The organism is Peptacetobacter sp. AB845 (assembly GCF_047528295.1).
Classification (GTDB): domain Bacteria; phylum Bacillota; class Clostridia; order Peptostreptococcales; family Peptostreptococcaceae; genus Peptacetobacter.
Genome location: NZ_CP180001.1, coordinates 57,672 through 173,014, shown reverse-complemented (window position 1 = coordinate 173,014; position 115,343 = coordinate 57,672). Strand labels below are relative to the sequence as shown.

103 protein-coding genes and 1 pseudogene (2 of these 104 cut by a window edge) are annotated in these 115,343 nt (G+C 30.4%); 80 read left to right on the top strand and 24 right to left on the bottom strand.

Going from position 1 to position 115,343, the window contains the following annotated elements; genetic code table 11:
* The 6 genes from ACK2WO_RS00765 to hprK form a co-directional block, all read left to right on the top strand.
* A protein-coding gene (locus tag ACK2WO_RS00765) for a sensor histidine kinase (RefSeq protein WP_414698108.1) crosses the window boundary here: on the top strand, window positions 1–220 show its end. It extends 680 nt beyond the left edge of the window; 220 of the gene's 900 nt are visible here — the last part of the coding sequence; its start codon lies beyond the left edge, outside the window; the stop codon is at window positions 218–220.
* Between the two features lie 195 nt (window positions 221–415).
* Window positions 416–1,084, top strand: a complete 669-nt coding sequence (locus ACK2WO_RS00760) for an ABC transporter ATP-binding protein (protein ID WP_414698107.1) — start codon at window positions 416–418, stop codon at window positions 1,082–1,084.
* A gap of 13 nt (window positions 1,085–1,097) precedes the next feature.
* Window positions 1,098–3,755, top strand: a complete 2,658-nt coding sequence (locus ACK2WO_RS00755) for an ABC transporter permease (protein WP_414698106.1) — start codon at window positions 1,098–1,100, stop codon at window positions 3,753–3,755.
* 98 nt (window positions 3,756–3,853) lie between these two features.
* Window positions 3,854–4,948 carry a DUF4145 domain-containing protein gene (locus ACK2WO_RS00750; protein WP_414698105.1) on the top strand — a complete coding sequence of 365 codons (1,095 nt, stop codon included), beginning with the start codon at window positions 3,854–3,856 and terminating at the stop codon, window positions 4,946–4,948.
* Window positions 4,949–5,034: 86 nt separating this feature from the next.
* A complete protein-coding gene (gene uvrC / locus ACK2WO_RS00745; RefSeq protein ID WP_414698104.1) occupies window positions 5,035–6,861 on the top strand; it encodes an excinuclease ABC subunit UvrC in 1,827 nt (608 codons plus the stop codon).
* 34 nt (window positions 6,862–6,895) lie between these two features.
* Entirely contained in the window at window positions 6,896–7,825 is a 930-nt protein-coding gene (hprK, locus tag ACK2WO_RS00740) for an HPr(Ser) kinase/phosphatase (protein WP_178412662.1), read from the top strand.
* Window positions 7,826–8,193: 368 nt separating this feature from the next.
* Here hprK and cls read toward each other — a convergent pair whose 3' ends face one another.
* Window positions 8,194–9,651, bottom strand: a complete 1,458-nt coding sequence (cls, locus tag ACK2WO_RS00735) for a cardiolipin synthase (RefSeq protein WP_414698103.1) — start codon at window positions 9,649–9,651, stop codon at window positions 8,194–8,196.
* Between the two features lie 454 nt (window positions 9,652–10,105).
* Here cls and murB point away from each other — a divergent pair, with 454 nt between their 5' ends.
* From murB to ACK2WO_RS00700, 7 genes are all read left to right on the top strand, one after another.
* Complete coding sequence (murB, locus tag ACK2WO_RS00730; RefSeq protein ID WP_414698102.1) at window positions 10,106–11,038, top strand: UDP-N-acetylmuramate dehydrogenase; 933 nt, start codon at window positions 10,106–10,108, stop codon at window positions 11,036–11,038.
* 55 nt (window positions 11,039–11,093) lie between these two features.
* Window positions 11,094–11,831 (top strand): PHP domain-containing protein, encoded by a 738-nt coding sequence (locus ACK2WO_RS00725; protein WP_414698101.1) that lies wholly within the window; start codon window positions 11,094–11,096, stop codon window positions 11,829–11,831.
* A 13-nt stretch (window positions 11,832–11,844) separates the two neighbouring features.
* Entirely contained in the window at window positions 11,845–12,708 is an 864-nt protein-coding gene (gene rapZ / locus ACK2WO_RS00720; RefSeq protein WP_178412254.1) for an RNase adapter RapZ, read from the top strand.
* 15 nt (window positions 12,709–12,723) lie between these two features.
* Window positions 12,724–13,827 carry a gluconeogenesis factor YvcK family protein gene (locus tag ACK2WO_RS00715; RefSeq protein ID WP_414698100.1) on the top strand — a complete coding sequence of 368 codons (1,104 nt, stop codon included), beginning with the start codon at window positions 12,724–12,726 and terminating at the stop codon, window positions 13,825–13,827.
* A 72-nt stretch (window positions 13,828–13,899) separates the two neighbouring features.
* Window positions 13,900–14,322, top strand: a complete 423-nt coding sequence (locus tag ACK2WO_RS00710; protein ID WP_006439587.1) for an NUDIX hydrolase — start codon at window positions 13,900–13,902, stop codon at window positions 14,320–14,322.
* Window positions 14,323–14,346: 24 nt separating this feature from the next.
* The gene (gene whiA, locus ACK2WO_RS00705) at window positions 14,347–15,303 is read left to right on the top strand and encodes a DNA-binding protein WhiA (RefSeq protein ID WP_414698099.1); all 957 of its coding nucleotides are present in this window, start codon (window positions 14,347–14,349) and stop codon (window positions 15,301–15,303) included.
* Between the two features lie 113 nt (window positions 15,304–15,416).
* Window positions 15,417–18,989 carry a DNA polymerase III subunit alpha gene (locus ACK2WO_RS00700; protein ID WP_414698098.1) on the top strand — a complete coding sequence of 1,191 codons (3,573 nt, stop codon included), beginning with the start codon at window positions 15,417–15,419 and terminating at the stop codon, window positions 18,987–18,989.
* A 680-nt stretch (window positions 18,990–19,669) separates the two neighbouring features.
* Here the strand turns inward: ACK2WO_RS00700 and ACK2WO_RS00695 are convergent.
* The gene (locus ACK2WO_RS00695; protein ID WP_414698097.1) at window positions 19,670–20,572 is read right to left on the bottom strand and encodes an SMR family transporter; all 903 of its coding nucleotides are present in this window, start codon (window positions 20,570–20,572) and stop codon (window positions 19,670–19,672) included.
* Window positions 20,573–20,909: 337 nt separating this feature from the next.
* Between ACK2WO_RS00695 and ACK2WO_RS00690 the strand changes: the two genes are divergently transcribed.
* The 8 genes from ACK2WO_RS00690 to pyk all read left to right on the top strand — a co-directional run bounded on the left by ACK2WO_RS00690 (window position 20,910) and on the right by pyk (window position 31,093).
* Window positions 20,910–21,899: an HIT family protein gene (locus ACK2WO_RS00690; RefSeq protein ID WP_414698096.1), complete on the top strand. Its 990-nt coding sequence runs from the start codon at window positions 20,910–20,912 to the stop codon at window positions 21,897–21,899.
* 383 nt (window positions 21,900–22,282) lie between these two features.
* Window positions 22,283–23,947: an ABC transporter substrate-binding protein gene (locus ACK2WO_RS00685; protein ID WP_178411994.1), complete on the top strand. Its 1,665-nt coding sequence runs from the start codon at window positions 22,283–22,285 to the stop codon at window positions 23,945–23,947.
* An 84-nt stretch (window positions 23,948–24,031) separates the two neighbouring features.
* Window positions 24,032–24,997 carry an ABC transporter permease subunit gene (locus tag ACK2WO_RS00680; protein WP_178411993.1) on the top strand — a complete coding sequence of 322 codons (966 nt, stop codon included), beginning with the start codon at window positions 24,032–24,034 and terminating at the stop codon, window positions 24,995–24,997.
* A gap of 12 nt (window positions 24,998–25,009) precedes the next feature.
* Window positions 25,010–25,903 carry an oligopeptide ABC transporter permease gene (gene opp4C, locus ACK2WO_RS00675; RefSeq protein ID WP_414698095.1) on the top strand — a complete coding sequence of 298 codons (894 nt, stop codon included), beginning with the start codon at window positions 25,010–25,012 and terminating at the stop codon, window positions 25,901–25,903.
* Between the two features lie 11 nt (window positions 25,904–25,914).
* Window positions 25,915–26,901 carry an oligopeptide/dipeptide ABC transporter ATP-binding protein gene (locus ACK2WO_RS00670; protein ID WP_178411991.1) on the top strand — a complete coding sequence of 329 codons (987 nt, stop codon included), beginning with the start codon at window positions 25,915–25,917 and terminating at the stop codon, window positions 26,899–26,901.
* The gene (locus ACK2WO_RS00665; protein WP_178411990.1) at window positions 26,894–27,889 is read left to right on the top strand and encodes an oligopeptide/dipeptide ABC transporter ATP-binding protein; all 996 of its coding nucleotides are present in this window, start codon (window positions 26,894–26,896) and stop codon (window positions 27,887–27,889) included. The genes ACK2WO_RS00670 and ACK2WO_RS00665 overlap by 8 nt, the downstream gene beginning before the upstream one ends.
* Window positions 27,890–28,314: 425 nt before the next feature.
* On the top strand, window positions 28,315–29,283 hold the full coding sequence (pfkA, locus tag ACK2WO_RS00660; protein ID WP_178411989.1) for a 6-phosphofructokinase: 969 nt from the start codon (window positions 28,315–28,317) through the stop codon (window positions 29,281–29,283).
* A gap of 49 nt (window positions 29,284–29,332) precedes the next feature.
* Window positions 29,333–31,093: a pyruvate kinase gene (gene pyk / locus ACK2WO_RS00655; protein WP_414698094.1), complete on the top strand. Its 1,761-nt coding sequence runs from the start codon at window positions 29,333–29,335 to the stop codon at window positions 31,091–31,093.
* A 69-nt stretch (window positions 31,094–31,162) separates the two neighbouring features.
* Here the strand turns inward: pyk and ACK2WO_RS00650 are convergent, their stop codons facing one another.
* Both ACK2WO_RS00650 and ACK2WO_RS00645 read right to left on the bottom strand, forming a co-directional pair.
* A complete protein-coding gene (locus ACK2WO_RS00650) occupies window positions 31,163–31,507 on the bottom strand; it encodes a hypothetical protein (RefSeq protein ID WP_414698093.1) in 345 nt (114 codons plus the stop codon).
* Between the two features lie 8 nt (window positions 31,508–31,515).
* On the bottom strand, window positions 31,516–31,764 hold the full coding sequence (locus ACK2WO_RS00645; protein WP_040410605.1) for a hypothetical protein: 249 nt from the start codon (window positions 31,762–31,764) through the stop codon (window positions 31,516–31,518).
* 180 nt (window positions 31,765–31,944) lie between these two features.
* On the opposite strand from ACK2WO_RS00645, the gene ACK2WO_RS00640 reads away from it, so the two are divergent.
* The 12 genes from ACK2WO_RS00640 to purB all read left to right on the top strand — a co-directional run bounded on the left by ACK2WO_RS00640 (window position 31,945) and on the right by purB (window position 46,292).
* Window positions 31,945–32,688, top strand: a complete 744-nt coding sequence (locus tag ACK2WO_RS00640) for a YkgJ family cysteine cluster protein (protein WP_414698092.1) — start codon at window positions 31,945–31,947, stop codon at window positions 32,686–32,688.
* A gap of 69 nt (window positions 32,689–32,757) precedes the next feature.
* Complete coding sequence (locus ACK2WO_RS00635; protein ID WP_414698091.1) at window positions 32,758–33,702, top strand: MBL fold metallo-hydrolase; 945 nt, start codon at window positions 32,758–32,760, stop codon at window positions 33,700–33,702.
* Window positions 33,703–33,800: 98 nt separating this feature from the next.
* Window positions 33,801–34,604: a GTP pyrophosphokinase family protein gene (locus tag ACK2WO_RS00630; protein ID WP_178412861.1), complete on the top strand. Its 804-nt coding sequence runs from the start codon at window positions 33,801–33,803 to the stop codon at window positions 34,602–34,604.
* A gap of 5 nt (window positions 34,605–34,609) precedes the next feature.
* The gene (locus ACK2WO_RS00625; RefSeq protein ID WP_178412860.1) at window positions 34,610–35,302 is read left to right on the top strand and encodes a metallophosphoesterase; all 693 of its coding nucleotides are present in this window, start codon (window positions 34,610–34,612) and stop codon (window positions 35,300–35,302) included.
* A 57-nt stretch (window positions 35,303–35,359) separates the two neighbouring features.
* Window positions 35,360–35,926 (top strand): 5' nucleotidase, NT5C type, encoded by a 567-nt coding sequence (locus ACK2WO_RS00620; RefSeq protein WP_414698090.1) that lies wholly within the window; start codon window positions 35,360–35,362, stop codon window positions 35,924–35,926.
* A gap of 12 nt (window positions 35,927–35,938) precedes the next feature.
* The gene (locus ACK2WO_RS00615) at window positions 35,939–36,427 is read left to right on the top strand and encodes a hypothetical protein (RefSeq protein ID WP_178412858.1); all 489 of its coding nucleotides are present in this window, start codon (window positions 35,939–35,941) and stop codon (window positions 36,425–36,427) included.
* Window positions 36,428–36,867: 440 nt separating this feature from the next.
* Window positions 36,868–38,148: an adenylosuccinate synthase gene (locus ACK2WO_RS00610; protein ID WP_178412857.1), complete on the top strand. Its 1,281-nt coding sequence runs from the start codon at window positions 36,868–36,870 to the stop codon at window positions 38,146–38,148.
* Between the two features lie 130 nt (window positions 38,149–38,278).
* A complete protein-coding gene (purF, locus tag ACK2WO_RS00605) occupies window positions 38,279–39,682 on the top strand; it encodes an amidophosphoribosyltransferase (protein WP_414698089.1) in 1,404 nt (467 codons plus the stop codon).
* A 19-nt stretch (window positions 39,683–39,701) separates the two neighbouring features.
* Complete coding sequence (locus ACK2WO_RS00600; RefSeq protein ID WP_414698088.1) at window positions 39,702–40,772, top strand: carbamoyl phosphate synthase small subunit; 1,071 nt, start codon at window positions 39,702–39,704, stop codon at window positions 40,770–40,772.
* Complete coding sequence (gene carB / locus ACK2WO_RS00595; RefSeq protein ID WP_414698087.1) at window positions 40,772–43,978, top strand: carbamoyl-phosphate synthase large subunit; 3,207 nt, start codon at window positions 40,772–40,774, stop codon at window positions 43,976–43,978. The genes ACK2WO_RS00600 and carB overlap by 1 nt, the downstream gene beginning before the upstream one ends.
* Before the next feature lie 117 nt (window positions 43,979–44,095).
* On the top strand, window positions 44,096–44,806 hold the full coding sequence (gene purC / locus ACK2WO_RS00590; RefSeq protein ID WP_178412853.1) for a phosphoribosylaminoimidazolesuccinocarboxamide synthase: 711 nt from the start codon (window positions 44,096–44,098) through the stop codon (window positions 44,804–44,806).
* A gap of 55 nt (window positions 44,807–44,861) precedes the next feature.
* Complete coding sequence (gene purB, locus ACK2WO_RS00585) at window positions 44,862–46,292, top strand: adenylosuccinate lyase (protein ID WP_178412852.1); 1,431 nt, start codon at window positions 44,862–44,864, stop codon at window positions 46,290–46,292.
* A 279-nt stretch (window positions 46,293–46,571) separates the two neighbouring features.
* Here purB and ACK2WO_RS00580 read toward each other — a convergent pair whose 3' ends face one another.
* The 4 genes from ACK2WO_RS00580 to fba all read right to left on the bottom strand — a co-directional run bounded on the left by ACK2WO_RS00580 (window position 46,572) and on the right by fba (window position 50,978).
* Window positions 46,572–47,462, bottom strand: coding sequence for a LysR family transcriptional regulator (locus ACK2WO_RS00580; RefSeq protein WP_414698086.1), 891 nt, complete (start codon window positions 47,460–47,462; stop codon window positions 46,572–46,574).
* A 368-nt stretch (window positions 47,463–47,830) separates the two neighbouring features.
* Window positions 47,831–48,367, bottom strand: a complete 537-nt coding sequence (epsC, locus tag ACK2WO_RS00575; protein ID WP_414698085.1) for a serine O-acetyltransferase EpsC — start codon at window positions 48,365–48,367, stop codon at window positions 47,831–47,833.
* Window positions 48,368–48,479: 112 nt separating this feature from the next.
* On the bottom strand, window positions 48,480–49,388 hold the full coding sequence (gene cysK / locus ACK2WO_RS00570; RefSeq protein WP_414698084.1) for a cysteine synthase A: 909 nt from the start codon (window positions 49,386–49,388) through the stop codon (window positions 48,480–48,482).
* Between the two features lie 663 nt (window positions 49,389–50,051).
* Entirely contained in the window at window positions 50,052–50,978 is a 927-nt protein-coding gene (gene fba / locus ACK2WO_RS00565) for a class II fructose-1,6-bisphosphate aldolase (protein ID WP_178411384.1), read from the bottom strand.
* Between the two features lie 313 nt (window positions 50,979–51,291).
* Between fba and ACK2WO_RS00560 the strand changes: the two genes are divergently transcribed.
* Window positions 51,292–52,017, top strand: coding sequence for a pseudouridine synthase (locus tag ACK2WO_RS00560; protein ID WP_006440585.1), 726 nt, complete (start codon window positions 51,292–51,294; stop codon window positions 52,015–52,017).
* A 102-nt stretch (window positions 52,018–52,119) separates the two neighbouring features.
* On the top strand, window positions 52,120–53,496 hold the full coding sequence (rlmD, locus tag ACK2WO_RS00555) for a 23S rRNA (uracil(1939)-C(5))-methyltransferase RlmD (protein ID WP_414698083.1): 1,377 nt from the start codon (window positions 52,120–52,122) through the stop codon (window positions 53,494–53,496).
* Window positions 53,497–53,739: 243 nt separating this feature from the next.
* On the opposite strand, the gene ACK2WO_RS00550 is transcribed toward rlmD, so the two are convergent.
* The 7 genes from ACK2WO_RS00550 to ACK2WO_RS00520 form a co-directional block, all read right to left on the bottom strand.
* The gene (locus tag ACK2WO_RS00550) at window positions 53,740–54,873 is read right to left on the bottom strand and encodes a tyrosine-type recombinase/integrase (RefSeq protein WP_414698082.1); all 1,134 of its coding nucleotides are present in this window, start codon (window positions 54,871–54,873) and stop codon (window positions 53,740–53,742) included.
* A 157-nt stretch (window positions 54,874–55,030) separates the two neighbouring features.
* Window positions 55,031–55,348, bottom strand: coding sequence for a hypothetical protein (locus ACK2WO_RS00545; protein WP_414698081.1), 318 nt, complete (start codon window positions 55,346–55,348; stop codon window positions 55,031–55,033).
* Between the two features lie 23 nt (window positions 55,349–55,371).
* The gene (locus ACK2WO_RS00540; RefSeq protein ID WP_414698080.1) at window positions 55,372–55,557 is read right to left on the bottom strand and encodes a hypothetical protein; all 186 of its coding nucleotides are present in this window, start codon (window positions 55,555–55,557) and stop codon (window positions 55,372–55,374) included.
* A 3-nt stretch (window positions 55,558–55,560) separates the two neighbouring features.
* Window positions 55,561–56,256 (bottom strand): hypothetical protein, encoded by a 696-nt coding sequence (locus tag ACK2WO_RS00535; RefSeq protein ID WP_414698079.1) that lies wholly within the window; start codon window positions 56,254–56,256, stop codon window positions 55,561–55,563.
* A gap of 407 nt (window positions 56,257–56,663) precedes the next feature.
* Window positions 56,664–57,041 (bottom strand): hypothetical protein, encoded by a 378-nt coding sequence (locus ACK2WO_RS00530; protein ID WP_414698078.1) that lies wholly within the window; start codon window positions 57,039–57,041, stop codon window positions 56,664–56,666.
* Between the two features lie 1,042 nt (window positions 57,042–58,083).
* Window positions 58,084–58,767: a recombinase family protein gene (locus ACK2WO_RS00525; RefSeq protein ID WP_414698077.1), complete on the bottom strand. Its 684-nt coding sequence runs from the start codon at window positions 58,765–58,767 to the stop codon at window positions 58,084–58,086.
* Between the two features lie 658 nt (window positions 58,768–59,425).
* Window positions 59,426–60,076 carry a hypothetical protein gene (locus ACK2WO_RS00520; RefSeq protein ID WP_414698076.1) on the bottom strand — a complete coding sequence of 217 codons (651 nt, stop codon included), beginning with the start codon at window positions 60,074–60,076 and terminating at the stop codon, window positions 59,426–59,428.
* Between the two features lie 475 nt (window positions 60,077–60,551).
* On the opposite strand from ACK2WO_RS00520, the gene ACK2WO_RS00515 reads away from it, so the two are divergent.
* The 7 genes from ACK2WO_RS00515 to ACK2WO_RS00485 all read left to right on the top strand — a co-directional run bounded on the left by ACK2WO_RS00515 (window position 60,552) and on the right by ACK2WO_RS00485 (window position 66,300).
* Window positions 60,552–60,986: a GyrI-like domain-containing protein gene (locus ACK2WO_RS00515; protein ID WP_414698075.1), complete on the top strand. Its 435-nt coding sequence runs from the start codon at window positions 60,552–60,554 to the stop codon at window positions 60,984–60,986.
* Between the two features lie 139 nt (window positions 60,987–61,125).
* Window positions 61,126–61,308 (top strand): hypothetical protein, encoded by a 183-nt coding sequence (locus tag ACK2WO_RS00510; protein WP_118549246.1) that lies wholly within the window; start codon window positions 61,126–61,128, stop codon window positions 61,306–61,308.
* 149 nt (window positions 61,309–61,457) lie between these two features.
* Window positions 61,458–61,922, top strand: a complete 465-nt coding sequence (locus tag ACK2WO_RS00505; protein WP_414698074.1) for a hypothetical protein — start codon at window positions 61,458–61,460, stop codon at window positions 61,920–61,922.
* Between the two features lie 79 nt (window positions 61,923–62,001).
* On the top strand, window positions 62,002–62,322 hold the full coding sequence (locus tag ACK2WO_RS00500) for a TfoX/Sxy family protein (protein WP_178412248.1): 321 nt from the start codon (window positions 62,002–62,004) through the stop codon (window positions 62,320–62,322).
* A gap of 53 nt (window positions 62,323–62,375) precedes the next feature.
* On the top strand, window positions 62,376–62,753 hold the full coding sequence (locus tag ACK2WO_RS00495) for a hypothetical protein (RefSeq protein ID WP_414698073.1): 378 nt from the start codon (window positions 62,376–62,378) through the stop codon (window positions 62,751–62,753).
* Between the two features lie 100 nt (window positions 62,754–62,853).
* Complete coding sequence (locus tag ACK2WO_RS00490) at window positions 62,854–63,627, top strand: SDR family oxidoreductase (protein WP_414698072.1); 774 nt, start codon at window positions 62,854–62,856, stop codon at window positions 63,625–63,627.
* A gap of 273 nt (window positions 63,628–63,900) precedes the next feature.
* The gene (locus ACK2WO_RS00485; RefSeq protein ID WP_414698071.1) at window positions 63,901–66,300 is read left to right on the top strand and encodes a BspA family leucine-rich repeat surface protein; all 2,400 of its coding nucleotides are present in this window, start codon (window positions 63,901–63,903) and stop codon (window positions 66,298–66,300) included.
* A 123-nt stretch (window positions 66,301–66,423) separates the two neighbouring features.
* Here ACK2WO_RS00485 and ACK2WO_RS00480 read toward each other — a convergent pair whose 3' ends face one another.
* The 3 genes from ACK2WO_RS00480 to ACK2WO_RS00470 all read right to left on the bottom strand — a co-directional run bounded on the left by ACK2WO_RS00480 (window position 66,424) and on the right by ACK2WO_RS00470 (window position 69,022).
* Window positions 66,424–66,612, bottom strand: coding sequence for a FeoB-associated Cys-rich membrane protein (locus ACK2WO_RS00480; protein WP_178411774.1), 189 nt, complete (start codon window positions 66,610–66,612; stop codon window positions 66,424–66,426).
* Window positions 66,613–66,678: 66 nt separating this feature from the next.
* Window positions 66,679–68,685, bottom strand: coding sequence for a ferrous iron transporter B (feoB, locus tag ACK2WO_RS00475; RefSeq protein WP_414698070.1), 2,007 nt, complete (start codon window positions 68,683–68,685; stop codon window positions 66,679–66,681).
* Window positions 68,686–68,809: 124 nt separating this feature from the next.
* A complete protein-coding gene (locus ACK2WO_RS00470; protein WP_006440614.1) occupies window positions 68,810–69,022 on the bottom strand; it encodes a FeoA family protein in 213 nt (70 codons plus the stop codon).
* 262 nt (window positions 69,023–69,284) lie between these two features.
* On the opposite strand from ACK2WO_RS00470, the gene ACK2WO_RS00465 reads away from it, so the two are divergent.
* Window positions 69,285–70,319: a TIGR00341 family protein gene (locus tag ACK2WO_RS00465; protein WP_178411778.1), complete on the top strand. Its 1,035-nt coding sequence runs from the start codon at window positions 69,285–69,287 to the stop codon at window positions 70,317–70,319.
* A 65-nt stretch (window positions 70,320–70,384) separates the two neighbouring features.
* Here ACK2WO_RS00465 and zupT read toward each other — a convergent pair whose 3' ends face one another.
* A complete protein-coding gene (zupT, locus tag ACK2WO_RS00460) occupies window positions 70,385–71,185 on the bottom strand; it encodes a zinc transporter ZupT (protein ID WP_414698069.1) in 801 nt (266 codons plus the stop codon).
* A gap of 272 nt (window positions 71,186–71,457) precedes the next feature.
* Here zupT and ACK2WO_RS00455 point away from each other — a divergent pair, with 272 nt between their 5' ends.
* From ACK2WO_RS00455 to ACK2WO_RS00355, 21 genes and pseudogenes are all read left to right on the top strand, one after another.
* Complete coding sequence (locus ACK2WO_RS00455; RefSeq protein ID WP_414698068.1) at window positions 71,458–72,027, top strand: HMA2 domain-containing protein; 570 nt, start codon at window positions 71,458–71,460, stop codon at window positions 72,025–72,027.
* A gap of 16 nt (window positions 72,028–72,043) precedes the next feature.
* Entirely contained in the window at window positions 72,044–72,421 is a 378-nt protein-coding gene (locus ACK2WO_RS00450; RefSeq protein ID WP_178411781.1) for a cation transporter, read from the top strand.
* Between the two features lie 23 nt (window positions 72,422–72,444).
* Window positions 72,445–74,655 carry a heavy metal translocating P-type ATPase gene (locus ACK2WO_RS00445; protein ID WP_414698067.1) on the top strand — a complete coding sequence of 737 codons (2,211 nt, stop codon included), beginning with the start codon at window positions 72,445–72,447 and terminating at the stop codon, window positions 74,653–74,655.
* A gap of 3 nt (window positions 74,656–74,658) precedes the next feature.
* Window positions 74,659–75,516 (top strand): hypothetical protein, encoded by an 858-nt coding sequence (locus tag ACK2WO_RS00440; RefSeq protein ID WP_178411783.1) that lies wholly within the window; start codon window positions 74,659–74,661, stop codon window positions 75,514–75,516.
* Between the two features lie 69 nt (window positions 75,517–75,585).
* Entirely contained in the window at window positions 75,586–75,855 is a 270-nt protein-coding gene (locus tag ACK2WO_RS00435; protein WP_414698066.1) for a hypothetical protein, read from the top strand.
* A gap of 700 nt (window positions 75,856–76,555) precedes the next feature.
* A complete protein-coding gene (locus ACK2WO_RS00430) occupies window positions 76,556–77,962 on the top strand; it encodes a peptide MFS transporter (RefSeq protein WP_414698065.1) in 1,407 nt (468 codons plus the stop codon).
* Between the two features lie 163 nt (window positions 77,963–78,125).
* Entirely contained in the window at window positions 78,126–79,517 is a 1,392-nt protein-coding gene (locus ACK2WO_RS00425) for an aminopeptidase (RefSeq protein WP_414698064.1), read from the top strand.
* Window positions 79,518–79,820: 303 nt separating this feature from the next.
* Window positions 79,821–81,212: an aminopeptidase gene (locus ACK2WO_RS00420; protein WP_414698727.1), complete on the top strand. Its 1,392-nt coding sequence runs from the start codon at window positions 79,821–79,823 to the stop codon at window positions 81,210–81,212.
* A gap of 706 nt (window positions 81,213–81,918) precedes the next feature.
* Window positions 81,919–83,325 carry a peptide MFS transporter gene (locus ACK2WO_RS00415; protein WP_414698063.1) on the top strand — a complete coding sequence of 469 codons (1,407 nt, stop codon included), beginning with the start codon at window positions 81,919–81,921 and terminating at the stop codon, window positions 83,323–83,325.
* Window positions 83,326–83,460: 135 nt separating this feature from the next.
* A complete protein-coding gene (locus ACK2WO_RS00410) occupies window positions 83,461–84,852 on the top strand; it encodes an aminopeptidase (protein ID WP_414698062.1) in 1,392 nt (463 codons plus the stop codon).
* Between the two features lie 533 nt (window positions 84,853–85,385).
* Complete coding sequence (locus ACK2WO_RS00405; RefSeq protein ID WP_414698061.1) at window positions 85,386–86,363, top strand: hypothetical protein; 978 nt, start codon at window positions 85,386–85,388, stop codon at window positions 86,361–86,363.
* A gap of 946 nt (window positions 86,364–87,309) precedes the next feature.
* Window positions 87,310–88,554 carry an RNA-guided endonuclease InsQ/TnpB family protein gene (locus tag ACK2WO_RS00400; protein ID WP_414698060.1) on the top strand — a complete coding sequence of 415 codons (1,245 nt, stop codon included), beginning with the start codon at window positions 87,310–87,312 and terminating at the stop codon, window positions 88,552–88,554.
* Window positions 88,555–88,727: 173 nt separating this feature from the next.
* Complete coding sequence (locus ACK2WO_RS00395) at window positions 88,728–90,110, top strand: MATE family efflux transporter (protein WP_414698059.1); 1,383 nt, start codon at window positions 88,728–88,730, stop codon at window positions 90,108–90,110.
* 243 nt (window positions 90,111–90,353) lie between these two features.
* Entirely contained in the window at window positions 90,354–91,571 is a 1,218-nt protein-coding gene (locus ACK2WO_RS00390) for an amidohydrolase family protein (RefSeq protein ID WP_414698058.1), read from the top strand.
* Between the two features lie 201 nt (window positions 91,572–91,772).
* Entirely contained in the window at window positions 91,773–92,090 is a 318-nt protein-coding gene (locus ACK2WO_RS00385) for an ArsR/SmtB family transcription factor (protein ID WP_006440629.1), read from the top strand.
* A gap of 177 nt (window positions 92,091–92,267) precedes the next feature.
* Window positions 92,268–93,257, top strand: a complete 990-nt coding sequence (locus ACK2WO_RS00380; RefSeq protein WP_414698057.1) for a permease — start codon at window positions 92,268–92,270, stop codon at window positions 93,255–93,257.
* A 115-nt stretch (window positions 93,258–93,372) separates the two neighbouring features.
* Window positions 93,373–93,738, top strand: a complete 366-nt coding sequence (locus ACK2WO_RS00375; protein ID WP_414698056.1) for a thioredoxin family protein — start codon at window positions 93,373–93,375, stop codon at window positions 93,736–93,738.
* A gap of 59 nt (window positions 93,739–93,797) precedes the next feature.
* Window positions 93,798–94,175 (top strand): annotated as a pseudogene (locus ACK2WO_RS00370) (arsenate reductase ArsC); the annotation flags it as partial.
* The gene (locus tag ACK2WO_RS00365) at window positions 94,155–94,661 is read left to right on the top strand and encodes a DNA-deoxyinosine glycosylase (RefSeq protein WP_414698726.1); all 507 of its coding nucleotides are present in this window, start codon (window positions 94,155–94,157) and stop codon (window positions 94,659–94,661) included. The pseudogene ACK2WO_RS00370 and the gene ACK2WO_RS00365, both read left to right, overlap by 21 nt.
* A 24-nt stretch (window positions 94,662–94,685) precedes the next feature.
* On the top strand, window positions 94,686–95,342 hold the full coding sequence (locus tag ACK2WO_RS00360; protein ID WP_414698055.1) for a B3/4 domain-containing protein: 657 nt from the start codon (window positions 94,686–94,688) through the stop codon (window positions 95,340–95,342).
* 89 nt (window positions 95,343–95,431) lie between these two features.
* Window positions 95,432–95,893: a methylated-DNA--[protein]-cysteine S-methyltransferase gene (locus tag ACK2WO_RS00355; RefSeq protein WP_414698054.1), complete on the top strand. Its 462-nt coding sequence runs from the start codon at window positions 95,432–95,434 to the stop codon at window positions 95,891–95,893.
* Window positions 95,894–95,952: 59 nt separating this feature from the next.
* Here the strand turns inward: ACK2WO_RS00355 and ACK2WO_RS00350 are convergent, their stop codons facing one another.
* Together ACK2WO_RS00350 and ACK2WO_RS00345 are read right to left on the bottom strand one after the other, a co-directional pair.
* A complete protein-coding gene (locus tag ACK2WO_RS00350) occupies window positions 95,953–96,630 on the bottom strand; it encodes a phosphoribosylaminoimidazolesuccinocarboxamide synthase (RefSeq protein ID WP_178412706.1) in 678 nt (225 codons plus the stop codon).
* A 147-nt stretch (window positions 96,631–96,777) separates the two neighbouring features.
* Window positions 96,778–97,593, bottom strand: coding sequence for a carbon-nitrogen hydrolase family protein (locus ACK2WO_RS00345; protein WP_414698053.1), 816 nt, complete (start codon window positions 97,591–97,593; stop codon window positions 96,778–96,780).
* Between the two features lie 306 nt (window positions 97,594–97,899).
* Here ACK2WO_RS00345 and ACK2WO_RS00340 point away from each other — a divergent pair, with 306 nt between their 5' ends.
* From ACK2WO_RS00340 to ACK2WO_RS00325, 4 genes are all read left to right on the top strand, one after another.
* Window positions 97,900–98,676 carry a threonine/serine exporter family protein gene (locus tag ACK2WO_RS00340; RefSeq protein WP_178412704.1) on the top strand — a complete coding sequence of 259 codons (777 nt, stop codon included), beginning with the start codon at window positions 97,900–97,902 and terminating at the stop codon, window positions 98,674–98,676.
* Window positions 98,677–99,153, top strand: a complete 477-nt coding sequence (locus tag ACK2WO_RS00335) for a threonine/serine exporter family protein (protein ID WP_414698052.1) — start codon at window positions 98,677–98,679, stop codon at window positions 99,151–99,153.
* A gap of 120 nt (window positions 99,154–99,273) precedes the next feature.
* Window positions 99,274–100,314, top strand: coding sequence for a DUF4118 domain-containing protein (locus ACK2WO_RS00330; protein ID WP_414698051.1), 1,041 nt, complete (start codon window positions 99,274–99,276; stop codon window positions 100,312–100,314).
* A gap of 150 nt (window positions 100,315–100,464) precedes the next feature.
* Entirely contained in the window at window positions 100,465–101,454 is a 990-nt protein-coding gene (locus tag ACK2WO_RS00325; RefSeq protein WP_414698050.1) for an ornithine cyclodeaminase family protein, read from the top strand.
* Window positions 101,455–101,496: 42 nt separating this feature from the next.
* Here ACK2WO_RS00325 and ACK2WO_RS00320 read toward each other — a convergent pair whose 3' ends face one another.
* A complete protein-coding gene (locus tag ACK2WO_RS00320) occupies window positions 101,497–102,144 on the bottom strand; it encodes a LysR family transcriptional regulator (protein ID WP_414698725.1) in 648 nt (215 codons plus the stop codon).
* A gap of 237 nt (window positions 102,145–102,381) precedes the next feature.
* Window positions 102,382–103,026, bottom strand: coding sequence for a GNAT family N-acetyltransferase (locus ACK2WO_RS00315; protein ID WP_414698049.1), 645 nt, complete (start codon window positions 103,024–103,026; stop codon window positions 102,382–102,384).
* 108 nt (window positions 103,027–103,134) lie between these two features.
* Between ACK2WO_RS00315 and ACK2WO_RS00310 the strand changes: the two genes are divergently transcribed.
* From ACK2WO_RS00310 to ACK2WO_RS00280, 7 genes are all read left to right on the top strand, one after another.
* Window positions 103,135–103,986, top strand: coding sequence for a MerR family transcriptional regulator (locus ACK2WO_RS00310; protein WP_414698048.1), 852 nt, complete (start codon window positions 103,135–103,137; stop codon window positions 103,984–103,986).
* A gap of 152 nt (window positions 103,987–104,138) precedes the next feature.
* Window positions 104,139–105,440 carry an RsmF rRNA methyltransferase first C-terminal domain-containing protein gene (locus ACK2WO_RS00305; protein WP_414698047.1) on the top strand — a complete coding sequence of 434 codons (1,302 nt, stop codon included), beginning with the start codon at window positions 104,139–104,141 and terminating at the stop codon, window positions 105,438–105,440.
* Window positions 105,441–105,539: 99 nt separating this feature from the next.
* The gene (gene lepB / locus ACK2WO_RS00300; protein ID WP_414698046.1) at window positions 105,540–106,196 is read left to right on the top strand and encodes a signal peptidase I; all 657 of its coding nucleotides are present in this window, start codon (window positions 105,540–105,542) and stop codon (window positions 106,194–106,196) included.
* Between the two features lie 48 nt (window positions 106,197–106,244).
* A complete protein-coding gene (locus ACK2WO_RS00295; RefSeq protein WP_414698045.1) occupies window positions 106,245–107,057 on the top strand; it encodes an endonuclease in 813 nt (270 codons plus the stop codon).
* Window positions 107,058–107,080: 23 nt separating this feature from the next.
* Window positions 107,081–108,742 carry a nucleoside kinase gene (locus ACK2WO_RS00290; RefSeq protein WP_414698044.1) on the top strand — a complete coding sequence of 554 codons (1,662 nt, stop codon included), beginning with the start codon at window positions 107,081–107,083 and terminating at the stop codon, window positions 108,740–108,742.
* Window positions 108,743–108,972: 230 nt separating this feature from the next.
* Window positions 108,973–109,524 carry an ArsR/SmtB family transcription factor gene (locus ACK2WO_RS00285; RefSeq protein ID WP_414698043.1) on the top strand — a complete coding sequence of 184 codons (552 nt, stop codon included), beginning with the start codon at window positions 108,973–108,975 and terminating at the stop codon, window positions 109,522–109,524.
* Window positions 109,525–109,673: 149 nt separating this feature from the next.
* Window positions 109,674–110,501 (top strand): deoxyribonuclease IV, encoded by an 828-nt coding sequence (locus ACK2WO_RS00280; protein WP_414698042.1) that lies wholly within the window; start codon window positions 109,674–109,676, stop codon window positions 110,499–110,501.
* Window positions 110,502–110,784: 283 nt separating this feature from the next.
* On the opposite strand, the gene ACK2WO_RS00275 is transcribed toward ACK2WO_RS00280, so the two are convergent.
* A complete protein-coding gene (locus ACK2WO_RS00275) occupies window positions 110,785–111,201 on the bottom strand; it encodes a RusA family crossover junction endodeoxyribonuclease (RefSeq protein ID WP_414698041.1) in 417 nt (138 codons plus the stop codon).
* A 110-nt stretch (window positions 111,202–111,311) separates the two neighbouring features.
* On the opposite strand from ACK2WO_RS00275, the gene queG reads away from it, so the two are divergent.
* The 5 genes from queG to ACK2WO_RS00250 form a co-directional block, all read left to right on the top strand.
* The gene (gene queG, locus ACK2WO_RS00270) at window positions 111,312–112,322 is read left to right on the top strand and encodes a tRNA epoxyqueuosine(34) reductase QueG (protein ID WP_414698040.1); all 1,011 of its coding nucleotides are present in this window, start codon (window positions 111,312–111,314) and stop codon (window positions 112,320–112,322) included.
* Window positions 112,322–112,963 carry an endonuclease III gene (nth, locus tag ACK2WO_RS00265; RefSeq protein WP_178412564.1) on the top strand — a complete coding sequence of 214 codons (642 nt, stop codon included), beginning with the start codon at window positions 112,322–112,324 and terminating at the stop codon, window positions 112,961–112,963. Before queG ends, nth begins: the two co-directional genes overlap by 1 nt.
* Window positions 112,964–113,046: 83 nt before the next feature.
* Window positions 113,047–113,517: a tRNA (cytidine(34)-2'-O)-methyltransferase gene (locus tag ACK2WO_RS00260; protein WP_118548589.1), complete on the top strand. Its 471-nt coding sequence runs from the start codon at window positions 113,047–113,049 to the stop codon at window positions 113,515–113,517.
* A gap of 17 nt (window positions 113,518–113,534) precedes the next feature.
* A complete protein-coding gene (locus ACK2WO_RS00255; protein ID WP_414698039.1) occupies window positions 113,535–114,380 on the top strand; it encodes a DegV family protein in 846 nt (281 codons plus the stop codon).
* A 24-nt stretch (window positions 114,381–114,404) separates the two neighbouring features.
* A protein-coding gene (locus tag ACK2WO_RS00250; protein WP_414698038.1) for a BMP family ABC transporter substrate-binding protein crosses the window boundary here: on the top strand, window positions 114,405–115,343 show its 5' portion. It continues 72 nt past the right edge of the window; 939 of the gene's 1,011 nt are visible here — the first part of the coding sequence; its start codon is at window positions 114,405–114,407; its stop codon lies beyond the right edge, outside the window.

Genomic DNA, 115,343 nt, shown 5'->3' with positions numbered 1-115,343 from the left:
TACAAGAATTGACATATCAGATACAGGAATTGGGATAGCTGAGTCCGAGCAAGCAGAAGTATTTTCACGTTTTTATCGTTCTCAATCAGTACACAACGATGAAGGTGTGGGAATAGGACTTTACCTAACAAGAGAAATTATTTCCAGTGAGGGTGGATATATAAAACTAACATCAGAACTTGGAGTAGGGTCTACATTTTCTGTATATATTCTGAGATAGATGAAATCTAACAAAACTGTTAGATTTGATATATTTCCAGAAAGAATGTGGAAAGATTTGTATGAGATAATCTGTATATAGAGATGAAGGAACATCTTTTATATACAGATTTTTTTAGAAACATAAATTTTAGAATGAGAATAATAAATTTCTACATATAAATCTAAGGAAATTTATGTTGTGGAGGTGTGAGATATGAAAATTTTACAAGCAGATAATTTAATAAAGATTTACGGCTCTGGTGAAAATGAAGTCCATGCGCTAGATGGAGTTAATTTTTCAGTAGAAAAAGGAGAATTTGTTGCTATTGTTGGAACATCAGGATCTGGAAAATCAACATTATTACATATACTAGGTGGGCTAGATAGGCCGACATCAGGAAATGTAGCAGTAGACAATAGAAATATTTTCTCTTTAAAAGATGAGGAGCTAACTATTTTCAGACGTAGAAAAATTGGATTTGTATTCCAAAATTATAACCTAGTTCCTGTTTTAAACGTATATGAAAATATTGTACTTCCAATCCAACTTGATGGGAAAGAGCCAGATGCAGATTATATCAAAAGTATAATTGAAACACTGGGAATAGAAAGTAAATTGGATAACCTTCCAAATAACTTATCAGGTGGTCAGCAACAACGTGTAGCAATTGCAAGGGCACTAGCTTCAAAACCAGCTATAATACTTGCCGATGAACCAACAGGAAACCTTGATTCAAAAACAAGCCAAGATGTACTTGGATTATTAAAAGTAACTAGCCAAAAATATACACAAACAATAGTAATGATTACCCACAATGAAGAAATTGCTCAGTTAGCAGACCGTATAATTCGTATTGAAGACGGTAAAATTGTAGAGCATTAGGGGGGTGGCAGTTATGAAAGTTAAAAATAAAAAATGTATTCGTAATTTGAGTATCAAGCAATTTAAAGCTGGAAAAACTAGAAATTTAATTGCTGTTTTTGCGATTGCATTGACTACATTACTGTTCACATCAATATTTACAATTGCATTTTCTATAAATGAAGGAATACAGGAATCAAATTTCCGCCAATGTGGTGGTTGGAGTCATGCTACTTTTAAGTATATGACAGAAGAACAATTTGAAAATATAAAAGATGATCCATTAATACAACAATATGGAAAAAGACGCTTTGTAGGAATGCCCTCAAAAGTGCCTTTTAATAAAAGTCATGTAGAAATTGGATACTCTGATAAAAATCAAGCTCACTTTATGTATTGTGACCCTGTAGAAGGAAGATTACCTAAAGAGGGAACAAACGAAGCAGCAACAGATACAAAAGTACTTAAACTATTAGGAGTAAAGCCTAAAATAGGTGAAAAATTCACAATAACATTTGATGTAGATGGAAAAGAAACAACACAAACTTTTACACTTAGTGGATATTGGGAATATGATGAAGCAATTGTAGCAAATCATGTATTAATTCCAGAAAGTAGAGCAGAGTCTATATTCAAAGAATTAAATGTCATCCCAGGAAAAACTGGTGATACTATGACCGGAAGTTGGAATATGGATGTAATGTTTAAAAATTCTAGAAATATATCTAAAAACGTGGAAACAGTACTTGAAAATCATGGATACCAAGAAAAAAATAATTCAAATGATGGAACATATATTTCAACTGGCATTAACTGGGGATATAGTGGAGCACAGATGTCAGAAAGTATGGATTACTCACTAGTAATTGCAATTGTACTTGTATTACTGCTTATTATTTTTACAGGATATTTAATAATATACAATGTATTCCAAATTTCAGTTGCAAATGATATTAGATTTTATGGATTATTAAAAACAATAGGTACAACTCCTCGCCAGCTTAAAAAGATTATTCGTCAACAGGCTATGCTTCTTAGTCTAATAGGAATCCCATTTGGATTACTTTTTGGTTGGATAGTAGGGAAAGTTTTAACAGCAGCTGTAATGAAGCAGTTTGATGGACTTGTGAGTGTAGTTTCTATTAGCCCAGGTATATTTATTTTCGCTGTTATCTTTACTTTATTTACAGTGTGGATTTCTTGCATAAGACCTGGAAGAATAGCATCGAAAGTTTCTCCAATAGAAGCAGTTAGATACACAGAAGGAAGTAATATCAAAAAGAAATCTAAAAAAACATCAAAGAAAGTATCGCTTTGCTTAATGGCAAAAGAAAACTTAGGTAGAAGTCGTGGAAAAACTATAGTAACTATAATTTCTTTATCATTAGCAGTTGTTTTATTAAACTTTACAGTTTTATTTACAAAAGGTTTTGATATGGATAAATATGTATCTAATTTTGTATCTACAGATTTTGTCTTAGCAAATGCTTCATATTTTAGTGGAGATAATTCATTTAGTGATGAAGAGGAAGTATCGACATCTGTTATAGACGAGGTATCTAAGCAAAATGGAATAACGGATAGCTGTAAAGTATACGGAAAGACTTCACATATACAAGAATTAATAACAGAAAAAGCATATAGGAATAACTACAATCAGTATATGTCAAAAGAAGAGATAGATAATAATATAAAATTAGAAGAAAAAACAAAAGATGGACGTATTTCAGATGATGTACAAATTTATGGAATGGAAAAATTTGCACTAGATAACTTAAAAGTTTGGGAAGGAGATCTTTCAAAAGTATATGAACCAGGAAGTAGAAATATTGCAGCTGTATATGTTGAAGACGATTACGGTAAACTAAGAAAAGACTCTCGGTGGGCAAAGATAGGAGATAAAGTTACAGTTAGATATGTAGATGAATTTGAATACTACAATCCAGAAACAGGTGAAGTATATCCAAAGGGAACTAATCTTGAACAAGTTTCTTTATGGAGTGCTAGAGCTAAGAAATATAAAGATGTTGAATATACAGTATCAGCAATAGTAACTGTACCAACTGCACTATCTTATCGTTACTATGGACATGATGAGTTTATATTAAATGATAAGACTTTCATACAAGACTCTGGAACAGACTCTACAATGCTATATGCATTCAACACTACAAAGAAATCAAATTCAAACATGGAAACTTTCCTTAAAGATTACACAACAAAACAAAATCAAGAATACGACTATGAAAGCAAGGAAAAATATGTATCAGAATTTGAAAGTATGCGCTCTATGTTCTTATTAATGGGTGGAGCACTAAGCTTTATTGTAGGATTAATAGGAGTACTTAACTTCTTCAACGCAATTCTTACAAGTATAATTACTAGAAAAAGAGAATTTGCAATGCTACAATCTGTTGGTATGACAGGAAAACAACTAAAAACTATGCTAGTATATGAAGGTTTATACTACGCTTTAGGAGTTGGAGTTCTTTCTCTAGGTCTATCAATAGTATTAAATCCATTTATTGGAAAAACTATAGAAAATATGTTTTGGTTCTTTACTTACAAATTTACAATAACATCAATTTTAATAGTTATGCCTATGTTTATCCTATTAGGTATAGTATTACCGTTAGTAATTTACAAATTTGTATCTAAAGCAACAATTGTTGAAAGATTGAGAGAGAATTAGTAATGAAAATAATTTGTTTTTAAAGTATAATTAAATAAAGAAATTAAACAGCCTGAAAAATATTTTTTCAGGCTTTTTTTGAAGGTGGTGGTTTTTCTATGAATAAGCACACAAAAGTATATTTAAACAGAAATGAGTTTGGGACAGTTTCGGGTATAAAATTTATCGAGCTACACTATGCAGACCTTACAGAATTTTACTACCCAATAGACCTATTAGTCCTTGCATCATATAAATACCATGAAGGCTCTACACAGAAGGCGTTTGAAAAAAGCTTCATGGAAAAATATGGAATGTCTATGAAAGAAATACAAGAAGATGCTGCTTTAGATTTAAATAAGTCACTTGGAGTTTGGATGTCTAAGGAATTTGATGTTGAAAAGGTAGGATTTAAAAGAATTGCCTGCATAGAATTAGATGATAGAACAATAACTGCGGAATGTTTTTCTGAAAGAATAAGAAATCTATTTGCTGTGATAAATCTTGCAGATGGAATTGGTATAAATATAGAGAATATAGCGATGCCTGTTATGGGTTCTTGTTTGAAAAATTTACCAGACGATGAGATTCTAAGCATACTTGTAGAGCAGAGTAGATTTGCTATGGAAAAGACATACAACCTAGATGGGATATACATAGTCGATAACGATAGAGAAAGGGTTATGAAATTTGACCGGAAGATGAACGAAATCCTAAACAGAACTGATGTAGATCAGGAAAATGTGTTTAGCGATGAGCAATGCGACGAAATTCTTTGCGATATGTGGTCTAAGATGAAATACTACAGAGAACATGTTACTTCTGGAAAATTCAAGAAAAGAGATAGAAGTGATGTTTTAATTGAATTTGAAGCAAGAATTGAGAGCAGAGAGTTAAGACAGTTCGAGTTCTGTGTATTGGCGAGAAAAATGCTTGAGTTTATCATATATGATATAGGTGGGGATAAGGCTGGAAATAGAAACTTATTCCAGAGAATTGAGTATATGAGAAAAGCTGAGCTTGCATCTCCAAGAATTACTGCATATATGCATATAATTAGGGCATTTGGAAATGCTGAGGTTCATACAGATGAAGAAGTAGAATATTCAATAGAAGAAAACTACTTAGACAGACAGATACTTGTAGAGTGTCTATCAAGAGTGGTTGATTATTGGATTGCGTATAAATATAGAAGCAACAAGAAGATTAAATAGTTTAAAACTGTATTCAATTAGGTATAAAATTTATATGTTAAAATAAAATTAGCATATAAAAATTGAAGTTTAATGGAGGAAATAATTTGTTTGATATACAGGAACATTTAAAACAACTTCCAGAACAACCTGGAGTTTATATAATGAAGGATGCTTTTGATAATGTAATATACGTTGGAAAAGCTGTTGTGCTTAAGAACAGAGTTAGACAGTATTTCCAATCGTCTAAAAATCATTCATCAAAAGTAAAATCAATGGTAAAAAATATCAGAAGTTTTGAATATATAATAACCGATTCAGAAACAGAGGCACTGATATTAGAGTGTAACTTGATAAAAAGATATAAACCAAAGTACAATGTGCTACTTAGAGATGATAAGACATATCCATATATAAAAGTTACTACAAATGAGGATTTTCCTAGAGTCATAAAAGTTAGAAAAGTGGCTAAGGATAAGGCTAAATACTTTGGGCCATACACAAATATAACAGCTGTAAACGACACTCTTGAGGTAATCAGGGATACATATCCTATAAGAACGTGTAAAATAGATATAGACAGAGCTATAAAGAATAAAATGAGACCATGTTTAAATTATCATATAAAGAAATGTATGGGGCCTTGTACTGGCAAAGTTTCAAAGGAAGAGTACAGACAGATGATAGACGAAGTTATTATGTGTCTTTCTGGAAAAGAAGAGAAGCTTGTAGAAATTCTTACTGAAAAAATGCAAAAATGTGCAGCTGACTTTAGATTTGAAGAGGCTGCAGTTTACAGAGATAAGATAAAAAGTTTAGAAGAGATGGTTCAAAAGCAGAAGATAGACACGAATACACTAGACTTAAATCAAGATATTATCGCTATGGCTAGGGCAAATAACGAAGCATGTGTTCAGATTTTCTTTGTAAGAAATGGTAAAATTGTAGGAAGAGAACACTTCATATTAGAAGGAGTTATGGATAGCAGCAGAGAATCAATCCTTGGTTCATTTGCTAAGCAGTTCTATATGGAGCAGGAATACATTCCAAAAGAGATAATTATCGAGGATGAAATAGAAGACCAGGGAATTTTAGAGGACATACTTACTGCTAAGAAAGGGCAGAAAGTTGTTATAAGAGTCCCTCAAAAAGGCGAAAAAAAGAGCTTAGTTGAAATGGTTAGAAAAAATGCACTTGAGTACTTAGAAAAATTCTCAGATATGAATAAGAGAAAGTACGAAAAAAGTATAGGTGCACTTGAGGAATTAAAAAATCTACTAGAATTAGAAGAGTTACCTATAAGAATAGAGTCTTTTGATATTTCTAATATACAGGGTGTAGACTCAATTGGGTCTATGGTAGTTTACACAAATGGTAAAAAAGATAAAAAAGAGTATAGAAGATATAAAATCAAGACTGTAATTGGGCCAAATGATTACGATTCTATGGCAGAGATACTTGAAAGAAGGATAAAGCATGGAAATCTGCCAGATTTAATTTTACTAGATGGTGGTAAAGGTCAGGTTGGTGCTGTCAGAAAAGTATTTGACAGATATGGAATAGATATTCCGCTTTGGGGAATGTATAAAGATGATAAACACAGAACCAAAGGGCTGATAAATGAAACTAGAGAAATTGAATTGTCAAAGACTAGCAATCTGTACAGATTTGTAGCTGGAATTCAGGAGGAAGTCCACAATTATGCGATAACATATCACAGAAGTCTTAGGGATAAAAAGCTTACAAAATCAGAGTTAGACAATATTCCAGGAGTTGGAGAGAAGAGGAAAAAGGCTCTACTTGCAAAATTCAAGACTTTAGAAGGTATAAAAAATGCGACATTGGAAGAGCTTGAAGACACAGAAACTATGAACTCTACAGTTGCTGAAAAAGTATATGATTTCTTTAGAGAAAAGGAGCAAGGATTATACTAGAATCAAATTATAATGATAAAAAAGGAGTGAAAATATGGAGAGCAAAGTTAATATATTGGATATTATAAATGCTTTGGATTTAGAAGTGGTGAATTTTCCAGATGATGGAAGAGATCACTATGTAACAACTCCAGAGCTAAATAGACCAGGGTTACAGTATGCTGGATTTTTTGAATATTTCTCATCAGAAAGAATACAGATAATAGGGAAGAGTGAGTATGCATATTTTGCGACAATAGATGATGAAACTAGAAAAGAAAGATTAGAAAAATTATTCTCTTATGATATTCCGGCGGTAATAATCTCTAGGGATATGGAAGTAAAAGAGGATTTCTTAAAAATTGCCGAAAAACACGATATAATAGTTTTAAAATCTAATAGAAACACTACAAGATTGATAAACAAATTATCAAATTACCTTGAAAATAGAATGGCTAAATATGAAACAGTGCATGGTGTTTTAGTTGATATATACGGTGTAGGTGTACTTATCAAGGGTGAAAGTAGTGTAGGTAAATCAGAAACTGCCCTTGAATTGGTTCAGAAGGGTCATAGGCTTGTAGCTGATGATGCTGTTGAAATAAGAAAGACAGATGAAAATAAACTAATAGGTCAGGCTCCAGAGCTATTAAGACATTTTATGGAAATAAGAGGAATAGGTATATTGGATGTAAAAACACTTTACGGTGTTAGAGCAGTAAAAACAAGACATGAAATAGGTCTTGTAATATACCTTGAATCATGGGATAAGAACAAGTACTATGATAGACTTGGGTTAGATAGAGAATACGAAAATATAATGGGTGTGCAGATAGAAAAAATGACTGTACCTGTAAAACCAGGAAGAAACACATCTATGATACTAGAAGTTGCTGCTATGAACTATAGACAGCGAGGTATGGGATATGATGCAGCTGAAGAATTTACTAAAAAATTAAATCAGCTACTTCAGAGCGATAGATAGATTATATTGAAAAAGAGGGAGATACTGTCTATTTACGCTCCAGGCAATCAAGTTGCATTGTCGCTGTAAATAGACAGTATAACCCCCTCTTTATACAATAAAACTATTAACCGTAGCTGAAGGAGATGATAAATAATTTTTTCAGTAAATTCCTCAGCTTGCTACTAAGAGGGTGAATAGGTTACATGAGATAAAAGAGATAAAAATATTACTTTATTCTATTATTTTATAATCTTTGATGAGCCGGTGCGGTGAGCTTTGATTACTATTCACCAGTATTAAAACTGAGGAAATAAAAAAACATCTATTTGTAGCGACAATGCGGCTTGACCGCCTGGAGCCAAAATAGATGTTTTTTATTTCCTGTTCTATAAAACTGGTGAAAGTAATCTAGATATAGATTCTTTCATTTTTATGTATGTAGATCTACTTTCGTATATTTCTTTTGTTATTTCTCTAGAATTTTTAATATCTCTTTCAAATATCATTCTCTGTTCTCTTGCTTTTTCTTCAGAATAGATAAATGCGTTTACTTCAAAGTTAAGTTCGAAGCTTCTTATATCCATGTTTGCAGTTCCTATAGATGCAACTGAATCATCGTAAACTATTGTTTTAGCATGTAAGAATGCATCCTCTCCATAAGTGTATATTTTTGCACCATAGTCTAGAAGTTCTCCTGCATAAGAGTATGATGCCCAGTATACGAATGGATGGTCAGGTTTTGAAGGTATCATGATTCTTACATCTACACCAGATAGACATGCAACTTTTAGTGTTTCCATTAAAGTTTTGTCTAGTATTAAGTATGGACTCTGAATATATACGTAATCTCTAGCTTTTTGAATCATCTTCATATATCCGTATTTTATTTCATCAAGTTCAGTTATATCGGGACCACTTGAAACAATCTGGATTCCAACATTTCCATTTGATTTTTCTCTCTTTTTAGTAAAGTACTTAGCTAAATCTAGGTTTTCTTTAGTAGTGTATCTCCAATCAAGAAGGAATCTCATACTTAAGTCGATTACACAACTACCAGTAAGTTTGATATGAGTATCTCTCCATTCTCCAAATTTAGGATCTCTTCCTAGATATTCGTCACCTACATTAAATCCTCCAACAAATCCAACTTTACCATCTATAACAACGATTTTTCTGTGGTTTCTAAAGTTTATGTTGAAGTTTATTATATTTAAGAATGAAGGGAAGAAATTAGCAACCTGAACGCCAGCTTCCTTCATTTCCTTTACAGCCTTTTTGCTAAGGTTTCTACCTCCAACAGCATCGTATAGAAGTCTAACTTCTACACCAGACTGAGCCTTCTCTTTAAGTATTTCTATTATTTCTTTTCCTATTCTATCATCTTTAAATATATAGAACTGTATATTTATGTATTCTTCAGCTTTTTTTAGCTCTTCAAGAAGTGAATTGAAGAACATATTTGATTCTGGATAAATATCTACATCGTTGTCCGCTGTAAAGTGGGCATTGTTTGAATTCGCAAGTGTGTAGATAATATCTTTATTTTCATCTAAGTATGGGTCTAAATTAGACTCAATTTCTACATAAGATTCTAGTATTTTATTTTTTATAACTCTATCCTCTTTTTCCTTAACACTGAACATATTGTTTTTTGCAATACTTCTACCAAACATCGCATATAGTATGAACCCAAGTGGAGGAACAAGGACTAGTATAACTATCCAAGTAAGAGTATTGTCGATATTTCTCTTTCCTCTAAATATAAGGTCTATAACAAGAATAAAGTTTATGAGATAAACTGTTGTAAGTATAATCTCATATAATGATAATGGTAAATTTTCCAAAAAAAGATCTCCCCTCTTAAAAATTTTAATCGTAATTTAAATTGAAATGAAAAGAATTAATTTTCTAAATTAGTGGCATTTTAAGCTTTCCATAAAATGCTTTTATGACTATTAAAACACACAAGTACGATATTGTACAATAGAAATTTCAAAAATATTGACTTTTTCATTAAAAAATCAAATACCAAAAGAAAAGAATTTATACCTACATTATATAGAAGGAATTTATTTTGCTTAGATATTGTTATTTTTAGAAATTTAATTTATTATATTAATATATAATTGGGTGTATAATGCACTAATTTTGCCAAACATGGAAAAAATATAATGATGAAAATAATAAATCAAAATAAATGAAAATATAAAGGGTATAAAGTAATTAGAATATATAAATAAAAAGAGAACAGATTGTATTTGAGATATAAAAATTAAATAATTAGAGGAGGAATGTATAGTGAATAAAAATAAAGTATATAATGAACTTTTAGATATAGTTGGAAAAGAAAATATAATGATGGACGAACCTATGAAAAAACATGTATCTTTTAGAGTTGGCGGTCCAGCAGATATTTTAGTTAGACCTATAAATGAAGAACAGTTAAAAGAAATTCTTTTATATATAAAAAGTGAAGAAATTCCATACCTTATAATAGGAAATGGTTCAAATCTTTTAGTAAGAGATGGAGGAATAAGAGGAGTAGTTGTAGAACTATCAGATAATTTCAGTGATTTTAAAATAGATGGAAATAAAATAGAAATAAAAGCAGGTGCACTACTATCTAGAATAGGAAATGCAGCTCTTAGAGAAGAACTTAAAGGGTTTGAATTTGCATCTGGAATACCAGGAACATTTGGTGGTGCATTAGCGATGAATGCAGGTGCATACGGTGGAGAAATTAAAGATATAGTAAAAACTGTAAAAGTTATGGATAAAGATGGAAATATATTAGAGTTATCTAATGAAGAAATGCATTTTGGATATAGAAGAAGCACAATAGTGGAAAAAGGTTATGTAGCACTTTCTGCAGTAGTAGAGTTAGAAAAAGGTAATTACGACGATATAAAAGCTACAATGGACGATTTAAGAGATAGAAGAACTTCTAAACAGCCTCTTAATTTTGCGAGCGCAGGAAGTACATTTAAAAGACCTGAAGGATATTTTGCGGGCAAATTAATACAGGATAGTGGGCTTAAAGGATTATCAATAGGCGATGCTCAGGTATCTGAAAAGCATTCAGGATTTGTTATAAATAGAGGAAATGCAACAGCAAAAGAATTATTAGACTTAATGTTTGCTGTTAAATCCACTGTAAATGCAAAATTCGGTGTTATGCTTGAAGAAGAGGTAAAAATAGTTGGCGAGGATCCAGTTAAAGAGGAAGAATAGTCTGAAGGTAAGTAGTGTATACGTAAGCCAATAAAAAGACTGGAGATGATATAATATGAAAATTATAGCAGATTACCATACACATACTATTTTTAGTAATGGTAAAAATGGTAAGAGAAAACATGCTATAGGTACTATAGAAGAAAATGTACAAGAAGCTATAAAAAAAGGCCTTAAAACAATTGGAATATCAGACCATGGATATAGACATTTACTATATGGGTTGGACAGAGATAGTATATTTAGAATGAGAGAAGAAGTAGATAGATTAAATGAAAAATACAAGGAAATCGAGATACTTCTAGGGATAGAGTGTAATATTCTGGACAATAAGGGAACTATAGATATGGATGATAAGATAAGAAAACAGTTGGACTACGTTCTTGCAGGTTATCATTTTGCATCTGAGCCAACATCTTTTAGAGGGTTGTTAAACCATGCAGACAACTATTTTTTAAGAACTAAAAAATCTAAGAGATATAACACAGATGCGGTTGTAAATGCAATGAAAAATAATGATATATTTATGATTACTCACCCTGGAGATAAAGGGGATGTGTATATTGAGGAGATTGCTGAAGAGGCAAAAAAGAGAAATATAATACTAGAGATAAACAGTTCTCATGCACATTTAAATGTAGAACAGCTAAAGCAAATAGAAAAATACAATAATAGATTGATGATTGGTTCAGACGCACATAAGCCATTTATGGTAGGCAATTTTTCTTTAGGACTTGAAACAGTCAAAAAATCTGGCATAGATATTAAGAGAGTAGAAAATATAATAGAATAAGGGGGCAAATTACATGAAGTTTGTTATAGTTACAGGGTTATCAGGCTCTGGAAAAAGTGAAACAATGAAAGCATTAGAGGATATGGGATTTTATTGTGTAGATAATATGCCACCTACATTAATAACAAAATTTGCGGAAATATGCTTCCAGGGAAACTCTAATATAGAGAAGGTAGCACTAGGAGTAGACATAAGAGGTAGAAGATTTTTTGAGGCACTTCATGAAAGTCTTGATTGCCTTGAAAAAGCAAATTATAAATTCGAAGTACTTTACCTTGATTGCGACGATGATGTACTTTTAAAAAGATATAAGATGACTAGAAGAAATCATCCACTATCAAAAAATATGCAGATTCCAGAAGGTATAAAAATAGAAAGACAGATAATGGAGCCGTTTAAAAAATATGCAACTTGTATATTAGATACTTCAAATATGAAGCCAAAGGATTTAAAAGAAGAAATTTCTAAGATATACAAAGATGGATTGGAAGAAGATACTCCTAATATGACTATATCTGTAGTTTCATTTGGATTTAAATATGGAATACCTAAGGATGCAGACCTTGTATTTGATGTAAGATTCTTACCAAATCCATATTATGATGAAAGTCTAAGACCGAAAACTGGAGACTTTAAAGAAGTTAGAGAGTATGTTATGAATTCAAAAGTAAGTGAAGAATTTGTAGAAAAATTATTTGATTTTATAGGATTCCTAATACCTCAGTATATAGAAGAGGGAAAACAGCACTTAGTAATAGGTGTGGGATGTACTGGAGGAAGACATAGATCTGTTACTATAGCCAACATGCTATATGATGAGCTTTACAAAAATGGATATAGAGTAATTAAAAAACATAGAGACTCTATGCTTGGTTAATCATGGGGGCATTTTATGGAATACTTAAATAATATAATTGGTGTAATAGGGTGGATAGCTCTGATTGCGGCTATCATTCTTTATATAAAGGCTAGAAAAGCAAAAATTGAAAATCAAATAAGAGAGAGAGAATTAGAAGAAAGAAATCCAAAAGTAGTGGTTATAGGAGGGGGAACAGGACAATCTGTTTTTCTAAGAGGATTAAAGTATTATACAAATAATATAACCGCAGTTGTTACCGTTGCAGATGATGGAGGTGGCTCTGGAGTACTTAGAGAGGACTTAGGAATGCTTCCACCAGGAGATATAAGAAACTGCCTTTTAGCTCTTGCAAATATAGAGCCTACTATGAACGAGGTAATGCAGTACAGATTTGAAGAGGGCGGATTAAAAGGTCAGAGTTTTGGTAACTTATTCTTAGCTGCGATGACTGGACTTTATGGAAATTTTGAAACAGCTGTATCTAAATTAGGTGAGATTTTTGCTATAACAGGAAAGGTATACCCAGTTACTTTAGAAGATGTAAACTTGGTTGCAGAACTTGAAAATGGTAAGGTAATAGAAGGAGAATCTGCTATTCCTGATGTTTGTAAATTAGACAAAACTAATATAAAAAGACTTAGATTAGACCATCCACATATAAAACCTCTTAAAGAGGTAATATACGCTATAAAAAATGCGGATATAATTGTTATGGGACCAGGAAGTCTTTATACTAGTGTTATTCCAAATCTTTTAGTTGATGGAGTAGTAGATGCTATTAAAAATTCTGATGCACCTAAGGTATATGTAGGAAACGTAATGACACAACCTGGTGAAACAGAAAATTATAATTTGTTCGACCATGCAAATGCTATAATAGAACATGCAGGAGAAAATATCATAGATTATGTAGTTGCAAATAAGGAAATACTGCAAGAAGATGTTTTTATGCGTTATAATAAAGATGGGGCGGAACAAGTCCTTTTAGATAACCACCAGAAAAAAAGTTTTGACAAGTTGGGGATAAAAGTAATTGAGGCAGATCTTATCGAAATAAAAAATAATTACATAAGACATGATGCGAAAAATGTTTCTAAAGTAATTATGCAGATAGTTTCTGAAGAAAGAAATATGTAACAGTTGACATAAATTGTTTACTGGTAGAAGATTATCTGACCAAAGAAGAAAACAGTTTAAGGAGTGAATCGAATGAGAGAAGAAGTAAGTGCCGGCGGAGTTGTACTGTTTGGAAATGCTGTTCTTCTACTTAGAAAATTTAACGGAGATTGGGTACTCCCAAAAGGCAAAGTTGAAAAAGGGGAGAGCCACGAGCAAGCCGCATTGAGAGAAGTAGGAGAAGAAACTGGAGTAAAAGCAGATATAGATAAATATCTTGGTGAAATACATTATACTTTCAAAGAAAATTGGGACGAAAATAAAACAGTTCATAAGACTGTGTTCTGGTATTTAATGACTGCTAGAAGTATGGACACAATTCCTCAGAAAGAAGAGGGATTTGTAGATGCAAAATTTGTCCATATAGATAGAGTAGTTGAAATGGCTAGATACGATGATGAAAAAGAAATTATAAAAGTAGCGCTTGTAGAAATAAAGAAAAAATTAAATAAATAATAAGGCAGTAGGTGGTAGATAGAAATGTCATTTTCAGCGGAGACGAAAAACGAACTAACGAGAATAGATTCTGATATACAAGCTGTAAATTTGGCTGAGCTTGCAGGGATAGTTAGACTTTCTGGAAGTATACAGATAGCTGGATTTAAAAAGATGAATCTAAAGATAATAACAGAGCTTAACTCGATAGCAAGAAAGGTGTTTAAGCTTTTAAAACATGATTTTAATATCAACACTACTATCGCTGTAAATAAAAACCAGATGCTTAAAAGAAACAATAGCTATGTTTTGACTGTCAAGAGCGACATGGGGGCAGAAAAACTTTTAAAAGAGCTAGGTGTTTTAGAAAAAGGAGAAGGTTTTTTCCCTAAAAATGATATAGCTGAGGAGTTAATTGCAATGGACGAGCAGAAAAGAGCTTTTATAAGAGGTGCTTTTCTTGGTGGAGGTTCTATTAGCGATCCAGAAAAAAATTATCATCTTGAATTTGTAACTAACAATTTGGAGTTTGCACAGTCTCTGAGAGACTTAATAAATAGCTTTGATTTTAATAGCAAAATCGTAGCTAGAAAAAACAACTATGTTGTATATATAAAAGAAAGTGAGCAAATATCTGATTTATTAAGTCTTATAGGTGCTCACAATGCTCTTTTAAAACTTCAGAACGTTAAGATAGTAAAAGAGATGAGAAATAACGTAAACAGAATAGTGAATTGTGAGACAGCTAACCTAACAAAAGCTGTCAATGCAGCGGTTAAACAGGTTGAAAATATTAGAATAATAGAAGAAACAATAGGTATAAAGAAATTACCTGAAAATCTACAGCAAATAGCACTTCTTAGAGTAGAAAATGAGGAGCTTACATTAAAAGAACTTGGAGAGATGCTAACTCCTCCTGTAGGAAAATCTGGAGTAAATTATAGATTAAAAAGAATACAGGAAATAGCGGATAATCTAAGAGAAAAATATAATATAGAATAAAAATAGGAGACTTTTCTATGATTCGGAAAGTCTCTTTTTTAATAAATTTACAACAAAGAACTAAAAAATAAATTATAATAAAATATATATAATTAAAAAATGGAGGTGGAAAAATGGATAAAAACTTTACACATCTTCACGTGCATACTGAGTATAGTTTGCTTGACGGATTTTCCAGAGTAAAGACGCTTGTAAAAAGGGCTAAAGAAAAGGGAATGACTGCCGTTGCGATAACTGACCATGGATGTATGTTTGGTGCAATAGATTTTTATAAAGCCGCAAAAGCTGAAGGAATCAAACCGATAATTGGATGTGAAGTATACACAGCACCTAGAAAGCTAAGCGATAAAGATCCAAACTACGATAAGCATCAAGGGCATTTAGTGCTTTTAGCTAAAGATATGACTGGATACAAAAACCTTATAAAAATAGTATCTAAATCTTATGTAGATGGATTCTACTATAAGCCTAGAACAGACATGGATGAGCTTAAAAAACACAGTCAAGGATTGATAGCTCTTTCTGCGTGTCTTGCAGGAGATGTTCCTAGGGCTATAATGAATGGAAATTACGATAAAGCTAGAAAATTAGCTATGGAATATAGAGAAATATTTGGTAATGGAAACTATTATTTAGAAATACAAGACCATGGACTTCCTGAACAAAAGCAGGTAAATACAGAAGTAGTAAGACTTTCTAGGGAATTAAACATCCCATTAGTAGCCACAAATGATGTGCATTATGTGGATAAAGATGATGCTAGAATACAGGATATACTTATGTGTTTACAGATGCAAAAGACTGTTGACGATACAAATAGGATGAAATTCCCAAGCGATGAATTCTATTTAAAGAGTAGGGAAGAAATGGAAAAATTATTCCCAGAGCTAGAAGAAGCTTTAGATAATACAAATGAAATAGCTGAAAGATGTAATGTCGAATTTGAATTCCACAAATATCATCTTCCAAAATACGATGTACCAGAGGGATACACTACTAACGGATATTTTAGAGAACTTTGTAAAAAAGGGCTTGAAGAAAGATACGGAGATGATTGCCCTGAAGAATACAAAGAAAGACTGGAGTACGAGTTAAATACTATAGAAAATATGGGATATGTAGAGTATTTCCTTATAGTTTGGGATTTTATAAACTATGCAAAACAAAACAATATAATGGTAGGACCTGGTAGGGGGAGTGCAGCTGGTTCTATAGTTGCATATACTTTAAAAATAACAGATATAGATCCTATGAAGTACAACCTACTGTTTGAAAGATTCCTAAATCCAGAGAGGGTATCTATGCCCGATATAGATATAGACTTCTGCTACGAAAGACGTGAAGAAGTTATAGACTATGTAAAAAGAAAATATGGAGAAGATCATGTTGCCCAGATAATTACTTTTGGTACAATGGGTGCGAAAATAGCTATAAGAGACGTAGCTAGGGTTTTAAATGTATCTTATAATAAAGCGGATAGAATAGCAAAGGAAATCCCATTTGAACTTGGAATGACGATAGACAAGGCTATGGACACAAATCCAACTCTTGTAGAGCTTTATGAATCAGATGCAGAAACTAAAGAAGTAATAGACATATCTAAAAGATTAGAGGGAACTCTTAGACATGCATCTACTCATGCAGCAGGTGTTGTTATAGCCAGAAATCCGGTAGATGAATATGTACCTTTATATAAACATCAGGATTCAATAACTACACAGTTTACAATGACTACTCTTGAAGAACTAGGTCTTTTAAAAATGGACTTCTTAGGTCTTAGAACACTTACAGTTATTAGAGATGCATTAGATTTAATTGAATTAAATAGAGATATAAAAGGATATACAGAGCATATAGATTTTTCAAAAATGGAATATGATGATAATGAAGTATTTGAAACATTATCTCAAGGTAATACTCTAGGAGTATTCCAGCTAGAAAGTTCTGGTATGAGAAACTTCATGAAACAGCTAAAACCAAATAGCTTTGAAGATATAGTAGCCGGAATATCTCTATTCAGACCAGGCCCAATGGATTCAATTCCAACATATATAGAAAATAAGAATAATCCAGAAAAAGTAACATATATAAATGACAAGCTAAGACCTATTCTTGAGGTAACATATGGATGTTTAGTATATCAGGAACAGGTAATGCAGGTCGTAAGGGATTTAGCTGGATATAGCTATGGTCGAAGCGACTTAGTTAGAAGAGCTATGAGTAAGAAAAAAATGGATGTCATGGAAGAAGAAAGACAGTATTTCATACATGGGAAATTTGACGATGAAGGAAATATAGAAATTCCAGGATGTATAAGAAATGGAATATCTGAAGAGGATGCAAATAAAATTTTCGACGATATGATAGACTTTGCAAGATATGCATTTAATAAATCTCATGCGGCTGCTTATGGAGTGCTTGCATATGAAACAGCATACCTGAAAGTTCATTATCCTGTTGAATTTATGGCTGCCCTTATAACAAGTATAATGGGTAACTCTGATAAAGTAGTGGAGTATATAAGAGAGTGTAATGCCCTTGAAATACCTGTAAATCCTCCAGATATAAATAAGAGTTTTGCAAAATTCTCTGTTGAAGGAAATAGTATAAGATTTGGACTTGCAGCTGTAAAAAATGTAGGTGTTAATATAATCGAAAACATAGTAAAAGAAAGAGAAGCAAACGGAGATTTTAAAGACTTTGTAGACTTTGCAAAAAGATTAGATTCAAAGGATACAAATAAAAGAGTTATTGAAAGTCTTATAAAATGTGGAGCTTTCGACAATATAAGTGAAAATAGAGCGACACTTATGTCTGGATATGAATCAGTACTAGAAAGTATCTCTATGGATAGAAAGAAGAACGTACAAGGACAAATATCTTTATTCGATGCATTTGCAGGAGAAGTAGAAGATGCAGAGGAAATGGATATTGCAAATAATATGCCTTTTGTACGAGAATTTACCGATAAAGAAAAACTCAATATGGAAAAAGAAGTATTGGGGATGTATCTTAGCGGACATCCATTATCTGAATATAAATCAGACTTAGACAGAAAAACTAGTATAAGTATGAAAAAAATAAAAGAGTTAAAAGAAGATGAAGTAAACTACATGAGGCTAAATGAAAAAGAGGTTATCATGGGTGGAATGGTTATCAATAAAAAGATAATGACTACAAAGAGAAATGAGATAATGGCATTTATAACACTTGAAGATCTATACGGTACAATCGAGGTAGTAGTATTCCCACAGACTCTTAAAAAATACAATATCCTATTGAATGACGACAGTATAGTACTTATAAAAGGTACTATGAACATAGTTGAGGACGATGAAGTAAAACTAATTGCCAGAGAAATAAAGGATATAAGAGATGATGAAGGTTTCAATGTAGAGAAAATATCTTTTAAAGGAAATTCAAATAATGTAAATCAAAGTAAACAGATGAATGTGAGAGTGGATACTGTAAGAAATGAAGAATTATTGATGAAGCTATTCTCTATAGCTAGAAAATACCCAGGAAAAGATAGGCTTGTACTTCTACCTAAGGATGAAAATATAGATATGGATAGTAGCCCAAGGGAGTATAAGGTTCCGGGAATGTATATAGATGCAGACGAAAATCTAAAAAAAGAACTTTCTACATTAGTAGGGAAGTTAAATATAGAAATTTTGAAAAATTAATTTTGATTTTATAAACAAAATCTATAGGATTATTCAAAAATAATATAAATTAAAAGAAAAAAACCGCCTTTTATATAAAGGTGGTTTTTTTCTACAGATTGATTATTTTAAATTAGAGGATAATTTAAAATATCTTAAAGTGGTTAGTTAGTAAATTAAAATTTTTAGAATCTTAATTTATGTTATATTATGTATTGAGTTCATATATATTATATTAAAAAAAAAACAACATGTAAATCCCCATAAATTGCACAAGCATAAAAAAATGAAAGGATAATATAAAAAAACTATATATAATGGGTGTGGAAATATCATATAAGTAGAAATTATAAAAACAACAGAAAAACAACAAGCGTTTTCCTTTAAAAATGATGTTTTTTTATTAACGATATAAATTTATGAAAATAACGTAAATAATAAGTATATTATAATCTTACTTATTGTAATAAAATTAATGAGAAAAAATATTTACTAAAATTAAAATAAAATAAATTTCGATATTTACTATATATTATAAAAATAAATAAACTTGATTATATCTTAATATTGTAAAGATGCAAAAAAATAAAAATATGATAAAAAAACTGATAAAAATGAAAAAAAAGAACAAAATAATATCAAATTTGTATAGATAAAAATGATATAATCTTGTTCTTTTTATTTTTATTGAGTTATTTATATTAAATATTTATAATTACCATACTTACGATAGTAAGAAGTGCTGCAAGTTTTTCCTTTTTCTGAAGCCTTTCTTTAAATAGTATATAACTCATAAACATTATAAACACTATACCACCTGCACTGAATATTGGATAGACAACTGCAGCTTCAAGTGTTTTTAAAGCATCTATAAGGAAGAAAGAAGAAAACATGTTTGGAATACCAACACCTATACCAATTAAGCAGCTAGTAAGGTTGAATCCCTCTTTTCTATTTTTGAATAGCATACCTAAGCTAAATATTGTAGCAGATATGAATACTATTAATAAGAAAAAGTTTTTGTATTCTACTAATGCGTATTTCTGGAAAACTTTATTCATAAAGTCTGCAAAACCATAAAAAACAAATAGTATTAAAAGAATAGGTTTAAAATCAGATTCTTTTATATTTGTAGGATTTACATTTATTATTAGTATTGATGCAAAAGATAATATTATACCGACCCATTTTATCGCTGATGGCATCTCATTCCATAAAAATATTGAGAAAATCATAGGCACTAGTATACCCATTTTTCCAAACATACCAGATATTGAAGGTCCGCACTCATTTATACTTTTCTGATAAATTACGAAACCTATAAAGAATAAAAATCCTGTTATTATTCCAAGTATTATTGAAGCTCCAAAGCTTCCCTCAGTAGTAAGAGTTCCTGAAAAGTTTGCCATTGTTTTAGCTACTATCCCATCAAATGATGCAGGAATATTTAGTCCTGATTTTGCAAGAGCTATTGCTGATATTAGTGTAGCTGTTAAGTAGTTAAATGTAGTAACCAAAGCTCTGTTGCATTCTTTTGATTCACTGTATTTGAATATTAAAGCTATAGAACCACTACATACTATTGCTAATAATAGATAAAACATAGATAGTTAACCTCCTAAATTTTAGTTCAATTATAGATTATACAATAATTTTTTTATGATTTCTAGAAATTAAAAAATAAAAATACAAGGAATATAAATAAAAGGGTTTTGTAGTAATATGGATATCTTAGTAACAGTATGATATAATAAAAAAGATGAGAAAATGAGAGTATAGAGGTTACTTGTTTCTCTTCAACTTAAAAGTTATAGAAAAGGTAAAACCACCAGAGCTACGTCCAATATATCGGTGGTTTTATTTTTTGTTATCAGATAGTCTATTTATGATAAAATCTAATTAAAAATAAAAATACTATAAAAATAATTAGGAGTAACACTTATGAGTATAATAGATAGCGAATATTATAAAGTTAAACAAGCTTTAGGATATAGACCTAGCAGAGTAGAATTATTTGAAAATATGAACTTTGAAACATATCTTGAAATAAAGAAAAATAGCAAAGAAAATATTTTTAAAGATTATATAGGATATTTAATGAGTATAGACGAGTTAAACTGCGCTGAAAAAGAAGAAATCGAAGGATTTTGCTGGAGATTTATTAAGATGATAGAAAACACAAGAATGTCTAAAAGTTATAAAATGCCTTTTTTATTGGCATTTTACAATAATGGAGATTTAAAATCTAGAATAGACGATGAGGATTTGTATGAAAGCTTTAAAGAATTTTATTCAATAAAAGAAAATACTGTCGATATGTATGCGGATAAAAATACTTCAGAATTCACAAAGTGGAACAGAGAGGAGTATGTAGAACTAGCAAGAAGTAATCCCGTTAAGTATATGATAAAAAGTGAAAATGAATTTTTTGAATTAGATAAAGATAAAATAGTAGTAAAGAGATTAGAAGAATTTAAAGATAATAAATTTTTTGCGTATAATATAAAAGACGCCATCGAATTTAGGACTAAGGAATACTATAAAACTAGATATGATGAGGTGAAAGATATGAGTTGTATATTTTGCGAGCTAAAAGAATATGTACTAGAAAATGAACTAGCATTTGCGATATTTGATAAATTTCCGGTAACAAAGGGGCACATGCTATTCATTCCTAAAAGACATGTAGCAAACTTTTTTGATTTAACAAAAGAAGAAAGAGAAGCGATATTTGATCTAGTTGATGAAGGGAAAAAGCTATTAGACGAAAAATATTCTCCAGATGCGTACAATGTTGGTGTAAATGTAGGAGAATATTCTGGTCAGAGCGCGATGCATGTTCATGTCCATTTAATGCCTAGATATATCGGAGACACAAAATATCCTAAAGGTGGAGTGAGAGGAGTAATTCCAGAAAAAATGTCTTACTAAAAAAATAATATAGAAAATAAAAAATAAGCATAATAATAAAAGGAAGTCAATATAAAACTTCCTTTTTTGATGTGATGAAAGAATATATATCAAAGGAAACTAATTATTAGTAGTAAGTAGACAAAAAAAGTACAGTTTATTTAATAAATTTAAAATATTAAAAAAATAAAATAAAGAAAAAAGAAAACGTTTACTATAAATACAAAATATACAACTTGTCAAGAAAAAGTTATCTTAATTACAATAGAAAAAATATATAAAAATAATAAAATATATAGTTACAAACTATTTTACAACATAAAAAAATTTCCATATAATAAATTTGAATAGATTGTGAAATAAATACGTATTTAGCTTCATACAAATAAATAAGGAGAAAAACGATGAAAGCAAAAAAATTATTAAGCGTTGCTCTAGCGGCTGTATTATCTGCATCTCTTCTTGTTGGATGTGGAAACAAAGGTGGCGGAAGTTCTTCAGGACAGGCTAAGGATACAATAGTTTATTCTATGAATACTGCACCAGAAGGTATATTCAACCCATTAATATCTAACATAAACATAGATAAATATGTTACATCTGTTGTTTATGCATCATTAATGACTGTTAATGATAAAGGTGAGCAGGAACCATATCTAGCTACTGAATCTAAAGTATCAGATGATATGAAAAAAATAACTTATACTCTAAGTGACAAAGCTGTATGGCATGACGGTGAAAAAGTTACAGCTAATGACGTTGCTTATACTTTCAAAGCAATGGCAGATCCAAACTACACAGGTGGATACTACGGTGATGTTCAGGCTGTAAAAGGTGCTGAAGCATATCACAATGGTGAAGCAGAAGATATAGAAGGTATAAAAGTTATAGATGATAAAACTATAGAAATAGAATTTGAAAAAGTATATGCTCCTGGTGTTACAAACTTAGGAAACGTAGAAATAATACCAGAACATATATGGTCAAAAGTAGATCCAGGAGAATGGACAAAACAGACAGAATTATTAAACAACCCAGTAGGTTGTGGACCATATAAATTAACTGAATACAAAACAGGTTCACATGTTAAATTTGAAGCAGCTACTGATTTCTTTGGCGGAGAAGTTAAAACTCCTAACCTAGTATTTAAAGCTATAAATGCTGATACTACTCAGGCTGAATTTAAAGGTGGAAATGTTGATATAGCTAATGTTGAATCATTAAGAAAGGCTGATATAGATGCATTAACATCTGAAGGATTAAAAACAGTTTCTTATGATAACTATATGTTCACATACATGGGATTCAACTTAAGAAAAGAATCTCTTAAAGATGCAAAAGTTCGTCAGGCTATAATGTACGCTATAGACCGTCAGAGTATACTTGACAACATAGTTGAAGGAAGAGGCTCAATAGTAAATGCGCCACTTCTACCATCAAGCTGGGCATATCCTGAAGAATCAGAATTAGAACAGTACAAATACGATGTAGAAAAAGCTAAATCACTTCTTAAAGAAGCTGGTTGGGAAGACAAAGATGGCGATGGTATAGTTGAAAATGCTAATGGTGAAAAATTAGAACTTACAATAGATTGCCAGAATGACCATGAAGTTAGACAGAAAACTGCAACAGCTATACAGGAATCTTTAAAAGCTGCAGGAATAGCTGTAGAAATAGATACTATGGAATACTCAGCTTTAATGGATAAAGCAGTTGCTAACCATGACTTCGATTTATATATGATGGGTAATACTTTATCATTAGATCCAGATCCAAAACCAATGTGGGATTCTGCTGCTATATCTAATGAACCTGGTGTTATAGGATACAACATAGTTGCTTACAACAATCCAGAAACAGATAAATTAATAGAAGAAGGAAATGCTACATTAGATCAGAATGAAAGAAAATCTATTTATGGCGAATTTGCTAAAATATTAAATAGAGATGTACCAGAAGCTTACTTATTCTGCCAGAACGTAGAAAGAGTTTACAATCCTGGTTTAGAAGGATACAAACCTTCAACATTCAACGAATTCTATAATGTACACAACTGGGTAATAAAATAATAGATAATGATTGAAAAATTAGGCTGTTCCTTGGAACAGCCTTTTTTATAGAGAAAAAGGAAAAATAAAAATAGGAGGAAAAAAATGAAAAAATTCTTATTAAAAAGAATTGGTGTTGCATTGATAGTTTTATTTGGTGTATCGGTTACTGTATTTACACTTATACATTTACAGCCAGGTAATCCATATATGCACATGATAAATCCTAATTTAGCACCTGAAGTAGTTGAAAAGATGCTTAGAGAAATAGGATACTATGATCCAATACCAGTTCAGTATTTCAAATGGGTAGGAAGGGCTCTTACTGGAGACTTTGGATATTCAACTCAGTATAATGCACCTGCATTCGGAATAATTATAGAAGCATTAGGAAACACAATATTAATATCAGTAGCTTCATTTGTAATAAGTTCTATATTAGCAATAGTAATAGGTGTTGTAACAGCATCTAAATCAAATACTTGGGTTGATTATTTAGTTACTATATTATCTTTCGTAGGAATATCTATACCTACATTCTTCTTTGGTTTGATACTTGTAAAGATATTCGGCTATGATTTAGCGATACTTCCATCATCGGGTATGGAATCACTATATGGTGGATATACAGGAATATATCGCGTTTTAGACGTTATAAAACATATGATACTTCCAGTATCGGTACTATCTTTAACTCAGACTGCTACACTTATCAGATATACAAGATCATCTATGGTAGATGCTTTAAGTCAGGATTATATGAGAACAGCTCAGGCTAAAGGGCTTACAAAAAATAAGGCTGTTTGGACTCATGGTCTTAGAAACTCAATGATTTCAATAGTTACAGTTTTATGTATGCAGTTACCATCATTAGTGTCAGGAGCTCTTATAACAGAGACAGTATTTGTGTGGCCGGGAATAGGTACATTAAACTACAATGCAATAATGAACAGAGACTATATGCTTGTAATGGGTATAACTATGCTTATAGCTGTTGTAATAGTATTTGCAAATATATTAGCGGATATACTTTATGTATTTGTAGATCCAAGAATAAGATTATCTAAATAGGAGGTGTTGCTAGTGGATATATTAAAATCTAAAAACAGAAATAATAATGATGAAGTATATGTATCATTGACAGAAATATCGTTTAAAAAATTTATGAGAAATAAATTAGCTGTTATCGGATTGGTTGCAATAATTATTTTAGCAATTTTATCAATAGCAGCACCATTACTTACAGATTATACAGTTAGCCGGACTGATCTTACTATGATAAGTAAGGCTCCAAATTCAGAACATATTTTAGGTACAGATGAGCTTGGAAGGGATGTTCTTACAAGACTTTTATATGGTGGAAGGGTTTCTATATTAGTTGGACTAGCATCAATGACACTACAGCTTTTAATAGGTGTTATCATGGGTGCTATAGCAGGATATTTTGGAGGAATGGTAGACCGGGTTATAATGAGAATTATAGATGTTATAATGTGTTTCCCATTCTTCGTAATAGCAGTATCTGCAGCAGCGGTGCTAGGGCCTGGAATAAAAAATCTTATACTTATTATAGGACTTCTTATGTGGCCAAATATAGCTAGAATTGTAAGGGCAGAAATATTATCTATAAAAGAAAATGACTACATAATGGCTGCTAAGGCTATGGGATTATCTTCTTTTGAAATAATAAAAGACCATATACTTCCAAATATAATGTCACCGGTTTTAGTTGCAGCTACATTAGCTATAGCAAATGGTATATTAACAGAAGCATCTCTAAGTTTCTTAGGAATAGGTGTAAGATTACCACAGCCAAGTTGGGGAAATATGTTAATTGCAGCTCAGAATATAGGTACACTTCAGAGAGAATGGTGGTTATGGCTACCAGCTGGAGGACTTATAATATTAATGGTATTATCTATAAACTTTGTAGGTGATGGGCTAAGAGATGCCCTTGATCCAAAAATAAAAATGTAGGAGGAAATGATATGAGTATATTAGAAGTAAAAGATCTTAAAGTTTCCTTCGACTCAATAATGGGAAAAGTTAATGCGGTAAAAGGTGTTAGTTTTTCAGTAAATGAAGGAGAAATACTAGGAATAGTAGGAGAGTCTGGAAGTGGGAAAAGTGTAAGCTCACTTGCAATAATGGGACTTATAGACGATAGAACTGGTAGTATAGATTCTGGAGAGATAATATTTGATGGAAAGAATTTATTAGAGTTAAGTGAAAAAGAACTATGTAAATTTAGAGGAGATAGAATATCTATGATATTCCAGGAACCTATGACTTCTCTAAATCCAGTTGTAACAGTTTTTAAACAGCTTAAAGAGGTTTATAAAATACACATGCCTGAGAAAATAAAGGATTGTCGTAGAGAACTTGTAGCGTTATTATCAAGACTTAATATACCAGATGCTGAAAAGATACTTGATAAATATCCATTTGAGCTTAGTGGTGGTTTGAAACAGAGAATAATGATAGCTATGGGGATGATATGTAAACCCGATATTATCATAGCTGATGAGCCTACTACTGCACTTGATGTTACAACTCAGGCTGAAATATTAGATTTATTAAAAGAGATAAAAAATGAAAATAATAGTGGAATAATTCTTATAACACATGATTTAGGTGTAATAGCTGAAATGGCGCAAAGAGTTGCTGTTATGTATTTTGGAAATGTTGTGGAAGAATGTAGTGTTCTTGAATTCTTTGATAATGCAAAACATCCATATTCAATAGATTTACTTGCAGCCATGCCAGATAATTTTGATGGAAGATTTAGATCAATAGATGGAAATGTACCAAATCTATATGAAAAAGTACAGGGATGTCCTTACTACAAGAGATGTAAAATGGCATCTAAAGAATGTCTAGAAAAAGAACCAGAAATGATAGAAATAAGCAAAGGACATAAGGTTAGGTGTCTAAAAGCTAAAGATTTAGTAAGGGAGGAAGTTAAAAATGGATAATAATAAAATTATATTTGAAATTTCTGACCTAAAAAAATACTATCCAATAAGAAAAGGCGCTTTTGGTAAGGCTAAGGAGTTTGTAAAGTCAGTAGATGGAGTAAGTCTTGCAATAAAAGAAAATAGTATAGTTGGTATTGTTGGAGAATCTGGATGTGGTAAATCTACAATGGGTAAGACTATACTAAACTTAACTGAGCCAACAGGTGGAAGAGTTGTATATGACGGAAAAGTTATATTTGATGTAGAAAAGGGTGAGAAATTATCTCCTTCAGAAATGAGTAAAATGAGAAGTGAGATACAGATGATTTTCCAGGATCCGTATGCAAGTTTAGATCCAAGAAAAAGTGTTGAAAGTATAGTATCTGAAGGAATAAAAAAACATAAAATAGCAACTGGAAAAGAAGTAAAAGAAAAGACAGAAGAAATATTAGCTTTATGTGGAATGGACAAAACCAGTATGTTTAGATACCCACATGAGTTCAGTGGCGGTCAGAGACAGAGAATAGGTATAGCAAGGGCTCTTGCTATGAATCCTAAGTTCATAGTTGCAGATGAACCAACTGCAGCTCTAGACGTATCAATACAGTCTCAGATACTAAATCTAATGTTAGATTTAAAAGAAAGATTTGGATTAACTTATGTGTTTATATCACATAACTTCAGTGTTGTTAAGTCATTCTGTGATGACATAGCGGTTATGTATTTAGGAAAAATAGTTGAGTATGGAAAGGCATCTGAGCTTTACAACAATCCAAAACATCCGTATACTCAAGCTTTAATATCTTCTGTTCCTATAAATCATCCCAATGAGAAAAAGAAAAGAATAGTTTTAGAAGGTAGCATGCCTAGTGCTGTGGATGTACCTAGTGGATGTAGATTCCATACTAGATGCCCTTATAAAACAGAAAAATGTATGTCTGAAGAACCTAAATGGACAACTTTGGAAAATGGAACTCAAGTTGCATGTCATCTTTATGAAAAATAAAACAAATATTATACTAGAATTTGAGTAAAAATAATTAGATTGTATTTGAAAAACAAAATAAAATTTATTTTTAAGGGGAGTAATTCTAAAAATACTCCCTTTTTTTATTGTTACTCATAAATGGCTTAAATAGAGTGAATTTAGGCATAAAGAGTAAGCATAAATATTTGGTAACGATACTAATAGTATATCATATTTCAAATAGTAAACACCTAAGATGTATTTATAATATAAAGCAAAATAAAATTCAAATTTAATGATAATTTAACGACTTTTTGTGATATAATAACACAAAATGGACTTTTAAGAAAAAGGACATTTTAATTTTTTAATTCTTGTGGGATAAAAATTAAATATAGGGACATAAAATGTCCTTGGTAAAAATTTAGATAGAATAGGAAAAAATTTTTAGGAGGTATGACTCAATGAAAACAATAGGTATTTTAACAAGTGGTGGAGATGCTCCAGGAATGAACGCCGCAATAAGAGCGGTTGTAAGATCTGCTATATACTACGGATGTAAAGTATACGGAATAAACAGAGGTTACAAAGGTCTTTTAGAAGAAGACTTAGTAGAAATGAACCTTTCTTCAGTTGGTGATATAATCCACAGAGGTGGTACAATATTAAAATCTTCAAGATGTGAAGAATTTAAAACAGAAGAAGGTAGAAAATTAGGGGTAAAAGTACTTAAAAAATACGGAATAGATTGCTTAGTTGTTATAGGTGGAGACGGATCTTTCAACGGAGCTAAAAAATTAAGTGAAATGGGATTCCCAGCAATAGGTATACCAGGAACAATAGATAACGACTTAGAATATACAGACTATACAATAGGATTTGATACAGCTATGAATACTGTAATAGATGCTATAGGTAAAATAAGAGATACTTCTTCTTCTCATGAAAGAGTAAATATAGTTGAAGTAATGGGTAGAAACTGTGGAGATTTAGCTCTATACGCAGGTATAGCAGGGGGAGCTGAAACAATAATAGTTCCAGAAGTAGAAATAAAACTTGACGATATAGCACTTAGATTAAAAACAACTCAGAAAAGAGGAAAAAGACACAGTATAATAGTTATGGCTGAAGGTGTTGAAAAAGTTGGTAGTGCATCAGACCTTAAAAAAGTTTTAACTGAAGAAGCAGGAGCAGATGTAAGAGTAACTGTTTTAGGACATGTTCAGAGAGGTGGTAGCCCAACTGCATTTGATAGAATACTAGCTAGTAGATTTGGATACAGAGCAGTTGAATTATTACTTGAAGGAAAATCTTCAAGAGTTGTTGGTATAAAAGACAACAAAATAATAGATATGGATATACAGGAAGCTTTAGCTATGCCTAAAACATTCAATAGAGAATTATACGAAATGGCAAAAGTACTTTCTATATAATATAAAGTAGTTCATACAAAAAAGAGCTTTCTATACAAGGAGGAAAGATATGTTAAACGATATTAAAAGAACAAAAATAGTTTGTACACTAGGACCAGCATCACAGAGTGAAGATGTTTTAAGAGAACTTATATTAAACGGATTAAACGTATGTAGATTCAACTTCTCTCATGGTTCTCATGAAGAGCACAAGGGAAGAATAGACATGGTTAAAAAAGTTAGAGAAGAACTAAATAAACCAATAGCTATACTTCTTGATACAAAAGGACCAGAAATAAGAACTGGTAACTTTGCAGACCCAGAAGTTCTTCTTGAAGAAGGATCTGAGTTTACAATAACAATGGATGAAGTAGTTGGTACAAAAGAAATATGTACAGTAAGCTATAAAGGATTAGCAGATGACGTTAAAGAAGGGGATTCTATATTAATAGATGACGGTCTAGTTGGACTAAGAGTTAAATCTGTTGAAAATGGAAATATAAAATGTATAGTAGAAAACTCTGGAATAGTTAAAAATCACAAAGGTGTAAACGTACCAGGAGTAAAAATAAACTTACCAGCTATAACACCAAAAGATATAAGCGATATAGAATTTGGTATAGAAGAAGGTATAGACATGATAGCTGCATCATTCGTTAGAAAAGCTTCTGACGTACTAGCTATAAGAGAAATACTTGAAAAAAATAACGCTGGAGATGTTTTAATACTTTCTAAGATAGAAAACCAGGAAGGTGTTGAAAACATAGATGAAATACTACAGGTTTCAGATGGTATAATGGTTGCCAGAGGTGACCTTGGTGTTGAAATACCAACAGAAGAAATACCTATAGTTCAGAAAATGATAATCAAAAAATGTAATGAATTAGCTAAACCAGTTATAACTGCTACTCAGATGCTTGATTCTATGATAAGAAACCCAAGACCTACAAGAGCAGAAGTTACAGACGTTGCAAATGCTATATATGATGGAACAGATGCAATAATGCTTTCTGGAGAAACTGCTGCTGGTAAATATCCAGTAGAAGCTGTTAAAGTAATGGCTAGTATAGCTAAGAGAATAGAACAGACTTTAGACTACGACAGAATGTTAAAAGAAAAAGGTTCTAAAAATGTTACAGTAACAGACGCAATAAGTCATGCTACTTGTACTACTGCAGTTGATTTAAATGCTTCAGCAATAATAACTTCAACTTCTTCAGGATACACTGCAAAAATGGTATCTAAATTTAGACCACAGGCTCCAATCATAGCAGCTACAAGCAACGAAGCGGTTATGAGAAGACTTGCATTAACTTGGGGTGTTTGCCCAATAAAATCTGCTTTAGCAGGAAATACAGATGAAGTTATAGAAAAATCTATAGAAGCTTCAATAGAAAACGGATATGTTAAAAATGGAGAATTAGTTGTAATAACAGCAGGTGTTCCTGTAGGTGTAAGCGGAACAACTAACCTAATAAAAGTTCACGTTATAAGTGAAGTACTAGGAAATGGTGTTGGTATAGGTAATGGCACTGTTGAAGGTAGAGTTAGAGTAGCAAATGAAAATGGAGAAATAAAAGATTTCAAAAAAGGCGATATAATAGTTGCCAAAACAACTGATAAAGATATGAACGGATATATAGAAGATGCAGCAGCTATAGTTACTGAATTTGGAGGAATGACTTCTCACGCAGCTATAGTTGGATTAAACCTTAATACTCCAGTAGTTGTATCAGTAGCTAACATAACTAATACTGTTAAAGATGGAGATATAGTAACAGTAGATGCAAAAGCTGGTATAATATACAAAGGATCTTCAAGAGTTTTATAAGATGTAGATTAAAAATATAAAACTTAGATAATATTAAAGGGATTTCACAATTTGTGAAATCCCTTTTTTTTAAAGTGGATTAAATATTCTGTTTAGAGTTACCTTTTCGTACTCATTTTTTAAGGCTATTGTAGAATGAGAAAAATCTATCTCAAAATTAGCAAATGCAGACAGCAAATCTATGTTTCTAAGCATGTGCACAGTCATATCATGACCTTCCTTATCTATTCTTAAAATAATAGCTCTAACAAAAGGAAATTGAATACGAGAGCTAAACATCCTACTATCTGAGGCATCAATATCTACACTTCTATAGTTTATATCTACAAAAATATCTATATCTTCCTCTGTTTCTCTAATAACTCTAAATTCAAAATCAGAATCTAGCTTTAAATTACCGATATTATAAATCATCGAATCACCTATCTCTTTTTAAGGAATTTAGGTCCTAAGTATTTTTTTATTTCTTCTTCTGGAGAGAAGTCGTCTATCAGTATTTCTTTTCCTGTATCTTCAAAAACTACTAATACTTCACAATCTCCCTGTAAGAAGAATTTTCTAACTGTTTCCTCTTTAACTTCTCTTACCTTAACTATATTTTTCTTTTCTTTTTCGAAGTCTTTTGTGTAATAACTTCCCATCATGTTTATATATTTTGTATATCTGTTCATGGTATCCTCCTAGTAATTTTTCTTGAGTTATAAAAATTTTTATCATTAATAATATAATTATACGAAAAAGCATTGAATCAAGCAATATAAATTGAAATATGCATAATTGAGGTAGGCTATGTAAATTACCTCAATATATGTTAAAATATAATAATCAAATATTACAAAGGGAGTATTTAAATGTCTAGTATAAAAAGAGATGAAATAGAAAAATCTATAGCTTATGCCGAAAAAAATGGCATATTTGAAAAATTAAATAAAATATACGATACAGTGCCTTCTGGAAAGTGTGAAGGGTGTGCAAAATGCTGTATGGAATCTGTTGGAATAAACTTAACTGAGTTTTTAAATATATATAAATATCTAAAAGAAAGACCTGAATTATACAGTAAGTACATAGACAAGGTATTAGATTACTACTTTATGGAATATAAAGAAAAGAAACCATGTCCTTTCTTAGATGAAAACAAGAGATGTGCAATATATGAGGTTAGACCTTTAAACTGTAGAATCTTTGGGCATTGGTATAAAAGCGATTATAATCTAAATTTAGATTCTATAAAAGAGAAGAATAGGGACTATAGAGACCTTATGAAGGCTAGATATGGATTTGAAATAAATGAGGATGTTGTAGAATATAGAATAGAATACTGCGAAAAATTCATACCAGATAATGGAGAAAGATTATCTAAGGAAGAGAGATTATCTTATTTAGATCAGATAATGATATTAGATTCTCAAATATACTCAAAGGGAATGATAGACATAGATTTTAGAGATAGGGGTATAGTAGAGTATTTTATAGACTCTCTATTCTTTACAGATACATCTTATAATATGAAGATAAGAATTTCTCAGGACTTCAAACAAGGAGAAAAAGTATTAAAAAGAATTAAGAAGATAGTGTCTTTATGTAAAAAATAATAAAAATTTTATAGAATATTACCAGTTACTTTATTACTATAAATTAAAAAACAGAGAAGAGTGATATAAATGAAAAAAATAGCAAATAATACATATTTCATAAAGGGTGGAACTAACACGGGAGTATACACATATGGAAATAATGCTGTAATAATAGACCCAGGCTTGGCGGGTTCAAGACCTAAAAGAATACTAAAAAAAATAGAGGATGCAGGTTTTGAAGTTAAGTATATACTAAATACACATGAGCACGACGACCATTATGGTGGTTGTGGTCAAATCAAAGAGAATAGACCTTCTGTAATCAACGTATCATCAGCTTATGGGAGTCTTTATATAGAAAACCCTATACTTTTTCCTACATATATAGTAGGTGGAAATAGCTGCGAAATAATGATAAATGCATCTAAGATGAAAGAAAGAGATATTACAACTGTAGACAAGGTAATAACAGAGGGAATATTTGACCTAAATACAGGAGAAAATTTTGAGGATGATGGAAGAACGCTAAGCGAAAATGAAATAAGGGTGGTAAATTTAAAAGGTCATACTGAAGGAAGTATTGGATTTTTAACACCAGATAGAGTATTTTTCATAGGGGATTTGTTAGTTGGAGAGGAAATGCTAGATAAATTCGATTTTCTGTTTACATTTGATGTTGCAAAACAGCTAAAATCTTTAGATAAGTTAGAAACAATGGATTACGATAAAATTGTCTTAGGCCATTCTAGAGAGATTATTAATAGAGAAGAATCCAAATCGCTTATTGAAAAAAATAGAGATGCGGTTATAAAATATATTGAACAGGTAAAGGCAGTATTATCTAAGGAGGAGCTTGGATATGATAAACTTTTAAAACATATAATAGTAGACAACGATTTAAAGTGCAATTATAAGGAGTATCACTTCTTTAAATCGTCATTAGTATCTCTTATTGCATACTTGCTAGATAAGGGAGAAGTTGATTATAAAATAGAAGATGGAGAGTTATTATATTTTTTAAAAGAAAACTAGATTTTAGAATAAATTATCCTAAAATATGTTAAAATAGACAATGGAAAATTTTTAAATGTTTTTTAAATAAGAAAAAGAATAAAAGAGGAGGGATAATTATGCAGTATGAAGATTGGAAAGCCATACTAGCTCCCTACAACAATGCAGTAGAAGAATTAAAGGTAAAATTTAAAAATATAAGAAAAGAATTTTTAGAAAGAGGAGATTATTCTCCTATAGAATTTGTAACAGGTAGAACTAAAAAAATAGCATCTATAGTTGCAAAAGCTAAAAAGTTAAATGCAACAGATATAGAAGCTGAGATTGAAGATATAGCTGGTATAAGAATAATGTGTCAGTTTGTTGAGGATATATACACTATAGTAGACCTTATCAGAAGTAGAAATGATATGACAATAATAAATGAAAAGGACTACATAAAAAATTACAAAGAAAGTGGATATAGAAGCTATCATGTTATAATAAAATATCCTATAAATACAGTAGACGGATCAAAAGAAGTTACATGCGAAATACAGATAAGAACACTTGCAATGAACTTCTGGGCGACAATAGAACATTCATTAAAATACAAATACGAGCACTATATACCAGATACATTAGCTGTTAGACTTAGAAGAGCAGCAGATGCAGCATTTTTATTAGACCAGGAAATGGGAGAGATAAGAGAGGATATAATGAATGCTCAGTCTATGTATCGGATGAGAGAGTTAGCTGTTAAAGATGTACTTGATAGAATTCAAGAGGTTAGAGAACTAGGATATACAAACAATGCAATACAGTATCAGAGAAGATTAGACATGATTCAGAATTCTATTGAAGATGTTAAAGAAGTATTGGAGCTTAAAGACGAGATAGGTTTAAAAATAGAAGAAATAAAAAATCATAAAATGAAGGAATAAATAATATGAGTTTATATGCAATAGGAGATTTACATTTATCTTCTTCTGTAGACAAGCCAATGGATATTTTTGGAGAAAAGTGGCAAAATCACGATGAAAAAATAAAAGTTAATTGGGAGTCTACAGTTAAAGAAGGAGATGTTGTTTTAGTTTTGGGCGATGTATCGTGGGGAACGAAGATGAAGGATGCGCAGTCTGACTTTGATATGATACACAATCTTCCAGGACAGAAGTTCTTTATAAAGGGAAATCATGACTATTGGTGGAGTACAGTTACTAAGATGAATAAGATGTACGACGACATGAGATTCATACAGACAGGATTTTTTACATATAAAGACTATGCAATCTGCGGAGGAAGAGGTTGGATTTGTCCAAATGAATTTAAATTTACAGAAGAAGACAAAAGAATTTACGATAGAGAAGCGATAAGAATAGAAATTTCGCTTAAAGAGGCAAAAAAGGCAGGATATGAAAAAATAATAGTAATTACTCATTATCCACCTACTAACGATTCTTTGGAGCCGTCTGTATTTACGGACTTGTATGAAAAGTATGGAGTTGAAAAGGTGTATTACGGTCATCTTCATGGAGAAGAATCGTTTAAAATGGGGTTAAAGGGTATTAGAAATGGAATAGAATACAATCTAGTATCAGCAGATTATGTTGATTTTGTGCCTATAAAGGTAATGGACTAAAATAGGATAATTTAGTCAGAGGTTATAATTAAAAAGAAAGAGTGAATTAGTTTTAAAATGGGTATAAATATAGGTATAGATATAGATGGAACGGTTACAGATCCTTATGGATTTATACCGTTTTTAAATGAAATTTTTGGAAAGAATATAACAAAAGAGCAGTATACTACATTAGACTGGGAGCAGCTGTATGGAACTGTTGAAGGTGATTTTTATATAAATTTTGATAACAACTACAGTTACACGTATGAAGTAGCAGAGCCAGCTGAATTTGCTATTGAAGTAATAAAGAAGCTCGAGAATACGAAAGGTGTAAATATATACTTTGTAACTGCTAGAAGAGAATGTTTAAAAGAAATCACAGAAAAATGGTTTGATAAATATGGTATAAATGCAAATAATATATATTTGTTAGGGCCAGTTAAAAAAAGTGGTAAGGCTATTGACTTGGGATGCGATATTTTTATTGAAGATGACCCCAATAATGCTTTAGATATAGCAAAAAGAGGAATTGAGGTTATTTTAATTGACACAAACTACAATAAAGATGTAGAATGTGATAATATAACTAGGGTAAGAGATTGGAAAGAGATTGATAAATTCATCTCCAATAAATTGAAATAAGGGGGGATAAATATGGTTTCTTTAAAATTGACTAATAACAGAAGAAAGATAGACGTAAAAAGTAGAGAGATAAAAGACTTACTTATGATGAATGACGATATTGAAAAATGTCAGGATATATCAGATTCTATAAATGAAAAAGATATATTAGTATTTGATTGTCAGTTGTCTAAGGAGTTATTTGCAGCCAAGTATGATTTAGAGTCGTTGATAGAATCACTTGGTGAGGAGCTTGATGACGGATATTTTGATATGTTTTATGAAGATATAAGAGATTATATAAAAGGTTTTGCTGACGAGTTTGAAGAAGAGCTACAGGAAAAATATGGATTTGACGATGTAAGATGTCATTTCAATATATATAGTATAAATCAGGATTTTGATGATTTTAAATTTATACTGGTTGTAGCATTTAAGAAAATAGAAATACAGAAGCTAAACAGTATAGCTCAGATATTTGGCAAAAGACGGCTTTTAGGAGCTTCAAAATTTTATAGTTAGAGATTTATGAGCTGTTGCAAAGTTTTGTAATAGCTCTTTTTTACTTTTGAGGAAATTGTAGTGATTTATATTATAGATTAGATAAAAAGCGTTCTATTTTACAAAAATATAAAATATATTTCGTTATATAACGAATATTTATAATTAAATTTCAAAAATATTTTTGTATAATGTTTTCCTCAATTGACATACTAGTTGATAGAATGATATAATAACCTAGATTTGAACATGAGGGTGTTTATCAGGGGGAAAAGGGTGATTTTTTAAATTCATTTGGGAATTTTTATACCCTTCTTTTGGTAAACACCTTTTTTGGGGCGAAAAATAGAAAGTTCATTTAAACCACATTTTGAACTAAGAAAAAATGGGTAGTAAAGTACTATTGATTACTTTAAATATTGTCATTATCGCAGTAGGGCGGTAGAAAGGATAGGTAATATATGTTAACAGCTATAACAGGAATAAACTGGGGAGACGAAGGAAAAGGAAGAATGGTAGACCTTCTTTCAGAAGATTACGATGTTGTTGTAAGATACCAGGGTGGAAACAATGCGGGACATACAGTAATAAATGAAAAAGGAAAATTCGTTCTTAATCTACTTCCATCAGGAATATTAAGAGAAGATGTTGTAAATGTTATGGGGAACGGTGTTGTAATAGATTTAAAACATCTTCATGGAGAAATGGGAAGATTAAGAGAAGCTGGAATAAAAATAACTCCAGAAAACTTAAAAATAAGTGATAGAGCTATAATATGTATGCCATATCACGTTCAGCAGGACTGTTTAGAAGAAGAAAGATTAAAAGATGCTAAGTACGGTTCAACAAGAAGAGGTATAGCTCCAGTATACGGAGATAAATACATGAAAAAAGGTATAAGAATGGGAGATCTTCTTGACAGTGAAGAAAGCTTAAAAGCTAAAATAGCAAACATAGTTGAATGGAAAAACCTTATGATAGAAAAAGGTTACGAATCTGAAAAATTAGATGCAGAAGAAATGTTTGCATGGATAAAAGAGTACGGATATGAATTAAAAGATTATATATGTGATACAGGTCTTTTCATAGATGAAGCAGCTGCAAATGGTAAAAATGTAATGTTTGAAGCACAGTTAGGTGCTTTAAGAGATATAGATTTTGGTATATATCCATTTACATCTTCATCATCAACTATAGCTTCTTACGCACCAATAGGGGCTGGGGTGCCAAATAGAAAATTAGACCTTACTGTAGGTATAATGAAAGCTTACTCTACTTGTGTAGGTGAAGGACCTTTCACAGCTGAATTATTTGGAGATGAAGCAGAACATTTAAGAAAAGCTGGTAACGAATACGGTGCTGCTACAGGTAGACCAAGAAGAGTTGGTGGATTTGACGTTCTAGCATCTAAATACGGTGTTAGAATGCAGGGTGCAGATGAAATAGCACTTACTAAATTAGATGTTCTTTCATACATGGATAAAATACCAGTATGTGTAGGATATACTTTTGAGGGAAAAGAATTAGATGTATTCCCAATAGGAGAAAAATTAGAAAATGCTAAACCAGTTTACGAATATGTAGATGGATGGCATGAAGATATATCTGGTTGCAGAAAATTAGAAGAATTACCAGAAGCAGCTAGAGAGTACATAAAATATATAGAAAAAGCTGTTGGATGCAAAATAAAATACGTTTCAGTTGGAGCTGAAAGAGAAGAATACATAGTAGTGCCAGACTAGTATTTTTGCATCGTTGCAGACAATTTGAGAATAATGGGATATGTTTTGTAAATTTTTACAGGGCATATCCCTATTTAAAAGAAAAACTATAAAGTAAACAAAAACTATATCAAAAAAGAGGAATAGAAGAATGGAAGAAAAGTTAAGAGAAGAATGTGGAGTTTTTGGGATAAGAACCAAAGAAAATGATTCAGCTAGTATGACTCATTCTGCACTTATGGCACTTCAGCACAGAGGTCAGGAAGGTGCAGGAATAGCATCGTTAGTTGGAGAAAAAATAAACCTATTTAAAAATAAAGGTCTAGTAAGTGAGGTATTTTCAGCAAAGGATATAAGCGACTTAGGAGATGCTGAGGTGTCTATAGGGCACGTTAGATACTCTACAACAGGCTCTAACTCAAAGGCAAATACTCAGCCAATATTAGCAGAGTATCTAAGGGGAAGAGTTGCAGTTGCTCACAATGGAAATATTGTAAACTCAATGGAAATAAGAAAAGGCCTTGAAAAAGAAGGTTGTATATTTAGATCTACTAATGATAGTGAATCTATAGCGAAATTAATCGCATTTGAAATGCTTACAGAAAAAGATGAATTAAAAGCTATTGAAAAATCTGTTGAAAAATTAAAAGGTGCATTTTCACTTGTTATAATGACATCTCAAAACAAGCTAGTGGCTATAAGAGATGGGTGGGGATTTAGACCTCTTTGCATAGGTAAAGGTGAAAATGGTATAGCTGTGGCATCTGAAAGCTGTGCATTTGATAGTATAAACTATGAATTAATTAGAGATATTGAACCAGGAGAAATGGTTGTAATAAATGAAGACCTTTCTATAGATAGCAAGGTAATATTAAATAGAGAAAAAAAGGGCTCTTGTATATTTGAGTATGTCTACTTTGCCAGAACAGACTCAAACATAGATGGATTAAATGTATACGATGCAAGAATAAACATGGGAAGAGAACTTGCAAAAGAATTCAAAATAGATGCAGATGTCGTGTGTGGTGTCCCAGATAGTGGAATAGAGGCAGCCATTGGATATGCAAAAGAAAGCAATATGCCTTTTGAATTTGGATTTGTAAAGAATAGATACATTGGAAGAAGCTTCATATTCCCAACACAAGAGCAGAGAGAAAAAGCGGTTAAACTAAAATTAAATCCTCTTGCAAGTAATTTAAAAGACAAGAGAGTAATACTTATAGACGACTCTATAGTAAGAGGAACTACAAGTGCTAAGATAATCAAAAATGTAAGACGGGCAGGTGCTAAAGAGGTGCATATGCTTGTATCTTCACCGATGTTCAAACACACTTGTAACTTTGGAACAGACATAGATAGCGAAGAAAATCTAATAGCAAATAAAATGGAATTAGAAGAAATCAGAAAAAGCATAGGCGCTGATTCACTAGGATTTATAAGCATAGAGGGGTTAAAGAAAGCATGTGGAAAATGTTGCAGAGATTTCTGTACAGGATGCTTCGATGGAAATTACCCTCTTATAATAGAAAACTACAGCAAATCACAGTTTGAATAGAAAAAAGGAGGCACTAACTTTGGAAAAGAAAATCAACTTAATTCTTGAAAATGGAAAGATTTTTGAAGGAAAATCTTTTGGACGGGAAAAGGAAATAACTGGCGAAATAGTATTTACTACTGGAATGACAGGATATTTTGAAACACTTACAGACCCAAGTTACTGTGGGCAGATAGTTGTTCAGACATTCCCACTTATAGGAAACTACGGAATAATAGAAGAAGATGCCGAAAGTAGAGGCTCTTTTGTAAAAGCGTATATAGTTAGAGAGTACTGTGAACACCCTTCTAACTACAGATGTGAGGGTACACTTGATGAATACCTTAAAAAGAACGATATACCAGGAGTATACGGTATAGATACAAGAGAACTTACAAGAGTACTTAGAGAACATGGTACTATGAAGGCAAAAATAACTTCTGAACCAGTTAAAGAGAATGAAAAAATAGATGTAGAATACTTTGATATGGTTGAAGCAGTTACTTGTGAAGAGTCATTTACTGATAAAGTGGAAGATGCTAAGTATAACGTAGTATTATGGGACTTCGGTGCTAAGAGAAATATAAGAAGAGAATTATTAAAAAGAGGATGCAATGTAACAACAGTGCCTGCATCTACAACAGCTGAAGAAATAAAAGCATTAAATCCAGACGGAATAATGCTATCTAATGGACCTGGAGATCCAAAGGACAATGTAAAAATAATAGAAGAATTAAAAGAACTATGCAAGGCAAATATACCTACATTTGGAATTTGTTTAGGTCATCAGTTATTAGCTCTTTCTCAGGGAGGAACTACTATTAAATTAAAATACGGACACAGAGGTGGAAATCAGCCTGTTAAAGACCTTTCAACAGGAAGAATATACGTATCAAGCCAGAATCATGGATATGCAGTTGACAATGATGAATTACCTAAAAATGCAGAATTATTATTTACAAATGTAAACGATGGTACTTGTGAAGGAATAAAATACACTGATATGCCAGTATTCTCAGTACAGTTCCACCCAGAAGCTTGTGGTGGACCTCAGGATACATCATATTTATTTGATAGATTTATAAGTTTAATGGAAGGAGTTGAGATATAATGCCTAAAAATAACGACATACAGAAAGTACTTTTAATAGGTTCAGGACCTATAGTAATAGGTCAGGCAGCGGAATTTGATTATTCTGGAACACAGGCTTGTCAGGCTCTAAAAGAAGATGGAAAGGAAGTTATACTAGTTAACTCAAATCCAGCGACTATAATGACTGACAACGCAATGGCTGATAAAATATATATAGAGCCACTTACAGTTACTACATTAAAAAGAATAATAGAAAAAGAAAGACCAGACAGTATACTTTCTACATTAGGTGGGCAGACAGCTCTAACTCTTTCAATGCAGTTAGCTAAAGAAGGATACCTAGAAAAAATGGGTGTTAAGCTTCTTGGAGCAGATCCAGAAACAATAGATAAAGCTGAAGATAGACAGATGTTCAAAGACACAATGCTTGAAATTGGTCAGCCTGTAATACCTTCAGAAATAGTTGAGGACTTAGATTCTGCAGTGGAATTTGCTAGAAAAATAGGCTACCCAGTAATAGTTAGACCAGCGTTTACTCTTGGAGGAAGCGGTGGTGGAATCGCAAACGACGAGGAAGAATTTAAAAAGATTGCAGAAAATGGACTTAGATTATCTCCAATAACACAGATATTAGTTGAAAAATGTATATCTGGATGGAAAGAAATAGAATTTGAAGTTGTAAGAGATGGAGCAGGAAATGCGATAACTGTATGCTCAATGGAAAACTTTGACCCAGTTGGAGTACATACAGGAGATAGTATAGTAATAGCTCCAGCGGTTACACTTGCAGATAAAGAATACCAGATGCTTAGAACAGCAGCTATAAAAATAGTTGATGCTATGGGGGTTGAAGGTGGATGTAACTGTCAGTTCGCACTTAATCCAAATAGCGACGAATACGCTGTAATAGAAGTAAACCCAAGGGTTTCAAGATCTTCAGCTCTAGCTTCAAAAGCTACAGGATATCCAATAGCAAAAGTTGCTGCAAAAATAGCACTTGGATATAGATTAGATGAAATAAAAAATGAAATAACTAAACAGACTTACGCATGCTTCGAGCCAGCTCTTGACTATGTTGTTGTTAAATTCCCTAAATGGCCATTTGACAAATTTGTGTATGCTAAGAGAGAACTTGGTACTCAGATGAAGGCTACAGGTGAGGTAATGGCTATAGGACAGAACTTTGAAACCGCACTTATGAAAGCTGTTAGAGGATCTGAAAACAAAACAGACTGCTGTACTCTTCCAAAAGTAGCTGCGTATTCAGATGAGCAGGTAAAAGAAGCACTTCATGTATGCAATGATGAAAGAGTATTTGTAATATATGAAGCATTAAAAAGAGGAATATCTTGTGAAGAAATACATGAAATAACAAAAGTAGACAACTGGTTCTTATATAAAATGAAAAACATAGCAGAAGTAGAAAAAGAACTATCTAAAGGAAATGTATCAGAAGCTACTTATAACGTTGCAAAAAGATACGGATTCTTAAACTCTACAATAGAAAGAATAAGTGGAGAAAAAGCAAATTACTCAGCTCCAGCGTCATTTAAAATGGTTGACACTTGTGCAGGAGAATTTAAAGCAGAAACTCCATACTTCTATAGTTGCTGTGATGAAGTAAATGAAGCGAATGAGTTTATAGAAAGAAAAGGAATAAGAGAGAGAAAAACTGTAGTAGTTCTTGGTTCAGGACCGATAAGAATAGGACAGGGGATAGAATTCGACTACTCTGCAGTTCACTGTGTATGGGCACTTAAAAAAGCAGGATTTGATGTTGTTATAATAAATAACAACCCAGAAACTGTATCTACAGACTTTGATACAGCGGATAGACTATACTTTGAACCACTTACTCCAGAAGATGTAATGAACGTAATGAATACAGAAAAACCTTATGGAGTAGTAGTTGCATTTGGTGGTCAGACAGCTATAAATCTAACGAAGTTCCTAGAAAGTCAGGGAATAAATGTATTAGGATCTAGTGCAGAAAGCATAGATATGGCAGAGGATAGAGAAAGATTTGATGAACTTCTTGAATCTCTACACATAAAAAGACCACAGGGACATACAGTTCTTACAGAAGATGAAGCCTTAAAAGCTGCAAATGAACTTGGATACCCAGTACTTATGAGACCATCTTACGTATTAGGTGGACAGAATATGATAATTGCATTCGGCGATGAAGATATCAAAGAATACATGAAAATAATACTAAAATCAAACAAAAAGGACAACCCAATACTAATAGATAAATATATGATGGGTATAGAAGTAGAAGTAGATGCTATATGTGACGGAGAAGAAATATTAATTCCAGGAATAATGGAACATATAGAAAGAGCAGGAGTTCACTCAGGTGACTCTATAGCAGTCTGCCCTTCTTGGAATATAAGTGAAAAACTAAAAGAAAAAATAGTTGAATACTCAAAACAGCTTGCAGTTTCTCTAAAAACTAAGGGACTTGTAAATATACAGTACGTTATATATGAAGGAAAGATATATGTAATAGAAGTAAATCCAAGATCTTCTCGTACAATACCTTACCTAAGTAAAATAACTGGTGTTCCAATGGTTGAGCTTGCAGTTAGAGCAATGCTTGGCGAAAAAATAAAAGATATGGGATTTGGAACAGGGCTATTTAAAGGACAGAAATACTTTGCAGCAAAAGTACCAGTATTCTCATTCGAAAAATTAATCGACTTAGATGTACACTTAGGACCAGAAATGAAATCTACTGGGGAAGTTTTAGGTATAGGTAGAAATCTAAAAGAAGCTGTGTTTAAAGGACTAGCAGCTGCTGGATACCATATGGAAAAAGACGGTGGAGTATTTATATCTGTAAAAGATGGAGATAAACCAGAAATAGCAGAAGTAGCTGAAAAATTTGAAAGACTAGGATTTAAATTATACGCTACAGAAGGAACTGCTAAAGTTCTTGAAGGTGAAGGAATGGATGTCGTAGTAGTGAATAAAATTCACGAGGACAGAGTAAACAACACAAGCAAGCTAATAGAAAGCGGAGTAGTAAAATATGTAATTTCAACATCTTCTAAAGGTAGAATACCTACAAGAGACAGTGTAAAAATAAGAAGAAAAGCTATAGATTACGCTGTGCCTTGCTTAACTTCAATAGACACAGCAAATGCACTTGCAGAAAGTTTATTAAGTCACTACTCAGAAGAAAATACCAGACTAGTTGATATAAATTCAATATACGTATAAAATTGTAAGTGAGGATGAAAACTGCACATATATAATAGAAAATTTAATATATGTGCAGTTTAGAATTTGAACTTATAGAGTATTGTGAAATGTATACTTTAAGGGGAGGAAACTAAGATGAATAAAGGAAAAATGTTATATGAAGGTAAAGCCAAAAGAGTCTATGAAATAGAAGGGAATGATGATTGCTTCTTAATATCATACAAAGACGATGCAACTGCATTTAATGGACTTAAAAAAGGACAGATAGACGGAAAAGGTGTAATAAACAACAGAATGGCCAACTTTATATTTAAAAAGCTAGAAGAAGAGAAGGGAATAGAAACTCATTTAGTTGAAGAAATTTCAGATAGAGAAACAATAGTTAAAAAAGTTGAAATAGTACCACTTGAAATAATAGTTAGAAACATAGCTGCGGGTAGCTTTTCTAAGAGATTTGGTGTAGAAGAAGGAACTGTACTAAAAAACCCTACATTAGAATTCTGCTTAAAAGATGATGCACTTGGAGATCCAATGATAAACGACAGCCAGATAATGGCAATAGGTGCAGCTACTAAGGAAGAACTAGACGCTATAAGAGATATGACAATGAAAATAAATGATTTCTTAATAGAGTATTTCAAACAGGCTGACATAGAATTAGTAGATTTCAAAATAGAAATGGGAAGATACCATGGAAGAATAATCTTAGCAGATGAAATATCTCCTGACACTTGCAGACTTTGGGATATAAATACTCATGAAAAACTAGATAAAGATAGATTTAGAAGAGATTTAGGTGGAGTAAAAGAAGCCTATGATGAAGTAATGAGCAGATTAGGAATATAATTTAGATTTATTATATAAATAATACAATAAAATTAAAATAAAATCGGAGGATAGTATGAACGAAATATATCAGTCACCACTAACATCACGTTATGCGAGCAAAGAGATGAAACAGCTTTTCTCTAATGACAAAAAATTCCGTACATGGAGAAAATTATGGATAGCACTAGCTGAATCAGAAATGGAGTTAGGTCTTGAAATAACTCAAGAACAGATAGACGAATTAAAAGCAAATCAGGACGATATAAACTACGATGTAGCCGTTGCAAGAGAAAAAGAAGTTAGACACGATGTTATGTCTCATGTTTACGCTTACGGACAACAGTGTCCTAAAGCAGCAGGTATAATACACTTAGGTGCTACTTCTTGCTACGTTGGAGACAATACAGATTTAATATTAATGTATGAAGGTATGGAACTTGTAAGAACAAAATTAGTAATGGCTATAAAAGCATTATCTAAATTTGCTGATGAATATAAGAGCCTTCCAACACTTGGATTTACTCATTTCCAGCCAGCTCAGCCAACAACAGTAGGTAAGAGAGCTACACTATGGATACAGGATTTATTATATGATTTAGAAGAAATAGAACACTTCTTATCAGATAAAAGACTTCTTGGATCAAAAGGAACAACAGGAACTCAGGCTTCATTCCTTGAATTATTTGAAGGAGATTACGAAAAAGTAAAAGAGCTTGATAGAAAAATAGTTGAAAAAATGGGATATGATAAAGTAATAGCTGTATCTGGACAGACTTATACTAGAAAAATAGACAGTAAAGTTCTTAATATATTATCTGGTATAGCTCAGTCAGCTACAAAATTCTCAAACGATATAAGACTTCTTCAGCACTTAAAAGAAGTTGAAGAACCATTCGAAAAGAAACAGATAGGTTCTTCTGCTATGGCATACAAGAGAAATCCAATGAGAAGTGAAAGAATAGCAGCACTTGCGAGATATGTTATGGTAGATGCGTTAAACCCAGCTATAACAACAGCTACTCAGTGGTTTGAAAGAACACTAGATGACTCTGCTAACAAGAGAATAAGTGTACCAGAAGCATTCCTAGCAGTAGACAGTATACTAAGCTTATATTGCAACGTTGCAGATGGATTAGTTGTATATCCAAAAGTTATAGAACAGAGATTAATGAGCGAACTTCCATTTATGGCTACAGAAAACATAATGATGGATGCTGTTAGAAAAGGTGGAAACAGACAGGACTTACACGAAAGAATAAGAGTACATTCTTTAGAAGCTGGTAGAATGGTTAAAGTTGAAGGTAAGAAAAACGACTTAATAGAAAGAATAGCAGCTGACGAAATGTTTGGTGTTACTCTTGAAGAATTAAACGAAATACTTAAACCAGAAAAATACGTTGGATGTGCTCCAATGCAGGTTGAAGAATTCCTAAAAAATGAAGTTGCACCAGTATTAGAAGCTCATAAAGATGATAAAGAAGTTGACAATGAAATAAACGTATAATAACAACAAAATAAATAATAATAAAAGTATATACAAGAAAATGTATAATGAGGGTATATACAATAAAAATTAAATAATAAAATAGGCTGTTGCAAATTTTGCAACAGCCATTTTTTTAAGAACTCTATTAAGTGATTTAAGTTACGACAGATAAATTCCAAGAGTTCTGCTTTAAGCTTTTTAAAATGAAAATATGAATTTAAAAGTTGAATTTATTAATAGTAATTAATTAATTTATTTATAAATATTAATAAGCTAATAACCAAAACCAATTAATATCTACAAATTGATTGCATTTTCTTTTATAAACGCTTTAAATTCGCCTATAACAGGTATTTCATAAGATGATTTTAAATAAGCCATATATACAGTATTTTGCCAGTCTAAATCTGAAATACTTATAGATTTAACTCCTTTTAGATTTATTTTAGTATTTTCAGGAACAATTGAAATACCAAAATCACCAGCAACTAAAGAAGCTATTACATTTATATCTTCAGTTTTGTAAGATATATTTGTGTTTTTTTCTTTTTCATTTAAATAAGTAGATAGTTTATCTAAAAGAGTATAGCTTTTAGTATAAAGAATATGGTTATACTCTAAAGTATCTTCCAGTTTAACGCTATCTTTATCAGCAAGAGGATGATTTTCTGGAACTAAGAGTATTGCCTTTTGTTTAAACACTGGAATATATTCCAGATGCTTGTCATTCACACACTTAGAGCAAAAAATAAAATCAAAGTCTTTAGAATAAAGTCCTTTGACTAAATCCTCTGTGGATTCGGCATCATAGTGGAATTTAAAATCAATCTTTTCCCCAGTATGTTCATTTAAAAATTTTCGTGCTAGATCCGGAATAAAGGAAGCTATCATATTTTTATGGAAAGCTATGTCTATATAACCTTCACCTATTTCAGAAAGATGTATAGAGTTTATGCTTTCATCTATGAGAGCTAGAGCCTTTTCTATATCTGTTAAAAAATTCTTTCCCGCTCGAGTGAGCACTATATTTCTCCCATCCTTTTCAAAAAGACGAATATTAATCTCTTTTTCCAATGATGCAATTGCATGACTAAGGCTAGGCTGAGTGATTGAAAGCTGTTCGGCAGCTTTTGTGTAATGCTCAAGATGGGCTAAAGTAACGAAATATTTAAGATGATATAAATTCATAACAATTCTCCTTTTTAAACAATAAAATCAAATTCGTTAGATACCTATCTCTTATTCATAGAAAAAATATATAATTGTAATAATTAATTATTTAACATTATAACACAATATAAATAAATTATCTACAAAACTTTAAAAATAATACTTTAAATAATGAATTTTATTGGTGGATTTTAATTAATAATTAAAAAAAATAATAAGAAATCGTTATCAATTTTATTTATATGAAAAAAATATATAATAATAAAGTAGTAAGATTGATAAAAATAATTATAAAAAATTATAATAAAAAGAATAGTGTGGCCATTTCTAAAAAACATAATGTTTAAATTGTGGCCAACTATTCCTTTTATTTATAAGTAGTTTTTTTATAAGGCTATATTAACTTTTTCCCCATTTAGTTTAACAATTTTTGCTGGAATTCCTACAACAGTTGAGTTTTCAGGTACATTTTTAAGAACAACTGCATTAGCACCTATTTTAGAGTTATCCCCAATTTTTATATTTCCAAGAACTTTTGCACCAGTAGCTATAGTTACTCCATTTCCAACTGAAGGGTGTCTTTTACCCTTGTCGTGTCCTGTTCCACCAAGAGTTACTTGATGAAACATTACAACATCATCGCCTATTTCAGCTGTTTCACCTATTACAACTCCATTTCCATGGTCTATAAATAATCTTTTTCCAATAGTTGCACCAGGGTGAATTTCTATTCCAGTAAGGAATCTTGCAACTTGTGATATAAATCTAGCTAGGAATTTTAACCCCAGATTGTTTATAAAATGTGCTATTCTGTGGAAAAATATTGCGTGAATTCCAGGATAATTTATTATAATACTCAGTGCGTTTGTCGCCGCTGGGTCCTGTGCTTTATATGTATTTATTATATTTCTAAAACTGCTCATATCTAATCCTCCAAGTGTTTAATCATAATTTTTATTTATCTCGATTTATTGTTTTTATTTGCAAATTTGACAATAGACTATATGCAAAATTATTATTTAATACTTTTAAAACTTACTTATATAAATCTGTTGAAAGGTATCTTTCTCCGTTGTCTGGAGCTATAAATAGTACTTTCTTACCTTTACCAAGTCTTTTAGCTGTTTTAATTGCAGCAGCAAGTGCGGCACCGCCTGAAATTCCAAGCATAACTCCTACATCTGATGCTGATTTTATAGCGTTTGAATAAGCTTCTTCAGATGAAATCTGTTCTATCTTGTCTATTAAATCCGTATCTAGTATAGATGGTATAAATCCAGCACCTATTCCTTGAAGTTTGTGAGGAGATGCTTTACCACCAGAGATAACAGGAGATAAATCTGGTTCAACCGCTATTATTTCAATATTGTTGTAGTTTTCTTTTAGTACACTTGCATTTCCTGTTAATGTTCCTCCAGTACCGACGCCGGCTACAAATGCATCTAAGCTTTCAAAGTCTTTTAATATTTCTATCGCTGTGGAGTTTTTATGAGCTTCTGGATTAGATTTATTATTGAACTGATCAAACATTTTGTATCCCTTAGTTTCTACTAATTCTTCAGCTTTTGCAATAGCTCCATTCATTCCAAGTTTTCCAGGAGTTAGGACTATTTCTGCCCCATATGCTTTTAAAATCTTTTGTCTTTCTATGCTCATAGTATCCGGCATAACCATAACAGATTTTAATCCGTTTGCAGCTGCAGCCATTGCAATTCCTATTCCAGTGTTTCCACTTGTAGGTTCTACTATTGTATCTCCTGGTTTAATAGTTCCATCAAGCAGCATTTTTTCCATTATAAATGCTGCAATTCTGTCCTTGATTGAACCTCCAGGGTTGAAGAATTCAAGCTTTCCGTATATTTCAGCGCTATTTTCTGATTCAAATTCTTTAAATCTAAGAACTGGTGTATTTCCTATAGTTTCAGTTATTTTGTTGTATATCATAATATTTTCCTCCGTCTGAGCCATTTGCTCTATTATTTTTATTTGTATAAATTTAAAATTTATTTGGATTTTTAATAAAGATATTTGTTTTATGGCATGAATTGACTTGCTAGAAAAATTACGATTACATCTTGAAGAATTGTATTTATATCTATGTTTGATATATCTCTAATATATTTGATTTGTTTTTAATTATGATGTGTAAAATTTGAAATAAAAAAACTGCTTCCATAAAATATACTCGTAAGAAGCAAAGGCTAAAATATATCTAAAGGGGATGATATGCAAAAATTATTATCAGGCCTGCTACGAGTATTTATTTTTTATGAAAACAGCATTAGAAATCTATTTCATCAATAGATTTGAAATTCAATTTTAAAAATTTTATCAAATAATCTAAAGAGTAACACCGTTTTTAGAGAAAATCAGAGTCTCGCCATAAAAAATACTGTTATTTAATTGTTTTAAATTGTAGCAACAACAACAGCAACACATAGCATGACCATTCCTTTCTTTTCTAAAATTTATCTTATTTAAGATATGTGTTATCTTTACTTTAACTTGATAATATACCCAAATACAAAATATGTCAAGATTATAAAAAAAGAAAGTGTAGCAAAAGCCACACTTTCAAGAAATTTTCAAATTGAAATCAAAATACAATTAGTTTATAGAGTTTTCTGATCCTAGAACGTTATCTATTTTGCTTTCTACAACAGCCTGTATAGCATCTTTACCAGCACCTAAGTATTTTCTTGGGTCGAACTGAGATGGGTTTTCAGCTAAGTATTTTCTTACTGCTGCAGTCATAGCTAATCTTAAGTCAGTATCCATGTTTATTTTGCAAACTGCCATTGAAGATGCTTTTCTTAACATGTCAACTGGAACACCTTTAGCACCAGCTATGTTTCCACCGAATTCATTACAAGTAGCAACTGATTCCTGATCAACTGCTGAAGCGCCGTGAAGTACTATTGGGAATCCTGGTAATTTGTTCTGTATTTCTTCTAATATGTCGAATTTTAATTCAGCTTCACCTTTGAATTTGAAAGCACCGTGAGAAGTACCTATAGCTATAGCTAATGAGTCAACTCCTGTTCTTTCAACGAATTCAACTGCTTCGTCTGGGTCAGTGTATTTGTGTACATCTGAGCTTACTTCATCTTCAACACCAGCTAATACACCTAATTCAGCTTCAACAACAACTCCTCTTTCGTGAGCGTAGTCAACAACTTCTTTAGTAACTCTTACGTTTTCTTCGAAATCGAAGTGAGATCCATCTATCATAACTGAAGTGAATCCAGCATCTATGCAAGATTTAACTGCTTCAAAGTTTGGACCGTGGTCTAAGTGAAGAGCAACGTCTACACCTATTTCATCAGATGCAGCTTTTACCATTTCAACTAATGTATGAGGTCCAGCATACTGTATAGCTGATTTAGAAGCCTGTATCATAACGTATGAGTTTTTAGCTTTTGCTCCTTCTAATACACCCTGTAACTGTTCTAAGTCACTTATGTTGAAGGCACCTATAGCGTATCCGCCTTCGTAAGCTTTTTTAAACATTTCTTTAGTAGTAATTAAAGCCATTTTAAATTCCTCCTATAAACTTATAAAAATTTATCCATCAAATATATTATACAGAGAAAAACAAAAAAGGTATAGACTAAATTGAAAAACAGTGTGTTGCAAACATTTTCTTTTTGAAAAAAATTTAGAGTTAATATTTTTTCTGATATTTTTACTGATTTTTTATAATAAAATTTTGAAAATCTGATTATTGCTTGAGATAAACGGATTTTTTTCTGTTAATTGAAGATAAAAAATGATAATATTAATATATTATGATTTAAGCGAAAAATATACGATGATGTAAATAAAAATTGAAAAAGGAGGGAAAATTTTGGCTAAGAAACAAAGAGTAGACAAGGTGTTATCTAACTTAGGATATGGAAGTAGAGCTGAGCTTAAAAAATTCTGTAAACAAGGTCTTGTTTTTGTAAACGGAAAAGCAGTTTCTAATCCAGGGCTTCAAGTGGATACTGATATAGATGAAATAGTGTTCAACGGAGAGAAGATAAACTACAGAGAATTTATATACCTAATGATGAATAAACCAGATGGATATATTTCTGCGACGTTTGATAAACACGATCCAATAGTGCTTGATTTAATAGACGATGAGTATTTAGTATTCGAACCATTTCCAGTTGGAAGATTGGACAAAGATACTGAGGGACTTCTTGTGTTGACTAACGATGGGCAGCTTGCACATAGAGTATTATCACCTAAAAAGCACGTTCCAAAAACATACTATGCTAAAATAGACGGAAAAGTAACTGAAGAAGATATTGAGGCATTCAAGCAGGGTGTGGTTTTAGACGATGGATACGAAACTATGCCTTCAGAGCTTGTAATATTAAAATCTGATGATATTTCAGAGATAGAACTTACAATACACGAGGGAAAATTCCATCAGGTTAAGAGAATGTTTGAAAGTGTTGGAAAGACTGTGGTATATCTAAAAAGACTTTCTATGGGAGCTTTAAAATTAGATGAAACGCTGGAACTAGGTGAGTATAGAGAGCTTACAGACGAAGAAGTTAAATTAATAGAAGTAAGAGAATAGATATATTATCCAAAGAGTCTTACGGAAATAATATAATCAAAAGATAAAATATTAGTAAATATAGCGTATATTTAAAATATATTTATAAAATAGGAGGTAATCGTGAAAAAGAGAGATATAATCGAATTTGAAATCGGTAAAATGGAATTTGGCGGAGTGAGTATAAGCCAGTATGGAGATAGAAGAATAAAGATGAAAGGCGGAATAAAAGGACAGAAAGTTAAAGCTGCTGTTAAAAGAACTGGAAGAGGTAAGGCAGATGTTAAAATGGTAGAGCTTTTAGAAAGATCTCCAATAGAAACTGCAAAAGTTTGTCCTCACTTTGAAGGTTGTGGTGGATGTACTATGCTTTCTGTTGACTACGCAAAACAGCTTGAAATAAAAGAAGAACAGGTGCTTGAACTATTTGAAGATGCTGGAATAAGAGGATTTGAGTTTTTAGGTGTTCAGGGAAGTCCTGACAATGTTGGATACAGAAATAAAATGGAATACACTTTTGGTGATGAAGTAAAAGGTGGACCACTTACACTTGGACTTCACAAAAAAGGTAGACATATAGATATACAGACAGTTGACGGATGTATGTTAGTTGATTCTGATTTCAACACAATATTAAAAGAGTCTTTAGCATTCTTCCAGAATGCAGAATTACCATACTACAGAGTTGTAAACCACGAGGGATATTTAAGAAACCTTGTAGTTAGAAAAGGTATACACACAGATGAAATAATGGTAAATATAGTAACATCATCTCAGTGCGAGTTTGATATGAGCAAATTTGCCGATATGATAAACGGGTTAGAATTAAAAGGAAATGTAGTTAGCATACTTCACACTATAAATGACGGACTTGCAGATGCAGTTCAGTGTGATGAGATGAGAATATTATACGGTGTAGATTATCTACATGAAGAGATATTAGGACTTAAATTTAAAATATCTCCATTCTCATTCTTCCAGACAAATACAAAAGGTGCAGAGCAGCTTTATACTATAGCTAGAGATTTTATTGGAGATCATTCTAATAAGGTTGTTTTCGACTTATACAGTGGAACAGGCTCAATAGGTCAGTTAATGGCAGAAAAAGCTAAGAAAGTATATGGTATAGAGATAATAGAAGAGGCTGTTGTTGCAGCTAATGAAAATGCTAAGTTAAATGGATTAGACAACTGCGAATTTATAGCTGGAGATGTTAAGGATACTGTTAAGAGCTTAGATGTTAAGCCAGATTTAATAATAGTAGACCCTCCAAGACCAGGTATACACAAGCAGGCGATAAAGGATATATGCGATTTCGGAGCTAAGGAGATAGTGTATATTTCTTGTAATCCAAAGACTTTAGTTGATGATTTAAAAGATTTTATAGGGTATGGATATGTGCCAGAGAAGGTTAAGTGCATGGACATGTTCCCTAATACTCCTCACTGTGAAAGTGTTGTAAAATTATACAAGATAATGAATATGGCATGTCAGTGCTAATGTATTGAAAATGCTAGTTTTTAGGTACTCGTTGTTATTTGATGAGTACCTTTTTTATTGTATAAAATAGAAAAACTGTCGCCAATTTCCACCATTTTTAAGCTGATTTTTTTCTTGTTTTGAAAAAGTTGATTTTTACTAATCGCTATAAGTGTTGGTATAGCTTTGATAGAAGGTGGTTAAACTGTCGCCATTTTTTTTATAGGTGTCGCCAAACTGTCGCCATTTTTAAATTTTGACTTTTTACTCATAAAGTGTATTAAGAATATTTAAAGTTTTATCTCTCATATTATCCGTATTATTAACGTAAATATCCATTGTTGTTTTGATACTTGCGTGACCTAATAAAACAGATACATCTTTGATATTTGCACCTTTTTCAATCAAAAGAGTAGCATAGGTATGTCTAAGATTATGGTAGTTGAATTTAATACCTAAATCATAATTAATAACTCTAGATAGATATTTAAGAGTATCATTAGTTATTATACTTCCGTTATCTCGAATAAGTACGTGAGTATCTGAATTTGTAGCTACGTTATTAGATTTATTACGTTCCAATTGCCATTTTAAAGCTTCCAATAATGGTAAAGGTATATTTATAGTTCTAATACTAGATTTTGTTTTTGGTGTGCTAATAATCCATTTTTTATCCTTGTCTTGAGTTAGGTTTTCCCTAACATAAATTATACCTTTATCTAAATCAACATTTTTCCAACGTAAACCACAACATTCACCACGTCGCATACCGGTATATAAGGGCAACATAAGAGATAGATACCAATGAGTATTTTTAAATCTATTAAGTATCTTTTTTGCTTCTTTATTTGTCAAAGCAACTTTTCTTTCTGGTTGAGTTAGTTTACTAGGCATAACAACTTTATCGCAAGGATTATCTTTTATCAATTCAGCTCTAATACAAAAGTTGAATAAACTAGATATAGTTCTTAAGGTATTCTTTACCATATTCTTAGAAAAGCCATTTAAAGCCATATCATCAATGATATTTTGAATATGTTTGGCTCTTATATCTTTTAATAGATATATTTCTAACACCTTTATCTGTGGTTTATTCAATTTTTGTTTATAGTTTGTATAAGTACTATCTTTCAAATCATTAGCAACATATTCAGATAAAAATTTTTCTCTAGCTTCAGCAAAAGAAATATCTGAGAGAGTGAAGTCTATTTCTGACATATAGTATTCTTCAATTGCTTTTTCTAATAATTTAAGGGCTTCAGATTTATTACTTGTTCTTGCTGATTTTTCAATTCTATTTCTTTTTTTATCATTTAGTGATTTTCCCTCAAAAAAGTAATAATAAACATTACCTTTTTTTCTAACTCCACCACCATAATTTTTAACTAATTTGTTCATATATTTCACCTCATTTAATATTAATTTAAGTGAATAACAACAAATTAATTAGCTTTACTTTTTGGGTACACTATAACACTAAAATATTATTTTTGTCAATTTTTGATAAATAAAAAAAGAGAGTAAGAAATTAATCCTACTCTCTTAAATTTATCTATTACCGTTTTAAACTAGTATTATTTTTATATTCTTCTATTATCTTATTTAATTCTTTTATTTCATTTTCTTTGTTTTTTATACATTCTTTATAGCTATTGATATAATCTTCTTTAGTTTCTAGTAGTGAAGATGTTACAACCTCTGAATTATCTTTTAATTCATGATAGTATTCTCTAAATAAATTTTCTATCTGTTCTAGTTCTACCATTTGATAATTATAATCATAACCTAACTGAGTTGTTAATTCAAAGGCTAATTTACCCACTATTTCTATATAATTTTCGTAATCTATCATATTTCTTTTTAGTTTTATCATAATCTTTATATCTCCTTTTAATTTTAATATTTTATTAATACATCTGCCATTTCATATAAATCAGATATTAATAATTTATATGCTAGTTCTAACATTTTTACATCAATATATTTTTTATCATCTGATAAACCTGTATTTAGTAGTGCGTGTAAGTTATCACATATAAATTGCTGATATTCTTCACGTTCAATAATATATTTTTTATTCATTTTTTACTCCTTAAATTCAACATTTTCAAACCAATAAGATATAAACTCATTTATTTTATTTGGATCTTTCATTCCTCTAACAACTAAATCTGCTAATAGATTATTTATATTTTCTTTAAATTCTCCTATGTGCGAACGATATTCAATAAATTTATTTTTATCTTTATTGAATTTTAAAGTTGTATCTTTATTACTATCAGATAATAATACTATAGGTTCACCCTTAAACTGTCTGATTAATAGTTTATCATTTTCAAACCTTTCTATTTTTTCAGCATCATTTCTATTGTCTAAATAAATCATTTTTTCTGCTTCAAAGAAACCTTTAACAATTTCAATAATATCCTCGTTTTTTTCATTAGCATAATAATTTACATAGTTAATAAAAAATTCTCTTAATTTTTCTGATGCTTTATTCTTTGATTTTCTTATAACTATATCATAATATAATAAATAATCTCTTTGTTTTTGAGTGCGTTGAGTATGTGAACCACAATAATAGTATTCTTTAGGCTCTAGTCCATATTTAGCTAATACTTCAGCTGGCATATCTTTAAAATCCCATTTTCTCATATAAGTAGTAGGTGTATCTATTGGATAGGCTTCACTTCTTTTACCTACAATATTCTTTGGTATAGTGAATAATTTACCTTTTTCTTTATCACACCGCCGTTTTATTTGTTCTAAATTGTATATCATTTAATACCTCTTTCTAGAATAAAAAAGATACTAAAAACTCTCTAAAAGTGATATAATATATATGCGAAAATTTTAATTTATTATTCATTTTTAGAGCAAAAAATTATCTTTTTTGTTCTTTTTTTTTATTATTTTTTATAATTTTAGTTTTTAGATTTTATTAAATTGGGAATTAAACCAAATAATAAACAAGTCAAATTTTTGTGAGTAAATACTATCGAGTCAAAAATTGCAATTCTGAAACTCCTTTCGAGTATGTTACTGAATCAATCTTAGTATATTACTTACTCCTAAAGTACTTACAAATTATAGTTTTATTATAGTTAATTATAGTCAATATTATAGCTTTTTCCACTTCAACTAAAGTTGAATCGTAAAAAGAAAATTCTCTTTAACTAAAATACAATTTAATATTTTTTTATTCTAAATTTATATCTTTTTATATTTTTTTCTTCAATAAATTCAAAATAATAACTATAGTCAATCAGATCTTTTTCTTTTAGATTATCAATATATTTTTTTATAGTCCTGGCTGTATTCGTTTCAGATAATCCAATATTTTTAGCTATATAGCTTAGTTCAATATTTCGCCAGCTATAATCATATAATGTATATCTTAATACTAGATAAACCTTTATTTCGTTACTTGTTAATGTTAAAAGCTTTTCTATTTCTTTATCAGATAATAGAACAAAATTGCTTTCTAGTTCATTAAATTTGTATATTAGTTTTAGTTCAAGATTATCATTAAATATTGTATCTTTAACAACTAGATTAAATTTCAAAAATTTTCTGATTAATTTGTTTAAATTACCTTTGCTGATGTTCAACTTTTTTAAAAAATAGCCTTTATTTGAATAATAATTACTATTATAAATGTATCTAAAATCTAAACTTTTGTTGTAGGTGCTATCTTTTAAAAATGTTAGATATATCCTATAATCAATATCTTTATTTGTTATATATTCGGCTTTTGTAGATATAGGATATTCAATAATTCTATTTTTCCGTTCTAGTTCTATTTGTTATCACCTCTTTTTTAATATTCGTGTTTTTTCAAAAGATTATTTTATATTTTTATCTTTCTGTAATTTAATTATATAATACATTTTTTAAGTTTTCAACACTATTTTGTTGATACCTGATTTAAAAAATTAATATTTTAAAGTTGTATTTTTAAGTGTTTTGTAATTGTATTTTATTTATAACTACTTATATTTCAATATTTTCTTGATGTATTTATTGACTAACTTAATAGTTTATGTTTATTTATTTTATAAAGTTTTTATGAATATACCCCCTATACTTATATTATTCGTGCTATAGTAGGTAGACAAAAAAGTCTACACGTTTATTGTTCGTATTTATGTACTAAAAAAGTATCTAAATTGTACTAATGTTTTATAAAAAACTTACATTTTGTAATATAAACAAGCAAAAAATATATAATATTTACTTATATGAAAAATAATCATTCTTCATCATTGAACGTATGTTTTGAATTATACAATAAATAATATACATTTATTTTTATTAGAATTAGCTAATACTGATACTTTAAAAGTTTTTAAAAAATAAAGTTTTTACTTTTTAGAAAAATATTATTCTTATTAGTATAATTTTGATATTTTTAAAATAATCAATATCTAAAATACCACTATTTATAGTGTTTTAGAGTATCAATATTTCAATAAAATTATCATTTTATTCTTTTAAATCAATTCTAAACTTTTAAAGGTATAAATCAAACTGAAGTATATTAAAACCTCTTAGAATCGATTTAAATGCGTTGTTTTATTATTGATAGCTAATAAAAAAGAGAAACTATTAAAGTTCCTCTCTTAATTCTTTCTTATATTTATAGTATGTGTTGCGTGATAGTCCAACAAGTTTCATTACTTCAACATCTGATAAAGTACCTCTAAAGTCTTTAGAGTACTTAACAATCTTTTCTTTTGCTTCAGCTGACTTCTTAACAACTAGCTTCTTTCCTTTAGCTTGTCCTATCTGTTTACCTTGCTGTCTTGCTGTTTCTATTCCTTCTTTTGTTCTTTCTCTTAGGTCATCAACTTCTTTCTGTGCTTGTTCAAATGCTATTCTGATTTGTTTTTTTGCTAATGTTTTGAAGTATTTGTTTATACCTTTTAGTATCTCGTCAACATCTTCACCAGTTAATTCTATTTTATTATTTGATTCTTGTTTATACATTTCAGTATCAATATATCTTTCTTTTAAGAAAACCAGATTTATACCTTTTTCATATAAATCAAAATATAATTCAATTCCATCATCTGCATTTCTTGACATTCTAGAAACTGAATCAAATACTATTGTATCACCTTTTTTAACTTTAGATAATAGTTTCTTAAATTCTTTTCTGCCACTAACTTTAGTACCAGTATATGCTTCTTGATAGATTATTGCGTTATTATCATAATTTAATATATTTCTTATCTGTCTTTCTATAGATTGTTTTTTAGTACTTATTCTTGCATAACCATAAACTGCCATTTTGTTTACCTCTTTTTTATTTTAGTATTATTTTTGATGTTCGTTAATTTTGATACTTTGATATTAACCGATTTAATACTATATGTCAATACTTTTAATACTAAAATATATAAGGTTAAATTTAATACTATAAACTAGATACTCAATGATAATATTTATCAATTAGTTAATAGGGGTATTTTCATATTTTGAGCAAGTTTATTTTGTGCTAAAGCTTTATTAGTTGATTAATTTTTATCTCTCAAATTTTTCAGCTTATTATATTAGATTATGATAATTTAAAGGTATAAAGATATTAAGAAGTTTTTAAAGAGTCTTAAAATCGATTTAAATGTATCAGATTTTATTTAAAAATTGTAGGAAAACAAATTTCCCTAGATGTATAAATAGAATAGGTAAAAAAGAATAAATAATATTATTAATAAATCGCTCAAACACTACAAAATAAGTTAAAGGCTGCTTTTTATATTTTAAAGGATATTCTAGGCTCTTTTAGTCTGTAGTTCAGTCTGCAATAAAATTGATTAAATCAGCTTTAAATACTTAATATTATAGACTATAAAGTTAATTTATAAAGCACTATAGTATCTAGTATTTAAAGCTAATGTTGTAGACTAAAAACAGACTAAAAAAAGAGAGGTATAAACCTCTCTAAATTTTAAACACAATATTCAACTATATTTTCTTGGAAATTAGGATCTGTTAAAAAATCTAAATCAAACATAGGATTAAAATATGTAACCGTAATTATAAAGAAATTAGGTTCAGGCATTGTCAATTCGCCATATCCTACTCTAATATATCCATTTCCTGAATCAAATAAAACATAATAATCATCTATATGCACAGGTTCACCATATAATTCGGTTAAATCAGTGCATATTTTTTTCATACCATATTCCGAATCACTTTCACAAGTATCATTTACTATTGCACCATCAAATTCATACTGTTCGCTAAAATAAACAGTAGTTTCTCTTTCTTCATAAGGTTCTTGAGTATTCTTTTGAGTATGTATTTCTACATTACCTCCTTGATTTTCCATATTAAAGAAACTTTCATTTTCAAAACTAATTCCTTCATATCTTATAGCGTTTAATGTACCATTTGTGTACATATCACTTTCTGTTGGATTTATACCTATATCTTCTTTAATAATTGCTTCAACATTATATAAATCTTCCGTCCAACTTATATCTTTATATGGTGAATTATCAGTATAAGTTAATGCTGAAAATAATATCCAAACAATCATAACAACCAAAATTCCCAATGATATTTTAAAAACTTTTTTCTTATTTACTTTCATGCTTTACCCTCCAATCTAATTTATAATTATATTATATCAAATAGTATATTTGTTACAATATAGTAAATTTAAAAATAAGATATAAAAGTAAAAGCTAATATAATTTGATATTATTCGTATTTTTCAAAATTCCCGTCGACTCCTCATCTCGAATCGGTTGTTAAATTATACAAGATAATGAATATGGCATGTCAGTGCTAATATAATAGAAAGGCAAGATAATAACTACTATCTGCTCATAGGTTCCGACGCCTTGTCGTATCCGCGAGCAGATGGCGTCTCCAATAGTCGCTAGCTAGTAGTTATATATCTTGCCTTTTAGTTTGTAAAAATATATTACAAAATTTATTTATTAGAAACAATAAAAATAATTTTAGAAAAATTTATGAATTAAAAAAATATCTTGAAAATCATTTTAATTGAACTTACAATTACTTTATCAAGCTTGATAATGATTTTATAAAGAGGTGTTAAAATGATTATTGAAGAATTTGAAAATGTAAAAATAGCATACATGCGTAGAATAGGAGAGTATGGAAAAGAGAATAAAAAATTAATGGAAATATTTAAAGAATATTTAAAAGAGAATAGATTATTTGATGAAAATACTGTATTAGTTGGTATTGCTTTAGATAATCCAGTAGAAACACCAGCAACAATGCAAAGATATGATGTTGGTATCATAGTTAGAGATGAGTTAGATTATGATTTACTTATTCGTGAAATTGCAAATGGAGAATATGCTATATTTGAAGTTCCTCATACAAAAGAAGATATTATGCATTTTTGGAAAAATATACAGAATATAACAGCTAATTTACCAGTAGATACTTCAAAACCAATAATTGAGAGATATTCAAACTATAAAATTAATTCCCAGCTATGTGAATTCTGCATTCCTTTAAAATAGAAAAGATGACTTTTTATAATGTAATGAATATAAAACATAATGTTTATATAATCAGAAAATTTAAATAATATATAGATTATAAAAAAGCAAAGTGTTATAATAATAACAAATAATAAACTGGAAAGAGGGGGGAAATCTTATGTTTAGTGAATTAAATAAAAAATGGTATACAACTGTAATTGTTGAAAGTACAGAAGGACTAGAAGACCTTGCTAAAAAAATTGAAGAGGCTTCTGAAGAAATGTTGAAAAAACATACTTTTAAGTTGGTGACTTTTTCAATGGTGGGAACAGATAAAGCTATATTAGTATTTAAAAGATAATATATAGGTACTCGTTGTTATGACGGGTACTTTTTTAATTGAAAATAAAATATTAAGAATTATCTGTTAAATTTCTTGTTGGCGCATATCATGGATAGTATAATTGAAATATAAATAAAAAATATAATTTTAATAAGGAGATAAATTATATGAAAAAAATAAAATTGCTTCTGATATTTTTTGTTATATGTTTTTCTTTAGTAGGCTGTTCTTCTAATAATTCTCAAACAGAAGAAAATACAGGCGAAAAAGTTATATTTAAATCTACAATTTCTCCAAATGAGGAGTATGTTGAATCTAAAGATGAAGTAGTAACTCAAACAATTAAGGTAAGTCAAAATGAAGAAGGAGAGATTTTTGTAGAAGCCAGTTCAAATTCAGCATTTTTTGAAAAGATGAGTTATTTGGTGGAATACTATAAAGAGATAGATGAAAAAGATGTGGAGGTAAAATGGCTTACTCTTATGGGAAGTGACAAAGCGACAAAGGAAAATCAGCTCTGCGTTGCTGATGTCATCATAAAAGATGGAGCAGAGGTAGTTAGCGAAAGAAAAGTGAATTTCGCTAAAAAAGCTATTGAAACAATAGTTGAGGATATTACAACTGAACAATAATTAATAAAAATATAATAAAGGTATTTTTTAATAAATACATAGGCTAAAATTTAAAATTATTTGAAAGGAAGAAATCATAATGGCATCGAGTAAAGAATACTTAGATTTTATTTTAGAAAAATTATCGGATTTGGAAGAGATTACATATAGAGCTATGATGGGTGAGTTTATCATTTACTATAGAGGAAAAATTGTAGGTGGAATTTACGACGATAGATTTCTTGTAAAGCCAGTGAAATCAGCAATTAATTATATGCCAGCAGCTAGATATGAGTTACCTTATGAAGGAGTAAAAGAGATGTTGTTGGTAGATGAGGTTGATGATAAGGAGTTTTTAACAGGATTATTAAATGCAATGTATGATGAATTACCAGCTCCAAAGAAAAAGAAGAAAAAATAGGAATTTGTATTTTTAAGAACAACAAATAAATATAAATTTATGGAGGAAATAATATGTTTTGGTCTAAGAAAAAAGAGAAGAAACCACTTGATATAAAGTTAAAGGACGTATTTTCGATTATAAAATCAGATTATGACGAAGGAATTGCATTTTGCTTGATAGAGTTTATGCTAGATGACGAGATGTATACTATGGGATCTGTATTAACTCCTAATAGCGAAGAAATACAAGAAAATATATATTTTGTTTTTAATGACGATAGGTATGATACTTATGATGAGTTTGCAGAAAATGTTGAAATCAATGGAGTTAAGCTATCTAATTCTGATGAGGTGGTTACAATTGTTAGAGCGGGAATTATTGACGGAGATGCGATGATAAATACTCCTTGGGGAGATACTAGATTGGCGAAGATGGCAATTGAAAAATAATAAAAATCAGGACATGAAATAAATATAGATAATCCTGCTCAATTAGGTGTACAATTAAATAGATTCTTAAAAAATATTTAAAAAAATAGGGGGAATAGATATGAATAATTTTAATATTTTTGACATAACTGGCAAAAAAATACTTGTAACTGGTGGGAGTAGAGGTCTTGGTTATGGAATGGCAGAGGGATTTCTAAAAGCTGGTGCAGAAGTTGTAATAACTGGAACATCAGAAAAAGTATTTGAATCTGTTGAAAAACTTAAAAACTCTACTGGTGGGATAGCTCATGGTGTAGTGCTTAACCTAGATAACGCAGCAAACATATCACCTGCATTTGATGAAGTTATGGAACTTTTAGATAATAGACTAGACGTACTTGTAAATTGTGCAGGAATGCAGCATCGTTGCAAAGCTGAGGAGTTTCCTGTTGAAATGTGGGACAAGATTATAAATGTAAATCTAAGCTCTTTATTCAAAATATCTCAGCTTGCAGGAAGAGTTATGCTAGAGCAGGGAAGTGGAAAGATAATAAATATAGCTTCATTGACATCATTTATTGGAAGTGAATCTATACCTGCATACACTGCAACAAAAGGTGCTGTTATGCAGCTTACAAAAGCTCTTTCAAATGAATGGTCATCTCGTGGAGTGCAAGTAAATGCAATAGCTCCAGGGTATATGGAAACAGATTTAACTGCAAATATGAAAAGCTACAACCCAAAACAATATGAAGAGGTAACTAATAGAATTCCTATGCATCGTTGGGGTAAACCTGAGGATCTACAGGGAGTAGCGATTTTCTTAGCAAGTAGTGCTTCTGATTATATGAGTGGAGCAATAATTCCTGTTGACGGAGGATTTTTAGGAAAATAGATAATAAAAAAAGCTATCGTGAAAATTTTACGATAGCTTTTTTTATTTTAATTATTATATAATTTCAAAAACTAAAATTGTAATTATTCTTAAAAATAATTACTAAAAATAGAGTATTCATTGTAAAAATAGTTATAAATTTAGTGAATAATAATTTTTTGAAAGAAATGTGTTTAAATAAATTTAATGAGGGTATTTTAAAGGATTGTTAGTATTTTAATATAAATAAATTTAAAATTCAACAAAAATATAAAATATTAGGGGGTAAATATTTTGAATTTAAACAAAAGTATAACTGCAGTTGCTATAGCAGCTATGTTATTATCAATGAGCAGCTTTACTTCTGAAGCTGAGCCAATCAGAGGAACAAACCACAAAAAACACAATGATTTAAAAGTAGTTAAGATTCATTCAAAACATCATCATTCTCACGATAAATTTATTGGAGAGAACAGATATGAAACAAGTGCAAAGATTTTAGCTAATTACAAAAATAAGGATACGCTAATACTTGTAGACGCTTCAAGAGATATGTCTGATGGATTGTCTGCTGCTGCACTTTCAGGGAAATTAAATGCAAATATAGTGCCGATAAATCCTAAAAATATTGACGAATCTAGTGAAAAGATGATAAAAAAAGCAAAAAAAGTAGTATTAATCGGGGGATACAATGCAATACCGAAAGAATTTGAAAAAAGTTTGTCGGATAAAAAAGTTATAAGAATTGCTGGGAAAAATAGAGTAGAGACATCTAAAAATATAGCAAATTATATTGGAAATTATAAGAACGCGTATATAGTAAATGGGTACACCGGACAAGCTGATGCAATGAGTATAGCACCAGTATCTGCAAGGGATGTAAGTCCTATAATTTTGACTAAACCTAATGAAACTAATATTGATGAAAAAGAAGATGTAAAATACACAATAATAGGTGGAAAGGATGTAGTATCAGATTCTATTCAACAAGATACAAACTCATTTAGAATAGGTGGAGCAAATAGATATGAGACGAACAGAATGGTTTTAGAGAGATTTTATAAAAATAGAAGTTCAATATCATTCTGTAATGGAGAGACTCTTGTAGATGCATTATCAGGAACGTATTTTGCCAGAAATCACGGAATAGCCCTTGTAAATAGCGAGGAAAATCTTCACCTATTAAAAAATATAAATACAAATCAATTAGGTGGGCTTCCTTTAGATATAATGTTTGTAGTTCCGAGTTCTAATATTATAGAAAAGATAAATAATGAAAATTCTGTAGTAGATACAAATAAACCAGAAGAAAAGAAGGATAATTCAAATGAAAAGGACAAAGATAAGGATAAAAATACAAGTGAAAACGAAAATAAGAATTCCAATATTGAAAAGAATCCAAGTGGGGAACAAATTTTAGAGGATGAACAAGGTTCTAGTGGTAATCAAGAACCAACAGTAAATAAAGACTCTGAGTTAGACAAAGGCTCAGAAGATAATCAACAATCTGGGGATAACCAATCAGCAAATGATAATGAAAAAGATGTAAAAGTAAGTGATATGCTTATAGAAGGTGAAAATTTCAATAAAGAAATTAGAACATTAAAAGGATTCTCAGATGCAAATAAAATAGTGTTTAATAATGAAATACCTGATAACATAAATGAAATAGAGCATTTAAAATTAGATAAGGAAAGAAGAGGAAGCATAGTAGCTTATATAAAAGACAATACAATATATGTATCATCAAAAGATAGAATCTATGCAAATGAGAACAGCTATGAATTTATGAAGGATTTAAAAAATATAGAAGAAGTAGATTTAAGTAATTTAGATACATCAAAAGTAGTAGATATGAGTAGTTTATTCTATGGATGCAGTAGTTTAAAATCTATAAATGTAGACAATATAGACACATCAAATGTTGAAAATATGAGATCTTTATTTGCATATTGTAAAAACTTAGAAAGTATAGACCTAAATAAATTAAATACGTCAAATGTTACAGACATGAGTAATATGTTTTTAGAATGTCAAAGTTTAAAAGAATTAGATTTGAAAAACTTAGATACATCAAAAGTTGAGAATATGAGTTATATGTTTGGGGATTGTTATGGATTAACAGAATTAAATTTAGATAACTTAGATACATCAAAAGTGGAAAATATGATGACTATGTTTACAAACTGTAAGAATCTAAAAGAAATAGATTTAGAGGATATAGATACAGAAAGTGTTACAGATATGAATCATATGTTTTCTGGATGTTTAAGTCTGGAAAAATTAGATTTAAGCAACTTCAATACCTCAAAAGTAGAAGATATGTCTTATATGTTTGCTGCTTGTGATAAATTAAAAAATATAGATTTAGAGAATTTAGACACATCAAAAGTAACTGATATGACTGGAATGTTTAGTGGATGTGCTAATATCAATGCGAGCATAAATATAGAAAATGTTGTAGGTAAATACTATAAAATATTTGAATATTGTGCTGTAGAAAAAGGCACAAAGCTAACTTTAAATTATACAAATGATAAAACAAAAATGATAGCAAAAAATATGATTAAGACAAAAGAAGATTCATCTAATATAGTACTAGGAAAAGATTTAAAAAGTAAAAATAATGATGCTCAAATTAACAACCAACTAGAAAAAGATAATAATCAAGAAGATTCAACTGAAGTTGAATAAATATAAATTTAAAATAAGGGACTATCACAGTAATTTGTAATAGTCCCTTTCTATTTTGACCAATTAGTGCGGTCTATATACGGCATATTATATGGGGGATATATGACATATATTTATTTTAAGTTATTTGTGGCAACCACAACTACAGCAAGAACCATTAGAGTCTGAATCTGCTGTTCCTTTACAAGAGGAGCAAGTTTTTGCAGATGGACAACCTATGCATTTTACACCGCTTTTTTTAGCTTTTCTTATATAAAATGTTGCGCCTCCTATAATAGCTAGAAGTATTAAAATTACTACAATATTAGCCATAAATATCTCCTCCTTTCAAAATTTAAACTAAATTCTAGATAATTTAAAGTTAATATAACCTATAAATTAAGCTATTGATTTATTTCCTAAAGAGTATTCTTCATCGAATCTCTTATTTTCTTTTACAATAAGTCTTATTATAAATGCTGCTATTGCAAGTACTACAACAAGTCCTGGTAAGAATCCCTGTCCAACTGAACCAGTAGTTATAAGTGTTCCTATCTGGTAAACAAGGAATGCAACTGTATAACCTGCAGCGAACTGAAGTCCAACTCCACCAAGTAACCATTTTTTATCTTTGATTTCTGAATTCATTGCACCTATTGCAGCAAAGCAAGGTGGTGTATAAAGGTTGAACATTAAATATGCTAGAGCAGCTACTGAAGTAAGTCCCATAGTTGTTGCAACTGTATTAGCTCCACCTGTTAAAACAAGATCGTCTACATTTATGAAATTAGTTAATCCGTAAACTACAGCTATTGTACCTACGACATTTTCCTTAGCTATAAATCCTGTTATAGCTGCAGCTGCTAACTGCCAAGCTCCAAATCCTAGAGGTATTAATAATACTGCAAATGGAGAAGCTATTGAAGCTAGTATTGAAGTATGTTCCATACCTTCTGGAACTAACTGTAACTGCCAGTTGAATGACTGCATTATCTGAACTGCAGCATTACAAACAAGTATTATTGTACCAGCTTTTATTATATAAGCTTTTGCTCTTGAGAACATTGATATTACAGCTCTTTTTAAGCTAGGTATTTTATATTCTGGTAATTCCATTATAAAGAATGATTTTCTATATTTATGTCCAGTTATTTTTAATATAAGTAGAGAACTAAGAACTATTAAAAGTATTCCTACAAAGTACATTAATGTACCTACCCAAGACGCATCACTAAAGAATGCACCTGCAAATAAAGCTATTACTGGAAGTTTAGCACCACATGGCATAAATGGTGTAAGCATTGCAGTAGTTCTTCTTTCTCTTTCATTTCTTATTGTACGACAAGCCATAACACCAGGTATAGCACAACCAGTACCTATAACCATTGGTATTATAGATTTTCCAGAAAGACCAACTCTTTTAAATATTGGATCCATAACAACGCTGACACGAGCCATATATCCACAATCTTCAAGAAGTGCTATTAAGAAATACATAACCATTACTAGTGGAAGGAATCCAACAACGGCTCCAACACCACCTATGATACCATCTACAAGAAGTGCCTGTAGGAATGGAGATGCTCCAGATACCATTTCAGCTACATATCCCTGGAATGTTTCTATCCATCCAACAAGTATATCTGCTAAGAAAGGTCCAAGTTTTGACTGAGATATATCAAATACTAGCCACATAACAACGGCAAATATTGGTATACCAAGCCATTTATTAGCTAAAACTGCATCTATTTTATCTTGAGTATTTCTAGTTTTTGTTAATACTTTACGAGTTTCAACCTGACTAACTATTTTATTTACAAACTCAAATCTTTTTCTATCGGCTTTTTCAACTTCATTTTTATCATGAAGATTTATTTCTCCCTGATGATAAGGAGCAACCTGTTTTTTTCCTTTTGCTTCGATAGCTTTTGCAGCCACTTCAGCTATTCCTCTTTCATTAGTTGAAACAGTAGCTATTACTGGGCAACCAAGAGCCTCAGATAATTTTGCTACATCTATTTTAGTTTCTTTCTTATCAGTTAAATCGCTTTTGTTTAGTGCAACTACAACTGGTATTCCAAGTTCAAGAAGCTGAGTAGTGAAGAATAAACTACGGCTAAGATTAGTTGCATCAACTATATTTATGATTGCGTCTGGATTTTCGTGTTTTACATATCCGCTTGTTATACTTTCTTCTGATGTGAATGGAGACATTGAATATGCTCCTGGTAAGTCAACTGCTACAACATCTTCAATTGCTGTAGCACAGTAGTTCTTTTTAAGAGTACTTTCTCTTTTATCTACTGTAACCCCAGCCCAGTTTCCAACGTGCTCGTTACTTCCTGTTAATAAATTGTACATAGTGGTTTTCCCACTATTTGGATTTCCTGCTAAAGCTATCCTCATTTTTTAAATCCTCCTCCTTTTACTGCGATTAAAATCAATCCCATTAAAAATATATTTTATGATTTCATTACTGCCTAAATAGTTATATTAAAAGTATCTTTGATTAAATTAGAAATAATTTCAATTATATTAAAATTGCTTTTGCTAGATTTACATCTATGTTATAACGACCGTCCTTTACAGATACTACATAACTTTTACCAAATTTAGAAACTACAGTTATTTTTTCTCCACTGTAACATCCAAGTGAGAATAAAAATGCATTAAGTTCTTCGTCATCTGTCTGTATATCCTTTATTGTATATTCCTGCTCTAACTGAGCTTTTGTTAAATCCATAATTGTTTCCTCCTCAAAATCAAATCTTACAATAACAAAATAACAAAAGTAATAATCATTGTCAATAGAAAAGAAAAATCAAATAATGATAAAAATGACAATTTTTATCAAATAAGAAAATTGAGAGGTTAAATGAGAAAATTAATAATTAAAAAATCTTAAATCTAAATAAATATATATAAATAGGAAGTAACTTGACTATTTTTTAGAAATAATAATATAATAGAAAGATAAATTTTCAATAAGAATGGAGGGCGATAAAATGAAAGAACATATAAAACATGTTTTGAAATTGGCTTTTAGTATACATGGAGATACAGCTTCTTATGACGAAATACATGAAAGAATAGTAAGTGGGGGAGAAGTAAGAGGAACAAATCTTTGTATAATGATATTTGCAATATTTATAGCATCAATTGGGCTTAATATGAACTCAACTGCTGTTATAATAGGTGCGATGCTAATATCACCTCTTATGGGAACTATAATGGCTATAGGATATGGAATTGCTACTGGAGATATAGATGAAACAGAGGACTCTATTTTAGGGCTTCTATTCCAGGTAATTACCTGCCTTATAACTTCGGCTATATATTTTACAATAACTCCAATAACAACAGCTTCACCAGAGCTTCTAGCTAGAACTACACCTACAATATGGGATGTTTTGATTGCTGTTTTTGGTGGATTTGCGGGAATAATAGGATTTACTAGAAAAGAAAAATCAAATGTAATACCAGGTGTTGCAATAGCTACAGCACTTATGCCACCACTTTGTACTGCGGGATATGGTATAGCCATAAAATCATTTAAATATTTTGCAGGGGCACTTTATCTATTTATAATAAATACATATTTTATTTGCTTAGCTACAATAATAGGTCTCTTAATTATGAAAGTGCCTCAAAAGACTGAGAGAGATGAGGAGCGGAAAAAGAAATTTAGAGCGGTTCTTATAAGAAATACTGCAATAATAATAATTCCAAGTTTGATTTTTGCTATGAAAATGGTAGAAAAAGAGAAAGAGGATACAACAGAGCCAATAGGAATAAGTGGAATTTCATTAGATGTAAGAAAACTTAGTGAGCAGCTAAGTGTTATATATCCTGAAGTTTCAGATATTAGCGCTGGATATTTGAAAGAATGGGATTCTAGTGAAGAAAAACAACACGAAAATATGAATGTAATTGTGTATTTGAGTAAAGATATTTCAGCAGATAAAAAAGAAAAAATAAAAGAATTTATAGATGTAGAAACAAAATTTGATAAGATTCAATTCATTGTAAGAGGAGAATAAAAAATGGCTATTGCATATTTTGCAGTAGCCATTTTTTATTTAATTTAATGAAAAATCTATTTAATCTATACGAAAAGTAATAAACTTACAGCCATAAGCATCATCCCAGAAATCAAACCATATATTGAAAGGTGATGTTCACCATATTCTCGAGCTGCTGGAAGTAGCTCGTCAAATGATATAAACACCATTATTCCTGCCACAGATGCAAATATAATCCCAAACACTGTACTATTCATAAAAGGCATAAGAATTAACCATCCAACCAAAGCACCAATTGGTTCAGCAAGTCCTGAAATAAAAGAATATAGGAATGCTTTTTTCTTTGAACCTGTTGCATGATAGATTGGAATTGAAACAGAGATACCCTCTGGAATATTATGTATTGCTATTGCAAAAACTATTGGAAGGGCAAGTGCAGGATCTTCTAAAGCAGATACAAAGGTAGCTAACCCCTCAGGAAAATTATGTAAAGCTATTGCTAAAGCTGTAAACATACCTGTTCTCAAAAGTTTTGAATTATTATTTGATTTATTTTCCAGATCTTCAACCAATTTTAATTCATGTGGATTTTCTTCTGAAGGAATTAATTTATCTATAATAGCTATTACAAACATTCCTGCAAAGAAAGCCACAACAGTTAAAGTTGAACCAATTCTTTCGCCTAAAGTAGAGGCAATTGATTGTTGAGCTTCTGGAAAAATTTCTATCATAGATACATAAACCATTACACCAGCTGAAAAACCTAAGCTTACAGAAAGGAATTTTTTGTTTGTGCTCTTTGTAAGAAAGGCTATCAAGCTTCCTATAGAAGTGCTGAGACCAGCTACAAGTGTGAAACAAAATGCGATTAATACATTATTCATAATTAACCTCCTAAAATACAATTAGTGTTTAATAAATGAAAGTGAATATTAATTATAAAATAATATGCTTGACTTTTTTTGTCAAGGTGATAGAAGAAAATGAAAAAATTAAAAAACTAAGTGATTGCTATATAGAAGTTGACAAAAAATATCGATTAGGCTCAAACTATTGAAATTTCAATAAAAGTGAGAATATAATATTATGTTATAAAAAGTACTATATTTGTAAAATTAGCAAATTAGTTGATATAGGTGATAGAGGAGGGAATAAGATGTATCGTAAAAGGATAATTAGGCTTGCATTATTTACATTAGTTGGAAAGATGATAAGTGATGTAAGTGGAAAGAATAAGAATAACAAAAGCTCGGTAAATGTTCCAGATTTTGTGGGAGTTGTAGAAGTTAAACATAGCATAAAAGGAAGGATAAGATATAGAATTCCTAAATTAAAAGGGGATAATACATTAGCTGAGTATATAACGGGGCAATTATCAAAAGTAAAATTTATCAATAATGTAGAGGCAAATGCGATAACAGGAAGTCTTTTAATAAATTATGATTATGGGCAGATAGATCCTAACATGCTTACTGCTGCTATTGTAAAACTTTTGAATTTAGAGACTGAAATAAATAAAAAGAAGGATGCGTTAGTTACTAGAGAGCTTTCAAATATGAAAGAAGTACTAAATTTAGCTATATACAATAAAACAAAAGGAATTTTGGATATAAAATCGATTTATCTAATAATTATTATGGTATTTGCTGTTAGAGGAATAAGAACTGCACCAAAAATGATTCCAAATGGATATACAATGGCTAGATGGGCGTATAAAGAAATATAGTGTGTAGAGGTGGAATATGTTAAAGAAAATTATTGTATCAAAATTAATGAAAATAAAAGTAGCTCATAGCATTCCTGGAAGAATTAGATTCAAGGTAGCATCATTAAAAGACATACCAGACGAGTATATGATTTATGAAAAATACTTACATCAGGCATTACAAAAATTAGATGGAGTAGAAAATGTGGATGTAAACAAAATGACAGGAAGTATTTTAATTAATTATGATATTAAGAGAACTTATGAAGAAAAAATATTAAATTGGATAGATATAATTAAGGAAATTGGATTAAAAAATATAGATTTAATCGAAAAATATGGAGAATCTAATACAGAATATGTTGTTGATACTATAGAACAGCAATTAGATGAAGCTATAAAAAAATTAGCTTAGACTTGATGAAAGGAGGAATAGATATGGCTAGAAATAGCTTATTACTAAAAAGTAGTATAAAACATAAGATAGACGGAAGAATAAGACTTAGATGTGAAGCTCTAAAATATCTTTCAAATTATAAGGATGAAATAGAGGAAAAAATAGTATCTTCTTCATTTATTGATGAAGTTGGTGTAAATACAGTAATAGGTTCTATACTTATAAATTATAAAGTAGATGTTGACGAGAGTAGAATAATAAGTTTTGTAGATGGAATAATGGCAGAGTATGATGTTAAGGTATTTGCAGCTATGAGAGAACAGCATAATACCAATATGGAAGTTTCAGAAAAAAATGAAGAAACATCTGCAGATATTCTTAAAAGATTAGGATTAAATGTAGCAGTGCTAGGATATTCAATGGCAAAAGGTAGATTTGGGTGGGGAGATATTTACAATGTAGATAAATATGGTAGATATGGTAAATTCCTAACTTTACCTGCACTTGCATCTATATATCTAAACAAGGGATTAGTTGAAAATGGTGTATTTGGTGCTATTAAAAATAAAAGACTAAATGCAGATACATTGACACTTACATCTATAGCAGCAAGTTTAATGCTTGGAAATGATAAATCTGCACTGATGATAACTCTTTTATCAGATATAGCAGAACTTATGACTATATATACAATGGAAAAAACTAGAGACTCTATAAAAGAAATGTTCTCAGTAAATGAGGAAGAGGTATGGACAATAGATGAAAATGGAATACTTAAAAAAGTATCTATAGATGATATTGAAAAAGATGACAAAGTAGTAATACATACCGGAGAAAAAATATGTGTAGATGGAGAAGTTATTGAAGGAGAGGCTGTAGTGGATCAAGCTTCTGTTACAGGAGAATTTGTTCCAGCTATTAAAAAGATAGGAGAAAAAGTATTTGCAGGTACAGTTGTAAAAACAGGAAATATAACAGTTAAGACAGAAAAGGCTGGAGACGACACAGTAGTTTCTAGAATAATACATTTAGTTGAGGATGCAGCATCTAAAAAAGCACCAATACAGGACTATGCGGATAAATTCTCAAATTATCTAGTTCCATTTAACTTCTTGTTTGCAGGAATAATTTATATGGTTACAAAAAGTCCAGCTAGAGCTTTAAATATGATGATAATAGATTATTCTTGTGGAATTAAGCTTTCTACTGCAACAGCATTTTCTGCGGCTATAAATAATGCTGTTAAGAATGGTGTCCTTATAAAAGGAGGAAACTATTTAGAAGCTATGTCAAATTCAGATACTTTAATACTTGATAAAACTGGTACATTAACAGAAGGTAAACCTGCTGTTACAGGAATAGAAGTTTTAGATTCTGAGTTAAGTGAAAATGATGTTTTAAAAATAGCTGGTGCAGCAGAGGAAACATCATCTCACCCTATGTCTAAAGCAATAATAAATGAAATCGAAAAAAGAGGAATTGAAATACCAGTTCATGCTCCAGTTATAACACATATAGCTAGAGGTGTTGAAACTGATATAGATGGAGAAAGTGTTTATGTAGGAAGTAAGATATTCTTAAAAGAAAAAGGTATAGATATTAAAAATATAAAAGAAGCTGAAAAGAAATTATCATCATCTAGTTCAAACCTTATTTATGTTGGATATAAAGGAAAAACTTCTGCAATAATAGCTATAAAAGATAAGATGAGAGACAATATGAGAAAAGCTATAAATAATATAAGGTATCAAGGTGTAGATGATATTCTTTTACTAACAGGAGATTTAGAAAATCAAGCAAAAGAAGTTGCTACACTTATGGGAGTAGACAGATATAAGGCAGAACTTCTTCCAAAGGATAAAGCTGATGAGGTGCTAAAATATCAAGCTAATGGCTCAAGAGTTATGATGGTTGGAGATGGAATAAATGATGCTCCAGCTCTTGCATACTCAGATGTTGGTATAGCACTTGGAGGAGGAAGTACAGATGTGGCTATGGAGGCAGCTGATATTACTATACAGGGAGATAATCCTATGATGTTGCCTACAATAATAGATTTATCTAAAAAGACTATGAAGGTAGTCAAAGAGAACTTTGGAATGGTAATAGGAATAAACAGTGTCGGATTGATACTTAGTGCTGCAGGTGTACTTCCTGTATTTTTCGGAGCTGTACTTCACAATTCAAGCACAATATTAGTAGTTGCTAATTCACTTAGATTGCTATTCTTCAACATGGAGAGAGGGGTGTAATTTATGAATAATCCCACTATAGTTATTGCACATAAAATAAAGGGAAGAATAAGAATAAAACTTTCTCATCCTCTTAGAAATGGAAATAAGTTAATTGATAGTCTTATTAAAAAGGATGAAATATACAATGCTAAATATAATGAGATAACTAAATCAGTTCTTATAGAGTATAACCAATATCGAATAAGTGAAGATGAGGTGATAATAAGGGTTATAGCACTTTACTCAAGAAGTTATGACATGATTCCTATAAGACTTGTTTACGAATCAAAAAAGAAAAATCTACCTCCAATGGCATGCTATTCACTTGCAATGATTGGTATAGGTGGTATTTCTAAATACATAACAATGAATCAACAGATTTCTGATTTTATAAACTGGGCTGTTGTAGGGACAACAATAGGTGCTATAGGAGAACATGCCTATAATGAAGTAAATGAGAGAGGATATTTTGACCCAGAAGTTGTTTCTGTGATGTATTTAATAAATTCTGTAACAAAGGGTGAATTTTTAATTCCATCAGCTGTAACTTGGCTTACTACATTTGGAAGACATTTATTAGAGCTTTCTTATGGTGGAATTATGCTATCAGTTAGAGAATTAAAAAATAGAGAAGGAAGCACATATTTTGATGTATCAGTTAAACCTGATAATGAAATGTCAAAAAGTGCGGGAATGATTAGAGTATTTTTAGAGAGATTTATTGAATTAGAAAAAAACTCTATGGGAAAATCATTTATGGTTTCTGATAAGGGGATGGCTGGATATAGTGGGCAGTTGTATTCTGATGGTGTCTGTGAAAATTCATACATAGGAATGGACAGTAGAAGCTTAAAGTTTTACAGAGATGCCATAAAATAAAGCTATTTACAATAAATTTAAATTTATTGAATAGATATAACAATAAAAATAATAGAAGGAGTGGTAAATATGTTAAACGGAATAAATAAAGATCATTTAACAGGAGCATTAGTAGGAGTAGGTGTATGTGCAGTTGGATATTATGCATATAAAAAAAATCAGGAAAAAGTAGATAGCTTTTTGAGAAATCAAGGGATAAATTTAGCTAGTGACAATTGTAAAGAATTTGTTTCTATGAGCCTTGAAGAATTAATGGAAACAAAAGAAACATTAGAAGACCTTATAGCAGAAAAAGAAATGTTACTTAATGAAGTTCCAAAGGAAGCATGTGTAGAATAATATATTACATATAATATTAATTAATCAAAAAAATTTATAGTTATTATTTATTTATAAATCGTCAGTAAAAGATAAAATCTATTATTGACGATTTATTTTTTTGTATATAATTAAAAATATTTTTAATAGAAAAATCAAAAAAATATAGATATTGATGAAACAACTGAAAACACTATAGTAAAGTTGTAGGTTGCATATTTTGGGTAAAAAGTAATAAATCATAAATAAAATTAAAAAAAAGTTGCTAATTTTGTGAAAAATCATTGAATATGAAAATTTTGAAATAGATTAATATGTTTTTTGTATTGATAATCATTAAACAATAATAAACTTCTATCTTAGAAAGCTTAAATAATATAGACAAATATATTGTATAAATGATAACATTTAAACTAACGAGAGGAAATCTGAATATTACTAAAATACTAGCTAATATTATTTTTAGCTTTAATATCATAATGATATTAAAAGTTAAAAATTTTAAATAATATGAAAACGATATTTTGGGTTAACTTCTTGACGATGATATTGAGGGATTAAAAATAGGGTGATTTTATAATTATATTGAGTTTAGGACTTAAATATGGGAGATTTAAGTCCTAAATAATCGGCTAAGACATAAAATCACTGCAATCTATTAAATTTGTTTATAATCACTAAGAGTGATTAAAAATACATAATACTAATGGAGGATTTTTTTATGTCAACAGAAAAAGTAAAACATCCAAAGGGACTGTGGCTTGCTAACATAGCAACAGGTGTACAGTGTCACTGTGGATATGCGTTCTCATCTATATTCATACTTTTCATGACTGCAGATGTTGCGCAGAATGGTTTAGGTCTTAGTGTAGCTAAGGCATCATCAATAATAGGTCTTTATACAGCAATAAACTACATGGGATCAATATTTGGAGGATGGATAACAGATAACTATCTAGGAATTCAGAAATCATTAATTTTAGGTTCATTCTTAAATGGTTTAGCATTTATCGTTATGTTCTTCGCTCCAGCAACAGTAGCTGGTATATGGTCAGGTCTTATAATTCTTATAGTGGCCGGTATGTTCTTTAAAGGTCAGATAGGTGCTCTTATAGGTTCTCTTTATGGTCCTACAGAGTTTACTAGAAAAGATGCGGCTTTCGCATTATACTACATGGCTATAAATATAGGTGCATTCTTCGGTCCAATAATATCAGGTCTTATAGCAGATAAATGGTTCGCTGAAATAGCAGCTACAGGTGAAATAGTTTCATTCGGATATAAATATGTATTCTTAATGAACGGTATATTAATGATAGGTGTATCTATATTCATATTCCTAACAGCTCCAAAATTATTAGGAGATGTAGCTAAATACCCAGTTAATGGTAAAGGTGCAGCTAAAGCAGCTAAAGCAGCTGGTAAAAAAGAAGTTGTTGAACATCAGCCTTTAACTCAGACAGAAAAGAAAAGAATATTATCAATGGTTATATTATTCGTATTCGTTGTATTATTCTGGTCAGCTTGGTTCCAGACTCAGTCTTCATTCTCAATATTAATGAATGACTTAGTTCAGAGAGAGTACGGAAGCTTCACTATACCAGTTCCATGGTTAGTTGCTTACAACTCTATACTTTGTGTTATATTTGCTCCTTTAATGGCTAAATTATGGTTAAAATTAGGACAGAGCAAAAGAGGAGACTTATCTATACCAACTAAAATGGCTTTAGGTATGTTATTCACAGCAGGAGCATTCGTAATACTTATAATAGGTATAAACACTCTTGGCGGTGTAGTAGATGGTTCTAAAAAAATGAGCTTAATATTCGTATTAGTAGCTTACTTAGCATTAACAATAGGTGAACTTTGTATATCTCCAATAGGACTAGCAATGTTCAACAAACTAGCTCCAGTAAGATATGGTTCATTAGCAATGGGTGCTTGGTACTTAAGTAACTGTTTCGCAAACTTAATATCTGGTAAATTAAGTGGACTTACTTCAACTATGGGATACGTTCAGATATTCGGTTCTATATCAGCAGTTCTTATAGTATTCGCATTAATGTTATTAGTACTTAGAAAAGGTATAGTTAAATTAATGGCTCTTGATGAATTTGAAGAAGCTTAAGATTTAAATAATATAGAAAACATATATAAAACTGTAAATATACTACACTTAGATGAGTATATAAAAATTACGCAAGATAAAAGGTGTAGCTATAAAAGCTACACCTTTATTTTAAATAAATATCTTGAAAATAAACAATATAGAGGAAAGAGGGAGATTTAAAATGGCAAAAAATCTTTGGACAAAATATACTGCTTGCCAGCTTGAAGAATTAGAAGCAGTGAACGAAAAATACAAAAAATGCTTAGATGAAGGTAAAACAGAAAGAGAATGTGTTACTTTATCAGTTAGAATGGCTGAAGAAGCAGGATACAGAAACATCAAAGATGTAATAGCTGAAGGAAAAGAATTAAAAGCAGGAGATAAAGTTTATGCAGTTTGTATGAACAAATCATTAGCTTTATTCCAGATAGGTAAAGAACCTATATCTCATGGTATGAACATACTAGGAGCACATATAGATTCTCCACGTATAGATGTAAAACGGAATCCTTTATATGAAACAGATGGATTAGGATACTTAGATACTCACTACTACGGTGGTATAAAAAAATATCAGTGGGTTACAACTCCACTATCACTTCACGGTGTAGTAGCTAAAAAAGACGGTTCAGTAGTTAATGTTAATATAGGTGAAGACCCAACAGATCCTATATTCTTAGTAACTGATTTATTAGTTCACTTAGGTGCAGCTCAGTTAGAAAAGAAAGCATCTGTAGTTATAGAAGGGGAAAACTTAGACCTTCTAATAGCTAGTAAACCATTAGCTGAAACTGAATTAAAAGAAGATCAGAAAGATGCAGTAAAAGCAAACGTATTAAAAATATTAGCTGAAAAATACGGAATGGAAGAAGACGACTTCAAATCAGCAGAACTTGAAATAGTTCCAGCAGGAAAAGCTAGAGACTGTGGTATAGACAGAAGTATGATAATGGCATACGGACATGATGATAGAATATGTTCATTCCCATCATTATTCGCTATGTTAGAAGTTGAAAACCCAGAAAGAACAACTTGCTGCTTACTAGTAGACAAAGAAGAAATAGGAAGTATGGGTGCAACAGGAATGCAGTCAAGATACTTCGAAAATATGGTAGCTGAATTGGTATTATTAACTGAAGGAGATTCTAATGTTAAAGTAAGAAGAGCACTTCAGAACTCTAAAATGTTATCATCTGACGTAAGTGCTTGCTACGATCCAATGTTCGCAGAAGTATTCGAAAAAAGAAGTTCTGCTTTCTTTGGCCAGGGGATAACATTCAACAAACATACAGGTGCTAGAGGTAAAAATGGATCAAATGATGCAAATGCTGAATACGTAGCAGAATTAAGAAGAATAATGGACGAAGCAGATGTAGAATACCAGATGGTTGAAATGGGTAAAGTAGACGCTGGTGGCGGTGGAACAATCGCTTACATAATGGCTAACTACGGAATGCAGGTAATAGACTGTGGTGTTGCAGTACTTAACATGCATGCTCCATATGAAGTAGGAAGCAAAGCTGATATATACGAAGCTGTAAGAGCTTACAAAGCATTCCTTTTAAATGCATAAGATAAATTTTATAGTTTAATATATATGAATTGATAATAAAGTACTGTTGTATTTATACTTATAATATTTTACAACAGTACTTTTTTTGTGTATAAAAATAAAAATTATAACAAAAAAGTATTAAAAAAATAAAGTTATAATGTGGACATATAATTTACAAAATGTTATGATAATAACAGAGAGGAAATTGTTTTCTTATCTAAAATCAGTGTTTAGACTTAAAATTTATGAGGGAGAAATAGTTGCACTGTGAAGTTTAAAATTTAAGTTACCTTATAAAAATTGGAGGGATTAGAAATGGATATGAAGAAAAATCTTTGGAACAAGTATACTGATGCTCAGTTAAAAGAATTAGAAGAGGTTAATGAACAGTATAAGAATTGTTTAAATCTATGTAAAACAGAAAGAGAAGCTATAGATTTTACATTAGAAAAAGCAAAGGAAGCAGGATTTAAAGATTTAAAAGAAGTTATAGCAGAAGGTAAAAAATTAAACGTTGGTGATAGAGTTTATGCTTGCTGTATGAATAAATCAATAGTATTATTCCAGATAGGTAAAGAACCTATATCTCATGGTATGAATATACTAGCTGCACATATAGATTCTCCTAGATTAGATATAAAACGGAATCCTTTATATGAAACAGATGGATTAGCATATTTAGACACTCATTATTATGGTGGAATAAAAAAATATCAGTGGGTAGCTGAACCATTAGCACTTCATGGTGTAATAGCTAAAAAAGATGGAAGTGTAGTAAAAGTTAATATAGGTGAAGATGAAAATGATCCTGTATTCTTAGTAACTGATTTACTTGTACATTTAGGTGCAGCTCAGTTAGAAAAACCAGCAGCAACAGTTATAGAAGGTGAAAAATTAGATATACTAATAGCTAGTAAACCATTAGCAGAATCAGAATTAAAAGAAGATGAAAAAGATGCTGTAAAAGCAAATGTATTAAAATTATTAAAAGAAAAATATGACATGGAAGAATTAGATTTCCAGTCAGCAGAACTTGAAATAGTTCCAGCAGGAAAAGCAAGAGATTGTGGATTAGATAGAAGTATGATAGCTTCATATGGACACGATGATAAAATATGTGCATTCCCATCTTTACTTGCTATGCTTGAAGTTAAAGATACAGAAAAAACATCTTGCTGCTTATTAGTAGATAAAGAAGAAATAGGAAGTATGGGTGCAACAGGAATGCAGTCAAAATTCTTTGAAAATATGGTAGCAGAAGTAGTTGCATTAACAGAAGGAGATTCTAATGTTAAAGTAAGAAGAGCTCTTCAGAATTCTAAAATGTTATCATCAGATGTAAGTTCTTGTTACGACCCACTTTACGCAGAATACTTCACAAGAAGAAGTGTAGCTACAATAGGATTTGGTATAACATTCAATAAACATACTGGATCTAGAGGTAAAAATGGATCAAATGATGCAAATGCTGAATATATAGCAAATTTAAGAAAAATAATGGATGATGCAGAAGTTGGATATCAGTTAGTTGAATACGGAAAAGTAGACGTAGGTGGAAGTGGAACAATAGCTTACATATCTGCAAACTACGGAATGGAAGTAATAGACTGTGGAATATCTGTGCTTAACATGCATGCACCATACGAAGTAGGAAGCAAAGCGGATGTATACGAAGCATACAGAGCGTACAAAGCATTCCTTTTAAATGCATAATATATTAAATGTATAATATAAAAAATAATATAAAGTATAAAAAATAATATATGATTTTATAATATATACAATAAGTACATTGGATAATTACGATTCAATGTACTTATTTTTTTGTTTAAAAATCAATACAAAAACATTATAGATTAAAATTAAAATGTGTAATTTTTGACAAAATATAAAAAATACAAAAAGCTAAAAATATTAAGCTATAGAGATAATAATGACATATTTATTATAAAAATTACAATTAATATATATAAAATCTAATTTAAAAAAATAAGAAAGTAAATAAATTATATTCTGAAAATATGAAATTAAATATTTAAACTTAAATTAAAGTAAACTTATATATAATTATGTATATAATGTAAACTACAAATAAAAATAGGGTATAGACAAAGAATAATCTTGATGTTAATATAATAACTATAAAGAAAAGAAAACGTTTTTAATTATAAAAACAACAATAATTTAATTTGAAATTTAATAAATTAATAAATATATAGATAATATATTTATTAATTCAATATTTAATATATTATAAAAAATAATGAAAAATAATGAAAAATATAAATAAAAAAATCTCCAAAATGATAAAAAATATTCAAATATTAAAACTTAATAAATCAAATATTAACTTAATAAATTGAATATAAAAAAGATATAAATTAAAAATTTATATATATATTTAAAGGAGGAAAATCTTATGTCAGAAAAAACTAAGCATCCAATAGGGCTTTGGCTAGTAAACATTTCTATAGCACTTCAGAGCTACTGTGGATATGCATTCTCATCTGTATTTATACTATTCTTAACAGCAGATGTTAGTGCTAACGGTCTAGGTCTTAGCGTTGCTAAGGCATCATCAATAATAGGTCTTTATACAGCGGTAAACTATATGGGTTCTATTCTTGGTGGATGGATAACAGATAACTATTTAGGAATCCAAAAATCATTAGTATTAGGTTCAATACTAACAGCATTAGGTTATCTAACTCTATTCTTTGCAAAACCATCAATAGGTGGTATATGGATGGGATTATTAGTCCTTATATTAGCAGGTATGTTCTTTAAAGGACAGATAAGTAACCTTGTTGGTTCTCTTTATGACCAAGATGATTTAAGTAGAAAAGATGCAGCATATGCTCTATTCTACATGGCTATAAACATAGGTTCATTCTTTGGTCCAATATTCTCAGGTCTTATAGCAGATAAATGGTTCGCTGAAATATCAGCAAGTGGAGAAATATTATCTTATGGATATAGATATATATTCTTAATGTCAGCTATAGTAATGTTCTTTGTAGCTGTTTTCATAGCTGTAATGTCTCCAAAATGGTTAGGAGAAGTTGGTAAATATCCAGTAAATAAAAAAGCTAATAAGAAAACAAAAGCATCAACAGAAGAACATCATCATGAACATGAACACAAACCTTTAACAGAAACAGAAAAGAAAAGAATTGTTGCAATGGCAGTATTATTTGTATTCGTCGTATTATTCTGGGCTGCATGGTTCCAGACTCAGACTTCATTCTCAATATTAATGAATGATTTAGTTAATAGAAAAGTCGGCGGATTTAATATACCAGTTCCATGGTTAGTATCATTCAATGCTATACTATGTGTAACATTCTCTCCAATACTAGGTAACTTATGGTTAAAACTAGAAAAAACTGAAAGAGGAGACTTACCAATACCAACAAAAATGGCATTAGGTATGTTATTAACAGCAGCAGCATTCGTAGTTTTAATATTAGGTATAAGAACTCTTGGTGGTGTATTAGACGGAAGTGCTAAAATGAATATACTATTCGTATTATTAGCATACTTCTTATTAACATTAGGTGAGCTTTGTATATCTCCAATAGGTATGGCAATGTTTAATAAGCTTGCTCCAGTTAGATATGGATCACTTGCAATGGGTGCTTGGTATCTAAGTAACTTCTTTGCAAACTTACTATCAGGTAAATTAGCAGGACTTACTTCAACAATGGGATATGTTCAGATATTTGGAACAATATCAGGAGTACTTATAGTATTCGCGGTAATGCTATTCATATTAAGAAAGAAACTTGTTAAGTTAATGGCATTAGATGAATTTAAAAATAAATAATATTGATAAAAAAATAAATAATATTGATAAAAAGTGTAGCGGTTATCCGCTACACTTTAAATATACATTTTGCTAAAAACCTTTAGTAACAGAATATAAAATAAATATACTTAATAAAGAAAGAGGGCTTTTGAAATGTCAAAAAATCTTTGGACAAAATACAATGATTGTCAGCTTAAAGAACTAGAAGCAGTAAATGAAAAATACAAAAAATGCTTAGATGAAGGTAAAACAGAAAGAGAATGTGTTACTTTATCAGTTAGAATGGCTGAAGAAGCAGGATATAGAAACATCAAAGACGTAATAGCTGAAGGAAAAGAATTAAAAGCAGGAGATAAAATTTATGCTGCTTGTATGAAAAAATCACTAGCTTTATTCCAGATAGGTAAAGAACCTATATCTCATGGTATGAACATATTAGGAGCACATATAGATTCTCCACGTATAGATGTAAAACGGAATCCTCTATACGAATCAGAAGGATTTGCTTATTTAGATACTCATTACTACGGTGGTATAAAAAAATATCAGTGGGTTACAACTCCACTATCACTTCACGGTGTAGTAGCTAAAAAAGACGGTTCTGTTGTAGAAGTTAATATAGGAGAAGACCCAACAGATCCAGTATTTGTAATAACAGATTTATTAATACATTTAGGAGCAGCTCAGTTAGAAAAGAAAGCAGCTACAGTTATAGAAGGAGAAAATTTAGACCTATTAATAGGAAATAAACCTCTTTCAGAAACAGAATTAAAAGAAGACGAAAAAGATGCGGTAAAAGCAAATATACTAAAAATATTATGTGAAAAATATGGAATGGAAGAAGTAGATTTCCAGTCAGCAGAACTTGAAATAGTTCCAGCTGGAAAAGCTAGAGACTGTGGTATAGACAGAAGTATGATACTTGCATATGGACATGATGATAGAATATGCTCATTCCCATCATTATTCGCTATGTTAGAAGTTGAAAATCCAGAAAGAACATCTTGCTGCTTACTAGTAGATAAAGAAGAAATAGGAAGTATGGGTGCAACAGGAATGCAGTCAAAATACTTCGAAAATATGGTAGCAGAATTAGTTGCATTAACTGAAGGCGATTCAAATGTTAAAGTAAGAAGAGCTCTTCAAAATTCTAAAATGTTATCATCAGATGTAAGTGCTTGCTATGATCCTCTATTTGCAGAAGTATTTGAAAAAAGAAGCTCAGCATTCTTAGGAAAAGGTATAACATTCAATAAACACACAGGTGCTAGAGGCAAGAACGGATCAAATGATGCAAATGCTGAATATATAGCTGAATTAAGAAGAATAATGGACGAAGCAGATGTAGAATACCAGATGGTTGAAATGGGTAAAGTAGACGCTGGTGGCGGTGGAACAATCGCTTACATAATGGCTAACTACGGAATGCAGGTAATAGACTGTGGTGTTGCAGTACTTAACATGCATGCTCCATATGAAGTAGGAAGCAAAGCTGATATATACGAAGCTGTAAGAGCTTACAAAGCATTCCTTTTAAATGCATAAAATCTAGTTTGTAATATATAAGTTCTAAACTATTTTTATAATATAAATAACTAAACATGCCGTTGTAATATCTTGTAAAAGAGATAAATACAGCGGTATTTTTATGTTGAAAACGATTTATAACAAAAGATTATAAAGAATGTTATAAAAAATAAATGCGATAACTTTAATAAAAAAAATAAAATAAATTATATTTGCTTTTAAAATAATTTTAAATATTATAAAAAGAAAAAACTTTAAAATATATACCAAAGTAAAAAATAAAAATAATTTAATAAAGGTTGTTTTAATAACTAAAATAAATAAAGAATAATAACGAAAAAGTATTATAAAAAAAGGATATAGTATAGAAATAATTATGATAAAGTGTTATTATAATTACGAAGAAAGCAATTCAATGAAACATAGGTATATAGGTTGATATAAAAAAATAAATCCATTAGAAAAGGGCAATTACTAATAAAAGTATTGTCCTTTTTTATTTATTTTATGATAAAATTTTAATTAATAATATTAATTGAAAAGGTGATTATATGATAAAAAATAGAAAAGTATTATTAATAGCGGTATTACTTTTGGCATTAATTGTTGGGGGAATATCTACTTTGAAGATTAGAGAAAATAGAATAAAAGAAGCGAATGTGAAGATAGAAAAATTAGTAAAAGCAGAAGAATACAAAAAATTAGCAGTACTATTCAATGATTTTGATAAAGTTAGCAAAATTTTTGGAGTTACAGAAGAGCAATGCTACGAAATAGAGGCTTATTTTAATATGTTGCAATCATACAAAGAAAAAAATTATGAAAGAACATATGATATTGCAAAAAAATTAGATACAAAAAAATGTTGGATATTTGAAAGTGATGCTAGTAAATTTAAAAAAGAATTTTTAGATAGTAAAGAAGCAAAAGCAATAGAGAAAAAAATTAAAGATGAGGAAAAGTTGGCTAAAGAGATAGAAAATCTTAGAAAATATATGGAAGAATGGGGAAGAGAACATATATCTGAAATTGCACCTTATATTGGTATGCCAGAGAGCTTAATAAGTAAGACTATGTTAGATTATCAAGATGATTCAGAGTTAATAAATATAGAGTATAGGGAAAATATTTATATTTATGAGAAACATTATATGTGGAAAGATGATAAAGAAAATGAAATATGTAAAGTAGTAGTAGGACAAGAAGAATATGAGTATGAACCTGAGGTAAAAGAAGTAGAATTTTTAGGAAATAATTGGAAGAAAAAAGTATTGTATAGTGGTAATGATGAAAATCTTGTAAAAGAATTTACAGTTGGTATATATACAGGAAAATTATATGAGGAAAATAATGACTGTGGATATAATAATATAAAAACAGATGAAGAGTTGTTTGAAGAGTATGAAGCTGAGTATGATGTATATGAATATTCAGATGCAGATGAATTCTATTACGATCATCAAGATGATTTTGAAGGATATGAAGATGCAGAACAATACTATGAAGATGCATGGTCTATTGTAGAATAAAATATGAAAAAACAGATTGAATTACAAAAGTTTTATAATTCTATATAGTATAATAAAAAAAGCATTAAAAAATAAAAGTAAATCTATTAAAAAATAAAAATTATTTTGCTTTGGAAAACATTTTGCTATTAAAAAATTAAAGAGAAAAACTTAAAGATATTGAAATCGTGAAGAAACTATGTTAATATAGTTATACTGTTGTTTTTTTCATAGAAACAACTCCTTTTTTTAGTTTTTTAACTTTATTAAAATCGAAAAAGACTTCGATAATAGTAAGCGTATAAAGAAATTTGTACGTCTGAGATAGATATTTAATCTATCGAATATACCACTTGAATTGCTGGAAAGTCCTAAAGCTAATTAAACTACAGCATAATGATGAAATAGGCATAAGTGCGAACGTTGTGAAAACAGAAAAAATTAATTAGATGATATATGGTTAAATCCTAAGTATTCGGTAATGGATGATCAGCAGCTAAGACTTGAATAGAGTAAAGTTCAACGACTATCCCTCTTAAGGGGAGTAAGCTCAAGCGAGCTGAAGTGGGTGGCTCTTAACACATAATGGTGAAGAAGAAGATATAGTCTGTGCTTATGTGAAAGCATAAGAAGTTCAAGATTAATATAATCTAAGAACTGCATAAGAAATAGCGAGCTTATGTGAACGAAATCTTAAATTAAAGATTAATATATGGCTACTCTCTACTGCATTACTTTTTGCTAATATATAGTTGTATTTTAGTGAAAAGTAGTGTAGTACAGTGGGGATAAATCGGATGTAGTCAATTATGTATTGTCTTTTAATTTCAAGATACAGGGTTTGAGTCTGGTAAACTTGAATTACGAAAAAAGCGTGAGAAATCACGCTTTTTTCATTTTTTGTAATTTTATGTTTGCTATAGTAAACTGTGATATACTTATATTAAAAGGAAAGGGGGTGTTGAAATTGTATTTAACTATAAAGCAACAAGTAAAAAATTTAAATAAAAATGAATATTTAACTTTGAGAGAACTTTCTCATATAGCAAAAAATTTAACCAATGAAGCATTATATAATATAAGGCAATTTTATTTTAGAGAAGGTAAAATTTTAAGTTACAATGAAAACTACAAAATACTAAAAAATAGTAAGAATTATAAACTTTTAAATTCTAATATGGCACAACAAATAATAAAAGAAGTAGATGGATCTTTTAAATCTTTTTTAGAATTATTAAAGCTATCTAAAAAAGGAGAGTACAAAGAAAGTGTACGTATGCCAAAGTATTTAAAAAATGATGATTTTGCAACATTAATAATAGGATTTATAAGAATAAAAAACAATAAACTAAAAATTCCATATTCATATAAATTTAGAGAAAATCACAACTATATAGAAATAAAAATTCCTGCAATATTAGAGAATAAATCTATAAAAGAAATAAGAATAGTTCCAAAAGCTAAAGCTAGGTTCTTTGAGATTCAGTATATATATGAAGTAGTTGAAACTCAAATGAAGTTAGATAAAAATAAAGCACTAGCTATAGATTTTGGTATAAATAATTTAGCAACTTGTGTTACCTCTGATGCTGATAGTTTTATTATTGATGGTAAAAGATTGAAATCTATAAATCAATGGTACAATAAAGAAAATTCAAGATTAGAAAGTATTAGAGTTAATCAAGGTTATATAAATAAGACAAATAGACAAAATAAGAACACATTAAAAAGAAATAACAGAGTAAATGATTATATATCAAAAGCTGCTAAATTAATATTAAATTATTGTATAGATAATAAAATAGGTTGTATAGTATGTGGTTATAATTTAAATTTTCAAAAGAAAAACAATATAGGTAAAATAAATAATCAAAATTTTTATAATATACCATTTGGAAAATTATATAAAAAAATAAAGTATTTAGCTAGATTAAATGGTATAAAATTTATTCTACAAGAGGAAAGCTATACATCCAAGGCAAGTTTTTTAGATAGAGATTTTATTCCACAATTAGATAATATTAATAGTACAAAAGTAGAGTTTTCTGGAAAAAGAATAAAAAGAGGGTTATATCAGACAAAGTACGGAAAAATAATAAATGCAGATGTAAATGGAGCACTTAATATATTGGCAAAAAGTAAGGTTGTGTCTTTAGATAGGCTATACTGTAGAGGCGAACTGAAAACGCCTTTACGTATTAGAATAAATTAAAATATTTTAAACGTAATAAATTTCATAAAAAATGAAAATTTCAGGGTTTGAGTCTGGTAATTATATAAAAAAAGCTATAAAATAAATATTTTATTTTATAGCTTTTTTATTTTACATTAAAGTAAAATAATATGATATTATAATAATTGGAGAAAAAAAGAGGGGGGAATTTCTTGAAAAAAAAGGATAACACACAATTACTATTATATGAACCAAATGTATACAAATCGTTCATAATACTTGCTTTACCAGTATTTGGAGCAAACTTTATGAAGGCGTTTAACGATCTTGTAGATACATTCTTTATAGGTCAGATGCAAAACTCAGTTGCAGCACAGGCTAGTATTGCACTTACTTGGCCTATAATAAATATATTTGTATCATTTCAGATAGGACTTTCGATAGCTGGGGTAGCTGTCATAAGCCAGTTCTTAGGAGCAGAAAAAGACGACGAGGCTAGAGAATATGCTGGAATACTATTTGTACTTTCTTTTGTATTGGGTATAGCTATAAATATAATCTTGTTCTTAATATGTCCATCAGTTATTAGAGGTATGGGGGCTACTGATATGGTATATGAATACTCAGTTCAGTATGTAAGAATAAGATCTATGGAAATGATATTTGCATTTATATTTGCATGTTTCCAGGCTGTTAGACAATCTCAAGGGGATACTGTAACACCAGTTATTTTACAGGTAACTGCAGTTATGATAAATATAGTTCTTACAGGTATATTTGTAAAAATATTAGGACTTGGTGTATTTGGAGCAGGTCTTGCAACAGTTATAGGTCAGGTTGTAATTTGCCCAGCTTGTCTATATTATCTATTCATTAGAAAAGGAAAATTAAAGCTAAGAAGAAAAAATCTAAAATTAAAAAATTGGGATAAAGTTAAAAAGCTTACATTTATAGCAACTCCATCAGCAGCAAGTCAGGCACTTAGCTCATTTGGATTTTTAATATTAAATACATTAATACTAGACTATGGTGCAGTTGTAACAGCGGCATTCAGTGTAGGAAATAAAATATCTAATATGCTATTAATGCCAGTTCTTGCAATAGGTTCAGTACTTGCAGCATACGTTGGTCAAAATATAGGTGCTGGAAACATAAAAAGAGCTAAAAAAGCATATAATGTAAGTAGAAATTTAAGCTTATGGATAGCAATAATAGGAAGTTTAATAATATTCCCACTTAGACAAGAAGTAATAGCACTACTTACAAATGATGCAAATACACAAAGAGAAGCTATAAACTATATGATTTGGGTACTTGTAACAATGCCTTTAATGGCTATGTTCCAAAATTATGTCGGAGTATTCAATGGATCTGGTAATACTAAATATTCATTCATTATGGAAACTGCAAGACTCTGGGTTGTACGTTTACCAATGATTTTATTATTGAAAAACTTCACAAACTTTGGAAGTGACGGAATATGGTTTGCAATGAATGCAAGTAACTTAATAATCATAATACTTGGAGCTATACTTTTAAGAAGAGTAGATTTCTCTGCAAAAATATCATCAGGTGATGAAAAAATAGCGGTATAAAAATTTATTAAAAAGAATTATAAAAAATTTATTGAAAAAAATTTGTAAAAACAATTGAAATAAAAATATTTATAAAATGGCTATCACATTAGAAATTACTAAATGTGGTAGCCTATTTTATTTTGATAAAAAATTATTAATAAAGTGGAACTATTTAGAAAAAAATTATATAATAGAGATAGATTGAATATTAAAAAAATTCGATTCATAAATGAAATTAGGGTTAATTAGGAGGGAAGTATTATGATAATTACTGCTAACAAAATCATCACAGGAGACGGGAAAACGGTTTTAACAAATTCTGCTGTATATATAAATGAAAGAGGAATAATAGAAACAGTAGGAGCACTAGGAGAAGTAAAGGCTAAACATCCAAATGAAGAAGTAAGAGATTTTGGTGATGCTACAATAATGCCAGGTATGTTCGACATGCATGCACATCTTGGATATTGGTATAGTCAGCCAGATAGCTTTAATTACAATGACCAGATGATAATGATGTATGCACTTCAGCATGCACAGGCTGCATTTACAAAAGGTATAACTAGTATAAGAGACTGTTACTCACCTCATGGAGTATGTAAAACTCTAAAACTAGCTGAATCAAAAGGATTTATAACTATACCAAGAATAACACATGTTGATGCTGGAATGTGTATGACTGGTGGACATTGTTGGGATGAAGTTATACAGGTTGATGGTCCTTGGGAAATCAGAAAAGAAATAAGAAAACAGATGAGAGACGGAGCAGAATGGATAAAACTTCTAACTAGCCACCGTTCACATATACCAGAATTTACTCAGGAAGAACTAGATGCGGCTGTTGATGAATGCCACAGAAGAGGAATAAAATGCGTTGTTCACGCAGGAACACATCCATCAATACAGATGTGTATAGATGCTGGATTCGACACAATAGAACATGGAACATTCTTAACTGTTGAACAGGCAGAACAGATGAGAGACAAAGGAATAGCTTGGACTCCAACAATATTTGCATACACTTACTTATATGAAGTATGTAAAAAGAATATAGAAGAAGGAAATGCGGATGTATTTAACGATCCTGTTGCAGCTAAAGAACAGAGAGACTACGCATACTATGAACCAGCCTATGAATCATACAGAGACAACTTCAAAAAATTATATGACACAGGTGTAACTGTATGTACAGGTAGTGATATGGTAATGTACGGAGCACCAGTATTACCAATAGCTGAAGAAATGAGTTACATGGTAAAATACGGAATAACTCCAGTTCAGGCTGTACAGACTTCAACTTCAAATCCAGCAAAAGTTCTTGGAAAAGGCGATGAACTTGGATTAATAGAAGAAGGATATATAGCAGATATAACAGTAGTAGATGGAGATTTAAGCCAGAACATAGATTGCATAAAAAATATAAACACAGTTTACCTAAATGGAAAAGCTGTATACTCTGAAGGAGTAAGATTTATATAATATTTAAAAATTGATTTTGTTAAATAAAAATATATTTTATAAAATATAAACTAAAATATAAAGAAATTTGATGAGATGTAAAGACTCTAAGAGCAGTTTGTAATTGTTTTTAGAGTCTTTTTTTATAATTAAATTGTGAGTAGTTCATATTGACATATATCGATATATTAAATATAATATAAACTATCAGGAGGGATAAATATGAACTCACTACATACAAAAGAAATAAAAATATTTAAAGCATTAGGCGATGAAAATAGAATAAAAATACTAGAAATACTTAAAGATGGAGAAAAATGTGCTTGTAAGCTACTTGAAGAACTGCAGATAAGTCAGTCTACACTTTCTCACCACATGAAAATACTTTGTGATTCTGGAATAGTATTTGGTAGAAAAGAAGGTAAGTGGATGCACTACAGTATAATAGAATCTTCGTTTGATTCAGTGTTTGATCTTTTAAGTGATTTTGCAGCATCAGCCAAGTTAAATGCAGATAATAGTTGTGATTGTGAGAAATAATCATATAATTTAAAAAATAGTCATATAATGTAAAATAATTATATAATTAAAGAAATTAAAGTCATCTATATTTAGGATGACTTTTAAAAACATTTATATATCGATATATATAAATGTATAGATTTAAAAATTAAATATTAAAAAATATATAAAACAAAAGAAGAAGGAGAGGAAATTATGTTTATACAAAATCAAATCTTGGGAATGAAATGGATAAATACCCTAGTAGGAATGGGGTTAGATAAATTGGGACTTGATAGCAATTCTACGATATATGGAATACTTCAATTCTTTATATACGATGTGATTAAAATATTTATATTGCTATCTGTGTTGATATTTGTAATATCATATATTCAGAGTTACTTCCCACCAGAAAAAACAAAGAAGATATTAGAAAAATTCAAAGGTATAAAAATTAATATACTTGCAGCACTTTTAGGAACAGTTACGCCATTTTGCTCATGTTCGTCAATTCCGTTATTTATAGGTTTTACGAGTGCAGGACTTCCTTTGGGAGCGACATTTTCTTTTTTAATATCGTCTCCACTAGTAGATTTAGGATCGCTTGTACTTTTAATGAGTATATTTGGGACTAAAATAGCTGTTGCATATGTAATAGTAGGTTTGATTTTAGCTGTTATAGGTGGATTAATTATAGAAAAATCTAATATGGAAGATGAGATAGAAGAGTTTATAAGAAAAGCACCAAATGTTGACTTAGATATAGATGAGCCTACAACAAAGGAAAGAATAGCTTTTGCAAAAGAAAAAGTATTAGAAACAGTTAAAAAAGTTGCTCCATATATATTTGTAGGTGTTGGGATTGGAGCAATTATACATAATGTAATTCCAGCTGAATTTGTGGAAAAAGTGCTTGGAGCTGAAAGATGGTACTCTGTACCTATAGCAACTGCGGTTGGAGTTCCAATGTATGCGGATATATTTGGAACAGTTCCAATAGCTGAGAGTCTATTTGCTAAGGGAGCAGGACTTGGAACTGTTCTTTCATTTATGATGGGAGTTACAGCGTTATCTCTTCCGTCTATGATAATGCTTAGAAAAGCAGTAAAACCTAAATTACTTGGACTATTCTTTGCTATTGTAACTATTGGTATAATATTAATAGGATACTTATTCAATGCATTTGGATATATGTTGATATAGTGGTGAATATGTTGATAAAATAAGGAAAAATTTGTAATTAATCTGCTAAATTGTTGATATTTTGCAATAAGTGGATAAAATAAAGGATTAAATAATAAAATTTTGAGGTGAAGATATGGGACTTTTTGGATTTGGAAAAAATAAGAAAAAAGATGAGATAGAAAAAGTTGATGAAAGTATAAATGAAAAAGATTTAAATAAAGATTTAGAAAAAGAAAATATCAATTTAAGTGGCGAAAAAGTTAGTATCAAAGTGCTTGGTGAAGGTTGCGAAAAGTGCGATAAAGTAAATGATAATGTAAAAGAAGCTGTTGAAATATTAAATCTTGATGCAGATATTGAAAAAATAGAAGATTTAATAGAAATAGTTACTTATGGAGTTATGTCTACACCAGGTATAGTAATAAATGAAAAAGTGGTATCTGTTGGAAAAGTACTTAAAACAGATGAAATAGTTGAACTACTTAAAAAGAATATATAGTTTTATTAAGGTTTGTATATTAAAAATATCTAAATTATTTTTATAAAAGAGGTGAAAATATGCTAAAAATAGCTTTTATCTGTGTTCATAATTCTTGTAGAAGTCAGATTGCAGAGGCTCTTTGTAAAAAATACGCATCAGATGTATTTGAGCCATACTCAGCAGGAACAGAGCCTAGAGAAATAAACAAAGATGCTATAAGATTAATGAAAGAAATATACGATATAGATATGGAAGAAAATCAATATTCTAAATTGATGAAAGATATTCCAAATGTAGATTTAATGGTTTCTATGGGATGTGGAGTATCTTGTCCAATAATAGGAAGAAAGTTTGATGAGGACTTAAAACTTGAGGATCCAACTGGAAAAGGTGACGATAAATTTAGAGAAATTATCTCAGAAATAGAAAAAGATATAATTGAATTAAGAGAGAAATATAAAAAATACCAAAAGGTAGAGCATACTTTTGAGCCTGTATACGATGAAAATTCAAAAGTATTAATACTTGGAAGTTTTCCATCGGTAAAATCAAGAGAGCAGAACTTTTACTATGGACATCCTAGAAATAGATTTTGGCAGGTGATTTCAAGCCTTACAGAAACAGAACTTCCAACTACTATAGAAGAAAAAAAGGAAATGCTTTTAAAAAACAACATAGCAATTTGGGACGTTATAAAGTCTTGTGTTATCAAAGGTTCTAGCGATAGTAGTATAAAAAATGTGGTTGTAAATGATATAGCTGAAGTTGTTAAGAATAGCAAAATAGATAGGATATTTGCAAATGGAGATAAATCATTTAAGTTATATAAGAAATATTGCTCATATGTGGGAATAGAAATAGAAAAACTACCTTCTACAAGTCCAGCAAATGCAGCTTTTTCTGTAGAAAGATTGGTGGAAGAGTGGAAAATAATTAAATAAAAGTAAAAAGGGAAGTGTAGTAAAATGTTAAAAATTGACGAAAAGCTAAAAAATTTAGTACCAGACTGTATGGTTGGAGTAGTTGAGGCAGAAGTTAAAGTAAAAGAAAGCTCAGAAGAGCTAGTAAATTTATTAAACGAAGAATGTGAACTAATTACAAATAACATAAAACTAGAAGAATTATCTATAGAAGAAACAATAGCTGCAAATAGAAAGGCTTATAAAGCTTGTGGGAAAAATCCTTCAAGATATAGAACATCTTCAGAAGCACTTATAAGAAGAGTACTTCAAGGAAAAGGAATATATTTTGTGAATAATATTGTAGATATAAATAACTTAATATCTATGAAAACTCAATTTTCAATAGGATCTTATAACACCGAAAACATAGGAGAAAATGTAGTATTCACTGTTGGAGAAGATGGAGATGAGTACAAGGGAATTGGAAAAGACATGGTAAATGTAGCTAATATGCCAGTATTAGCAGATGAAGAAGGAAAATTTGGCAGTCCAACAAGTGATTCAAGAAGAGCAGCAATAGATGAAAATGCAGAAAAAATAATGATGTGTTTATTTTCATTCTCAGGAAAAGATAAATTAGAAAGCGGAATGAATGAAATAAAAGGACTTCTTGAAAAATACGCAAATGGAAAAAATATAAAAACTACTATAGTAGAATAGATTATATACGATAATAAGAATTATATGAAATAAAGAACAATATGTGATGAATATTATAATACTATAAAAATAGAATAGGATTTTGAATTATGATTAATTACTTTTGCTACGATACAGAAATAGGAACAATAAAAATATCAGAAAAAGAAGGGAAGATAATCGGACTTGTATTTTCTGATTCTAAAAAAGAAAATGAAATAGAAAGAGAAACAGATTCTATAATAAAAACATATATGCAATTAAAAGAATACCTATCTGGGAAAAGAAAAAGCTTTGATATTGAAATAGAGATGATGGGTACTGAATTTCAGAAAAAAGTATGGAAAGAGCTTTTAAATATTCCTTATGGTGAAACTAGAAGTTATAAAGATATAGCCAATGTAATAGGGAATGAAAAAGCTTGTAGAGCTGTTGGTAATGCAAATAACAAAAATCCAATTGCAATAATAGTTCCTTGTCATAGAGTTGTTGGAAGCAATGGAAGTATGACAGGTTATGCAGGAGGAATTGATATAAAGGAAAAGCTGTTAAAAATAGAAAATAATTTATAATTATGAATAAAAAAAGAGACCAATGCAAATCGCAAAGGTCTCATATTTTTAAAAAATAATTAAGCTAATATCATTTTAGTTAAGTCCATTGGATCAACTATTTCGCCATCTTTGTAAACTCTCATGTTTCCTGAAGCTATTTCGTCTATTAATATAACTTCGTCATTGTAGAATCCAAATTCGAATTTTATGTCGTATAATTCTAATCCTTTTTCTTCTAAGTCTTTAGCAACAACTGCAGTTATTTTTCTAGTTCTTTCTTTCATCTGATCGAACTGAGCCTGAGTCATTATTCCTAAAGCTTCTAATCCTTCAGAAGTAACTAATGGGTCACATCTTTCATCGTCTTTTAAAGTAACTTCAACGTAAGCGTCTAATTTAGCTCCGTTTTCTATGTATTCTCCGTATCTTCTTATGAAGCTTCCTACTGCTCTGTAACGGCATATAACTTCTACACCTTTACCGAAAACTTTAGCTGGTAATACTTCCATAGTTGATCTTTCTATGTCAGCACTAACGTAGTGAGTTTTTATTCCTGCTTCTTTTAATAATTCAAAGTAGTGAACAGAAGTTTTTAAGTTTTCTCTACCTATACCTTCTATTGTTAAACCTATTGAGTTTTCGCCTGGATCGAATACTCCATCTTTACCAGTACAATCATCTTTGAATAATAATTCAAAATTACCGTTGTCTAATTCAAAAACGTCTTTAGTTTTACCTGTGTATACTTTTTTCATGCCTTTTCCTCCAATGAATATATAAAAATTAATTATAGTCTTTTTTACTTAATCCGAAAAGTGTTCGGATTTTGAGGGTGTTTTTCCCTTTTGCAAAATCTATTATAACACAAAATAGTCAAAAAGTTGAACTATTTTTTGAAAAAATTAAAAAAAGTTCACTGAATATAAATCTGTTCTTCTATGTTTTAATAATGGAAGTTCATTTCTTACTTTTTCAGTATAGGATTTATCTATATCAGCGTATATTATGCATTCTTTTTCGTCTGCAGTAGCTATTATATTTCCCCAAGGGTCTGCAACCCTAGAATTTCCAAAAGCTACATAAGATGCGGATTCATCTCTAGCAGGTGCAGCTCCGACAAAATAAACCTGATTATCGAGTGCTCTCATTCTTATAGAAAGCTCCCAATGTGTAGGTCCAGTTGTCATATTAAACGCTGCAGGAAGAATAATAAGTTCGGCACCTTCCAAAGCCATTAAACGAGAAAGTTCGGGAAATCTTATATCATAGCAAATAGCAACACCTATTTTTCCGAACTCTGTATCTACAACAGTCACTTTATTTCCAGCAGAAAGTGTATCAGATTCCTTAAAAGATACACCACCTTCTACATCTATATCAAAAAGATGCATTTTTTGATGTTTTCCAATAAGCTCTCCATTTCTGTCAAATATGAATGAAGTATTGTAGATATTTCCATTTTCTGATTCCGGTATACTTCCACCAACTAAGTAGATAGAATTTTTCTTTGCTGCATTTTTTAATGCTTCAGTAGTATTTCCTGGGTACTCCTCAGCAAATACTGGGAAGTAACTATTTTCATAAGGGCAATTAAACATCTCTGGTAAGACTATAATTTGAGCACCATTATTAGCTGCTTCATCTATCATATCTAATGCATGTGATATGTTTTTATCTTTATCGTCGCAAACCTTCATTTGACAAACTGCTATTTTCATTTTTACCTCCTTTGAAAGAGTAAAATATTTTTGAATTTTTAAAATTTATATATTATCTGTATTATAACATAGAAAAAGACTTGTAATCATTGATTTTACACAAAAATAAAATTTTTGAACTAATCAATATTTTGAACTTATAATCAAAAACTATAGAACAATATCTAATCTATAGAAATGTATAATTTATGGCGAATTCAGTGTATAAATGTTGTATAATTGTTTAGAGTTGTTAAAGGGAATTCCTTAATAACAAGGAATTCAGTGTATAAAGTTGTGTAAAAAAGTAAATAAGGAGGTAAAAAAATGGAAAGAGATTTTGAGGATATAGATAGAATCCTCAACTTTGCTGCTGAAGCTGGTAGAAACATGCTAAAATGTGGTGGAGAAATTTATAGAGTAGAGGATACGATACAAAGACTTTGTATGGCATTTGGGATAGATAATGCAGAAGTCTTTGCAACACCGACCACATTATTATTATCAGTTTATAAAAATAAAAAGGTTTATTCAGTGGTAAAGAGAATAAACGAGAGATCTACAGATTTAAATATGATGAAAAATATAAATGCTTTGTCTAGGAATATAGCTTATGAAAAGCTAAGTATAGATGAATGCGAGGAAAGACTAGAACAGATTTGTAAGAAAGAAAGTTATTCATATACAATTACTATACTTGGGGCAGGACTTGTGACATCTTGTTTCTCTATTTTATTTGGAGGTGGAGAAATAGATTTTATAATGTCTTTTCTTGTAGGGATGGTTACAAAGATTTTACAAGAATATTTATCTGAAAAGAACCTTAACGAATTTTTTGTTAATATAATTTGTGCTGCATTTATAGCTATGTCCTCTGTTGTGTGTGTAGAGGGTGGAGTGTTAAAAACAATGGACTACATAATAGCAGGAGTAATAATGCTTTTGGTTCCTGGATTTGCACTAACAAATGCTATAAGGGATATACTGGATGGTCAGCTTGTTGCTGGGACAGCTAAGTTATCAGAAGTAATATTTAGTGGGACTGCAACGGCTGTTGGAATGGCATTAGTTCTAAACTGGTATCTGAGAGGAGGATTCTTTTAAATGATAAGAATATTGATTGAAACTGTAGCGGCGTATGGTGTAGCTGTAGGGTTTGGTATATTATTTAATATAAAAGGAAGAACCCTTAGAGTTGCAGGTGTAGGTGGTGCTATAGGTTGGTTTGTATATAAGATAACTTCTATATATATGGGATTTGCTCCAGGTGCAGCGTTTTTTGCAGCAGGAGTATCGTTTAGTGTGTATTGTGAAGTCTGCGCAAGGGTGTATATGATTCCGGCAACAATACCAAGTGCTTGTGCGTTAATTGTACTTGTACCTGGATTTGGTGTGTATCGTTCAATATATGAATTTATTCTTGAGCATTATGTTACAGCAGGAAATGTAATGACAGAAACATTGGCTTCTGCAGGTGCATTGGCACTTTCTCTTGTATTTGTAACATCATTATTTAAGAATTTCCATCTTGCTAGATTTCTTAAAAAATTCAATATAACATTAAAGAAGAAAAATATTTAATTAAATCATAAATTTGATATATATAAAGATAATAAATTAACCTAAAAATAACTAGATTATTGTATAATGAGGGTATATAATATAGTTCTGATGTCAGAATTTAGAAAGGAGGAGGGAAAAGTGATAGAAAGAAATTTCTACAAGGATAGAAAAACAAAATTATATCACCACAATGAAGAAGAAATACATTTAAAATCTTATATATTTGGAAATGGGATAAGACTTTTAGCTTCATTAGCAGGAATAACTTGTTTAGCTCTATTCTTTGAAAATAGCAGAATGGATAATACAAGTATAGTTGTATTATATGTTTTGGCTGCTGTACTGACGGCTAGATTTACAGAAGGATATATTTTTGGAACAATAGCTTCGGTATCATCAATGTTTATATATAACTTTTTCTTCATAGATCCTCGTTATACGTTTGCAGTAGATCAAAAGATGTATACACTTTCTTTTGCCGTTATGGTAGGGGTATCGCTATTAGCCGCTGGTATAACATCTAAGTTAAAGAAAAGGGTTGAAGCTGAAAAAATACAGGCTAAAAAAATGGAAATGCTATATCGTACAGATGGATCATTTTTAAAAGCTAGAGATAGAGAGCAAGTTGTAGAAAATTGTGGAGAAAACCTTGTAAATATCCTTGGAAAGACTGTTTTAATAACTATCGCTGATGAGAGAAGAAACCTTATGGAGCCTCACGTTTATATATGTAATAACAATGGTAGTGAGAATCTATTTAAGTTAGTCAAAGAGAGGGAAGTTATAAAAGAATGCTTCAGAAGTGGTAAGCCTAAAGGAGTAGGTGTTAAGAAGGTAGATCCTAATGGGGTAAAGACTGGTATAAGAGAGGAAGATAGCAATGCATACTATGTTCCTATAAAAGGGAATTACCTAACACTTGGTGTTATAGGTGTTGCTTGTTATAAGAGAGAGATTCTTTCTGATGAAGAAAAGAAAATTATTGGAGTAGTTGCAGAACAGACTGCAATTGCCCTTGAGAGAGAAAATATTTATGCGAGAAGACATCGTGCTATTATCGAAGGAGAAGGCGAAAAACTTGTTCAGAAGATTAATAGAATTACAGGAAGTGATTATGCTACTTTAGATGATTTCTTGTATGATAATAGTACTGTCAACAAAGCAAATGATGAATATTAAATAAGAATATAAAATAAAAAATAAATGGGTGTCTATATTATTAATTAGACATCCATTTTTTATATGAATTTTTCTCTCTGTTTTTTTATTTCTTCAACAAGTATAATATATCTAAGGGGATAATAAAATGAAAATAGTTGGAGGAAAATTATGCTATTACTTAACAAATCAGACATAAAAAAAGTATTTACAATGAAAGATGCTATAGAAGCGGACAAAAAAGCTTATCAAGCATTCAGTGAAAAAGATGCAATAGTTCCTATAAGAACAAACTTAGGGACAGTAAGAGAAGGGGAAAGTATGTTATTCATGCCAGGATATGTAAAATCATTAGACTGTGCAGGGATAAAAATTGTTTCAGTATTCCCAGGAAATGCTGAAAAAGGAAAACCAGTTGTGCCAGCGACAGTTATACTAATGGATGCAACTACAGGTGAAGTTATATCTGTAATGGATGGAACATATATAACTCGGGTTAGAACAGGTGCGGCTTCAGGTGCAGCAGTGGACCTTCTTGCTAGAAAAGACGCAAAAGTTGGTGCATTAATAGGTACAGGTGGACAGGCTCCAGCTCAGTTAGAGGCTATGCTTGCAGCTAGAGAACTTGAAGAAGTTAGAGTATTTAGCAGAAATAAAGAAAAAAGAGAAAAATTTGCTGAAGATATGTCAAAAGAATTAGCTTCTTATGTAGCAAAAATAGTTGCTGCAGATTCTTCAGATGATGCTATAAAAGATGCAGATGTTATAGTATTAGCAACTACATCAGAAGTTCCAGTTATAGATGGTAATCTTGTGAAAGAAGGAGCATTAATAAGTGGTGTTGGTTCATATATGCCTAACATGCATGAAATAGATGAAGTTAGTATAAAAAGAGCATCTAAAATATTCTGTGATTCAGTAGAAGCTGTACTAGAAGAAGCAGGATGTATAATAACTCCTCTTAAAAAAGGAATAATATCAAAAGAAAATGATTTAAATAAAGAACTAGGCGATGTTGTAAGTGAAAAAATACCTGGAAGAGAATCAGATGATGAAATAATAATCTTCAAAAGTGTAGGAATCGGAGTACAGGATGTTGTAACAGCTCAGATGATTTATGACAGAGCTATAGAAAAAAATATAGGAACAAATTGGGAATAATATTATCCAATAATAAAAGGGATTCGTAAGAGTCCCTTTTTATTATTCCACAATCTCATTAGCCAATCTAACAAACTTATTTACATCATCAGGAGCATCCTTGCTATACAAAATCCCATAAGGAATACTATAATCCCAATTCACGGGAATAGAAACAAGCCCAGGATGAACATCCTTCCAACACTCAATAGTCAACAACACATTGCCAGAATCCGCATAAGAATTAAAAACAGACCAATCATAGAACTGTGGAGTGTCTATAATATTAATCTCAGGATGATTCTTTTCTAAATCATTTCTGATAAAATCATTTATACCAGAATCTCCACGAGCGACCATCATTAAATTCTCTCCATACAAATCTTCAAGTTCAATACAATTCTTAGAAGCTAATCTGTGATCTCTAGAAACTGCTATCATCTTTTTATACCTACCAAGAGGAAGAAAATTACAAATTGACAGCCATATTTTTGAATCACAAACACCAACCAAGAAATCAAACTTTTCACCAAGATTTTCAATCTCAGAAACAATTCCCTCGTGATTATCCTCAAAAGGAACTAAATGCAACCTATAATCTGTCAAATCTAAATTTTTTTCTAATGTGTTCATCTGTTTCATAACTGCGGTTGGAGATATATACAAACTTTCTGCAGCCTTTGGAAAGCTACCACAATCAACAACAGCGATAATTATATAATTTCTAGTTTTTTATATAAATGATTGCTGTTGCAAGTTTTTACAATAGGTATTTAAGTGAGTAATCACAAATTAATTTGCATCGACAATTCCGCAAGCGCTCCATACATTTAAATGTTTTTCAAATAATTGGGGCGCTGAGGACTGGAGATAAAATAATTGTGATTACTCACTTAAAAAGGCCATTGCATTAATTGCAACAGCCTTCATTTTTCTTTTGAATCTATCTTATAAATCGAAGTCATAAATGAAGAACTTCATATCTGCCTTCTGTCCATCAACTTCTACCTGTTCTCTTTTTTCTCCTCTTCTAGTCATACCATTGTGCTCATAGAATCCAAAGTTACAAGTTGTATCAGTAAATAAGTAGAAATCGTTCATACCATCAGATTTCATATATTCTTTAGCTTTAGAGAATAATTTTTTTCCAAGGCCCATACCTCTACAATCAGAGTCGATTGCGAAGAACACAAGCTCACCAGAATAATCTCTATTAGATTCATTTAAAAGAACTTTATCTGTATCACTTACACCTTTAAATATTTTAGATGTCTGTCTTCCTTCTTTAGAAATCATAAGAGAGATTATAGACATAAACTGTTTAAATTTATATTTTATATTAGATTTTTCCTTACTCTTATTTCTAGCCATTATTACACCAACAGGAGTGTTGTCTATAAGTGCAACCTTAGTGAAAGTCTGCTGAGCTAAACAGCTATAAAGGAATATAACAGATAATTTTTTAGCTATTTTTGGTGAAGCAAACTGATCATAGTTCCAAGTTTTTCTTATTATATCGAATAATTTTTCTCTGTGGCTTTCATTGTAATCTTCAAATACTATTTCTTTTTCTATTCTTTTATCTTTTTCCATTTTAAATACCTCTTTTCCTAAATTTTATTTATTCTTCTATTTCATTTCCGCTTTATTACGATATAATTAATATAAAGTATACAGTAACTGTAGAGTCAAGGAGGAAATATGAAAAATTTTAGAGAAAATGAAATAATAAAATTAACTGTGTCTCAATTTGCAAAATTACACAATGTAAATAAGAGAACGCTTCACTATTACGACGAGATTGGAATTTTTTCTCCAGATTATAAAGGAGATAACGGTTATAGATATTATGATTATATGCAAGGTGTGGATTTTGAGTATATAAAGATGTTGAAAGAACTAAATATGGGACTTGATGAGATAAAGAAATATATAGATAGTCCAAATGAAGAGGATTTTAAAGAAATAGCGGATGTAAAAATAAAGGAGATAGATCGTGAAATAAGGACATTAAATAGAAGAAGAGAAGTACTTGAGGATAAGTTAAATAAGTTAAATAAATGTGATGAGGTAAGGAAAAAGAATTCTATAAAAGTTATTGATTGTGAAGAGCAAAAATTTTTCTTTACACCTTTTAAATTTGAAGACGATGATTTAAAACAGCTAATAACACATATAAAAGATGTTTGGACTGTTGACGAGTATTGTAAGGGAATAGGTAGTTTTGTATCAGTGGATAAGATAAAAAGGGGAGAATTTGAGGAGTACGATGGGCTTTTTATCGAGATGCTAGAAGATATGGAGTCTAAAAATACTAAAAACACAATAATCAAACCAAAAGGAAAATATATTTGTGCATATCATATGGGGGATTGGGATACATTACCCAATTTTTATGGTGAAATTGTAAAATACGCAGAAGAAAATAATCTAACACTTGCTGGATATTCCTTTGAAATAGGTATGAATGACTTTGCTATTTCAGATATGGAAGATTATATTACTCAAATTATGATAAGAGTTGAAGAAAATAACATCAATAGTGTAAAATAAATTATTGGAATTAAAGATATGATAAATCTTAAAATAAAGTAGATAATAAATATTAAAACAATATAGATAATAAATATTTAAAATAAGATAATAAATTCTAAATAAAGGTTAGGATGATAAATTTTATAATATAAAAATAGAGAGGGAAAAAGATGAATTTACCAGAAAGATTTTTAAACGATGTTAAGGAGCTTTTAGGGGATGAGTTTGACGATTTTATTAAAAGCTACGAGCAGAAAAAGACTACTGCAATAAGAGTAAATACAATGAAAATGGAAAAGGATAGATTAAAAGGTTTTTTAGATTGTAATACAGAGGATATTCCTTGGGCAGAGGAAGGTCTTTATTATGACGAAGATGAGTACAAGCCAGGTAGAAATCCACTTCACGATGCAGGAGCATACTACTTACAGGAGCCTTCTGCAATGAGTGTTGTACCAAAGGCTGATATACAAGAAGGAGACAGAGTTCTTGATATGTGTGCTGCACCTGGAGGGAAATCTACATATATATTATCAAAACTAAACAACACAGGGCTTTTAGTATCTAATGAGATAAATGCTACTAGAATAAAGGCACTTGGAGAAAATCTTGAGAGATTTGGAGCAGCCAATGCGATAATAACTAATACAGATTCTAAGGGATTATTAAAAGTATTTGAAGGTTATTTTGATAAAGTTATAATAGATGCACCTTGTTCTGGAGAAGGGATGTTTAGAAAAGATCAAGTTGCAATTGATGATTGGAGCTATGCAAAGGTAATAGAATGTAGAGATATTCAGCATGAAATAATTAGAGATGGATATAAAATGCTTAAAAATGGAGGAACTTTAGTCTATTCAACATGTACTTTTGCAAAGGAAGAGGACGAAGATATAATAGACAGATTTGCGGAAGAATTTGAAAATGCAGAAGTTGTGCTAAAGGAAAGATTATGGCCGCACAAGGTAAAAGGTGAAGGTCACTTTGTAGCTAAGATAATAAAACACGATGAAGAGGATTGTAGTGTAAAACCAGCTAAATTCAAAAAATTAGACAAAGAGCTAAAAGACTTTAGAGAGTTTGAAAAAAAATTCTTAAACATAAAACTAGATGGAGACTTCTTTATAAGAGGAGAAAATTTATATCTAATGCCTAAGGATTCTCCAGATACTAAGAAGATAAAATTATTAAGACAAGGATTACATCTTGGAGAGTTAAAGAAAAATAGATTTGAGCCTTCTCATGCATTAGCTCACTATCTTAAAAAAGAAGATGTTAAAAACTTTGCCGATTTTAAATTCGACTCAGATGAGATAAAAGCTTATATGAGTGGAGATGTAATCAACACAGGAGAGTCTAGAGGTTGGATAATTGTAGGTGTTGAAGGTGTTTCTCTAGGATGGGGAAAAGAATCTGGAGGAGTTATAAAGAACAGATATCCTAAGGGACTTAGAAGAAAAATTCAACTTTAGAAAAATAAAAGACGAAATTATAAAAAAGTGATATAGTATAAGTATGTTTTGAAGACAACTGATGATTTCAAGATGTGTTTATATTTATTATGATTGGAGATGAAGCTTTTGAGTAAAAAAGATAAAAACGAAAATAAAAATGTAGAAAAAGAAAATAAAGGTGCTTTTTCTGTTGTAAAAGAATGGGTAGGTATACTAGTTACAGCCCTTATAATAGCAGGAGTGGTTGTTCAGTTTGTTAGACCTACAAGAGTTGATGGACAGTCTATGGTTTCTACACTTCAGGATAGAGATTATTTAATAGTTAATACTATAAAATATAGAGTAGGAGATCCAAAAAGAGGGGATATTATAATATTTGATACAGATATGCCTATTGATGGATTCTCAGATTTATCAGTTGAAACAAGAAATCCTCTTAGAAGAGCTATGGATTTTGTCCTTCACGATGATAGTAGAGGAAAAGACCTTGTTAAAAGGGTAATTGGTGTTGGTGGAGACCATATACAAATATCTAATGGTGAGGTAAGAGTAAATGGAGAATTACTAGATGAACCATATTTAGATGAAGGAATGTACACAGAAGGGGATATTGATGTTGTAGTTCCAGAAGGAAAGATATTTGCAATGGGAGACAATAGATTAAATAGTTTAGACAGTAGATCTCCACAGGTTGGATTAATAGATGAAAAAGATGTTATGGGTCATGTAATGCTTAGACTATTCCCAATGTCTAGCTTTGGTTTTGTAGATTAATTATTTTGAAATAAGTTTGGAAATATAATTAATATTGAGGATAATAAAATGAGAATAGGTGTAGCTTGTTTATACTATGAGATTGAAAGAACTCTAGAGATTATAGAGCAAAATAGAGATTTTATTAATCACTTAGAAATAGGAATAGACACAGTTGCTCAAATTGACAAGATAGCTCCTTTTATCGATAAGATAGAGGAGCTTGGCTTGTCTATTGGAGTACATTTGGCTATGGAGATAAATACATGCGAGGAAATAGAGTGTATTAGAAGCTCTTGGGCAAAATTCTGTGTGGATATGTGTAGAGGTGTTGAATTTTTAAAACCTGCGTATTTAAATTTACATCTTGGATATGCTATGAAAAATAGATTTTTAAATAATAAGAAAAGATATTTAAATAATTCTGTGGATTTCTTTTTAAAATTAGAGGAAAATTTGCAAAGGTTATCAAGAGTACCTGTGATAACTGTGGAAAACTCATACAGTTTAAATGGTGGAGATTTGATGAATACAGGGATATCCACAGGAGAATTTGAGTATATTTTTGAAAATACAAGAAAGATAAGAGAAAAAGTTAATATGCCTTATTTTTGCTTTGATACAGGACACTGTATTTTAAGTAAAGATAATTACTGTAGTCTAAAAGAATTTACCAAAGTAATACATATTAGTGATTGCGGTGGTGAAATAGACGACCATGTAAGTATTTTTGATGGAAAGCTTACATCTGAAAATCTAAAATATGCATTTGATATGGAGCCAAATTATGCTGTAATAGAGGTTAAGTCGGAGCATGTGGAGAATAGTATAATTAAGGTTGAGGAATTTTTAAAAGAGTATATAAAAATTCATAGGCCTTAAATAGACAATGTGGGAGGTTCGAGATGGGAGTAATAGAAGTTAAAGTTGACGGAAAAATTGAAAAATTTGAAAGAAAAAATAGAGATTATTTACTTCTTTCTGAAATAGCAGATGAGTTTAATGAAGCACATGATGGAGTTGTAACTGCAGCTATAAAGGGAGAATCTCTTTGTGATTTATATGAAAAGGTATACGATGGTGAGGAAGTAGAGCTTTTAGATTTTTATAATGAAGATGGGGCTAGAGTATACTTTAGAGGTCTTTCTTTTGTGTTTATAACAGCCTGTAGAAAACTTTATGAAAAGATGGAAGTTACAGTAGAGCACTCGTTGTCAAATGGAGTGTACTACAGTATGGATATAGGTAGAGAACTTAGCGATAAAGATATAGAAGATATTAAAAATAAAATGAGAAATATAGTTGCTGAAGATTGTCCGATTAAAAAGGTAGAGATGGATAAATTTGAAGCAGGACAGATTTTTAGGATTTTAAGTAGAGAGGACAAAGCAGAACTTATAGAAAATAAAGATGAGGAAACAGCAAAAATATATGTATGTGAAGGCTATATAGATCATTTTTATGGAATGATGCCACCTTCTACAAAGTATATGGATGTATTTGATGTAGTTAAATATAAAAAAGGTGTTGTTCTTATGGGGCCATCAGAGGAAGATGCACTAGTACCAGAGAAATTTATAGACCAGCCTAAGCTATCAAATATTTACGATGAGTCTGAAGATTGGGCTGCAAAGTTAGGTGTAATGAATGTAATAGACTTAAATAGAATAATTGAATCTGGAGAGTCAGGAGATGTTATAAGAACTGTTGAAGCACTTCATGAGAAGAAGATTTCTCAGATTGCCGATATGATAAAAGAGAGAAATAGTAGAGTTATTTTAATAGCAGCTCCTTCATCATCAGGAAAGACAAGTTTTGCTCATAGGCTTTCTATTCAGATGAGGGTTAGTGGAGTAAAATCAAGAGCTATTTCTTTAGACGATTATTTTATAGAAAGAGAACATACTCCTCGTAAGGCGGATGGTTCTTATGATTATGAATCTATAAAGGCTATAGATGTAGAAAAATTCAATGAAGATATGAACACTCTTTTAAATGGTGGAGAAATAGAGATAATAAGATATGATTTTAAAACTGGTAAAAGAGTATTTACTGGAGAAATGATGTCTATAGGAGAAAATGAATCTATAATAATCGAGGGAATACACGGATTAAATCCAAAATTAACTGCTCATATAGAGGATAGTAAAAAGTTTAGAATATATATAAGTGCATTAACTCAGATAAATCTTGATTCTCACAACAGAATTCCAACGACAGATTTAAGACTTATAAGAAGAATTGTAAGAGATTCTAATTTTAGAGGATATAGTGCAGAAGAGACTATAAAAAGTTGGAATAATGTAAGAGAAGGAGAAAAGGAGAATATATTCCCTTACCAAGAAGAGGCTGATGCTATGTTCAATTCAGCATGTGTATACGAAATTTCTGTACTTAAGAAATATGTTGAACCACTTTTAAAAGAAGTAGATCCAGAAAGTGTGGAATATATAGAAGCAGCTAGACTTTTAAGTTTTATACAATACTTTGCTACGATAGAGGATATTTCCGATATACCTTCTACATCTATCGTCAGAGAATTTATTGGAGGAAGTAAAATAGTTTAGTATATAAAACTTAATTTAATAAAGGATAGTTTTGAAAATTGTATTTTATATAAATAATTTTTGTTTTTAAGTATAAAAATAGGATAACGATTTTTTTATAAAATAATCGAATAGTAAATCGGAAAAAAATTTTAATAACATAAAGAATTTTTTTGACAATATAATGATTTGTAATATATAATTGAGATAGTATGATTTATATTGAAAATTTTTTTTTAGGAGAGAGAAGAATGAAAGAGGTAATGGTTTTAAGAGATTTAGAGTGCATAAAAGCTGTAGCACATCCAAAAAGAATAGAAATATTAAACCAGTTTGAAAATTCTCCACTATCTGCTAAACAGTTATCAGAAATTTTAGAAGAACCTCATGCGAAAATAAACTACCATATAAAAATGCTTTATAAGGTTGGTATATTAGATTTAGTAGAGGAAAAAATAAAATCAGGAATAGTTGAAAAATACTATTATCCAACAGCTAAAAGTATAGAGATAGGGAAGAATGTTTTTAATTTTTCATTAGCAGGGAAAATTGAAGGGGAGACTGATGAATTCTATGTTAACAAATTTGAAGATGTTAGTGAGGCATTTTTCAATGCAGCAGAAGCTGGAAAATTAAATGGATCTAATATAGAAGATTTCCATAATGTAGAATTAACAAAAGAAGAAGCTGATGAGATAAAAGAAACTCTTCATGCTAAATTAGAAGAAATATCTTCAAGAGAAGGTAGAGCTTCTGATAGAGAACGTTATGAAGTTGCTTTTGTTTCAATACCAGAGAAATAAATATTATAATATGAGATATAACAAGGGATATCTAGTTAATTAGGAGTTAATTAGAATCCCTTATTTTTTTGCTTGGTTATTAATCTATTTTTAGGGTATAAGCAATCTATACGAAATTACGAAATTTATAAATAAGAGGAGGATTATGTATGTTTACTATAGGTTCACATATTTCAATAGCAAAAGGATTTAAAAAGGCAGCTCAGATTTCTGTAGATATTGGGGCGAATACATTCCAGTTTTTCAGTAGAAACCCAAGAGGTGGAAATGCAAAGGAATTTAATGAAAAGGATATGGCGGCATTTCAGAAAATTAGAGAAGAAAATAATTTTGGAAAATTGTTAGCACATGCTCCATATACTATGAATTTAGCTGCTGCAAATGAAGATACTTACGAATTTGCAAAGATGATTATTAGAGAAGATGTTAAGAGAATGGATTCAATAGGTGTTGAGTACATTTGTTTCCATCCAGGAAGCCACGTTGGTAGCGGAGTAGAAGAAGGTACAAGAAAGATAATAGAAGGGCTTAATCAGGCCATAACTGGTGATGAGAATATAACAGTTCTTCTTGAAACTATGTCTGGAAAAGGTACTGAGATTGGTAGAAGTTTCGAGGAAATTAGGGCTATAATAGATGGTGTCGAGCACAATGAGAGAATGGGAGTATGTATGGATACTTGCCATATATTCTCAGCAGGATATGATATAGTTAATGATTTAGATGGTGTTTTAGACGAGTTTGATAGAGTGATTGGACTTGATAGACTAAAGACTATACATTTAAATGATAGTATGATGCCTTTTGGAAAGAATAAGGATAGACATGCTGGAATAGGTGAGGGTGAGATAGGAATGAAGGCTCTTTTAGAGGTTGTCAATCATCCTAAATTGAGAGAAATACCATTCTTCTTAGAGACTCCTTATGATGATGAGGGGCATGGAAGAGAAATTGCAATGCTAAAAGAAAATAGATAATATAAAAGTGCTGTTTCAATGATTTGTCACAGCCAATAGACTTAACACAAGTATCCGCTCTCCAGGCTTCAGCGCCCCACATGTTTATGTAACACATTTTAATGTGTGGGGCGCTTGCAGAATTGTCGCTGCGATATACTTGTGTTTAAGTCTTAAAAATGGCTGTGAGCAAATTTATTGTTAACAGCCTTTTTGTTATCTATTTTTTTATCATTGAAATTTCTAAATAAAGAAAAGTAATATAGAATAAAATAATTACAATTCAAATGCCAAAAATGATAGCTTATTTTTCATTTTCTTTTTTTACTATGTTATATTCTATTGCATATTCTGATGCCGGGTATAGTTCTATTTCGACTCTAGGGTTTTCTTTGTCTATGAAGTCAAATAGCATGACGGGTTTTAGTTGTTTGTCATTTTTTATTATTCCACTTTTTTCTAGTCCGTCACATATGCTTTTTGGGTAGTTATGTAAGTCGCCCATTTTTTTGTTTGGGAAGTATAGTTTCATTACTGTTATTAGGTTTTCTTCTATTTGTTCACCCTGATATTGTTGATTTACGTATCCTGCAATCATGTTTTCATAAGCTAGATATTTTGAATATTTACCTTTTGCTGGCATCCAAGCTTGTCCATTTACATTATGTAATTTGAAGTTAGACTTACTTATTGGTCTACCAGGTATTACCAGTTTTATCATAATTTACCACCTTTTTTTAAATTGTGTTATCATATTAATAATAACATTATACTTTTTTAGTGATGTTAAATCAAATTGAATGTTTCTGAAGTAAAAAGGAGGAGGCATTTTTGTTAATTAAGAAAGATTTTGAAGGTAGAGAGTTAAAATCAGAAAATGAGATTGTAAAGAGAAGCGATATTATAAAATCAATTTTTTTAGATTATGGAGTGGAGTATTGTGGAATTGCTCCGGTAAAATTTGGAGAAGATATTAGAGAGATTTTACAAAAGAGAGCTGATGATAATCATCTTAGCGGTATGGAAGAGAGCGATATAGACAAAAGGTTAGATGCAACTTTGATAATGGAGGATGCAAAGTCTATAATAGTTGCAGCATTTCCATATTATTGTGGAGATATAGATAAGTCTAATATTTCTTGTTATTGTAGAGGATACGATTATCATTTAGTAATTAGGGGTATAATGAATAGTATCTGTGAAGAAATACAAGATAGGTTTTCTGAAAAGGGAGATTGTAAAGACTATACAGAAGATGAAAATTCTATAAATGAGGAACATACTATAAAAACAGAGGTGTTTGTCGATAATGGGCCATTAGTTGATAGGTATTTGGCTTATATTTCAGGTATAGGATTTTGGGGGTTAAACGGCAGTATAATAACTAATAAATATGGATCTTATGTGTTTATTGGTTATATTGTAACTAACCTAGAGATTGAAACTGATACACCTTTAGATAAAACATGTCTAAAATGTGGAAAATGTATAAAAAGTTGTCCAGGAAATGCACTTCTTGAGGGATACGATATGGATGCTAAAAAATGCCTTTCTTATATAACCCAAAAGAAAGGTGAGCTTACAGATGAAGAAAAAAATATAATTAAGAAAAATAAAATTATATTTGGATGTGATATGTGTCAAAAGGTATGCCCTCACAATAAGAATATTGAAATTACAAATATTGAAGAATTTAAAAATGATTTGATAAAAAGACTAGATTTAGAGGAGATAAATCAAATATCAAACAAGGAATTTAAAAGAAGATATTATAATAGAGCATTTTCTTGGAGAGGAAAAGGGATTATAAAGAGAAATCTTGAGATATTGGAGGAAGATTAATGGGAAAAAGTAGTGAAGAGATAAAAGAAATTTTAGATTTATTGGAAATTCAGTACCCAGATGCTGAGTGTGAATTACATTATACAACACCATTTGAGCTATTAGTAGCGACAATACTTTCTGCTCAGTGTACGGATGTTAGAGTGAATAAGGTAACAGATGAAATGTTTAAGGTTTGCAATACACCTAAACAGTTTGCAGAGCTTTCTGAGGAAGAAATAGGTGAAATGATAAAAACTTGTGGGCTTTATAAGAGTAAGGCTAAAAAGATAAAGATGACATCAGAAATTTTATATAATGACTACAATTCAGAAGTTCCAGATTCTTTAGAAGAGCTTGTAAAACTTCCTGGTGTTGGAAGAAAAACTGCAGGAGTTGTTTTAAGTAATGCGTTTGGACATCCTGCGATTCCTGTAGATACTCATGTTTTTAGAATAGTAAATAGGATAGGAATTGTTGAAACTTCTACTCCTGAAAAGACAGAATTTGAACTGATGAAAGTTCTTCCTAAAGAGAGATGGTCAAAAGCACATCATCTATTTATATTTTTAGGTAGAAGAATGTGTAAAGCTAGAAAGCCAGAATGTACCGACTGCCCGATAAAAAAGCATTGTAATTATTTTTTAGAGATAGTAAAATAAAAGACTGAGAATACTTTATAATGAGGAATACTATTGAATAAAATAAATGCTTTATAGAAGTAGTATATGTAGGAGGAAGATAGATGGCAATTAATATAGTTTTAGTTGAGCCTGAAATACCACATAATACAGGCAATATAATAAGAACATGTGCGGTTACAGGGGCAAAATTACACCTTGTAAAACCTTTAGGATTTGAATTAACAGATAAACATCTTAAAAGATGTGGACTTGATTATTGGGATATAGCAGATGTTAAGATATATGAAAACTTTGAAGAATTAGAAGCTCAGAATCCAGATGCACAGTATGTTTTAGGAACAAGTAAAGTTAAAAGAACTCATACTGATGTAGAATATAAAGATGGATGTTTTCTTGTTTTTGGAAGCGAAACAAAAGGTTTATCTAAAGAAATAATAGAAAGACATATAGAGGATTGTGCAAGAATACCTATGCTTGATTTAGAAAGAGCTAGATGCTTAAACCTTTCTAATGCTGTTGCAGTAATGACATATGAAGCACTTAGACAGCTAGATTACCCAGGAATGAGATAAACAGGAGGAGAATAGATATGAGCAAGATAAAAATAATATGTGATAGTCTTTGTGATTTAGACAAAAGCATAGTTGAACAGAATGATATAGAAATGATACCACTAACTGTAATAATCGGGGAAAAAGAATACAGGGACGGGATAGACATTTCAAAAGATGATTTTTATAAAAAATTAAGAAATGAGAATGTATATCCAAAAACTTCTCAGGTAACTTATGGACAGTTTAGAGAAGTTTTCAAAAAATACAATGAGGAAGATACTAGCATATTATATATAGCTGCATCTTCAGCAGCAACAGGTACTTGCCAGAGTGCGATAATGGCAAAGAATGATATAGACGGAGACATAAGAGTTTTCGATTCTCAGCAGGTTTGCTATGGTATAGCTAGATATGTTATAGAAGCAATAAAATTAAGAGATGAAGGAAAAACTGTAGATGAGATAGTAGAAGCTCTAGAAGCTATGAAGGAAAAGGTGTTTGTAATGTTCTGTACAGATACACTTGAGTATCTTCAGAAAGGTGGAAGAATTTCTTCTACTAAGGCAGCCATAGGTAATATACTAAATATTAAACCTATATTATACGTTAAAGATGGTTTAGTATCACAGTTATCTCAGGTTAGAGGTAAGAGAAATTTAGTATCTAAAATGGTTGAATTGACAAAGGATGAATGTGGAGATCTTTCAGGACAGACTGCTTATATAGGGTATACAGACAACGATGAGGAAGAAATAAATAAATTTATCGACTGTGTAAAAGAAGAGCTTCATCCAGATAATATCGAGTTATTCCAGATAGGAACAGGTATAGGAACTCATTCAGGGCCTGGTGCAATGGGAATTATTTGTCTAAAAAAATAGAATAGTTATTTTATGGAGGATAAGATGAGGTTAAAAAAATTTATAATTTCATCTCTTTCTGCAGTTATGATTGCGACTAGTCTTGTAGGATGTAGCATGATTAATAAGGAAAAAGAAACAGAAGAACCAGTTTCAGATTTAGTTAATGTAACCCTTTTAACTGATGCGGAAGGTGGAGCAGGGGAATCTCTTATTTCATCAGCTAGAGAGGGACTTGATGAGGCTGAATCTGGTCTAGGTATAGATGGAAGATTTATAAAATGCTCAAGTAAAGATGATATAAAAAGCAATATAGAGGTTCTTGTAAAGGGAGGAAAAACTTCTCTAATAATAGGTGCAGGGCCTAGATTTGAAAGTATAATAAGTGTATATGCTCAAAAATATCCAGAACAGGATTTTGCTATAATAGACGGAACTATAAATGGAGAAATTCCTAAAAATCTAACTACTGTAACATTTGATGATGAAAGATCAGGATTTATAGCAGGGTTTATAGCAGGTAAAATGACTGCTAAAAACAAAGTTGGGTACATAAGTGGAGTAAGTGGAAGTAGTGAAAAAGCATATAAACAAGGATTTGAAAAAGGTCTAAAAAAGGCAAATGACAAAAATCCAGAAATAGTATCGAGAAATGTAAATATATACGAATCTTACGAGGATGCAAAAAATGCATTTGTAGATGTAGAATATTATGGTGCTGATATATTATTTTCACCTACAGAAGATGATTCTAAGGCTGCAATAGATTCAATTAATAGCAATTATTCAAAAGTTATAGCGGTAAACAAAGATCAATATCATTATTCTAAAGATAAGGTAGTTGCATCTATAACAAAGAGCTATTCAAAAGCTGTTTATGATTTATGTGCTATGGTATACGACGGAGGAGAATCATTCAAAGGTGGAAAAAATACTCAGTATGGTGTAGCTGAAAAGACAATAGCTTTATCTCCATCTACAGAA

Bases quoted from the DNA above. Each gene is read 5' to 3' on its own strand.
- ACK2WO_RS00760 (WP_414698107.1), top strand. From the start codon at position 416: ATGAAAATTTTACAAGCAGATAATTTAATAAAGATTTACGGCTCTGGT.
- ACK2WO_RS00755 (WP_414698106.1), top strand. From the start codon at position 1,098: ATGAAAGTTAAAAATAAAAAATGTATTCGTAATTTGAGTATCAAGCAA.
- ACK2WO_RS00750 (WP_414698105.1), top strand. From the start codon at position 3,854: ATGAATAAGCACACAAAAGTATATTTAAACAGAAATGAGTTTGGGACA.
- hprK (WP_178412662.1), top strand. From the start codon at position 6,896: ATGGAGAGCAAAGTTAATATATTGGATATTATAAATGCTTTGGATTTA.
- ACK2WO_RS00725 (WP_414698101.1), top strand. From the start codon at position 11,094: ATGAAAATTATAGCAGATTACCATACACATACTATTTTTAGTAATGGT.
- rapZ (WP_178412254.1), top strand. From the start codon at position 11,845: ATGAAGTTTGTTATAGTTACAGGGTTATCAGGCTCTGGAAAAAGTGAA.
- ACK2WO_RS00715 (WP_414698100.1), top strand. From the start codon at position 12,724: ATGGAATACTTAAATAATATAATTGGTGTAATAGGGTGGATAGCTCTG.
- ACK2WO_RS00710 (WP_006439587.1), top strand. From the start codon at position 13,900: ATGAGAGAAGAAGTAAGTGCCGGCGGAGTTGTACTGTTTGGAAATGCT.
- whiA (WP_414698099.1), top strand. From the start codon at position 14,347: ATGTCATTTTCAGCGGAGACGAAAAACGAACTAACGAGAATAGATTCT.
- ACK2WO_RS00700 (WP_414698098.1), top strand. From the start codon at position 15,417: ATGGATAAAAACTTTACACATCTTCACGTGCATACTGAGTATAGTTTG.
- ACK2WO_RS00695 (WP_414698097.1), bottom strand. From the start codon at position 20,572: ATGTTTTATCTATTATTAGCAATAGTATGTAGTGGTTCTATAGCTTTA.
- ACK2WO_RS00690 (WP_414698096.1), top strand. From the start codon at position 20,910: ATGAGTATAATAGATAGCGAATATTATAAAGTTAAACAAGCTTTAGGA.
- ACK2WO_RS00685 (WP_178411994.1), top strand. From the start codon at position 22,283: ATGAAAGCAAAAAAATTATTAAGCGTTGCTCTAGCGGCTGTATTATCT.
- ACK2WO_RS00680 (WP_178411993.1), top strand. From the start codon at position 24,032: ATGAAAAAATTCTTATTAAAAAGAATTGGTGTTGCATTGATAGTTTTA.
- ACK2WO_RS00670 (WP_178411991.1), top strand. From the start codon at position 25,915: ATGAGTATATTAGAAGTAAAAGATCTTAAAGTTTCCTTCGACTCAATA.
- ACK2WO_RS00665 (WP_178411990.1), top strand. From the start codon at position 26,894: ATGGATAATAATAAAATTATATTTGAAATTTCTGACCTAAAAAAATAC.
- pfkA (WP_178411989.1), top strand. From the start codon at position 28,315: ATGAAAACAATAGGTATTTTAACAAGTGGTGGAGATGCTCCAGGAATG.
- pyk (WP_414698094.1), top strand. From the start codon at position 29,333: ATGTTAAACGATATTAAAAGAACAAAAATAGTTTGTACACTAGGACCA.
- ACK2WO_RS00650 (WP_414698093.1), bottom strand. From the start codon at position 31,507: ATGATTTATAATATCGGTAATTTAAAGCTAGATTCTGATTTTGAATTT.
- ACK2WO_RS00645 (WP_040410605.1), bottom strand. From the start codon at position 31,764: ATGAACAGATATACAAAATATATAAACATGATGGGAAGTTATTACACA.
- ACK2WO_RS00640 (WP_414698092.1), top strand. From the start codon at position 31,945: ATGTCTAGTATAAAAAGAGATGAAATAGAAAAATCTATAGCTTATGCC.
- ACK2WO_RS00635 (WP_414698091.1), top strand. From the start codon at position 32,758: ATGAAAAAAATAGCAAATAATACATATTTCATAAAGGGTGGAACTAAC.
- ACK2WO_RS00630 (WP_178412861.1), top strand. From the start codon at position 33,801: ATGCAGTATGAAGATTGGAAAGCCATACTAGCTCCCTACAACAATGCA.
- ACK2WO_RS00625 (WP_178412860.1), top strand. From the start codon at position 34,610: ATGAGTTTATATGCAATAGGAGATTTACATTTATCTTCTTCTGTAGAC.
- ACK2WO_RS00620 (WP_414698090.1), top strand. From the start codon at position 35,360: ATGGGTATAAATATAGGTATAGATATAGATGGAACGGTTACAGATCCT.
- ACK2WO_RS00615 (WP_178412858.1), top strand. From the start codon at position 35,939: ATGGTTTCTTTAAAATTGACTAATAACAGAAGAAAGATAGACGTAAAA.
- ACK2WO_RS00610 (WP_178412857.1), top strand. From the start codon at position 36,868: ATGTTAACAGCTATAACAGGAATAAACTGGGGAGACGAAGGAAAAGGA.
- purF (WP_414698089.1), top strand. From the start codon at position 38,279: ATGGAAGAAAAGTTAAGAGAAGAATGTGGAGTTTTTGGGATAAGAACC.
- carB (WP_414698087.1), top strand. From the start codon at position 40,772: ATGCCTAAAAATAACGACATACAGAAAGTACTTTTAATAGGTTCAGGA.
- purC (WP_178412853.1), top strand. From the start codon at position 44,096: ATGAATAAAGGAAAAATGTTATATGAAGGTAAAGCCAAAAGAGTCTAT.
- purB (WP_178412852.1), top strand. From the start codon at position 44,862: ATGAACGAAATATATCAGTCACCACTAACATCACGTTATGCGAGCAAA.
- ACK2WO_RS00580 (WP_414698086.1), bottom strand. From the start codon at position 47,462: ATGAATTTATATCATCTTAAATATTTCGTTACTTTAGCCCATCTTGAG.
- epsC (WP_414698085.1), bottom strand. From the start codon at position 48,367: ATGAGCAGTTTTAGAAATATAATAAATACATATAAAGCACAGGACCCA.
- cysK (WP_414698084.1), bottom strand. From the start codon at position 49,388: ATGATATACAACAAAATAACTGAAACTATAGGAAATACACCAGTTCTT.
- fba (WP_178411384.1), bottom strand. From the start codon at position 50,978: ATGGCTTTAATTACTACTAAAGAAATGTTTAAAAAAGCTTACGAAGGC.
- ACK2WO_RS00550 (WP_414698082.1), bottom strand. From the start codon at position 54,873: ATGAACAAATTAGTTAAAAATTATGGTGGTGGAGTTAGAAAAAAAGGT.
- ACK2WO_RS00545 (WP_414698081.1), bottom strand. From the start codon at position 55,348: ATGATAAAACTAAAAAGAAATATGATAGATTACGAAAATTATATAGAA.
- ACK2WO_RS00540 (WP_414698080.1), bottom strand. From the start codon at position 55,557: ATGAATAAAAAATATATTATTGAACGTGAAGAATATCAGCAATTTATA.
- ACK2WO_RS00535 (WP_414698079.1), bottom strand. From the start codon at position 56,256: ATGATATACAATTTAGAACAAATAAAACGGCGGTGTGATAAAGAAAAA.
- ACK2WO_RS00525 (WP_414698077.1), bottom strand. From the start codon at position 58,767: ATGGCAGTTTATGGTTATGCAAGAATAAGTACTAAAAAACAATCTATA.
- ACK2WO_RS00520 (WP_414698076.1), bottom strand. From the start codon at position 60,076: ATGAAAGTAAATAAGAAAAAAGTTTTTAAAATATCATTGGGAATTTTG.
- ACK2WO_RS00515 (WP_414698075.1), top strand. From the start codon at position 60,552: ATGATTATTGAAGAATTTGAAAATGTAAAAATAGCATACATGCGTAGA.
- ACK2WO_RS00510 (WP_118549246.1), top strand. From the start codon at position 61,126: ATGTTTAGTGAATTAAATAAAAAATGGTATACAACTGTAATTGTTGAA.
- ACK2WO_RS00505 (WP_414698074.1), top strand. From the start codon at position 61,458: ATGAAAAAAATAAAATTGCTTCTGATATTTTTTGTTATATGTTTTTCT.
- ACK2WO_RS00500 (WP_178412248.1), top strand. From the start codon at position 62,002: ATGGCATCGAGTAAAGAATACTTAGATTTTATTTTAGAAAAATTATCG.
- ACK2WO_RS00495 (WP_414698073.1), top strand. From the start codon at position 62,376: ATGTTTTGGTCTAAGAAAAAAGAGAAGAAACCACTTGATATAAAGTTA.
- ACK2WO_RS00490 (WP_414698072.1), top strand. From the start codon at position 62,854: ATGAATAATTTTAATATTTTTGACATAACTGGCAAAAAAATACTTGTA.
- ACK2WO_RS00480 (WP_178411774.1), bottom strand. From the start codon at position 66,612: ATGGCTAATATTGTAGTAATTTTAATACTTCTAGCTATTATAGGAGGC.
- feoB (WP_414698070.1), bottom strand. From the start codon at position 68,685: ATGAGGATAGCTTTAGCAGGAAATCCAAATAGTGGGAAAACCACTATG.
- ACK2WO_RS00470 (WP_006440614.1), bottom strand. From the start codon at position 69,022: ATGGATTTAACAAAAGCTCAGTTAGAGCAGGAATATACAATAAAGGAT.
- ACK2WO_RS00465 (WP_178411778.1), top strand. From the start codon at position 69,285: ATGAAAGAACATATAAAACATGTTTTGAAATTGGCTTTTAGTATACAT.
- zupT (WP_414698069.1), bottom strand. From the start codon at position 71,185: ATGAATAATGTATTAATCGCATTTTGTTTCACACTTGTAGCTGGTCTC.
- ACK2WO_RS00455 (WP_414698068.1), top strand. From the start codon at position 71,458: ATGTATCGTAAAAGGATAATTAGGCTTGCATTATTTACATTAGTTGGA.
- ACK2WO_RS00450 (WP_178411781.1), top strand. From the start codon at position 72,044: ATGTTAAAGAAAATTATTGTATCAAAATTAATGAAAATAAAAGTAGCT.
- ACK2WO_RS00445 (WP_414698067.1), top strand. From the start codon at position 72,445: ATGGCTAGAAATAGCTTATTACTAAAAAGTAGTATAAAACATAAGATA.
- ACK2WO_RS00440 (WP_178411783.1), top strand. From the start codon at position 74,659: ATGAATAATCCCACTATAGTTATTGCACATAAAATAAAGGGAAGAATA.
- ACK2WO_RS00435 (WP_414698066.1), top strand. From the start codon at position 75,586: ATGTTAAACGGAATAAATAAAGATCATTTAACAGGAGCATTAGTAGGA.
- ACK2WO_RS00430 (WP_414698065.1), top strand. From the start codon at position 76,556: ATGTCAACAGAAAAAGTAAAACATCCAAAGGGACTGTGGCTTGCTAAC.
- ACK2WO_RS00425 (WP_414698064.1), top strand. From the start codon at position 78,126: ATGGCAAAAAATCTTTGGACAAAATATACTGCTTGCCAGCTTGAAGAA.
- ACK2WO_RS00420 (WP_414698727.1), top strand. From the start codon at position 79,821: ATGAAGAAAAATCTTTGGAACAAGTATACTGATGCTCAGTTAAAAGAA.
- ACK2WO_RS00415 (WP_414698063.1), top strand. From the start codon at position 81,919: ATGTCAGAAAAAACTAAGCATCCAATAGGGCTTTGGCTAGTAAACATT.
- ACK2WO_RS00410 (WP_414698062.1), top strand. From the start codon at position 83,461: ATGTCAAAAAATCTTTGGACAAAATACAATGATTGTCAGCTTAAAGAA.
- ACK2WO_RS00405 (WP_414698061.1), top strand. From the start codon at position 85,386: ATGATAAAAAATAGAAAAGTATTATTAATAGCGGTATTACTTTTGGCA.
- ACK2WO_RS00390 (WP_414698058.1), top strand. From the start codon at position 90,354: ATGATAATTACTGCTAACAAAATCATCACAGGAGACGGGAAAACGGTT.
- ACK2WO_RS00385 (WP_006440629.1), top strand. From the start codon at position 91,773: ATGAACTCACTACATACAAAAGAAATAAAAATATTTAAAGCATTAGGC.
- ACK2WO_RS00380 (WP_414698057.1), top strand. From the start codon at position 92,268: ATGTTTATACAAAATCAAATCTTGGGAATGAAATGGATAAATACCCTA.
- ACK2WO_RS00375 (WP_414698056.1), top strand. From the start codon at position 93,373: ATGGGACTTTTTGGATTTGGAAAAAATAAGAAAAAAGATGAGATAGAA.
- ACK2WO_RS00360 (WP_414698055.1), top strand. From the start codon at position 94,686: ATGTTAAAAATTGACGAAAAGCTAAAAAATTTAGTACCAGACTGTATG.
- ACK2WO_RS00355 (WP_414698054.1), top strand. From the start codon at position 95,432: ATGATTAATTACTTTTGCTACGATACAGAAATAGGAACAATAAAAATA.
- ACK2WO_RS00350 (WP_178412706.1), bottom strand. From the start codon at position 96,630: ATGAAAAAAGTATACACAGGTAAAACTAAAGACGTTTTTGAATTAGAC.
- ACK2WO_RS00345 (WP_414698053.1), bottom strand. From the start codon at position 97,593: ATGAAAATAGCAGTTTGTCAAATGAAGGTTTGCGACGATAAAGATAAA.
- ACK2WO_RS00340 (WP_178412704.1), top strand. From the start codon at position 97,900: ATGGAAAGAGATTTTGAGGATATAGATAGAATCCTCAACTTTGCTGCT.
- ACK2WO_RS00335 (WP_414698052.1), top strand. From the start codon at position 98,677: ATGATAAGAATATTGATTGAAACTGTAGCGGCGTATGGTGTAGCTGTA.
- ACK2WO_RS00325 (WP_414698050.1), top strand. From the start codon at position 100,465: ATGCTATTACTTAACAAATCAGACATAAAAAAAGTATTTACAATGAAA.
- ACK2WO_RS00315 (WP_414698049.1), bottom strand. From the start codon at position 103,026: ATGGAAAAAGATAAAAGAATAGAAAAAGAAATAGTATTTGAAGATTAC.
- ACK2WO_RS00310 (WP_414698048.1), top strand. From the start codon at position 103,135: ATGAAAAATTTTAGAGAAAATGAAATAATAAAATTAACTGTGTCTCAA.
- ACK2WO_RS00305 (WP_414698047.1), top strand. From the start codon at position 104,139: ATGAATTTACCAGAAAGATTTTTAAACGATGTTAAGGAGCTTTTAGGG.
- lepB (WP_414698046.1), top strand. From the start codon at position 105,540: ATGAAGCTTTTGAGTAAAAAAGATAAAAACGAAAATAAAAATGTAGAA.
- ACK2WO_RS00295 (WP_414698045.1), top strand. From the start codon at position 106,245: ATGAGAATAGGTGTAGCTTGTTTATACTATGAGATTGAAAGAACTCTA.
- ACK2WO_RS00290 (WP_414698044.1), top strand. From the start codon at position 107,081: ATGGGAGTAATAGAAGTTAAAGTTGACGGAAAAATTGAAAAATTTGAA.
- ACK2WO_RS00285 (WP_414698043.1), top strand. From the start codon at position 108,973: ATGAAAGAGGTAATGGTTTTAAGAGATTTAGAGTGCATAAAAGCTGTA.
- ACK2WO_RS00280 (WP_414698042.1), top strand. From the start codon at position 109,674: ATGTTTACTATAGGTTCACATATTTCAATAGCAAAAGGATTTAAAAAG.
- ACK2WO_RS00275 (WP_414698041.1), bottom strand. From the start codon at position 111,201: ATGATAAAACTGGTAATACCTGGTAGACCAATAAGTAAGTCTAACTTC.
- nth (WP_178412564.1), top strand. From the start codon at position 112,322: ATGGGAAAAAGTAGTGAAGAGATAAAAGAAATTTTAGATTTATTGGAA.
- ACK2WO_RS00260 (WP_118548589.1), top strand. From the start codon at position 113,047: ATGGCAATTAATATAGTTTTAGTTGAGCCTGAAATACCACATAATACA.
- ACK2WO_RS00255 (WP_414698039.1), top strand. From the start codon at position 113,535: ATGAGCAAGATAAAAATAATATGTGATAGTCTTTGTGATTTAGACAAA.